The sequence below is a fragment of the Roseateles sp. GW823-FHT07B05 genome (assembly GCF_058794515.1).
The window spans coordinates 195396-305694 of the sequence record NZ_JBXAGX010000006.1 but is presented as its reverse complement, the minus strand read 5'-3'; the positions used below and the strand labels follow the sequence as shown (position 1 = coordinate 305694).

Genomic DNA, 110299 nt, shown 5'->3' with positions numbered 1-110299 from the left:
TCGAAACGCAAGCTGGTGACGTGTCCGCTTTCGTGCCGACCAACGTGATCTCGATCACCGACGGCCAGATCTTCCTGGAAACCAGCCTGTTCAACGCCGGTATCCGCCCCGCCATCAACGCCGGTATCTCGGTGTCGCGCGTCGGTGGTGCTGCCCAGACCAAGCTGATCAAGTCGCTGTCCGGCGGTATCCGTACCGACCTGGCGCAGTACCGTGAACTGGCTGCGTTCGCGCAGTTCGCTTCCGACCTGGACGAAGCCACCCGCAAGCAGCTGGACCGCGGTGCCCGCGTGACGGAACTGCTGAAGCAGGCCCAGTACTCGCCGCTGTCCATCTCGCTGATGGCCGCTTCGCTGTACGCCGCCAACAAGGGCTTCATGGACAGCATCGAAGTGAAGAAGGTCCTGGCCTTCGAACACGGCCTGCACCAGTTCCTGAAGACCAGCCACGCCGCTCTGCTGACCAAGCTCGAGAACGACAAGGCGATGGACAAGGACGCTGAAGCCGAACTGAACGCCGCGATCACTTCCTTCAAGAAGTCGTTCGCTTAAAGCCGGAACACGCGGGGCTTGGCCTCAAAACTAACCCCGCACTGAACTAGGAGTTCGAATGGCTTCAAGCAAAGAAATCCGCGGCAAGATCAAGTCGGTCGAGAACACCAAGAAGATCACCAAGGCGATGGAAATGGTCGCCGCGTCCAAGATGCGCAAGGCGCAGGAGCGGATGCGGTCGGCCAGGCCCTACGCCGAGAAGATCGGCAACATCGCCGGCTCGCTCGCCAAGGCCAACCCCGAGTACCGCCATCCCTTCCTCGTGAAGAACGAAGGCGCGAAGAAGGTCGGCATGGTCGTCGTCACGACGGACAAGGGCCTGTGCGGTGGTCTCAATACCAACCTGCTGCGCGCGGCAACCGCCAAGCTCAAGGAGCTGGAAGGTGCGGGCCAGAAGGCCGAGGTCGTCGCCATCGGCGGCAAGGGCCTGGGCTTCATGAACCGCATCGGCGCCAAGGTCGTGGCCCACGCCACGCAGCTGGGTGACCAGCCGCACATCGAGGCCCTGATTGGCCCCGTCAAGGTGCTGCTCGACGCCTACGCCAAGGGTGAGCTGTCCGCCGTCTACCTCTGCTACACGCAGTTCATCAACACGATGAAGCAAGAGGTTCAGGTGCAGCAGCTGCTGCCGCTGAAGGCCGAGGATCTGGCGACCGACAAGACCGGCCACTCGTGGGACTACCTCTACGAGCCGGACGCCGCCACCGTCATCGACGAGCTGCTCGTCCGCTACTCGGAAGCGCTGGTCTTCCAGGCCGTCGCCGAGAACATGGCCAGCGAGCAGTCCGCCCGCATGGTGGCCATGAAGGCCGCGACCGACAACGCCGGCACGCTGATCGGTGAGCTGAAGCTGGTCTACAACAAGACCCGCCAGGCTGCCATCACCAAAGAGTTGTCCGAGATCGTCAGCGGCGCGGCCGCGGTGGGCTGATCCAGCCCGAACGCAAAGATTTGAATTGAAGGAACGCACAAATGTCTAACACTCAAGCAGTCGGCAAGATCGTTCAGTGCATTGGCGCCGTCGTTGACGTGGAATTCCCGCGCGACAAGATGCCCAAGGTCTACGACGCGCTGAAGATGGAAGGCGCCGCCCTGACGCTGGAAGTCCAGCAGCAGCTGGGCGACGGCGTGGTCCGCACCATTGCGCTGGGTTCGTCCGACGGCCTGCGCCGTGGCACCGAGGTCTACAACACCGGCAACACCATCCAGGTGCCGGTCGGCAAGGCCACCCTCGGCCGCATCATGGACGTGCTGGGCAACCCCATCGACGAACGTGGTCCGGTCGCGTCCACGCTGACGGCCTCCATCCACCGTGCCGCCCCGGCCTACGACGAGCTGAGCCCGTCGCAGGACCTGCTGGAAACCGGCATCAAGGTGATCGACCTGATCTGCCCGTTCGCCAAGGGCGGCAAGGTGGGTCTGTTCGGTGGCGCCGGCGTCGGCAAGACCGTGAACATGATGGAGCTCATCAACAACATCGCCAAGGCGCACAGCGGTCTGTCCGTGTTCGCCGGCGTGGGTGAGCGCACCCGTGAGGGCAACGACTTCTATCACGAGATGTCGGACTCCGGCGTCGTCGTGCAGGAGAAGCTCGAAGACTCCAAGGTCGCCATGGTCTACGGCCAGATGAACGAGCCCCCGGGCAACCGTCTGCGCGTCGCGCTGACCGGCCTGACCATCGCCGAGTCGTTCCGCGACGAAGGCAAGGACGTGCTGTTCTTCGTGGACAACATCTACCGCTACACGCTGGCCGGTACCGAAGTGTCCGCCCTGCTGGGCCGCATGCCTTCCGCCGTGGGCTACCAGCCGACGCTGGCCGAGGAAATGGGTCGCCTGCAAGAGCGCATCACGTCGACCAAGGTCGGCTCGATCACGTCCATCCAGGCCGTCTACGTCCCTGCGGACGACCTGACCGACCCGTCGCCTGCCACGACCTTCGCCCACTTGGACGCCACCGTCGTGCTGTCGCGTGACATCGCCTCGCTGGGCATCTACCCCGCCGTGGACCCGCTGGACTCGACCAGCCGCCAGATCGACCCCAACGTCGTCGGCGAAGAGCACTACACGACGACCCGTGCCGTGCAGCAGGTGCTGCAGCGCTACAAGGAACTGCGCGACATCATCGCCATCCTGGGCATGGACGAACTGTCGCCGGAAGACAAGCTGTCGGTCGCCCGCGCCCGCAAGATCCAGCGCTTCCTGTCGCAGCCCTTCCACGTCGCCGAAGTGTTCACGGGCACCCCGGGCAAGTACGTGCCGCTGAAGGAAACCATCCGCGGCTTCAAGATGATCGTCAACGGCGAGTGCGACACGCTGCCCGAGCAGGCCTTCTACATGGTCGGCACGATTGACGAGGCGTTTGAAAAGGCCAAGAAGATTCAGTGATGCTGACCGGGGCGCTCCGCGTGCCCCGTCTCTCGCAGAACCTTCTTCAACTTTGATTCGCTAAGGAAGATTGACATGGCAACCCTCCACGTCGACGTGGTCTCCGCCGAAGAGCAGATCTTCTCGGGCGAGGCCAAGTTCGTCGCCCTGCCGGGCGAAGGTGGCGAGCTCGGCATCCTGCCGAAGCACACGCCGCTGATCACCCGCATCAAGCCGGGCGCCGTGCGCATCGAGCGCGCCGATGGCACCGAAGAGTTCGTCTTCGTCGCCGGCGGCATTCTCGAAGTGCAGCCCAACCGTGTGACCGTGCTGGCCGATACCGCCATCCGCGGCAAGGACCTCGACGAGGCCAAGGCCGCCGAGGCCAAGAAGCTGGCCGAGGAAGCGCTGAAGAACGCCAAGAGCGAGATCGACCTCGCCAAGGCCCAGAGCGAGCTGGCCATCCAGGCGGCCCAGATCGCCGCGCTGCGCAAGTTCCTCAAGAAGTAAGGCGCCCTCACCGGCAACTTGATCGAGCGCGGCCACGGCCGCGCTCGGCGTTTTTGGGGCGCACTTTTGGATGGAAGCGTGCGGCCGAGGGCATGCTCTCTAATTGCGCGACGAGTGGACTGCGGATAATCCGGTCTGTCCCTTCCCCGACCGCTTGAGCCCCTGATTCATGATCGACTTCCGAGTTCGCCGCTGGGCCGCCTGGTCGCCCAGCCTGCAGACGCAGGAAGCCTGGGAGGGCTGGCTGGCTGCACCGGCTTGGCCGTTGCCCGCCGCGGATGCGGTGGCGCCGTTGGCCGAGGTGCCGGCCATGACGCGCCGACGCATCGACCCGCTGGGCCGTGCCGCGCTGCAGGTGGCCTGGTGGGCGCAGGGCGCGGAGCCGACAGGGCCCGTGGTGTTCGCCTCGCGCTGGGGCGAGATCGCCCGCTCGGTCGCGCTGCTGCGCCAGTTGAGCCAGGGCGAGCCGCTGTCGCCGACCGCCTTCAGCCTCTCGGTCCACAACGCCAGCAGCGCGGTGTATTCCATCGCCCGCGGCGACACCGCCAACTACACGGCGATTTCCGCCGGTGCGGCGAGCGCGACGGCCGGCATCTGCGAGGCGCTTGGCCTGCTGGCCGACGGCGCCGAGCAGGTGCTGATGGTGTCGGTCGAGGCCGGCCTGCCCGAGCCTTACCAAGCCTTCGAGTCGCAGCCGGGGCCGTTGCGCGCGTGGGCGGTGCTGCTGGAGCCAGCGGAGCAGGGGCTGCGCCTTCGGTCCTCGGTGCCGGGCGCTGCGGACGAAGGTGACGATTGGCCCGCCGACCTGGCCACGCTGCGTTTCCTGGTCGGCCGGTCGGCGCAGTGGCACCAGCGCGACTCGCAGAGTGGCTGGTTGTGGAGCCGCCATGCGTGACTGGCGCCACTGGCCCGGCCGCGTGTGGCGCGTGCTCGCCACGGCGATCGCGTTCGCCTGCTTCGGCGTTGGTGGCGTGGTGCTGTGGCTGGTGGTCTTCCCGCTGCAGACGCTGCTGCTGCGCGATGTGGCGCGGCGCGAGCAGGCCGCGCGCGCCGTCGTGCAGGCGGCGTTCCGGCTCTTCATCGGATGGATGCGGCTGCTGGGGTTGATCGATTACGAGATCAGGGGTGTGGAGAAGCTGCAGCGCCGCGGCCTGCTCATCCTGGCCAACCACCCGACGCTGATCGACGTGGCCTTCCTCATCGGCCTCGTGCCCAACGCGAGTTGCGTGGTGAAGTCAACGCTTGCCAGCCACCCCTGTACGCGGGGGCCGGTGCGTGCAACAGGCTACATCTGCAACAATCCCGGGGTTGATTTACTGCACGCCTGCATGGACACGCTGGCGGCGGGCAGCAATCTGATCATCTTTCCCGAAGGGACGCGATCGCGGCCTGGGCAAGCCCTGAAGATGCAACGCGGCGCGGCGCAAATTGCCCTGCGCGGCGGACTCGACATCACGCCGGTGCGTATCCATTGCGAGCCGCTCGGTCTGTACAAGGGGCAGCCCTGGTGGGCGGTCGCCCGGCGCCGGCTGCGCTTCACCATCGAGGTCGGCGACGACCTGCCGTCCGCACCCATCCTGGCTGCGGCTGATGGCGAACATGGCCGAGCGGCCAGGCGCCTGACGGAAAGGCTGATCCAGTTTTTCTCTGAACCGGTGGGGTCGCCGAAAGAGGTCTTGAAGGGGAGTCATGCAAGCGTTGGAACAAGAAATCAAGGAACTGCTGATCTCGGCACTCCAACTTGAGGACATCAAGCCCGAGGACATCGATGCCGAGCAGCCGCTGTTCGTCGAAGGCCTGGGCCTGGACTCCATCGACGCGCTGGAACTGGGCCTCGCGCTGCAGAAGCGCTACGGCATGAGCATGGCGGCGGACTCGGCCGAGACGCGCCGGCATTTCGCCAGCATCCGCGCGCTGGCGCAGTTCGTGGACAGCCATCGCAAGATCGCCGCGTGAGGTGCAGTCATGACTGACCAAGAACTCTTTGATCGCCTGCGCAGCATCCTCATCGAGACCTTCGACATCGAGGCCGACCGCATCTCGCTGCAGGCCCGGCTCTATGACGACCTCGACATCGACAGCATCGATGCCGTCGACCTCATCGTGAAGCTCAAGCCCCTGGTGGGCAAGCGCCTGCAGCCCGAGGCCTTCAAGGCCGTGCGCACGGTGCAGGACGTCATCGACGCGCTGCAGGGCCTGCTGAAGGCCGATGCGGAAGTCGGCGACAAGCCGACGGCGGCAACCGCCTGAACCGGGGTCAGTGATGCGCTGGGCCCTCGTGCTGGCCCTGACGGCGGCCTATCCGCTGATCGTCTATTTCAGCCTCGGGCACATCGAGCCCCGCTATCTCGCGCTGCTGCTGCTGGTGCTCGCCGGCCTGCGTTGGTTGGCCGGCGGCACGCAGGCCGTGCAGGCGCGCTGGGTGGCGCTGGCCGCAGTGCTGCTGGCGGCCAGCACGGCGCTGCTCAACATGAGCCTGCCGCTCAAGCTCTACCCGGTGCTGGTGAATGTCGTGCTGCTGGTCGTGTTCGGCCTGAGCCTCGTGCGCGGCCCCAATGTGGCCGAGCGCCTCGCGCGCCTGCAGGAGCCCGACCTCGACCCACGCGTCGTCACCTACACCCGCCGCGTTACGCAGGTCTGGTGCGGCTTCTTCGTGCTGAACGGCAGCCTGGCGCTGGCCACGGCGCTGTGGGCGTCGGAGGCCGTCTGGGCGCTCTACAACGGGCTGATCGCCTACGGCCTCATCGGTGCGCTGATGGGCGGCGAATGGCTGGTGCGGCGCGTGCTGCGCGCACGCTACGCACGGGTGCCGGCATGACGCCCGCCCAGCGCCTGTCCGCATGGCTGACGCAGCCCCCGCCCGGCATCGTCGGCTGGCGCCGTGGCGAGCCGGTCACGGGCGCTGAGTTCGTCGCAGAAGCCGGCCGCTGGCAGGCCGCCTTCGCGGCGCAGCCCGGCCAGCGTTTCGCGCTCTACTTCCAGGACAGCCTGCGTTTCGCCGCGGCGCTGTTCGGCCTCTGGCAGGCGGGCAAGCAAGCCTGGCTGCCGGGCGACCTGACGCCCGCGAGCCGGCAGGCGCTGTGCTCGCGTGTCGACGGGTTCGCCGGCGATGCGCCGAATCCGCTGGGCCTGCCCGGCGTCGAGCCCGCTGCCATGCCGGCAGCGGCGGACCGGCCGCTGGACCCGCAAGCCCTACAGCTCGTCGTCTTCACGTCGGGCTCGACCGGCCAGCCCCAGGCCAGCCCGAAGCGGCTGTGCCAGCTCTTCGACGAGGTCACGGCACTGGAGCAGGCCTTCGGTGCCGCTGCGCCCGAAGCCGCGGTGCTGGCCAGCGTGTCGCACCAGCATGTCTACGGCCTGCTGTTCCGCGTGCTGTGGCCGCTGGCCACGGGCCGCGCGGTGCAGGCGCACAGCCTCGTCGTGCTGGAAGACCTGGCCGGGCTGACGCCGCCCGGTGCCCGCGTCATCCTGATCGCCAGCCCGGCGCACCTGAGCCGCCTGCCGTTGGCCGAGCAGCCCGGCGTGGACCAGCTCTTCAGCTCCGGCGCGCCGCTGCCGGACGCCGCTTTGCCCGACTGCCTGCAGGTCTTCGGTCGCGCGCCCATCGAGGTCTACGGCAGCAGCGAGACCGGCGGCGTGGCCTGGCGCCAGCGCAATCCCGGCGCGCCCGTCCACTGGCAGGCCCTGCCGGGTGTCGAATGGCGCCTCGAGGACGAAACGCTGTGGCTGCGCTCGCCGCATCTGGACGATGACGCGTGGACGCCGAGCGCCGACCGCGCCGTGGCGGTCGACGGCGGCTTTGCGCTGCGCGGCCGCGCCGACCGCATCGTCAAGATCGCCGAGAAGCGCGTCTCGCTGACGGCCGTGGAGACCGCGCTGCGCGCCTCGCCGCTGCTGACCGACCTGCGCCTGCTGCCGCTGACCGAACCGCGCGAGCAGCTCGGCGTCGTCGCCGTGCCCAGCGAGGCCGGTTGGCTGCTGCACGACGGGCAGGGCAAGCGGGCGCTCGCCGAGGCGCTGCGGGCCGTCCTGGCCGACGTCGTCGAGCGCGTCGCGCTGCCGCGGCGCTTTCGTTTCCTGCCCGAGCTGCCGTTCAATGCCCAGGGCAAGATCACCCAGGCCCGGCTGCTGGCCGAGTTCGACCCGCGCCGGCCGGCGTTGCGTGCCGTCGCTCCTACCGACGCGGGGCAAGACCTGACGCTGCTCATCGACCCGGCCCTGCCGCAGTTCGCCGGCCACTTCCCCGGCCACCCCATCCTGGCGGGTGTCGTGCAGCTCGAATGGGCGGAGATGTTCGGCCGCGAGCGCTTCGGCATCACGGGCGAGTTCGCCGGCATGGACGCGCTGAAGTTCCAGCGCGTCATCCGGCCGCAGCAGCGTGTCACGCTCAGCCTGACCTGGGCCGCGGGCCGGCTGGGTTTCAGCTACCGCTCCGACGAAGGCCAGCACGCCAGCGGCCGCCTGCTGTTCACCACGCCATGAAGCTGGGTGCCGTCATCCCCGTCTACAACCATGGCGGCCCGGTGGGCGGTGTCGTGGAGGCACTGCGTGCGCATGGCCTGCCGGTGCTGCTGGTGGACGACGCCAGCGAGCCCGGCTGCGCCGCGGTGCTGGACGAACTGGCCCGCCAGCCTGGCGTGACGCTGGAGCGCCTGCCCGTCAACCAGGGCAAGGGCGGCGCCGTCATGGCCGGCCTGCGGCGCGCGGCGCAACTGGGCTGGACGCACGCACTGCAGATCGACGCCGACGGCCAGCACGACACCTGCGACGTGCCCGCCTTCTTCGCGCAGGCGCAGCGCCATCCCGGCCACTTCATCTGCGGCTGCCCCGTCTACGACGCCAGCGTGCCCAAGGGTCGGCTCTACGGCCGCTATGCGACGCACATCTGGGTCTGGATCAACACGTTGTCCCTGGCCGTGCGCGACTCGATGTGCGGCTTCCGCATCTACCCGCTGGCGCCGACGGTCGCACTGCTCAACCGCACGCGCATCGGCCGCCGCATGGACTTCGACGTCGAGATCGCCGTGCGCCTCGTCTGGGCGGGCGTGCCGGTCATCAACCAGCCCACGCGCGTGCGCTACCCGCAAGACGGCGTCTCGCACTTCCGCCTGCTGCACGACAACCTGCTGATCTCGGCCATGCACACGCGCCTGTTCTTCGGCATGCTGCTGCGCGCGCCGCTGCTGCTGTGGCGAAAGGTGAGCGGATGAGTGCCAACCGCCACTGGGCCTCGATGGGCGAGAACACCTTCGTCGCCGGCATCTGGCTGCTTTTCTTCGTGCACCGGCTGCTCGGCCGCACCGTGTTCCGCCTGCTGCTGCGGCCCATCGTGCTCGTCTACTGGCTCGCGCAGCCGGGCCTGCGCGCGCACAGCCTGGGCTATCTGCGCCGCCTGCAACCCGACGCCGGCTGGCGCGAGGGCCTGGCCCATGTCCGGCTGTTCGCCGAGACCATGCTGGACAAGCTGCTCGCCATCGCCGGCCGCTACCCGCTGGACCGCGTGCGCACGCAGGGCGCGGACGCCGTGCACGCCCAGGCGCAGACGAGCCAGGGCGCCGTGCTCGTCACGGCCCATGTCGGCTGCCTGGAGTTGTGCCAGGCGCTGGCCGAGACGCATCCTGAGCTGAAGGTCAACGTGCTGGTGCACACCAAGCATGCAGAGAGCTTCAACCGCATCCTGGCGCGCTTGAACCCGCAGCGCGGCGTGGCGCTCATCGAGGTCAGCGAGCTGGACATGGGCCTCACGCTCAAGCTCGCCGAGCGCGTGGCGGCCGGCGAGTTCATCGCCATCGCGGGCGACCGCGTGCCGGTGCGTGGCAGCAAGACGGTGCGCATCCCCTTCCTTGGCGGCGAGGCCGATTTCCCCGTCGGCCCCTACCTCATCGCCGGCCTGCTCGGCTGCCCGCTCTACCTGATGCTCAGCCTGCATGAGGGCGATGGCTACTCGCTTGAATTCGAGCTGCTGGCCGACCGCGTGCACCTGCCGCGCAAGGCGCGCGACGCGGCGCTGACCGAGCACGCCCGCCGCTTTGCCGATGCACTCGCCGCGCGGCTGCGCCGCTCGCCCTATGACTGGTTCAACTTCTACGCCTTCTGGGATCGCCCCGGGGTCGACACGCATGCTTCCCATCACGTTTGACGGCCGGCGCCTCGGCATCGAGGACATCGTCGCGTTGGCCCGCCGCAGCGCCGCGGCCGAGCTGGGCCGCGCGCCCGAGTTCCAGGCGCGCATCCAGGCCGGTGCCGATTTCGTCGCCCGCCTGCTGGCCGAGGACGGCGTCATCTACGGCGTGACGACGGGCTATGGCGACTCCTGCACCGTGGCCGTGCCGCCGGCGCTGGTGGCCGAACTGCCGCATCACCTCTACACCTACCACGGCATCGGCGCCGGTGCGCTGCTGACGCCGGAGCAGACCCGCGCCGTGCTCGGCGCCCGTCTGGCTTCGTTGTGCCAGGGCCTGTCGGGCGTCAGCCTGGACCTGCTGCGTCAGATCGAAACGCTGCTCGTGCACGACATCCTGCCGCTGATCCCCAGCGAAGGCTCGGTCGGCGCCAGTGGCGACCTGACGCCGCTGTCCTACCTCGCCGCCGTGCTGTGCGGCGAGCGCGAGGTGCGCGTCAACGGCGAGACGATGCCCGCCGCCGAGGCGCTGAGAGCCGCCGGCGCCACGCCGCTGCGCCTGCGCCCCAAGGAGGGCCTGGCCATCATGAACGGCACGGCCGTCATGACCGGCCTGGCCTGCCTGGCCTTCGCGCGGGCCGACTACCTGGCGAAGCTCGCCACCCGCATCACGGCGATGAACGTTGTCGCCAGCGCCGGCAACGCCCACCACTTCGACGCGACGCTGTTCGCCGCCAAGCCGCATGCCGGCCAGCAGCGCGTGGCCGAGCGCCTGCGCGGCGACCTGACGAGCGAGCAGCCCTCGCGCAACGACCAGCGCCTGCAGGACCGTTACTCGCTGCGCTGCGCGCCCCATGTCATCGGCGTGCTGGAAGACACGCTGCCGTGGCTGCGCACTCTCATCGAGAACGAACTCAACAGCGCCAACGACAACCCGCTGATCGACCCGGTCGAGGAGCGCGTGCTGCACGGCGGTCACTTCTACGGCGGCCACATCGCGATGGCGATGGACACGCTGAAGACGGCCGTCGCCAACATCGCCGACTTGCTGGACCGCCAGCTCGCGCTGCTGGTGGACGCGCGCTACAACCACGGCCTGCCGGCCAACCTGAGCGGCGCCAGCGGCGAGCGCGCGCCGATCAACCACGGCCTGAAGGCGCTGCAGATCAGCGTGTCCGCCTGGACGGCCGAGGCGCTCAAGGGAACGATGCCGGCCTCCGTTTTCAGCCGCAGCACCGAATGCCACAACCAGGACAAGGTCAGCATGGGCACCATCGCCGCGCGCGATGCACTGCGCGTGCTGGACCTGACCGAGCAGGTCGTCGCCGCCACGTTGATCGCTGCGCGCCAGGGTGTCGAGTTGCGCGAGCGCCAGGCGCCGCTGGTGCTGACGCCCGAGTTGGCCGCCATGCAAGGCGACCTTGCCGAGCGGCTGCCGCTGATCGTCGAAGACCGCGCGCTGGACAAGGAGCTGGTCGCGCTGATCGACGCCATCCGCCAGCAATCGTGGGCCTTGTATGCCTGAGCTCTGGCACGAGATCGAACTGACCCCGGCGTTCCACGACCTGGACCCGATGGACATCGTCTGGCACGGGCATTACGTGAAGTACCTGGAGCTGGCGCGCAACGCGCTGATGGCCCGCTTCGACTACGACTACCCGCAGATGCGCGAGTCCGGCTACGCCTGGCCCATCGTCGACATGCGCCTGAAGTACACGGACATGCTGCCCTATGGCCGCCGCGTCATCGTGCGCGCCGAGATCGTCGAGTGGGAGAACCGCATCAAGGTCGACTACGTCATCCGCGACGCGGTGACCGACAAGGTCATCCACAAGGCCCACACCATCCAGGTCGCGTTCAACATCGCGACGCGCGAGATGGAATGGGTCTGCCCGCCCGTGCTGTGGCAAAAGCTCGGCAAGAACCCCTCATGAAGCGCCGCACGCTGCTGTTGAGCCTGGCGCCCGTCACCGCGTGGGCCGCCCCTGATCTCGCACAGTCGGTGCGCGAGCGCCTGCAGCAGCCCGAATGGCTGCGCGGTGACTTCACACAGACCAAGAAGGTGCCCGGTTTCGCCAAGCCGCTGGTGTCCACCGGCAACTTCGTCGCCGCCCGCGGGCTCGGCGTGCTGTGGCGCACGGTCAAGCCGTTCGCGAGCGAGCTGCGCCTGACGCAGCACGAGATCCGCGCCACGCAGGGCGGGCAGACGGCGATGCGGCTGGACGCGTCCAAGGAACCCGCCGTGCGTGTCATCAACACGCTGATGTTCGCGCTGCTCAATGGCGATGTCAGCGGCCTGGCGGGCCTGTTCGAGCTGAGCGGCAGCGTCAAGGGCGCAGGCTGGCAGCTCGTGCTGGCCCCGAAGCCCGGCGCGTTGCAGCAGGTGCTGAAGAAGGTCGAGCTGGAAGGCGACGGCTTCGTGCGCCGCATCCAGCTCTTCGAGGCCAACGGTGACGAGAGCCTGATCCAGCTCACCAACCCGCGCACCGACGGCGGCGCCGAACCCGGCCTGTTCCAGTGAGCCTGGAGCGCACCACCCGACGCCTCGCGGCCGTGTGGCTCGTGCTGGTGCTCGCCTGCGTGGCGCACAACGCCTGGCACTGGGTGCTGCAGAAGCGCGCACCGGTGACCGACATGCTGGCCATGCTGCCGCGCGACGAGCAGCGCCCGCTGGCCGCCCAGGCCACGCAGGCGCTGGCCGATGCCGGCTCGCGCCGCGTGACGGTGCTGATCGGCGGCGGCGAGGCGGCGCAGGCACAGCGCGCGGCCGATGCCTTTCTGCAGGCGCTGGGCGACATCCCCGCGCGCCACCGCGTGGCGGACGCCGACAGCCAGGCCTGGCTGTCGCTCTACACGCCGGTGCGCGCCGGCCTGCTGTCGCCGCAGTCCCGCGAGCGCCTGGCCCAGGCACCGGCCGAGGCCCTGGCAGACCAGGCGCTGGCCGCCCTCTACCAACCCGTCGGCGGGCCGCGCGTGGGCGCGTGGGCGGACGACCCGCTCAACCTCTTCGGCCAGTGGCTGGCCGAGCGCGGCCAGAGCAGCCGCGTGCGCGTGCAGGACGGCCGGCTGATGCTGACCGACCCCGAGGCCCCCGAGCGCCAGTACGCGCTGGTGCTGATCGAGCTGCCCGGCTCCGGCTTCGAGATCAGTGCGCAGCGCGCGCTGCAGCCGCGACTGGACGCGGCAGCCCAGGCTGCCGAAGGGCAGGGCGCCCGGGTCATCCGCGCCGGCGTGCCGCTGTTCGCTGCGGTCGCGGCCGCGCAGGCCGAGCGCGAGATCCACACCATCGGCGCCGGCTCGCTGATCGGCATCGTGGCCCTCACGCTGCTGGCCTTCCGGTCGCTGCGCCCGCGCCTGCTGGTGGCTTTGTCGATGGCCGTCGGCCTGCTCGTCGCGGCGTCGGTGTGCCTGCTGGTGTTCGGTGAGCTGCACCTCGTCACGCTCGTGTTCGGTGCCAGCCTGCTGGGTGTGGCCGAGAACTACGGCAGCAACTACTTCAGCGCGCGCCAGGGCCTGCAGCCGCAGGAGCGCTGGGCCATGCTGGCGCGCCAGATCCCCGTCGTCAGCCTGGCGATGGCGACGACGGTGATCGGCTACGCGCTGCTGGCGCTGCCGCCGTTCCCGGGCCTGCGGCAGATCGCCGTGTTCTCGGCGGTCGGCCTGGTGGCGGCCTTCGTCACCGTGCTGTGGTGGTTCCCGCTGCTGGACGGCGCCGGCCGCATGGCGCCCACGCGCTTTGCCGACTGGCTCGGCTCGCGGCGCGCGCTGTGGCCCGCCCTGAAGGCGCGCGGCCTGGTCGTCCTGCTCGTGGTGTCGGCGCTGGTGATGGCGGCCGGCGCGAGTCGCCTGCGCTTCGACGACGACATCCGCCAGCTGCAGTCCGCGCCGCCCGCCCTCGTCGCGCAGCAGCGCGAGTTCGCACGCCTGATGCAGGCCCCTGGCCTCGCACAGTTCTTCGTGGTGCAGGGGCGCAGCGAGCAGGAGCTGCTGGCGCGCGAGGAAGCCCTGACGGCGCAACTGCGCGGCCTGCAGATCGGCGCCCAGGCCGTCAGCGACTGGCTGCCCTCGCAGCGCCGCCAGCGCGAGGACGCAGAGCTGGCCGCGCGCCGTGCTGCCGACATGCGACCGCTGCTGGCCGAGAAGCTGGGCCAGCCCGTTGTGGCCGCCACCGCGGTCGCGGCGGAACTCACGCCCGAGGCCTGGCTGGCCAGCCCCGCCAGCGAGCCGGTCCGCGCGCAGTGGCTGGGCCGCCTGGGCGACGGCGTGGGCAGCGTCGTGCTGCTGCGCGGCGCCGAGTCCGCCGACACGCGGGCCGCGCTGGCGGCGCTGCGCCTGGACGGTGTCACCTGGGTCGACAAGGTCGGTGAAGTCAGCACGCTGCTGGGCCGCTACCGTGAGTTGATGTCGGCCGTGCTGTTGTTGGGCTTCGTGCTGACCTGGGCCGCGCTGGCCTGGCGCTTTGGCCGTGCGTCCTGGCGCGCGCTGGCGCCCACCGTGCTCGCCAGCGCGCTCACGGTGGCGCTGCTTGCACTGGGTGGACAAGTCTTGCAGCTCTTTCACATCCTGCCCCTGCTCATCCTGCTCGGCCTGGGCGTGGACTACGGCATATTCCTGCTCGAACAGCCGGGCCGTTCGGAAACCCGGCCCTTCCTGTCCGTGACGCTGGCTGCTGCGTCGACCCTGTTGTCCTTCGGCTTGCTGGCGCTGTCCGGCACGCCGGCTTTGCATGCCTTCGGATTGACGATGCTGATCGGCGTCTTCCTGGCCTGGCTGCTCACCCCCTTCTTCATTCCGTCCCATGCTTGAGACCAAGAAGTTTTCCCCGCCGAAGCAACGCGCCTTCGACGCCCGCTTCGAGGCTCAGAAGATCGCGTTCGGCCCGGTGGTCTTCCACTGCGTGCGCTACGCATGGAAGCGCGGCATGCTGCAGGCGCTGGGTGAGGCGGGAGATCGCGGCATCACGCTCGACGAGCTGGAGGCCACCGGCCGCTGGAGCCGCTATTCGCTGAAGTTGGTGCTGGAGTCCTGCCTGTCGGCCGGCGTCGTGCTGATCGACAACGGCCGCTGGCAGCTCGACAAGACGGGCTTCTGCCTGATCTCCGACGACATCACGCGCGTCAACTTCGACTTCATCCACGACGTCTGTTACCAGGGCCTGTTCGAGCTGGAGCGGTCGCTGGACGCCGGCAAGCCGCTGGGCCTGACGCACCTGGGCGACTGGGACAGCATCTACCCCGCGCTGGCCGACCTGCCCGAGCCGGCCAAGTCGAGCTGGTTCGCCTTCGACCACCACTACTCGGACACGTCCTTCCCCGACATCCTGCCCGACGTGTTCGCCACCGCGCCCAAGCGCGTCATGGACATCGGCGCCAACACCGGCAAGTTCAGCCGCGCCGCGCTGGCATATGACACCCGCGTCGAACTGAACCTCGTGGACCTGCCGCCGCAGTTGGCCATGGCCGACGCCAACCTCACCGCCGATGGCCTGCGCACGCGTGCCCAGCTGCACCCCCGCAACCTGCTCGATTCGGCCGCCGTGCTGCCCGTGGGGATGGATCTGGTGTGGATGAGCCAGTTCCTGAGCTGCTTCGGCGAACCTCAGATCGCCAGCATCTTCGAGCGCGTCGTCGCCTGCCTGGCCGATGGCGGCCAGGTGCTGGTGATGGACACCTTCTGGGACCGCCAGCGCTACGACATCGCGGCGTACTGCCTCATCAACACGTCGCCGTACTTCACGGCCATGGCCAGCGGCAACAGCAAGGTCTACGAGAGCGCCGACTACATCCGGCTTGCTGAGGCGGCCGGCTTGCGGTTGCTGACGGTGCGCGACGGCATCGGCTACTGCCACAGCCTGTTGAGGTTCGCCCGCGCATGAAGCTTCTTCGCCGACACCTGCTGTTGCTGATCGGCACCGTGCTCGCCGGCTGTGCCAGTGCGCCGCGCGTGCGCAGCGTGCTGCCGATGCTGCGCCTGCCGCCGGCCGCGCTGGGCGCCGCGCGCTTCGCGTTGAACCAGCGCCTGTCCGTCACGCGGTTGGAGCAGCCCGACGCGCCGCCGCAGCGCGTCGACGTGCAACTGCAACTGGACGCGTCGGCCCTGCTGCTGGCCGGCTTCGCCTACGGCCAGCGCGTGCTGCTGATGCGCTGGGACGGCCGCGACCTGACGGTGCAGCGCCACGCGATGCTGCCCGCCGAGGTGGACACCGACCGCATGCTGCGCGACCTCTGCCTGACCTTCTGGCCGGCCGACGCCGTGCGCGCAGCGCTGCCCGAGGGCTGGGCCTGGGTGCCCACCGCCGCGGGCCAGGCGCTGCAGCAGCATGGGCAGGTTCGGCTGGTCGTCCAGCGGCCCGGCGCGAACCTCGTCGAGATCGTCAACACGGCCGAGGGCTATCGTCTGGTCATCGAGTCGCAACCGCAGGAGGGCGCGTGATCTACCTGCAGCCTCCTGGCGTCATCTGCGTGGCCGGCCCTGACCTGGCATCGCTGCGCGACGCGGTGTTCGCGGGCGAGCCCGGCGGCGTGGCCCTGAACGACACGGTCTGGCCGGGCCATGCGCTGCATCTCGGTGCCGTGCAGGCGGCGCTGCCGCCGGTGGACGGCCTGCCGCTGCCGCAGCGCAGCCGCAACAATGCGCTGCTGCTGGCCGCGCTCGCGCAGGTCCGCGAACAGGTGGACGCGGCCATCGCCCGCCATGGCGCCGACCGCGTCGGTGTCGTGCTCGGCACCAGCACCTCGGGCATCGGCGAGAGCGAGGCCGCCGTCGCCGCTCACGCCCGCGACGGTCGGCTGCCGGCGGGCTTCCATGTCGAGCAGCAGGAGCTGGGCTCGCCCGCGCTGATGCTGGCGCAGCGGCTGGGCCTGGCCGGGCCGCGCTATGTCGTCTCGACGGCCTGCTCGTCGGGTGCCAAGGCGCTGGCCAGCGGGGCCCGGCTGCTGCGCGCCGGGCTGTGCGATGCGGTGCTGGTGGGCGGCGTGGATGCGCTGTGCGGCATGACGGTCGCGGGCTTCGCGGCGCTGGAGTCGGTCGATGCCGCGCGCTGCCGGCCGATGAGCGCCACGCGCGCCGGCATCAACATCGGCGAAGGCGCGGCGCTGTTCGTGCTGAGCCGCGAGCCGTCGGCGGTGCGCCTGTCGGGCTGGGGCGAAAGCTCGGACGCGCATCACATCTCCGCGCCCGAACCCACCGGCCGCGGCGCGCTGGCGGCGATGCGTGCGGCGCTGGACCGTGCCGGCCTCGTGCCCGCAGACATCGGCTACCTCAACCTGCACGGCACCGCCACGCCGCAGAACGATGCGATGGAGAGCCGCGCCGTGGCCGAGCTGTTCGGCCTGGGCCTGCCGTGTTCGTCCACCAAGCCGCTGACGGGCCATGCCCTCGGCGCGGCCGGTGCCATCGAGGCCGCCATCGCCTGGCTGACGGTGGCCGGAGACGGGCGCCTGCCGGTGCATCACTTCGATGGCCAGCGCGACGCCGAGCTGCCGCCCCTCGCGCTCGTCGCGCCGGGCCACCTGCTGTCGCAGGCGCCGCAGCATGTGATGAGCAACTCGTTCGCCTTCGGCGGCAACAACGCGTCGCTGGTGCTCAGCCATGGTTGAGCCATTGCCGCCGATCACCGAGCTTGTGCCGCACCAAGGCGCGATGTGCCTGCTCGACCGCGTCATCACCGCCGATGGCGAGCGCCTGAGCGCCGAGGTGGTGGTGCCGGCCGACGGGCTGTTCAGCCATGACGACGGCGTGGGCGCCTGGGTGGGCATCGAGTACATGGCCCAGGCCGTGGCCGCCTGGGCGGGCTGGCAGGCGCGGCAGCTCGGCGAGGCGCCGCGCATCGGCCTGCTGCTGGGCGCGCGCCGCTACCGCTGCAGCGTGCCGCGCTTCGCCGCGGGCCAGTGCCTGCAGGTCGACATCGAGCGTGGCTACCAGGCCGACAACGGGCTGGGGCAGTTCGACTGCCGCATCCATGCGGATGGCGTCGAGCTGGCCAGCGCCACCTTGACGGTGTTCGGGCCCCAGGACCCGAGCGCCTTTTTGAACGGAGAAAATCTATGAGCGCAGCGCAGGACCGCTCCAAGCAAGCTCGCTCCCGCTTGGCGGGACAGGCCGCAGGCCGAAGGGTGCACCAATGACTACGGTGCTGGTCACCGGGTCGAGCCGCGGCATCGGTCGCGCCATCGCATTGCGGTTGGCGCGCGATGGCTACGACCTCGTCCTGCATTGCCGCAAGGAGCGCGCGCAGGCCGACGCTGCTGCTGCGGAGATCGCTGCGTTGGGCCGCAGCGCCCGCGTGCTGCAGTTCGATGTGGCAGACCGCGACGCCGCAGCTGCTGCGCTGCTGGCCGACGTCGAGGCCAACGGCTGCTATTACGGCGTCGTCTGCAACGCCGGCATTGCGCGCGACGGCGCCTTCCCGGCGTTGACGGGCGAGGACTGGGACGCCGTCATCCACACCAACCTCGACGCCTTCTACAACGTGCTGCAGCCGCTGACGATGCCGCTGGTGCGCCGCAAGGCGGCGGGGCGCATCGTCACGCTGGCGTCGGTGTCCGGGATCATGGGCAACCGCGGGCAGGTGAACTACAGCGCGGCCAAGGCCGGCATCATCGGCGCTACCAAGGCGCTGGCGGTGGAGCTGGCCAGCCGCAAGATCACTGTCAACTGCGTGGCGCCGGGCCTGATCGAAACCGACATGATCGACGTCGGCCTGGTGGAAGAAGCGCTGAAAATCATTCCCGCCAAGCGCGTGGGCCGGCCCGAAGAGGTGGCGGCGCTGGTGAGTTTCCTGATGGGGCCGGATGCGGCCTACATCACGCGACAGGTGATCTCGGTGAATGGAGGGATGGTGGGATGAGCAGGAAGAGAGTCGTCATCACCGGCATCGGCGCGCTGTCGCCGCTGGGGCACGACGTCGAGACGGTGATGGACAGCCTGCGTGCCGAGACCAACAAGGTCCAGCGCATGCAGGACTGGGCGGCCTACGAAGGCCTCAACACCCAGGTCGGCGTGCCCTGCGCGCCGTTCGAGCTGCCGGCCGATCGCTACAACCGCAAGAGCATGCGCAGCATGGGTCGCGTGGCGCAGATGGCCACGCGCTCGGCCGAGCTTGCGCTGGAGCAGGCCGGCCTCATCGGCGACCCGCTGGTCACCAGTGGCAAGCTTGGCGTGAGTTTCGGCAGCTCCAGCGGCACGCCCAGCGCCATCGGCGACTTCGGCCGGATGATGAGCGCCAAGAGCATCGAGGGCATCAACGCCAACACCTACGTGAAGATGATGTCGCACACCGCGACGGTCAACATCGCGGTGTTCTTCGGCATCACCGGCCGCATCATCACGACGAGCAGTGCCTGCACGTCGGGCAGCCAGGGCCTGGGCTATGCCTACGAGGCCGTGCAGAGCGGCAGGCAGGTCGCCATGCTGGCCGGCGGTGCCGAGGAGCTGGACCCGACGCAGGCCGCCGTGTTCGACACACTGTTCGCGACCAGCACGAAGTACAACGACCTGCCGCGCACGACGCCGCGCCCTTTCGACAAGGACCGCGACGGCCTGGTGTTGGGTGAGGGGGCCTGCACCTTCGTGCTGGAGGAGTACGAGCATGCTCGGGCGCGGGGCGCGCCGATGCTGGGAGAGATCATCGGGTACGGCACCAACTGTGACGGTACGCATGTCACGCAGCCGCAGAGCACCACGATGGCGCAGGCCATGCGGCTCGCGTTGGAAGATGCAGGTCTGCCCGCCGGCGCCATTCCGTATGTCAATGCGCATGGCACCTCCACCGACCAGGGCGACGTCGCCGAGAGCCAGGCGACGCAAGCGGTGCTGGGCAGTGGCGTGGCCATCTCCTCGCTCAAGAGCTACATGGGCCACACGCTTGGCGCCTGCGGTGCGCTGGAGGCCTGGATGACGCTGGAGATGATGAGGGCCGGTTGGTTCGCGCCGACGCTGAACCTGCAGCAGGTGGATCCGCGCTGTGGCGAGCTGAACTATGTGCTGGGCGGGGGGCGGCGTCTGGAGACCGAGTTCGCGATGACCAACAACTTCGCTTTTGGCGGGATCAACACCTCGCTGATCCTGCGTCGGCTGTGAACCGTTCCGTATTCAAAAAGGGGGATGAATGAAAAAAACTATCCATGGCAAGCGGGCAGCGATGGTGCTGTTGTGCCTTCTCGGCCTGTCTGGCTGCGCGATCAAACAGGACGTTCGCCGTGCAGGCGCGCTTGCCGAGCGAGAAATCTGCGTGACTCAGAACGCGGCGGTTCGCAAGGGCTTCGAGGATTCCTTGAACAAGAGCCTGCGCAGCCAGGGTTACTCAGTCAAGTCAGTCCCGGCGGATTCCGCGGTCACTGTCTGCCCGGTGACTGTGACCTACACGGCAAATTGGCGGTGGGATCTCGCGATGTACATGGCCTACGCCGAGATCCGTGTGTTCAACGCCGGTCGCGAAGAGGGGCGTGCAATTTACGATTCGACGCGCGGCGGCGGCAACATGGGCAAGTTCATCGACGCAGAAAAGAAGATAGATGAACTGGTGCGCGAGCTCGTCCCTCGCCTGTAGTCTTTCACTCAACACTCTGCTCAAGGATCTTGCTCATGAGATATCCGCGTATCGCTTTTGCCTTGTCCGCGGCTGTGCTTGCAGTGCCCGCCTTCGCGCGCGACACCACGCTGCACATCCCCTTCGCCGATGTGCTGGCCATGCCCGAGGCCAAGGAAAAGCTGGACCCGAACTTCAAGTTCTTCCTGGCCGGCCAGGCCACGCCCAAGGTCGTCAAGCGGCTGTCGACGGATGTGAGCAACCCCAAGACCAACGGTGTCGGCAAGACCGACGAGTTCGGCTGCAAGTGGGCCGCGCTGAGCGCGCTGATCAATCTGCAGAACAGCGCCAAGCGTGAAGGCGCGAACGCTGTCATCGACATCGTCAGCTACTACAAGAAGGTCGAGTACAAGAGCTCGACCGACTTCGAATGCCACGCCGGCGCCATCATCATCGGCGTGGCGCTGCGCGGCACCTACGCGCAGGTGGAGTAAGCCGGTCGCCCGGTTGTCGTGAGCCTGCTCTGCCTGCTCGCGGCGGAACCCGGGTTGCGGGCGGGCATGGCCCCGCCACCGGATTGGCTCACGCCCACCGAAGCCGCTCGTCTGCAGTCGCTGGGCACGGCGGCGCGGCGTGACGCCTTCCTGGCCGGCCGATGGCTGGCGCGCCGAGCGGTGCAGCGCTGGCTCGGCGAGCAGGCGTTGCCTGCGCTGGCCGTGGCCCACAGCGGCGCTTGCCATGTCGTGGCGCACTCCGGCGTGTTCGTGTCGATCAGCCACAGCGCCGGCAGCGTGGCCTGTGCGGTGGCCGGCGTGCCGGTGGGCGTCGATGTGGAGAGCCTGTCGCGCCCGCGCGATCACCTGGCGCTGGCCGGCACGGTGCACAGCGAGGCACAGCGCGAGTCGCTGGCCCGCCTGCCGCCCGACGCGCGCGCGGTGCCCTTCCTGCAACTCTGGACGCTGAAGGAGGCCTGGCTCAAGGCGCGCGGGCAGGGCCTCGATTTCGCGCGCATGCGGGCGCTGTCGTTCGAAGACGATGCGCACGGCGACGTGGCCGTCGCCACCGTGGGCGATCTGGTGCTGGCCGTCGCCGCCGACCCCGGCCTGCCGCCGCGCCTGGAGGCCGAGCCGTATGTCACCTGGCGGGGCTGCCAGTCGCGCTTGACGGCGCCTTAGACTGCCCTGTCGCTCAACCGGGCTTGCGCGCGACGGCGTTCAGCAGCGTCTCTTCGCGGTTCTTCGGCAGGCCCAGGCCCAGCCACTCGCGTGCGCCCAGGTCGGAGCGGCTCCACCACAGGTAGGGCGTGCTGATGCGGTCCGCGTCGACCTGGAAGCCGGCGTCGCGCACCAGCGCCAGGAACTCCTCCGCGCTGCGCTGCACGTGCATCGGGTGGCGGAACAGCAGCCGGATGACCCAGCTGTGGATGTAGGCCCGCGTGCTCTCGGCCAGCAGCAGCAGGCCGCCGGGTTTGAGCACTCGGAACACTTCGGCCAGCGCGGCCGGCTGATCGACGATGTGGTGCAGCGTCTGATGGCACAGCACGATATCCACCGACGCGTCAGACAACGGGATGCGCTCGGCGTGCGCGGCGTGCAGCGTCACGGGTACCGGGCAGGCCTTCACCATGTCGGCGCAGCGAGCCTCGAAGTCGGGCTCTGGGTCCAGCGCGTGGATCTGCGCAGGTGCGAAGCGCGCTGCCATCTCGGGTAAGGAATGGCCCTGCCCGGTTCCGATGTCCAGCATGACGCCGCCGCGCGGTGCGTCCGGCGCGAGGCGCTGCAGATCGGTCAGCGCACGGCCCAGCACATGCACCCGCCATGTCGGCGTTGAGAGGAACCACAGGCCGAATCGGGTTTCCGGTACGAAGGCTAGTTTTTGGTGCGCCGACATGGACTCAGTCCACACCGAAGTCGTAGAAGCTGTTGGCTGCCTGGGCGAAGAAGCCCGACACGCGCACTTCGGCGGTGTAGAAAATCAGTGCGTACTCGCCCGCTCCCAATGGCTTCTCGGGCTTGACCTTGTAGAGAACAAAGCCTTCCTTGGCTCGTGACTGGTCGGCCAGTTGCTCTGACGTGATCGCGACGACACGGTCCTTGTTGATACCGGTGGAGTAGCTCATGTAGCCGCCGCCGGTGGAGACCTCACGCGTGCCGTTGTTGCGGATAGCGAAGTTGGCGATGGTCACGTAGCCGGACACCTGCGCATTCTTGGGCACGCTGACGATGAACTCGAAGCCCTCGGTTGGCAGTCGGCGCGCGGCCTTGGTGCCATTCAGCGTGGCGTAGGTGGCCACACCGCCGAAGCCCAGCGCGCGGGCGGCCGTGCGCATCTGGGCGACGATGTATTGCATCGTCGTTTCCTGGCCGTTGGTCACGACGATGGCTTCCTCGGGATTGAAGGCAGCGACCGCCGGCGCGGCAGCCATTGCGGCGCGACCTGCAGGGGCAGCGGCCGTTGGCGCCGCTGTCAGTGACTTGGGGGAGATGACCGCGTTGAGCACGGCTGGCGAGGCGCCCTTGTTCTTCAGCACGATCAGGGCCTTTGCCGACGTGTCGAACTTGGTGGAACTGCTCGCGATGGACTGCAGGATGACGCTCTCCGGCATCTGCGCTTCCAGCAACTGGATGATGTCGGCATTGGTGATGGAGGCGGCCGATGCGGCTGCACTGACGCCCACCAAGCTTGCGGCAAGCAAGGTCTTCATTTCACAACTCCCTATGTGGTTCTTGATCGGAGGCCGAAAGGCGGGGCGATTCTAGGAACCTAAACTGTGGCCATGTCCCTCGCCCTCTCCGATCACGTCCAACTCATGGCGCCCGACGGCGCCTCCGCCCGGCTGAGCCTGCACGGCGGCCATCTGCTGTCTTGGCAGCCAGCGGGCGCTCCTGAGCAGCTTTACCTGTCCCCGCGCAGTGAGTTCGTTGCCGGCCGCGCCATCCGTGGCGGCGTGCCGGTGTGCTTCCCGCAGTTCGCCGAGCGCGGGCCGCTGCCCAAGCATGGCTTCGCGCGCACACTGCCGTGGGAGCTGGTCAGCCAGGAGCGGGGCAGGGACGACGCGCTGGCCGTGCTGCGCCTGCGCGACAGCGACGCCACGCGCGCCCTCTGGCCCCACGCCTTCGAGCTGGAGCTGAGCGTGCGCGTGGGCGGCCGCAGCCTGGACATCGAGCTGGCCTGCGACAACGTGGGCGACGCGCCGCTGCAGTTCACCGCGGCCCTGCACACCTATCTGCGCGTGGCGGACCTGGATGCGGTCAGCGTCGAAGGCCTGTCGGGCCTGCGCTACTTCGACAGCATCAAGCAGGCCGATGCGCTGCAGCGCATGGACCTGCTGCTGACCGGCGAGAAGGGCGTGATGGACCTGGACCGCATCTATTTCGGCGTCAAGGAGCGGCCGCTCGTGGTGACCGAGGAGCGGCGCCAGGTGGTGTTCACGCACCAGGGCTTCGATGACGCCGTGCTGTGGAACCCCGGCCCCGAGCGCTGCGCGAAGCTGGCCGACATGCCGCCCGACGGCTGGAGCGAGATGCTCTGCCTGGAAGCCGCCAATATCGGTCGCCCGATCGAGCTGCCGGCGGGTGAAAGCTGGGTGGGACGACAAAGCCTAGCCTTGCTGTGAATCAGGCGGCGGTCCGGGAGCGACGCTGATAATCGGGCCATGTTCGCCCCGCTCCAAAACGACAGCTTCCTGCGCGCCTGCCTGCGCCAGCCCACCGAGCACACGCCGATCTGGCTGATGCGCCAGGCAGGCCGCTACCTGCCCGAGTACCGCGCCACGCGCGAGAAGGCCGGCAGCTTCATGGGGCTGGCGACGAACACGGACTTCGCCACCGAGGTCACGCTGCAGCCGCTGGAGCGCTTCCCGCTCGACGCGGCCATCCTGTTCAGCGACATCCTGACCGTGCCCGACGCGATGGGCCTGGGCTTGTCGTTCCAGCAGGGCGAGGGGCCGAAGTTCGCGAAGGTCGTGCGCGACGAAGCCGCCGTCGCGGCGCTGGACGTGCCCGACCTGGACAAGCTGCGCTACGTGTTCGACGCGGTCACGTCCATCCGCCGCGCGCTGAACGGCCGCGTGCCGCTGATCGGCTTCTCCGGCAGCCCGTGGACGCTGGCCTGCTACATGGTGGAAGGCGGCGGCTCCGACGACTACCGGCTCGTCAAGAGCCTGATGTACGCGCGCCCCGACCTGATGCACCGGATCCTGGACGTCAACGCGCGCGCCGTGGCCGCCTACCTGAACGCGCAGATCGAAGCCGGTGCCCAGGCCGTCATGGTGTTCGACTCCTGGGGGGGCGTGCTCGCGGACGGCGCGTTCCAGCAGTTCAGCCTGGCCTACTCGCGCCAGGTGCTGGCCGCCGTGAAGACCGAGCACGAGGGCGTTCGCATCCCGCGCATCCTGTTCACCAAGGGCGGTGGCCTGTGGCTGGACGAGATCGCCGATGCCGGCGCCGACGTCGTGGGCCTGGACTGGACGATGAACCTGGGCGCTGCCCGCGCCCGCGTGGGCGACCGCGTCGCGCTGCAGGGCAACCTCGACCCCAACGTGCTGTTCGCCCCGCCCGACGCCGTGCGCGCCCAGGCCCGTGCCGTGCTGGACAGCTTCGGCCGGCCCGCGGCCGGCAGCGGCCACATCTTCAACCTGGGCCACGGCATCAGCCAGTTCACGCCGCCGGAGAGCGTCACGGCCCTGGTGGACGAGGTCCACAGCCACTCGCGCCGCCTGCGCACGGCGGGCTGAACGGGCGTCACTTCTGCACTTGTGCCGCGAGTTATCCCCAAAAAATAGGGGGCGACGCGGCGCGTTGAAGATTGGTGCGGCGCAAATAAGCGTTTTCCCGGTGCGCCGCTAAGTGGTTGATTTGCAAGGAATGCCGCAAAACGGTGCCCGGCGCCACCCGAGGGCGTGCTGCCCGTCGACAGGGCGGGGTCGGGCGGCCCGCCCCGAATTGCTCACAAACTTATCCACAGATTTTGTGGGCAACCCGAGAAGCCTTGTGAATCATGAACTTGGCCGCGCTTCCTGAACCGCTGCATCACCAAACGCATGGAACCGCCCATGAGTGAGACGGCCCCGCGCCGCGTCGTGCGGGTGGCGGTCGATGCGCCGCAGCACAGCGGCCTCAACGCACCGCTTGACTATGCGAGTGAGCAGGCGCTCGCCTCCGGCTCGCTGGTGCGCGTGCCGCTGGGCAAGCGCGAGCTGCTGGGCGTCGTCTGGCCCGGCGAGGCGCAGGGCGAGCCCGACATGGCGCTGCGCCCCGTGGCGGCCGTGTTTGACGCGCTGCCGCCGCTGGGCGCGGACTGGTGCCGGCTGCTGGACTTCGCCGCCGGTTACTACCAGCGCAGCGTCGGCGAGCTGGCGAGCGCCGTGCTGCCGCCGCAGTTGCGCGAGCTGTCGCCCGAGCAACTGGCTGCGCGGCTGCGCAAGCTGGAGAAGAAGAAGGCGGCCGCCGCTGCGCCGGCGCCGGTCAAGCCCGAGCTGGCGCCCGAGCAGGCCGACGCCGTCGCCCGCATCGCGGCCCAGCTGGCCAGCGAGGCGCCGCGGCCGCAGCTGCTGTTCGGCGTCACCGGCAGCGGCAAGACCGAGGTCTACCTGCGCGCCGCCGAGGCCGCGCTGGCGGCTGGCCGCCAGGTGCTGGTGCTGGTGCCCGAGATCAACCTGACGCCACAACTGGAAGCGCGCTTCACCGAGCGCTTCGCGGCGGCCTTCCCCGAGCCGCTGGCCATCGTGTCGCTGCACAGCGCGCTGACACCGGCGCAGCGGCTGCAGAACTGGCTGGCTGCCCACCTCGGCCGCGCGCGCCTGGTGCTGGGCACGCGGCTGGCGGTGTTCGCGTCACTGCCCGACCTGGGGCTCATCGTCGTCGACGAGGAGCACGACCCGTCCTACAAGCAGCAGGACGGCGCCCGCTACTCGGCGCGCGACCTCGCCGTGTGGCGCGCGCACGACCGCAAGATCCCGGTCGTGCTGGGCTCGGCGACGCCGTCGCTGGAAAGCTGGCAGCACGCCGAGTCGGGCCGCTACGACCGGCTGACGCTGGCTGCCCGCATCGGCGGCGGCGCGCTGCCGCGCGTGAAGCTGTTCGACATGAAGTCGCTGCCAGCCACGGCCGGCGTGACGACCGCGCTGACCGCGCCGCTGCTGGCCGAGTTGAAGTCACGGCTGGAACGCGGCGAGCAGAGCCTCGTGTTCCTGAACCGCCGTGGCTACGCGCCCGTGCTGCACTGCGGCGAATGCCAGTGGAAGAGCGACTGCCCGCACTGCAGCGCCTGGCGCGTGTTCCACAAGCGCGACCGCACACTGCGCTGCCACCACTGCGGCTTCACCGAGCGCGTGCCCAGCGCCTGCCCCAACTGCGGCAACCATGACATCGCGCCCATCGGCCGCGGCACGGAGCGGCTGGAGGAGCAGCTCGCCGAGGCGCTGCCCGGTGCGCGTGTGCTGCGCATCGACGCCGACTCCACGCGCCGCAAGGGCGAGCTGGAGGCGCAGCTGCAGGCCGTGCACGACGGCGAGGTCGACATCCTCGTCGGCACGCAGATGATCACCAAGGGCCACGACTTCCGGCGCATCCGCTTCGTCGCGGCCGTGAACCCCGACGGCGCGCTGTTCAGCAGCGACTTCCGCGCGCCCGAGCGGCTGTTCGCGCTGCTGATGCAGGCCGGCGGCCGCGCCGGGCGCGATGCCGCAGGCGAATCGCCCAGCGAGATGTGGGTCCAGACCTGGCATCGCGAGCATGCGCTGTACCAGGCACTGGCGCGGCACGACTACGTGCGCTTCGCCAGGACCCAGCTCGACGAGCGCCGCTCGGCCAGCCTGCCGCCGTTCGCGCACCTGGCGTTGCTGCGCGCCGAGGCCCGCACGGCGGAGGCCGCCAAGGCCTTCCTGGACGCCGCGGCGGGGCTGCTGCAGGACGACGGCGTGCTGATCTACCCGCCCGTGCCGCACGCGGTGGCGCGCGTGGCGGACGTGGAGCGCATGCAGATGCTGGTGGAGGCCGGCCAGCGCGGGCGGCTGCAGGCCTTTCTGCGCGCCTGGGTGCCGGCGTTGATCGCGCTGAAACGCGAACGGCCCGAATTCCGGGCCGTGCTGAGGTGGGCGGTCGACGTGGACCCGCTGGCGATCTGATCCTCGCTCAGCGGCGCGGCAGCGTGCTGGCCAGCGCGCTGGCGCGGCGTTGCTGTTCGTGGCGGCGCAGCAGCCGGCCCAGCGGGCGCGACAGCGCGAAGCCCAGCACGCACAGTGCGACGAGCAGGTGGCCGGGTTCGATCTGGCTGGTCAGCGTGCCGAAGTCACCGGCATCGGCCGGGGCGGGGCGGGCGCCGGCCCAGGGGCTGCCGTCGTGCAGCGCGGTCAGGCCGGTGGACGACAGCCGGCCTGCGTCGGCGATGACGACGGTGTCGTTCCTGGGCTGGGCGTCGCGGGCGGCGCCGGCAAAGGCCGTGGCGCTCAGGGCGGCGAAGGCAGTTGCAAGGACCAAGGCTTTCATGATGCGGGGCTCACCGGTAAGGGAAAGGGCTGAAGCGCATTGTTCTCAGCCTAGCGTGGCGAGGGTGTGAAGACTTCACGCGCTTGAGGGGGCCCCCCGCGAATGAGCGATTCAGCCTGTCGTCGGATCGATACGCGCGGCCGCTTTGGCGGCCAATTCGTCCCGCATCCGTTTTAGTTTCTCGCGCGGGTCCTCGCGTGCACCACCCTCGTGCAGCTTCATTTCCGCCAGGAAGCGGCTGGGAACACCCACGACGGTGTCGCGGCCTTTCTTGCGCCGGCGCAGCGTGGAGACGGCCAGCGTCGTGCGCGCTCGCGTGATGCCCACGTACATGAGGCGCCGTTCTTCCTGCAGCGCCTCGGCCGTCAACTCGGCCTCCTCGCGCTTGAACGGCAGCAGCCCCTCGTTGACGCCGGCCAGCACCACGTGCGGCCACTCCAGCCCCTTGGACGCGTGCAGCGTGGTCAGCGTCACCTGGTCCTGCTCCTCGCCGCGCTCGGCCAGCGACAGGATGACGGAGATGGTCTGCGCCACGTCCAGCACGCTCTGCTTGGGTTCGGTGAAGCTGACGCCGCCTTCCTCGCTCTGCTGGCCGCCGCAGCGCTTGGCCACCCAGTCGACGAAATCCAGCACGTTGCCCCAGCGCGCCTGGGCGACCTTCTCGTTCTCTTCGCTGTCGATGAGGTGGGCCTCGTAGGCGATCTCCTTGAGCCACTCCATCAGCATCGTGTGCGCGGCGGTGTGGCCTTCGGTGTGCTTGGCCTTGTATTGCAGCTCGTTCACGTAGCGGCCGAACTCGTGCAGGCTGTCCAGGCCGCGCTTGGTGACGGCGCTGGCCAGGCTCTCGGAGAACAGCGCCTCGAACATGCTGCACTTCCACTGCGCCGAGAACGTGCCCAGGGCGCCCAGCGTCGTGTGGCCGATGCCGCGCTTGGGCGTGGTGACGGCGCGCAGGAAGGCGGGGTCGTCGTCCTGGTTCACCAGCAGGCGCAGCCAGGCGCACAGGTCCTTGATCTCGGCCTTGTCGAAGAAGCTTTGGCCGCCCGACACCTTGTAGGGGATCTCGGCACGGCGCAGCGCCTGCTCGAACACGCGGGCCTGGTGGTTGGCGCGGTACAGGATGGCGAAGTCCTTGAAGTTGGGCCCCTTGCCGTCGGCGCGCAGCTGCTGGATGCGCGCGACGGCGCGCTCGGCCTCGTGTTCCTCGCCGTCGGCCTCCAGCAGCGCGATGGGCTCGCCGTCGCCGTACTCGCTCCACAGCTTCTTCTCGAACAGCTTGGGGTTGCCGGCGATGACGTTGTTGGCGGCGCGCAGGATGCTGCCGGTGGAGCGATAGTTCTGCTCCAGCGGAATGACCTTCAGCGCCGGGTAGTCCTGCGGCAGCTTCTTCAGGTTCTCGATGGTCGCGCCGCGCCAGCCGTAGATGGACTGGTCGTCGTCGCCCACGGCGGTGAACATGCCGCGCTCGCCCACCAGCGCCTTCAGCAGCTCGTACTGCACCGCGTTGGTGTCCTGGTACTCGTCCACCAGCACGTAGCGCAGCTTGTTCTGCCACTTCTCGCGCGCCTCGGCGTCGGTGGTCAGCAGCTTCAGCGGCAGCGTGATGAGGTCGTCGAAGTCCACCGCCTGGTAGGCGGCCAGGCGCTCCTGGTAGTGCACCATGACGGCGGCGGCAGCGCGCTCGTCGTCGTCCGCGGCGATCTGCGCGGCCTGCGCCGGGCCGATGCCGTTGTTCTTCCACAGCGAGATCGTCCACTGCCAGCGCTGGGCCTGCTTCGCGTCGGTCGTGCCGCCGGCGTCCTTCAGCACGTTCAGCACGTCGTCGCTGTCCAGGATGGAGAACTGCTCCTTCAGCCCCAGCCGGGTGCCTTCCTCGCGCAGCAGGCGCACACCCAGGCTGTGGAAGGTGGAGATCGCCAGATCCTTTGCGGCCTTCTTGCCCACCAGCTGCTGGGCGCGCTCGCGCATTTCCTGCGCGGCCTTGTTCGTGAACGTGATGGCGGCGATCTGGTTGGCGCGGTAGCCCGAGTGCAGCAGCTGCCAGATCTTGGTCGTGATGACCTTGGTCTTGCCCGAGCCCGCCCCGGCGATGACGAGGCAGGGCCCCGTCAGGTGGTGAACGGCGGCGAGCTGGGCCGGGTTGAGGCCGGCGGAGGGGGCAGAGGACATGGCAAGGACGGAAAGCGGGGCGGCATCATGCCAGCCGCGCGACGCCCTCGCCGGGCAATGCTCGCAAGCCCAGGCCCAGCAGTAGCAGCGTGAAGAAGATCAGCCCCACGCGCGGCACGTCCAGCAGGCTGTCGAACGCGCCGACCGCCGCAAAGCCGATCAGCGCGGCGACGATGGCCGGCGCCAGCGGGTGGTCGCGCCCGCGGCCGAAGCTCAGGCGCACCAGCGCCAGCACGAACGCCGAGCCCATCAGCGCCAGGCCCAGCAGGCCTTGCTCGAACAGCACGTGCAGCGCCGCGTTCTTCATGTGCCAGGGCAGGTGGTAGCGGTCGCTGGAGAAGAACCAGTGCGCCATCTCGCGGTTGAAATCGCCGTTGACGAGCAGCTGGCGGCCCTGGGAGTCCTGCATGGCGATGCGCGCCACGTCCAGCCGGCCGCCGCGTGTGTCCAGTGCCATCGAGAAGGTCACAAAGCGAGGGGCCCACCAGTCACCGCCCATGACGGGCACTGCGCCGAGCTGGATCTGGTGGGTCTGCCACGCCGGCGGTGTGCCGGCCGCCGCGCCGTCGGCCACCGCCGGCATGAAGCGCGGCTCGGTGCCGTAGCAGTTGTCCGGGTAGATGAGGTTCTTCTCGCAGACCTGCAGCACGAGGTGCGTCTCGCCGACGGTGCGCGCCACCAGCGTGACCGTGACGGGGCCGGGTGCCGGCGTCGCAATGCGCTGGCTGAGGCGGAACTGCTCACCCCGGCCCAGCATGTGATGCCCGCCGGTCAGCGCCAGGAACGCCTCGGTCTCGTCGGTGCGCAGCCGGTAGTCGCCGATCTGGGCTTCGGGGGGGCCTTCGTACAGGTTGCTGCTGACGAAGCGGCCCGCGCCCTTGCCCAGCAGCCACTGCTCCGGGCCGTGCAGCAGGCGCAGCCCCTCGCGCCAGTGGCTCAGGCGCGTCTGGCCGTCTTCCTTCCACGTGGCCACGCGGTCACGCAGGTAGGCGCCGCCGCCCAGCGCGGCCACGATGGACATCACCAGCAGCAGCCCGGCCACCAGCAGTGCGCGCTTGCGCCAGCCGGCCGCGCCCGTGCTCGCGGCGCCCTGCAGCGGCCACAGCCGCGGCTGCAGCAGCATCGCGGCCCACAGGCCCCCCAGCGCCAGGCCGGCGGCCAGCGCTGTCCAGCGGCCGTCGGTGCCACCCCAGTAGTCCGCCACGATGACCATCGTGGACAGCAGCCAGAACCAGCTGGTCGTCACCAGCAGCACGTACAGCGGCCGCGTCTGGCCGGGCACGTCCTTCCAGCGCAGCGCCGCGCAGCACAGCAGCGCGACGACGTTGAGCACATAGGCCGCCTTGGGCACGGCCATGGACAGCGCCCAGCTGAGCGCCCCCAGCAACAGCGCCAGCACGGCGCCCATCAGCACGGCCATCAGCCGCTGGCCGAAGCCGGGCCGCCACAGGCTGGCGGGCATGGTCAACAGGATGACCATGACGAAGAACAGCGCCAGCAGCCCGCGGTAGCCGCCGCCGCCGAACACCAGCGCCGCCGCGAGCGCGAAAGCGCCGGCCATGGCCAGCGCGCCGAGCTTGGCCAGGCGGGGCAGCGGTTCGTCCACGGCGCCCAGCGTGCTGTCGATGTGGCTGCTCTCCGGCCCGGTGCCGGCGGCGCGGCGGCGCTGCGCGTCGGCCAGCAGCACCATCGGGATGAGCGCCAGCGGCAGCGCCAGGTAGACGCCGCGCGAGAACGTCGTCAGGCAGGCATAGGCGGCCAGCAGCGAGATGAGCAGCCCCAGCCCGAACTGCCACGGCGAGCGCGTGCGCAGCAGCGCCAGCAGCGCGAACGGCAGCGTCAGCACGAGGAAGCCGTCCAGCGCCGCGCCGCCCACGTGCATCTCCCAGAACAGGCCGGTGGTGCGGTAGTCGGTGGAGAAGTCCAGCAGGCCCGTGTAGGCCAGCCGCTCCCACAGCGCCGCGGCGCTGCCGGCGGCCAGCGCCAGCACCAGCCCCAGCAGCAGCCCGCGCGAGAAGCCGCGCGGCCGCGCCGCGGCGGCGGCCGTCCACAGCGGCAGCAGCGCCAGCACGAGGAAGATGGCCTTGGCGTTGCGCACCGAGTTCATCGCCTCGTGGTAACCGTGGAACCAGCCGAAGCGGAAGCCACCGGCGTCCGCGAAGCCGCGCAGCATGCTCAGCAGCGCCATCGCGGCCATCCCCAGGATGAGCATGACGACGGCCGGCGAGTACACCAGCGCATGCCGCCAGGCCGGCGCCCGGTCGCGCGCGTTCAGCTGCAGCGCATAGGCCAGGTAGCCGCCGCAGCCGCAGGCCGTGACGAGCAGGTCCATCTCCTCGAAGCTGATCCAGCCGCTCCACGGCGCCAGGCCGATCAGCGGCAGCGGCGCGAACAGCAGCACCGGCGTCTTGACCCAGAACAGCGCCGCCAGCAGCATGGCGGCGCCCCAGGCGGCCAGCGCCAGCGGGCCGGACAACGGGTGGTGCCACGCCAGCTCGGCGCCGATGCCGCCCAGGCCCAGGGACGCGGCCAGGGCCAGCCATTGCAGCAGCGTGGCGGGCAGGTGAAGCTTGAGCTCGCCGAATCCGAGCAGGCCCGGGGCAACGGGCTGGGCGCCGACGGCTGCCATCAGGCCGGCCTCGCCGCGGTGCGAGGAGTGGGCAGGGGCGCGGGTCGCCGCGTGGGCCTCGAAGGGCGGGCCATGGGAGCCTCCAGGAGTGGGGGCCGCATTGTTGCCCAGCGCCGTGGCCGGCGCATCCACGGAAGCCCGGTCAGGTGTGCGCGGCGCCCAGCCAGCGCTTCCACCACGGCCGCGGGCGGCCGGGCTCGGCCAGCGGCATGGGCGCCGAGGCGCTGCGCTGCGGGCTCTGGCCCAGCCAGTCGCGCAGCTCGTCGGCCATGCCCTCGGCGCCGCGCGTGCGCAGCTCGGGCGATTCGGCGGTGGCCGAGCGCAGCAGCGCATCCAGCTTGAGCTGCTGCGATTCGCGCAGCGTGGGCCACTGGTCGGCCGCGCTGCCGCGCAGCGGAGCCAGGCCGCGGGGGGTGTCTTCCCAGCCGCAGATCAGCACGCGCGCGAAGGCGCCCAGCCCGTAGACCTCGCTGGCCAGCGTGGGCGGTTCGCCGACGCGGCGCTCGGGCGCGACGAAGGCGGGCGCCGCGCCCAGGCTCAGGCCGCGGTCGAACGGGTCGGTGGGGTCGGGGATGCGCGCCAGGCCCAGGCCCATCAGGCGCACATCGCCCTCATGGCCCAGCCAGATCATGGCCGGGTCCAGCTCGGCCAGCAGCCAGCCCTGCTGGTGGGCCGAGCGCAGCGCCTCGCACAGCTGCACCAGCAGCTCGATGCGCTGGCGCAGGCTGAGCTGGTGCAGTTGCGGCAGCAGCGGCTCGCCGTGCGAGCCTTCGATGATGAGGTAAGGGTGGGCGTCGGGCGTGACGCCGCTGTCGCTGGGCACGGCGATGTGCGGGTGCTGCAGCGAGGCGAGGTCGCCGGCCTGGTCGGCATAGCGCAGCATGACGCCGGCGCCCTGGTCGCTGCGGTCCAGCACCAGCACGGCCGCCTTCTGCTCGGTGGCCATCGCGTGGTGCGCGCCGTACCACTGGCCCGCGTGCGCCTGCTCGCCGTCGGGCAGCGGCTTCTCCAGCCGCCACACGCCCAGCGCCTGGCCTTCGTCCAGCGGAGCGGCGGCTGCAGGTGGCGGCAGAGACAGGTTGGGCATTCGCATCACCACATATTAGGGGTGACCCGGAGTGACCCGCCATCCCACGCTGTCACAAAGCCGGGGGCTGCGCGCATTCGCTCACGGCGATGCCGGCACGGCCCCAGGCCGAACGCCGGGCGGGCCGGGCTCCGGGATACTGAGACCGGGCCTGCAATCCCCGTACCCGGCCACCCCCCTCATGCTCGCCGTCCTCGCCACGACCTTTCCGTTCTTCGCGCTGGTGCTGTGCGGCTGGCTGGCCGCCGAGCGCGGCTGGCTGCCCGACAGCGCCATCCCGGGCCTGAACGGCTTCGTGCTGTTCTTCGCGCTGCCCTGCCTGCTGTTCCGCTTCGGGCGCGACACGCCGCTGCTGCAGCTGCTGAACCCGGCGCTGCTGGGCGTCTACCTCGTGTCGGCCTTGCTGATCGTGTTCTTCACGGTGGCCGTCACGCTGTCGCCGCGCGTGGGCATGAAGGACGCCGCCCTGGGCGCGCTGGTGGCCGCCTTCCCCAACACCGGCTTCATGGGCGTGCCGCTCATCGTCGCGCTGCTGGGGGCACCGGCCGGCGGCGTCGTCGTCAGCACCATCCTGGCCGACCTGTTCGTCACCAGCTCGCTGTGCATCGCGCTGGCCCAGGCCGGCACCAACCTGCGCGCCGAGCGCGCCGCCTTCGTGCAGGCGCTGAAGGCGGCCGGCTCCAACCCGCTGCCGTGGTCCATCGGCGTGGGCGCCGTGGTGGGCGGGCTGGGCCTGGCGCTGCCGGGGCCGGTGAACAAGACGGTGGCCATGCTGGCCGAGGCCGCGTCGCCGGTGGCGCTGTTCACCATCGGCGCGGTGCTGAGCCGCTCGGGCCGGGCCAACCGCGCGGCCGGGCGGGTCACGCCGCCGTCGCTGTACCTGCCGGTCGCGGCCATCAAGCTGCTGGTGCACCCGGCGCTGGTGTTCGCGCTGGCGGCGGCGGCCCGGTGGGTGGGGGCGCCGCTGTCGCAGGGCCAGGTGGTGGCGCTGACGCTGGCGGCCGCGCTGCCCGGCGCCAGCAATGTGTCGCTGCTGGCCGAGCGCTACGGCGCCGACAACGGCCGCATCGCGCGCATCATCCTGGCGTCCACGGCGCTGGCGTTCCTGACGTTCAGCGGGCTGGCGGCGCTGTTGATCTCGGCAGGCTGACCACCACGCGCAGCCCGCCGCCATCGCGGTTGGCCAGCGCGACGCGCCCGTCGTGCGCCTCGGCGATCTCGCGCACCAGTGCCAGGCCCAGGCCCGTGCCGCCCTTGGCTTCACCATTCAAGCCGGGCTCCGACCGCTTGGTGGAATAGAACGGCAGCAGCGCCTGCGCCAGCACCGCCTCGCTCATGCCGGGGCCGCGGTCCAGCACTTCGATGCGCTGCTCGCCGCCCGCCACGCTCATCCGCAGCGCGATCTCGCCCGCGTCGCTGCCCGACTCGTGCGCGTTCTTGACGAGGTTCAGCAGCGCCTGCTCCACCTGTGCCGCATCGAACCAGCCCGGCTCAGCCGGCAGGTCGCCGTCGACGCGGAACTCGGCCAGCGTGCCCAGCCGCGCCAGGAACGCCGGCCAGTCCACTGCCTCGCGGCGCGGCGCCGGCAGCTTGGCGAAGCTGGCGTAGCCGCTCAGGAAGCCGTGCAGGTGCGCCGCGCGCGAGGCTATGCTGGCCAGCACCTGTGGCAGCCGCGTCGTGTCTCCACGGCGGGCCAGCTCGGCGCCGCTGTGCGCCAGCGACGAGATCGGCGCCAGCGAGTTGTTCAGCTCGTGGCTCAGCACGCGGATGACGCGCTTCCACGTCGCCACCTCGGCGCGCGACAGCTCGCGCGTCATGCGGCGCAGCAGCCGCAGCCGGTGCGGCCGGCCCTGCAGCCGGAACGAGCGCGTGCTGTGGTGGAAGGTCTCCTCCGAGCCGTCGGGCAGAGTCACCGTGAACAGGCGGTCGCCGTCGCCGGCCAGCGCCTCGCGCAGCGTCTCGGGCAGGCCGGCGATGACGGCGGCGAAGTCCAGGCCCACCAGGCTGCGGCCGTCGCCCAGCAGCTGGCGTGCGGCCAGGTTGGCGATGGCGATGCGCTCGCTGGGCGCCGTCAGCACCAGCGCGACGGGCGTGTTCTGCACCACGGTGTCCAGCAGCAGCTCGCGCTGCGCCAGGTGCTGGCGCTGCTCGCGCAGGGCCAGGCCCATGTCGGCGTGCAGCCGCGCCAGCGCGGCCAGCTCGCGCGGGCCGTCAGGGGCGAGGTTGAAGCTGAAGTCGCCGTCGCGGTAGCTCAGCACGGCGCCCTCCAGCGCCCGCGTCAGCCGCTGCAGCGGCGCCAGCCAGCGCGCGGCCAGCCAGGCCAGCAGCGGCAGCATGACGGCCACCGCCACGCCCAGCGCCGCGGCGTCCCCCAGCCCCAGCCGCCGCACGCCCAGGATGACCAGCGGCGGCACGGCCGCCGCCGTGGCCAGCGCCAGCAGCGCGCGGGTGCGCAGCGACAGGCCGTTCACGGCGCGATGCCGTAGCGTTCCAGCCGCCGGTACAGCGCCTGGCGCGACAGGCCCAGCTGCGTCGCGGCGCGGCTCACGTTGCCGGCGGCAGCGCCCAGCGCCGCGACGACGGCGTCGCGGCTGGGTTCGTCGAGGTTGCGGTACGCGGCACCGCCGCCGGGTGCGTCGTCCAGCCCCAGCAGGGCGGGCGTGATCTCGCCGCCGCCACCCAGCAGCGCGGCGCGCTCCACGGCGTTCTTCAGCTCACGCACATTGCCCGGCCAGCGGTGCGCCAGCAGCGCGTCACGCGCCGCGTCGCCCAGCCGCGCGCGGCCGGCCAGGAAATGCTCGGCCAGCGGCAGCACGTCGTCGCGCCGCTCGGCCAGCGCGGGCAGTTTCAGCTCGATGAGGTTGAGGCGGTAGAACAAGTCCTCGCGGAAGGCGCCGGCCTTCACCATCGCACGCAGGTCGGCGTTCGTCGCGCTCAGCACGCGCACGCGGGTCTGGCGCGTCTTGCTGCTGCCCAGCCGCTCGAACTGCCCGGTCTCCAGCACGCGCAGCAGCTTCACCTGGCCGGCCAGCGGCAGGTTGGCTATCTCGTCCAGGAACAGCGTGCCGCCGTCCGCCGCCTCGAAGCGGCCCACGCGCGCCTTGGCCGCGCCGGTGTAGGCGCCGCTGTCACTGCCGAACAGCTCGGCCTCGATGAGGTCCGCCGGCAGCGCGCCGCAGTTCAGCGCGACGAACGGGCCGCTCCTGGCCGCCGAGTTGGCATGCACGAAGGCCGCGATGCGCTCCTTGCCGGCGCCGTTGGGCCCGGTGATCAGCACCGGCACCGGCGCCGCGGCGATCTGGCCGGCCAGCTCCAGCAGGTTGAGCGTCGCATCGGCGTCGAACACCAGGCCGGCCATGTCGTGGCACCGCGCCAGCGACGCCTTGCGCTGCCGCCGCGCCTCGCGCAGCTGCGCCACCTCGCGGCTGGCCTCGCCCAGCTCCAGCAGGTTCTCCACCGTGGCCACGAGCTTGGCGTCGTCCCAGGGCTTGGCGAGGTAGTCCGCCGCGCCGGCCTTGACCAGTGCGACGGCCGCGTCCAGCCGGGTCCAGGCGGTCAGCAGGATGATGGGCAGGTCGGGCCGCTTCGCGCGGATGGCGCGGAACAGCGCCTCGCCTTCCTCACCCGACGTCGTGTCGGCCGTGAAGTTCATGTCCTGGATGACGAGGCCGAACGGCCGCGTCTCCAGCAGCGCCAGCCCCTCGGCCGGGCTGGCCGCCACGCTGGCCTCGATGTCGTGCAGGGACAGCAGCAGTTCCAGCGCCTGGCACACGCCGGGGTGGTCGTCGATGATCAGGACTCGTCGCATAGGCGGCGGAGGATAGTAGGCTGGCGCCATGAGCGAACAGAAGATCGAGCTGTATGACGGCCCCGCCGGGGGCTGGGGCGCGCTGAAGAGCGTGGCCAGGCACCTGAACGAGCAGGGCGTGCCGGTGAAGGGCGCCAAGACGCTGCTGCATGCCAACCAGGCCGACGGCTTCGACTGCCCCGGCTGCGCGTGGCCGGACCGCGACCACCGCTCCACCTTCGAGTTCTGCGAGAACGGCGCCAAGGCCGTGGCCGCCGAGGCGACGGCGCGGCGGGCCACGCCCGAGGTCATCGCCGCGAAGACCTTGAGCGAGTGGGCCGAGGTGTCGGACTACGAGCTGGAGGCCACCGGCCGGCTGACCGAGCCCATGGCCTACAACCCGCAGACGGACCGCTACGAGCGCACGAGCTGGGACGCCGCCTTCGCGTTGATCGCCAGCGAGCTGCGGGCGCTGCCGGACCCGAACGAGGCCATCTTCTACACGTCGGGCCGCACCAGCAACGAGGCCGCGTTCCTGTACCAGCTGTTCGTGCGCGAGTTCGGCACCAACAACTTCCCCGACTGCTCCAACATGTGCCACGAGCCCAGCGGCTCGGGGCTCAAGCCCACCATCGGCGTCGGCAAGGGCACGGTGACGCTGGCGGACTTCGAGCAGGCCGACTGCATCCTCGTGTTCGGCCAGAACCCCGGCACCAACCACCCGCGCATGCTGGGCGAGCTGCGCGCGGCCCGCAAGCGCGGCGCGCGCATCATCAGCTTCAACCCGCTGCGCGAGCGGGGCCTGGAGCGCTTTGCCGACCCGCAGAACGCGCTGGAGATGGCCACGCTGGGCGACTCGCCGATCAGCAGCCACTACTTCCAGCTCAAGGTGGGCGGCGACTTCGCGCTGCTCAAGGGCATGTGCAAGCGGGTCGTCGAGCGCGGGCTGCTGGACGAGGCCTTCATCGCCGAGCACACGACCGGCTTCGAGTCGTTCGTCGCCGAGCTGCGCGAGCAGCCATGGGAACCGCTTGTCGACGCCTCGGGCCTGACCCGCGAGCAGATCGAGCAGGCGGCCGATCTCTACGCCAGCAGCGAGCGCGTCATCGCCTGCTGGGGCATGGGCATCACGCAGCACCGGCATTCGGTGGCGACCATCCAGATGATCGTCAACCTGTTGCTGCTGCGAGGCAACCTGGGCCGGCCCGGCGCCGGTGCCTGCCCGGTGCGCGGCCACAGCAACGTGCAGGGCGACCGCACGATGGGCATCTACGAGAAGCCCGCGCCAGCCTTTCTCGACAAGCTGGGCGAGGTGTTCGGCTTCACGCCGCCGCGCGCGCACGGCTATGACACCGTTGGCGCCATCCAGGCCATGCTGGACGGCCGCGGCAAGGTCTTCATCGCGATGGGTGGCAACTTCGCCGCCGCCACGCCCGACACCGCCGCCACGTGGCGCGCGCTGCGCCAGTGCGAGCTGACCGTGCACATCACCACCAAGTTCAACCGCAGCCATGTCGTGCACGGCCGCCAGGCGCTGGTGCTGCCGGTGCTGGGCCGCACCGAGATCGACGTGCAGGCCACCGGCTCGCAGGGCGTCACGGTGGAAGACTCGATGAGCATGGTGCACCTGTCGCACGGCATGAACGCGCCGGCCAGCGAGCACCTGCTGTCCGAGCCCATGGTGGTGGCCCGCATGGCGGCGGCCACACTGCAGAACAGCCGCACGCCGTGGCTGGCGCTGGCGGGGGACTACGCCGCCATTCGCGACAAGATAGCAGCCGTGCTGCCCGACTTCGCCGGCTTCAACGAGAAGATCAAGGCCCCCGGCGGCTTCCGGCTGCGCAACACGGCCAGCGAGCGCGTCTGGGCCACGGCCAGCGGCCGCGCGGAGTTCAGCACGCATGCGTTGCCGACCGACCTGGCCGCCGAGCGCGTGGCCGAGCGCCACCGTGACCAACGCGTCTTCACGCTCACCACGCTGCGCTCGCACGACCAGTACAACACCACCATCTACGGCCACGACGACCGCTACCGCGGCGTCTACGGCCACCGCCGCGTCGTCTTCATCCACGCCGACGACCTGAAGGACCTGGGCCTGAAGGCCGGCGACTGGGTGGACATCACCAGCCTCTACATCGGCGAGGCCGGCGGCGACGTGCAGCAGCGCCGCGCCGAGCGCTTCCTGCTGGTGGCCTACGACATCCCGCGCGGCTGCCTGGCCAGCTACTACCCCGAGACCAACCCGCTGGTGCCGCTGGAGAGTTTTTCCATCACCGCGCGCACGCCCACCAGCAAGTCCATCCCGGTCGTGTTGACGCAGCATGCAGGCTGAACTGCTGCAGGTGTTGCGCGAGCTGGCGCCGGCCGGCGAGCCCGTGGCGCTGACGCGGCTGGCCAAGCGGCTGGACGAGCGCGTCAGCGTGCTGTTGCGCGAGCTGACCGCGCTCAGTGATGCACGCGTGGGCGGCGTGCCGGGGCCGGGCCTGGTGCAGCTGGCCTGCGACGACGCCGGCCGCTGGACGGTGCGGCTACTCGCCCAGCCGGTCCAGTAGCGCCGCGTCGACGATGTCGATGCTGCGGTAGCCCAGCTTCACGGCGCCGGCCTTGGCCAGCTCGCCGAGCTCCTTGCTCAGCGTCTGGCGCGTCAGGCCCAGCATCATCGCCAGCGCCTCCTGCGATACCGGCAGGTGCTGGCGCGCCTGCAATGCCTGCGTGGCGTCGCCGCGCGCCAGCAGCGCCAGCCGCCGGGCCAGCCGGGCGCGGGTGGGGCGCAGCGTGGCGTCCTCGACGATGCCGAACAGCGTGCGCAGTCGCCCGGCCATCAGCCGCGCCAGCGCGGTCGCGAACGCGGTGTCCTGCATGAAGCGCGCGAAGGCGTCGGCCGGCACGGCGAACACGGTGGTGGCGCCCATGGCCGTGGCGTCGTGCACGCGCGGGCCGCCGTCCAGCAGCGAGATCTCGCCGAACCAGTTGCCCGGCTCCAGCACGGCCAGGATGGACTCGGTGCCGTCCGCCGCCGTGCTGCTGGCCTTGATCGCACCGCTGCACACGGCATGCCAGTCCCCCGGCGCATCGCCCTGGCGGAATAGCACCTCGCCCGCGGCCAGGCGCTGCACGCGGCCGGCGGCCAGCACCGCGTCGGCCAGCGTGGCGGGCAGGGACGCGAACCACGGGTTGTCACGCAGGGCCAAGTATTCGGGCATGCCCTGAATTGTCCGGTTTCGGACAGATCGACAGGCCCCGCGCATGCCCCAATCGCCGCACAACCACTTGAAGGAGACAAGCATGACCTCGACCGTGCGCGACCAAGTCAGCCCCGAAGAATGGGCGCTGCGCGAAGACCTCGCCGCCTGCTACCGCCTCGTCGCGCTGATGGGCTGGGACGACCTCGTCTTCACCCACATCAGCGCGCGAGTGCCCGGCCCCGAGCATCACTTCCTCATCAATCCCTACGGGCTGATGTTCGACGAGATCACGGCCAGCAGCCTCGTGAAGGTGGACGGGCAGTGCAACAAGGTCATCGACTCGCCGTACCCGGTCAACCCGGCTGGTTTCGTCATCCACAGCGCCGTGCATGCGGCGCGGCATGACGTGCAGTGCGTGTTGCACACGCACACCACTGCCGGCGTGGCCGTCAGCGCGCAGGCGGGCGGCGTGCTGCCCATCTCGCAGCAGAGCACTTTCGTGCTGGCGTCGCTGGGCACGCATGGCTACGAGGGCGTGGCCTTCCGCCCCGACGAGGGCCCGCGCCTGCAGGCCGACCTGGGCGCCGCCACCTTCCTGCTGCTGAAGAACCACGGCCTGCTGACGGTGGGCCGGTCGGTGGCCGATGCCTTCCTGGCCATGCACACCTTCGAGGCCACCTGCCGCATCCAGCTCGCCGCGCAGAGCGGCGGCGGCGCGCTGACGCAAGTGGACCCCGCCATCCTGCGCGGCACCGCCGAGGCGATGCGCGTGCAGACCGGCGGCCTGGGCGGCGCGTTCGTGTGGCCGGCGCTGCTGCGCAAGCTGGACCGCCTGAACAGCAACTTCCGGGACTGAGGCCGTGACCGCTGCCGTGTTGACCAACGCGCTGCTCGGCGTGCTCGCCGTCGTCATGGCCGGCCTGGGCCTGTCGCTGACGCTGGACGACTTCCGCCGCTTGCGCGACCACCCGCTGGCCGCCGTGCTGGCGCTGGCCCTGCAGGTCATCGTGCTGCCGCTCGTGTGCGTGGCCGTCATCGCCGCGTTCAACCTGCCGCCGCTGTACGCCGTGGGCCTGATGCTGCTGGCCGCGTCGCCGGGCGGCATCACGGCCAACCTGTTCAGCCACCTGTTCGGCGGGCATGTCGCGATGAACCTGTCGCTGACGGCGTTGAATACCGTGCTGTCGCTAGGCACGCTGCCGCTGATCGCCAACTGGGCCATCGCGCACTACGCCGGTGGCGGGCAGGTGGTGCCGCTGCCGTGGCAGAAGCTGGCGGAGGTCATCGCCGTCATCGCCGTGCCGGTGCTGCTGGGCATGGCCGTGCGGCGCTCGCGGCCCGAACTTGCGGCACGGCTGGACAAGCCGGTGAAGGCGCTGTCCGCCGTGCTGCTGGTGGTGCTGACCGTGGCGGCCATCGCCAAGGAGCGCCAGGCGCTGATGGGCGCAGCCGGCGAGCTGGGCGGCGCCGTGCTGGCCTTCAACGTGCTGAGCCTGGCCGCCGGCTACGGCCTGGGCCGCGTCGCACGGCTGCCGCGTCCGCTGTGCATCGCCATAGCCTTCGAGGTGGGCGTGCACAACTCGACGCTGGCGCTGTACCTCGCGTTGGGTGTGCTGCAGCAGTTCCCCGTCGCGCTGCCGGCGGCGCTTTATTCCGTCAGCATGTATCTGACGGCACTGCTGTTCGGCCTGTGGCTGAGGCGACACTCGGCCGCATGAAACTGCTCGGCCGCCTCACCTCCATCAATGTGCGCAAGGTCATGTGGACCGCCGCGCAGCTCGACCTGGACCTGCCCCGCGAGGACTGGGGTGCGGGCTTTCGCTCGCCGCAGGAACCCGAGTACCTGGCGCTCAACCCCAACGGCCTGATCCCGGTGCTCGTCGACGGCGACTTCGCGCTGTGGGAGAGCAACAGCATCTGCCGCTACCTGGCCGCCAAGGCCGGCGCGACGACGCTGCTGCCCGCCGAGCCGCAGGCCCGCGCCCGCGTGGAGCAGTGGATGGACTGGCAGGCCGGCGAGCTGAACAACTCGTGGCGCGTGGCCTTCATGGCGCTGGTGCGCGGCCAGCCGGCGGCGCCCGAAGCTATCGCCGCCAGCGTGGCGAGCTGGAACCGCCACATGGCGATGCTGGACGCCCAGCTGGCGTGCACCGGTGCCCACGTCGTGGGTGACGACTTCACGCTGGTCGACATCGTGCTGGGCCTGTCTGCCCAGCGCTGGATGAATGCGCCCATCGACCGCGCCGACTTGCCGGCGGTGGCGGCGTGGATGCAGCGGCTGAGCGGCCGGCCGGGCTTCGCCGAGCTGGTCGACAACGGCATGCCCTGACCCTCGGCCGGTCACGGGCTTCGGCGCCGGCGTCTCACGACAGCAGTTGCGGGTTGCCGCTGACGATCGCCCAGTCCAGCCGGTCCTGCTGGTGGCTCAGCGCCAGTGCGGCGGCCACGTCCTTGTGCCCGGCGGCCAGGCTGCGCGCCTGCTGCTCCTGCAGCGCGCGGGCGTCCTGCAGCGCGTTGGCCTGGGGCAGGCTGAGCCGGCCCTGGCGCAGCGCGACGTCGATGCGATGGCCCTGGGCCAACGAGCGCGTGACGGCGGGCGAGGCCTCGGGGGCAGCGCCCGCGGCGGTCGCCAGCGCGAGCAGGAAGGCGGGGGAGAAACGGCGCGTGTTCATCGGCAACTCCTGAATTCAGCGGAACGGTCAGCCCAGCCGCACCGGCACGAAGATCTGCTGCCCGTCGCGCGCCACCAGCAGCGCCACCGACTTCGGCGAGTCCTTCATCGCCGCGCGCACCTCGTCCACGTCCTTCACCGGCTTGCCGTTCAGCGCCAGCAGCACGTCGCCGGGCTGCACGCCGGCCAGCTGCGCGGGGCCGCCCACGCGCTCGATCAGCAGGCCGTGGTCCAGCCCCGAGCCGCGCAGTTCCTGCGGCGCCAGCGGGCGCAGCGCCAGGCCCAGCTGCGCGCCCTGCGGCGCGGCGCTGGCTTCCTGGGCCTCCTTGTCGGCGCGGCCCAGTGCCACGGTCTCGCTGCTGCGCTTCTTGTCGCGCCACAGCTCCAGCTTGAGCTTGTCACCCGGCCGTGCCAGGCCCACGCGGCTGGACACGTCGCCGGCGATGCGCACCGGCTCGCCGTCGATGCCAGTGATGACGTCGCCCGCCTTCAGCCCGGCCTTGGCCGCCGCGCTGCCCGGCTGCACGCTGGACACCAGCGCACCGTCCGGCGCCTCCAGCCCGAACGACGAGGCCAGCGGCGCCGACAGGTCCTGCAACGTCACGCCCAGGCGGGCATGCTCCACCTTGCCGGTGGCGACGATCTGGTCCTTCACGCGCAGCGCCACGTCCACGGGGATGGAGAACGCCAGGCCCTGGAAGCCGCCGCTCTGCGAATAGATCTGCGCGTTGACGCCCACAACGCGGCCCGACGCGTCGAACAGCGGGCCACCGGAGTTGCCGGGGTTCACGGCCGCGTCGGTCTGGATGAAGGGCACCACGCTGTCGCCCGGCAGCGAGCGGCCCTTGGCGCTGACGATGCCCTGGGTGGCCGTCTGCTCGAAGCCGTAGGGCGCGCCGATGGCCAGCACGTAGTCGCCCACCTGCACCTGCTTGGGGTCACCCAGCTGCACGGTAGGCAGGTTCTTGGCGTCCAGCTTCAGCACGGCGATGTCGGTGGCCGGGTCGCTGCCCAGCACCTTGGCGGCGAACTCGCGGCGGTCGCTGAGCTTGACAGTCACCTGCTTGGCGTCGCGCACGACGTGGGCATTCGTCAGCACGATGCCGTCGGCGCTGATGATGAAGCCCGAGCCCTGGCCGCGGAACGGCTGGGCGCCCGGCTGCGGCAGGCGCAGCCCCGGCACGCCGCGGAAGAAGCGGAAGAACGGGTCCTCGCCACGCGCGGCGGGGCCGGCGTCGCCGTCGTCATCGTCGTTGCCCACCTTGTGCAGGCCGGCCACGGTGATGCCGACGACGGCCGGGCCCTGCGTCTGCACGATGGCGCGGTAGTTGGGCACCAGCGCAGGGGGTAGCGCGGCGGCGGGTGAGGGCGCCGGGGTGGCGGCGGCCGCGGGCACGACGGCGGTCGGCGCGGCGCTGCCGGTGGCAGCCTCGGTGGCGGGCGACTTCTGCAGGCCCGGCAGCGTCCAGCCGGAGGCGGTGGTGGTCAGCGTCACGCCCGCGGCCAGCAGCGCGGCAGCGGCGGCGGTCAGGGTCAGCTTGGCGGTCTGGGTCATGTCGGCTCCTTGAGCAACAGGCTGCGGTGCAGCCGATGCCCTGGACTCTAGGAAGCCCAGGTGAGCGCTCGATGAGGCGAAGGTGAGGCGAAAGTTAGGGCCGGCGGCTCAGTGGACCTCCGACAGCAGGCCGTCGTCGCGCAGGCGCCGCGGCGCCGGGCGGGGCGCGGCCCACAGCGCCTGCAGCCGGGCCAGCGCGGCCGTCTCGTGCAGGCCCTCGGCCAGCAGGTGAGCCAGGCTGGTGACGAACTGCGTGCGCGGCACCGCGTCGGGCCGGGCCGCGGCCTCGGCGCTCATGCGCTCGGCGCGGGACGGGCGCGCCACGTCGATGACCTCGATGCCCGCGCGGGCCCAGCCCTTGCGCACCGACATGGCGCTCGCATGAAGGCCGCCGCTGCCCGCCGCCCAGGCGGCCAGCCCGCCGGCCCGGGGCTGTGCCGCCGGCCCGACGGACAGCGTCATCACCGCGCTGTGCGTGCGCTTGCGCAGGTGCGGCATCAGCGCGCAGGCCAGGTGCTGCATGCCCAGCCGGTGCGCTTCCGCGCGGTGCGCCGCCGTGTCGTCGTCCAGCAGCGCGCGCAGCCCGGGCAGGTGGGTCACGGGGAAGGCGATCGCGATGTCCAGCAGCAGGTTCAGGCCCGGGCAGCGCGCGGCCACCTGCTCGGCGAAGGCGGCGACGCTCCACGGGTCGGCCAGCGCCAGCTCCACCGCCTGCAGGCCGGGGCAGGCCCGCGCGGCGGCCTGCGCCGCGCCCGGCTCGGCGTCGAAGACGAGCACCTCGTTGCCCAGCCGCTGCAGCAGCCCGGCCACGCCGCGCCCGATGCCGCGGGCGCCGCCGGCGACGAGGATGGTGTTGCCTTGCATGTTCATGGGGACCTCCTTGCGAGGCCCGCATTGAAGCGGCCCGAGGCGATTTCGGGCAGCCAATTCCGGTCATGTGATTGCACGATCCTCGCAGGCTGCGGCCGGGCCGGGTGCGCCGCGGCTGGCGCGCCGGGCTCGGTAGCCCAAAAGCGTCAGGCTCTTGCACGAATCGCTCAATCCGGGCCTCGCGCGCTTGAGCAAGCCCGGCCCAGCAGGTAGCGTGCCGTCATGGGCTCGCTCGAAGAATTGAAGGACCTGATCCGGCGCCACGCCAGTGCGAAGACGGGCAAGGTCGACGTGTTTGCCGTGGCCGCCGAGGCCCCCACCGAGCTGCAGCACCATGTGCTGGAGCCGGCCTTCGCCGTCGTTGCGCAGGGCGCCAAGCGCGCCATGCTGGGCGACCAGATCTTCGACTACCGCGAGGGCCAGTTCCTCGTCGTCGGCGTGGACCTGCCCGTGGCCGGCTGCGTGACCGAGGCCAGCCCCGAGCTGCCCTACCTCGCCGCGGGCCTGACGCTGCAGGCGTCCATCATCTCGTCGCTGCTGCTGGAGATGGCCCCGGCCGACATCGCCGCCACCGAGGCCACCGGCTTTGCCGTCAGCGATGCGCCCGCCGACCTGCTGGACACCGTCGTGCGGCTGCTGCGTCTGAAGGACTCGCCGCGCGACGCCCACGTGCTGCGCCCACTGGTGGAGCGCGAGCTGGTGTGGCGGCTGCTGCACGGGCCGCAGGGCGCGATGGTGCGGCAGATCGGCCTGGCCGACAGCCGGCTGTCGCAGATCGGGCGGGCCATCCGCTTCATCCGCGCGCACCACACCGAGCCCATCTCCATCCCGATGCTGGCCGACATGGTGGCCATGAGCGAGTCGTCCTTCCACCGCCACTTCCGCGGCGCGACGACGATGAGCCCGCTGCAGTACCAGAAGCTGATCCGGTTGCAGGAGGCGCGGGCGCGCATCCTGGCCGATGCCGGCGACGTGGCCGCCATCGGCTACAGCGTGGGCTACGACAGCCCGTCGCAGTTCAGCCGCGAGTACAGCCGCCTGTTCGGCGCGCCGCCGGGGCGCGACAAGGCGCGGCTGGGCCAGCGCGCCACGACGGGCGGCTGACTGCGGTAGCGTCGCGGCATGAAGACCCTGCGCGACCTCATGACCCCGCCCGCCCACATCCAGGGCCGCGTCGACGCCATCGTCGTGCGCGGCGCGCCGCGCGAGCGGGCGCGGCTGGTGCCACAGACGATGGCGCTGGCCGGCATAGGCCTGGCCGACGACCGCCTGGGCCAGCGCGGCGAGGCGGAGCTGTCGACGCGCCAGGTCACGCTGATCCAGTACGAACACCTGCCGCTGATCGCGGCGTTCGCGCGCAGTGGGCCGCTGGACCCCGTCGACCTGCGGCGCAACCTCGTCGTGTCGGGCATCAACCTGCTGTCGCTGAAGAACGCGCGGCTGCGGGTGGGTGACGCGCTGATCCAGCTCGTCGGCCCCTGCGCGCCGTGCTCGCGCATGGAGGAGGTCATCGGACCAGGCGGTTATGCCGCGATGCGCGGCCACGGCGGCATGACGGCGCGCATCCTGGAGGGCGGCGCCATCCGCGTGGGCGACGCGGTGAGCGTGGCGCCGCCGGCGGCCTGACGGCGAAACAGCGCGCAACTGTCGCAGCCGCGGGTTTCAGCCAGCGCTTTTGCCGCGCCTCTCGAAGCATCGCGACACATCCGCCGCCGGGGCGTCACGGCGGTGTTGCACACTGTCGCGATGACTCTGGATATCGATGACTCCCTGCCCCCGCTGACGCCCGAACAGACGCTGACCGGCTGGCGCCGCGAGCTGTGCGTGGAACTGCTGGGCGACGGCCGGGCGCGCATCTTTTTGCGTGCGATGGAAGCGCCCTCGCTGAAGGCGACGGAGCTGCAGCGCGGCGTGCTGTTCCATCGCGTGGCCTCCACGTTCACCGACCTAGCGGGCTGCGTGGCCGCCGCGCGGCCTCCGCTGGAGCGGCTGGCCGGCACCGCCGTGCGGCAGCAGCCGTCGGCCGACAACCTGTTTGCCGCGGTGACCTATGACCGCAGCGCGTGGGAGGGCGTCGTCAGCGCCGTCGAGGACTGGCAGCGCCGGCGGCGTCCGGCCGCGGTGCGCTGAGCGGCAGCGGGCCGCGGGCGCGCTCCAGCACCAGCCGTGCGCTGGTGGCGGCGCCCAGCTGCTCGCGCAGGAACTCCGCCAGCCGCGGCTGCTGGCTGAAGGCGACGTTGAAGCGCAGGTGCGGGTCGGCCGCACCGTCGGCCGCGAACGTGGCGCCGCGCACCAGCAGGATGCCGCGCCGGAACGCCTCCTTGACGAGCCCGTCCACGTCCACGCCCGCCGGCAGCGCGCCCCACAGGAACAGGCCGCCTTCGCCGGCGTGCTCCAGCGGCATGCCGGCCTCGCGCAGCTGGCGCGCGGCGCTGACGCGGGCGGCGCCCAGGCGCTGCTGCAGCCGGTCCAGGTGCTTGCGCCAGCGGCCCGCGGCCAGCACCTCCAGCATGACGAACTCGTTGAGCGCGGCCGTCGTCAGCACCGACAGGATCTTCTCGCGCATCAGCGGCTTCAGCAGCTCGGGCTCGGCGGCCATGTAGCCCAGCCGCAGCGCGGGGCTCATGGCCTTGGCGAAGCTGGAGTAGTAGATGACGCCGTCCAGCCCCGACAGCTGCGCCAGCCGCGTCGGCGTGCCAGGGTGGAAGTGGCCCTGCACATCGTCCTCGGCGATCAGCACGTGGTGGCGCTGCGCCAGCATCAGCACGCGGTGCAGGTTGGCGGCGCTGCTGCCCCAGCCGGTGGGGTTGTGCAGCACGCTCTGGATGAACAGCAGCCGCGGGCGGTGCTGCGTGCAGGCAGCGTCCAGCGCGTCGAGGTCGATGCCGTCGTGGCGGCGCGGCACCGGCACGATGGTCACGCCGGCCTGGCGCAGGCGGTCGAACAGCAGGAAGTAGCCGGGCGTCTCCACCGCCACCGTGTCGCCCGGGCGCAGGAAGGCGCGGCAGATCAGGTCGATGGCGTGGGTGCCGCCGTAGGTCGTCAGCACGCGGCCGGCGTCCACCGCCACGCCCTGGCCGCGCAGCAGCATGGCGATGCGCTCGCGCAGCTCCGGCAGGCCCTGCGGCGGGCAGCGCGAGGCCATGCCGGCCGTGGCCCGCGCCAGGCCGCGCTGCACGGCGGCGGCGGGCACGGCATCTTCCAGCCACGTGGCGGGCAGCGCGCCGCTGCTGGCCAGCAGCACGCCGGCCTTCTGGTCGTTGGCCTGCTGGGCCAGCCACACGGCTTCCTGCTCCTCGCCGGCCTCCACGCGCGTGGCGTCGGGCATCGCGTTGGCGGGGCTGTCGGCGACGAAGAAGCCGGCGGTGCCGCGCGAGTCGATGAGGCCGGCGGCGACGAGGCGGTCGTACGCGCTGACGACCGTGTTGGGGCTGACGCCCAGCTGCGCGGCGAGCTGGCGGATGGAGTTCAGCCGCGCGCCGGGCGGCAGCTGTGCGCTCTGGATGAGCGCGTGCAGGCGCTGCTCGATCTGGTCGGCCAGCGGGGTGGAGGAATCGCGGTCCAGCGAGAACATCAGCGCAACAGCAGCAAGGCCAGCACAGCCAGGGAGACGGCCATGATGGCATTGAACACACGCCGCCGCAGCGGGCTCTTCAGGAAGCGGCCTATCCACGCGCCGAACAGCGCCCACATCGAGATGCACGGGAAGCCGACGAGCGCGCCGACCAGGCTGACGAGCACGGCGCCTTCGACGATGCCGAGGCCGACGGGCATGAAGACCGACGCGATGGTGATGGCCTTGATCCAACTCTTGGGGTTGACGGCCTGGAACAGCGCGGCCTCCAGGAAGCGCACCTGCGCGGGCGGCCGGTCCTGCGCGGCGGGCGCGCCGGCCAGCTTCCAGGCCAGCACCAGCATGTAGGCCGTGCCCGCCAGCTTGAGCGCCGCATGCAGCGCCGGCCAGGCCAGGAACAGCGCGCCCAGGCCCAGGCAGGTCACGAGGGTCTGCACCGCGCCGCCGGCGTTGATGCCCAGGATGGCCGGCAGCGTGCGCCGGTAGCCGTGGTGCGCGCCGCTGGCCACCAGCATCATGTTGTTGGGGCCCGGCGTGCCGGACATCAGCGTGCAGTAGGTCAGCAGGGGCAGCAGTTCGTTCATGCCGCCATTGCAGCGGCTGCCGGGGCGGGCGGGAAGGGACAGCGGTGCGGGGCGCGCGGGGCGCTGTATCAGCGCGGGGAGCCATACAGCCAGCCGGGGCGTCAGGGCGAGCTCAGTCCTCGTCCTTCATGGAGAACTTGAACAGCTCGCCCCTGGCGGAGCGGATCGCAAAGTCATCGTTGCCGTTGACGTCCACCACGCTGCCCCATTTGAGTGGGAAAAGTGTGTCCGGTGTCTTGAGCAGTTCAGGGTAGAGCCGCCCGTAGTCGAACTCGATCTTGGCGCCGCTGCGCCGATAGAGCGTGAGGAACGGGGTGGCTGCTGTCGCCTCCATTCGAGGTGGTGCGAACACGGCAAGGGTGCCCCCGCCTTTCGAAACCAGCACATGCGCTGCATGGAGCGGCAGGGTCCATTGGGCGTAGGGGTCGCGTGCCGGCGTGATGGTGATCGACGGGATGCGCGGGTCGGAGACGGCACAGGCCGTCTGTGCCAGGTTGCAGGTCCGGATCGGTTCGCGCGTTCCCGGAGGTGGTACCGGTGGCAGATGCGCGTGACAGCATGCAGCCACTGGCGCCAGTACGGCAAACATGAGGCGGCGTGTCAGCAGGGTCACCATGCGATCTCCGCCCTCAGCCCCCCCAGCGGCGAGTCGCCCAGCGCGACGCTGGCACCCTGCTGCCGCGCCGCGGCCTTCACGATGGCCAGGCCCAGGCCGCTGCCTTCCACCGACGCGTCGTCGCCGCGCTGGAAGCGGTCGAACACGCGCTCGCGGGCGGCCGGCGGGATGCCCGGGCCGTCGTCGTCCACGCGCAGCAGCGGCGCGCCGCGCGGGCCGCGCAGCGCGCTGACCTGCACGGTGGTGGCGCCGTACTTCACGGCGTTGTCGATGAGGTTGCGGCAAGCGCCGCGCAGCGCCTGCGGGTCGCCGGTCAGCGGCAGCGGATCGGGCGCGTGCAGCGTCAGCGCCACGCCCGCCCTGTCGGCCAGCGGCTGCACGTCGGCGACGGCCTGGCGGGCCAGGTCGGCCAGGTCCAGCGGCAGCTCGGTGGTGTCCGCGCCGGGCTCGGCTCGCGCCAGCGCCAGCAGCTGCTCCACCAGCCGCGCGGCGCGGTCGATGCCGCTGCGCAGGCGGGCGATCGCCGCGTCCTGTTGTTCGCCGGGGGCCGAGTCGCGCAGCAGGCCCAGCTGCAGCTTCAGCGCCGTCAGCGGTGTACGCAGTTCGTGGGCGGCATCGGCGACGAAGCTGCGCTGCGCGTCGAAGGCATCGGCCAGCCGGGCCAGCAGGCCGTTGAAGGCGTCCACCAGCGGCGCCACCTCGCCGGGCAGGCCGGCGGTGGGCAGCGCATCCAGCGCGGTGGCACCGCGGGCCTGGGCGGCGTGCGTCACGCGCGCCAGCGGCGCCAGCGACACGCCGATCAGCCACCACACCGCAGCCGCCACCAGCGGCAGCGCCACGGCCACCGGCACCACGCTGCGCAGCGCGGCCAGCGCAGCGAGCTTCTGGCGCACGGCCAGCGGCTGCGCCACCTGCACGACGCGCAGCGGCGTGGCGGCGCTGAACACGCGCCAGTCCTGCCCGCCCAGGCGCAGGTTGGAGTAGCCCAGCACGGCGCGCGCCGGCAAGGGCTCGGTCATGCCCTGGGGCCGGCTGGAGTACAGCTCCAGCCCCTGCACCGACCAGATCTGCACGACGTAGTCCAGCCCCGGGTCGGCCAGCGCGGCGGCTTCGTCGGGCGCGACGCGGCCCTGGTCGCGCAGCGACAGCGCGGTCTGGCGCAGCTGGTAGTCGAACAGCTGGTCGGCCTCGGCGCGCACGCTGACGTAGGTGGCGCCGGCCACAGCCGCCGCCGTCACCGCGCCCAGCACGGCCAGCAGCGCGAACAGGCGGCCGCGCAGCGTGGAGAGCCAGGTCATGATTTCTCGGGGCCGGCGTAGTAGCCGAGCCCGCGCACCGTGTGCAGCAGGTCCGCGCCCAGCTTCTTGCGCAGCTGGTGCATGTAGACGCTGATCGCGTTGCTCTCCAGCTCTTCGCCCCAGCCATACAGCCGGTCTTCCAGCTGCGCGCGCGACACGATGGCGCCGGGCCGCTCCAGCAGCGCCTGCAGCAGCGCGAACTCGCGAGCCGACAGCAGGATGGGCCGGCCAGCGCGGGTCACCTCGCGGGTGGCCGGGTCCAGCCGCAGGTCGGCCACCGCGAGGGCACTGTCGGTGCGGCCGTTCTGGCGGCGCGCGATGACGCGCAGCCGCGCCAGCAGCTCGTCCAGCTCGAAGGGCTTGACGAGGTAGTCGTCGGCGCCGGCGTCCAGCCCGGCCACCTTGTCGGACGTCGCGTCGCGTGCCGTCAGCACGATGACCGGCGTGGCGTCGCCGCGGGCCCGCAGTGCGCGCAGCACCTCCAGCCCGCCGCGCTTGGGCAGGCCCAGGTCCAGCAGCACGACCTCGAAGCGCTCGCCGCTGGCCAGCACGGCCTCGGCGGCCTGGCCGTCGCGCACCCAGTCGGCCGCGAAGCCCTGGCGGCGCAGCGCCTCGCGCAGGCTGTCGCCGATCATGGGGTCGTCTTCGACGAGGAGGAGTCGCATCGTGGGCTCGGTGGGCGTGGCCGCGGATTGTGTCGGCAGCCGCGGCGCTAGCCGGCCAGCCGCTCGGCCGCGGCGGTGTCGATGACGCTGGCGTATTCGCCGTGCAGGTTGGCCAGCGACATCTGGTGCACCTCCTCGGCCGGGTGGCGCACGCCGCGCAGGTCGGTCAGGTCGAACGTGAAGCAGGCGTCGCCGACGACGTGGGTGCGAAAGCCCAGGTTGCCGGCGCTGCGCGCCGTGGCCTCCACCGAGTGGTTGGTGCTGACGCCGGCGATGACCAGCTCGCGGTGGCCGCGAGCATGCAGCCAGCGCTCCAGCCCGGTGTGCGTGAACGCGTCGGGCACGTTCTTGTCGACGACATGCTCGCTCGCCAGCGGCGCCAGCGCCGGCTGGAACTCGGCGCCCGGCTGGCCCGGCCAGAACGGCGAGCCCGGCGTGCGCGACAGGTGGCGCACGTGCACCACCGCCTGCCCCGCGCGGCGCCAGGCGGCCAGCAGCCGGGCAATGCAGGCCTCGGCCTGCGGGTTGTTGCGCTCGCGGGGCCAGGTCATGCCGACCTGCAGGTCGATGAGGAGAAGCACGGGCATGCCGTGAGCTTAAGCGCTCAGAACATCGTCGACCGGTGCGCGCCGAAGCCGGCCATCACGCCATCACCCACCGCCAGTGCCACGCTGCCGGCGGCGCGTGCCGCATCGCCGCAGGCGAACACGTGGGGCACGCTGGTCTCCTGTGTCGGGCCGACCTGGATGAACGGCCCCATGGGCCCGTCCACCATCGCGCAGCCTAGCTGCGCGGCGACCGGGCTGGCCAGGGACGTGCGCGGCTGCGTGAACAGGCCGGCCATGCGCAGCACGCGGCCGTCCGTCAGTTCGACGTCCGCCTCGCCGGTGATGCGGGCCACCGGCGTGGCCTCGACGCGGGCGCCGCGGCGCGCCAGCTCGGCGCGCTCCTCGTCGCTGGGTGCGTACACGCCGTTCAGGAACAGCGTCACGCGGCCCCAGTCCGGCAGCATGACGGCGTGGTGCTGCGCCATCGGCGTGGCGGCGATGACGCCGATGTCGCCCCCGCCCAGCTCGTAGCCGTGGCAGTAGGGGCAGTGGAAGACGCTGCGGCCCCAGCGCTCGGCCAGGCCCGGCACGGGCGGCAGCTCGTCGCGCACGCCGGTGGCGAGGATGAGCCGGCCGGCGCTGACGTCGACGTCGCCGACGCGGAAAACCAGCCGCCCGTCCGCGGCCACGCGGGCGTCGTCCGCGGTGCCGTCCAGCCACTGCACGGTCGGGTAGCCCAGCAGCTGGGCCTTGGCGTCGGCGGCGATCGCGGCGGGTGCGCGGCCGTCCTGGGTCAGGAAGCCGTGGGACGTGAGGCCGGCCTCGTCGACGAAGCGGTTTCGGCGCCGGCCGGCGTCCACCACCAGTACGCGGCGGCGCGCGCGGGCCAGCTGCAGCGCGGCGGACAGGCCGGCGAAGCTGCCGCCGATGACGGCGAAATCAATCTGCATGGGGGTGCTCCTCGAGTCGATGCGGGGCCGCGCCGCGGTGCTGCGCGAGGCGGCGGTGGAAGTCCTGCGACAGCGCGGCCAGCGTCACGCCGCCCAGCCGCGCCAGCAGCAGCGCCTCGGCGTCGCGCACAGCGGCGCCCAGCGCGTCGTTGACGGCCTGCGCCACCAGGCAGGCGGGGCGGTCCTCGCGGAAGCCCAGCGACACGAACGCGGGCGCGCCCAGAGCCGCGTGCACGTCACGCAGCGTGATGCGGTCCAGCGGGCAGCTCAGCACCCAGCCGCCGCCGTGGCCCTTGGCCGACGTGACGAAGCCGGCCTCGCGCAGCCCGGCCATCAGCCGGCGCAGCACGACGGGGTTGGTCTGCATGGCCGCGGCCAGCGCTTCGGAGGTGGCCGGGCCGTCGCCCTCGGCCATGTGCAGCAGCACGTGCAGCACGTCAGACAGCTGGCTGTTCTGTTTCATGCAACATTATGAGTTTCATGATGATGCCCATGAATGACGTGGGGCTTCTGTGCGGTGCTGCCGGTGTCACACTGCGCGCCGCGAAGTCGAGGAGGTGGCGGATGCGGTCCTGGCGCTGGGCCTGGATGTGGGCGATGTGCGTGTGCCTGTCGGTGCAGGCGCAGACGCGCGGCTGGCTGCGCTTCGGCGACGGCAACGTGGTGTCGGGCGAGCTGCTCGCCAGCGACGCCGACGGCGGCGAGTTCCGCTCGGACCGCTTCGGCATGCTGCGCTTCACGCACGCGCAGGCGCGCTTCGAGCCGCTGGCCGCCGCGCCGGCACCCGCGCCGGCATCCGCACCGGCGGCGCCGGTGCCCGGGCAGGCCGAGCTGGCCGAGCAGTTGGGCTGGCGGCCGGCGTCGTGGTCCATCGCGGTGTCGGGCTACTGGCGGCGCGACGCCGGCAGCACCACCAGCGACCTGGCGCTGGACTTCGACGGCACCTGGCAGTCGCGCCGCGACGAGCTGCGGCTGGCGCTGTCGGCGAACTACAAGGTGGTGGACCGCGCGGTGGACACCAATGACCAGGACGGCAGCCTGCGCTGGCTGCGCGAGGTGTCGGACCGGTGGGTGGCGCTCGGGCAGGTCAAGGTCAACCGCAGCACGTTCTCGCTGCCCGACCCGCTGCCGGTGCTGGACTACGCGCTCGTGCAGGCCTCGGTGGGCACCGGTCCGCGGTGGCGCTGGGCGTCGGGCGGCCGCACGCTGGTGACGCTGAACTACGACCGGTTGATGCTGCAGCTGCTGCGGCTGGACCGCCGGCTCTACGCGCGGGCGATGTCGGTGCTGGTGGACAACCGGTTGCGGCTGTCGCCGCGGGTGGACTTCAGCAACACGCTGATCGTCTACCGCTGGCCGCACGCCGGGACCGGGTATGACAGCGACGCGGAGCTGAGCTACCGGCTGTCCGACCAGCTCAGCGTGGGCCTGCGCCACGAGTACCGGCGCAACGCGGTGAGCCTGTCGACCGGCACCTACCACCGCGTCAGCCTGACGACGCGGCTGGGCTTCTAGCGCCTGTTCTCACCCGGCGTGTCGGGCCCGGGTTCAGGCGCGCTCGGCCATCGCGGCCTTGTAGATCGAGTGGCGTGGCTTGGCCATCAGCCGGCGCAGCATCGGCTCGAAGAAGGACAGCGGCAGCGCCTCGGCGGCCGGGTCGAACGCGGGGTTGTCGTAGCGCTCGACGAACTCGGCCGTGCGCTCGAAGTGCGGGTGGCCGCGGAACTGCTCGCGCAGGTCGCGGTCCAGCCCGATGTGGTGGAAGAAGTTGTGGCCCTGGAAGATGCCGTGCTGCTGCACCATCCACAGGTTGGCCTCGGTCACGAAGGGCTTGAGGATGGCCGCGGCGATGTCGGGGTGGTTGTAGCTGCCCAGCGTGTCGCCGATGTCGTGCAGCAGCGCGCAGCAGACGTACTCCTCGTCGCGCCCGTCGCGGTGGGCCAGCGTGGCGGTCTGCAGGCAGTGCGTGAGCCGGTCCACCGGGAAGCCGCCGAAGTCGCCGTCCAGCAGCCGCAGGTGGGCCAGCACGCGGTCGGGCAGCGTGCGCGCCATCGTCATGGCCTCGGGCACGATGGCCGCCCAGTCCTCGCGGGTGCTGGCGTCCATGCGGGTGAAGGTGGCGCGTGCGGTCACGGCAGGTCTCCGTCGGCGGGGCAGGGCGCCCATTCTGTGCAGCGGCGCCGTGCGCGTCTGTCGCCTTGGGAACGGCGCCGCGGCATCAGGGCGCCCAGCGGATCCTGCCGCGCAGCGCCGCGGTGCCGCCGTTGCAGCGCTGCTCGAAGCGCAGGTCCAGCGCCACCAGCTGGTTGTTGGCGAAGCTGATGTTGTCGATGGCGAACCAGCCGCTCAGCGTGCCGCAGCTGCCTGTTCCCGCCCAGCTCATGCCACCCCTGGCGACGTTGTGGAAGGGGTAGCGCTGCAGGCCGCCGTAGTAGCCCGGCTGCAGCTGCGCCAGCCCGTCCATGGCCTGGAACTCGCCGGTCCACGTGCGGTCGCCGTTCACCGTCACGCTGATGCGGCGGCCGTTGCTGGTGATGCCCAGCGTCGCGTTCGCCGGCGTGTACGTGTAGGTGCCGCCGTTGCCGATGATGTCGGTGCTGTCGCTGGTCAGGTAGACGTAGCTGCCGCTGGCCGGCGTGCTGCCCGCGCCCGGCAGCCACAGCCCGGCGGGCGGCGGGTTGACGGGGCCGGCCGGCTGGCCGAGGTCGTTGACATCCCAATGGATCTTGCCGCGCAGCGCCGCCGTGCCGCCCTCGCAGTGCTGCTCGAAGCGCAGGTCCAGCGCGGTCAGCTGGCCGCCGCTGACGCTGACCTTGTCGACGACGAACCAGCCCGTCAGCCGGTTGCAGCCGCGGCCCTCGCCGCTCCAGGAGAGGCCGCCGCGGGTCGGGTTGTGGAAGGGGTGGCGCTGCAGCTTGCCGTAGTAGCCGGGCTGCAGGTCGGCCAGGCTGTTCATGCCTTCGAAGACGCCGTTCCAGGACTCGTCGCCGTTCACCGACACGGTCAGCTTGCGGCCGCTGACGTTCACGCCCAGCACCGCGTCGCCGCGCGTGTAGGTGGTGGTGCGGCCGCCGCCGATGTAGTCGCCGCTGTCGCTGGTCAGGTAGACGTAGCTGCCGCTGGCCGGCGTGGCGCCGGTGGCGGGCGCCCACAGCCCGGTGGGCGGCGGTTGCAGCGGGCCGGGCGGCGCGGTGCGGTCGCCGGCCTCCCAGTGCACCTTGCCGCGCAGCGCCGCCGTGGCGCCCTCGCAATGCTGTTCGAAGCGCAGGTCCAGCGCGGTCAGCGCGCCGTCGATGTAGGTCGCCCGGTCGACGACGAACCAGCCGGTCAGCGTGTTGCAGCCGCGGCCGTCGCCGCTCCAGTCCAGGCCGCCGCGTACCGGGTTGTGGAAGGGGTAGCGCCTGAGGCTGCCGTACTGGCCGGTCTGCAGCGTGTTGAGGCCCTGCATGCCCTGGAACTCGCCGCGCCAGTTCTGGTCACCCGTGACGCGCACCGTGGCGCGGCCGCCGGCGGTGGTGACGTCCAGGATGGCGTCGGCCTGCGTGTAGGTGACGGTGGCGCCGCCGCCGATGTAGTCGCCGCTGTCGCTGGTCAGGTAGACGTAGTTGCCGGTGGCGGGGAGCGCGCTGGCGGCCGGGGCCCACAGCGTGTCGGGCGGCGGGTTGAGCGGGCCGGCCGGGGCCGTCGTGTCGCTGGCGAACCAGCGCACCTGGCCGCGCAGCGCCGGCGCCTGGCCTTCGCAATGCTGCTCGAAGCTGAAGTCGATGGCGCTCAGCTGGCCGTCCACGTAGGTGACGCTGTTGACGACCATGCTGCCGGTGATCTGGTTGCAGCCGCGGCCGTTGCCGCCCCAGTCGACGCCGCCGCTGCCGGCCTCCGGGAAGCGCCGCAGCCCGTTGTACGTGCCGGGTGCGATGGTGTTGAAGCCGGCCGGCAGCTGGAACTGCGCATTCCAGTTGTCGTCACCCGTCACCTGCACCTGCAGCCGGGCGCCATCCGCGCTGACGTTCACGTTGGCGGTGGCGCGCGAGTAGCTGTAGCTGCGGCCGGCGCCGATGTAGTCGCCGTTGTCGCTCTGCAGCGCGACGGTGGTCTGGCCCGCCGGTGCCGGCCCGGTGGCCGGTGCGAAGGCTGTCAGCTGCACGCCGGTGGCGTTGTTGGTGTCCAGCGGGTCGCCGGCCGCGTTGGCCTGCATCACGTTGGCGATGCCGCCGCTGAAGCCGCCCGCCACCGTGGCCTGCACGGTGAACACCAGCGCGCCGTTCTTGGGCAGCAACGGCACGCGCATGGCCGGGCCGATGGCGGTCGGGCAGATGGCGCCGCCGCTGGCGCTGCAGCTCAGCGTGCCCAGCGTCTGCGCGTTGCCCAGCGTGTTGGTGATCTGCACGTCGCGCGCCTCGTCGGGGCCGGCGTTGCTGACGGTCATCGTGTAGGCCGTCGTGCTGCCGGCGGGCACCGGGGCGGTCGGGCCGCTGCCGCTGATGCCGATGTCGGCGGAGTAGGCCTTGATGCTGGCGGCGGCCGTGTTGTCGCTGGCGACGGCGTCGTTGCCGGCCTGCACGGCCGGCATGCTGGTCAGCGCGCCGCTGCTGCCGGCGGCGACCTTGACGTTCAGCAGCAGCGACAGGCTGCCCTTGGCGGGCAGGTCGGGCAGCGCGAAGCTGGTGCCGGTGGTGGCCGCGGGGCAGGCGCCGCCGCCGCTGCCGGTGCAGCCCAGACTGGCCAGCGTCAGGCCGGCGGCGAGGTTGGGCGTGAACACCAGCCCCGTGGCCGCCACGCTGCCGCTGTTGGTGATGCTGACGGCCAGCTGCGCGCTGCCGCCGCCTGGCACCGGTTCGGTCGGCGCGATGGCCAGCAGGCCCACGCTGCTGGTGGCCGGCGCCGGGGCCGGCGAGGAGCCGCCCGATCCGCCACCACCGCCGCCGCCGCACGCGGCCAGCAGCGTTGCAGCCACACCGGCCGCCGCCCAGATCCTGAACCTTGCATTCATCGCCATCCTCCCTGGCCCGCTCGTTGTGGCGGGGCTTGTGGCGGCGGATTCTAGGGAGGGGTGACAGGCGGCGCGGCCGGCAGCCGCAGCGAGATGACGGCGCCGCCGTCCGGGCGGTTCTCGGCCCAGACGCGGCCGTCATGGGCCTCGGCGATGCGGCGGCAGATGGCCAGGCCCAGCCCCGTGCCGCCGGCGGCGTTCTTGGTGGCGCTGGACTGCACGAAGGCCTCGAAGATGCTCTCCAGCTCGTCGGGCGGAATTCCGGGGCCGCGGTCGGCCACGGCGATGCGCACCTGGCCGTCGGCGTCGTGGCCGCCGTGCAGCTCGATGCGGCCGCCCTGCGGCGAGAAGCGGATCGCGTTGGCCAGCAGGTTGCGCAGCAGCTGCTGCAGCCGGAGCGGGTCGCCCAGCACGGCCAGCGCGTCGGTGCCGGGCGCCATGTCCAGCTGCAGCCCGCGCGCGGCCAGCAGCGGCGACAGCTCGCGCGCCACCTCGGCGGCCAGCGGCCGCAGGTCCAGCCGCTCGGCGTGCAGCGGTTCGTTGCCGCGCTCGATCTTGCTGAGGTCCAGCAGGTCGTTGACGAGGCTGAGCATGCGCTGGCCGGCACGGTGCACGTCGCTGAACAGCTCGGCCAGCCGCGGCTCGTGGCGGCCGCGCAGCGCGCCGATCTCGGAGAAGCCCAGGATGGACTGCAGCGGCGTGCGCAGCTCGTGGCTGACGTTGGCGATGAACTCGGACTTGGCGCGCGAGGCCTCCAGCGCCGCGTCGCGCGCGGCCCGCGTGGCGCGCTCGGCCTCGCGGAAATCGCTGATGTCCATGAAGCACACGACGATGCCCATGGGCCGGCCCTGCGCGTCGGGGAAGGTGGACTTGCTGACGAAGATGTCGCGCCGGCGGCCGTCGGGGCTGTGCCACACGGCCTCGTAGCTCATCTCGCCGCCGCGCGCCAGCAGTTCGGCGTCGCGCGCGTCGTGCACGGCGGCCTCCTCCGGGCGCAGGTAGCTGGCGGCGCGCCGGCCCAGCACCTCGTTGCGGCGGCGGCCGGTGAACTGCTCCCACGCCCGGTTGACGTCCAGGTAGCGGTTCTCGCCGTCCAGCACCGACATCGGCAGCGGGCTGCCCGCCAGCAGCGAGCGCGCCAGCCCCAGCTGGGCGCTCAGCTCGGCCTGCGCGCGGATCAGCCCGCTGACGTCGGCCGCGCTGCCCACCCACTCCAGCGCACCGGCGCCGTGGCGCAGCGGCACGATGTGGATCTCGAAGCCGCGGGCCTGGCCGTCGCCGGCGATCCATTCGGCCCGTACCTGGCGGGGCAGGGCGGCGTCGGCGTCGCAGGCGTCGAACAGCGCGGCCACGGCCGGTGCGCCGCCGAACAGCTCGTGCAGCGGCCGGCCCCGCACGCGATCCACCGCCTGGCCGGACAGCCGCGCGTAGCCCTCGTTGATGAAGGTGACACGGCCGGCGGCGTCGGTGCGGAACAGCATGTCCTGCACGCTGCCGAAGATGGCGCTGAGCTCGCGCTCGCGCTCGGCCACCTGGCGCTGCGCCTGGTCCAGCGCCAGCGCCGCGCGTTCGCGCGCCCGCAGCGCCGCCGCGCCCACGCCGGACAGCACCACCAGCGCCACCGCCAGCCCGAGCGCCGGCAGGCCCATGTCGCGCACGGTGACCAGCCATTGCCGGCGAAGCTCCGCCTGCGGCAGCTCCACCAGCACCACCAGCGGCCGCGCCCGCAGCGCGCGGTAGGTTCCCAGCTGCGGCGCGTCGCGCAGCCCCGGGCCGTCCCAGCGGCCCAGCTCCGCGCCCTCGCGCACATGGTGCAGCGGCGCGCCGGGGGCCAGCAGCCGCGGCAGCGGCTCGCCGGGCAGGCGCTCGGCGCCGCTGGTGGCGGCCAGCAGCAGGCCGTCCATGTTCACCAGCGCGGCGGCGGCCTGTGGGTCGTTCAGCGTCAGCTGCTGGAAGTTGGCCAGCGCGTCGGGGTTCAACAGTGCGACGAGCAGCGCCGTGCGGCCGTCGGGCAGGCGCGCGCCGCGCATGACCGGGATGAAGCCCACGCCCGGCGGCACGACGCCGCCCTGCTGGCCCAGCCCGGCCAGGCTGCGCGCGGCGATGAAGCCGCCGACGGCGTCGCGGCCGGTGTCGGGCCAGCGGCCCAGCGCGTCCAGCTCGATGCGGGCGCCGCGGTCCGCGGGGTCGGCCGCGGCCAGCACGCGGCCGCTCTCGTCCAGCAGCGCCACGCCGCGCAGGAAGCCCAGGCTGGTCTGCGTCTGGTCCAGCAGTGCCTGCAGCACCTCGGGCGGCGCGTTGCGCGCGGCCACGTCGGCCAGGCCGGCCAGCGCGATCTGCGTGGCGTCCAGGCTGCGGCTGGCATGGTCTTCCAGCACGCGCGCCAGCAGCGCCTGGCGCGTCGCCGCCTCGTTCACCTGCTCGCGCTGCTCGCGCCACAGGCTGTGCGCCGCGCCGGCCAGCAGCGTGGCGGCCAGCAACACGCCGGCGCCCGCGGTGATGACACTCGGGCGCCAGCGGTTGCGGTGGGGCATGCTGGTGTCGGCCAAGGGCGGCTAGCGCGTTCTCACGATGTCACCCAGGCCGTGGCGATCTGCCGCGGCGCGCAGCCGGCCGTCGCGCTGGATGCGGCCGACGAAGTCGTCCACCGTGTCCAGCCAGGCCTTGTCGCCGGGCTTCACCGCGTAGGCGTACGGCATCACGTAGAACGCCGTGGGCGGCGCCACGAGGCGGGCCCAGTCGGCGCTGTCGAGCAGGCGGCGGCTGTAGGGGTAGTCAGTCATGAAGGCGTCGACGCGGCCGGCCTCGAGTTCGCGCTCGCGCGTGTCCGGGGGCCGCACGACGACGAGGGTAGCGCGCTTGAGCGCCCCCGCCATGACGGGCTCCATGAAGGTGCCGGCCTGCACGGCGACGCGCACGCCGGGCTTGTCCAGATCTTCCCAGCGCTGCACGACGCGGCTGCTGCGCGTCGTCACGGCGTAGATGTCGCTCTCCAGGTAGGGGCGGCTGAAGCGCAGCTGGCGCTCGCGCTGGGCCGTGCGGCCGACGGCGAACATGGCCACGTCGCAGCGGTCCTGCAGCAGGTCGTCCACCAGCGTCGCAAACGAGGAGTCCACGTAGCGCGGCGTCACGTGCAGGTCGGCCGCGAACGCGGAGGAGAGGTCGATGTCGATGCCCGACAGCTGGCCGGTGCGCGGGTTGCGCAGCGAGATGCCGTAGTAGTCGGGCCAGATGCACACGCGCAGCTCACCGCTGGCCTGCATGCGCTGCGCCACCGTGGGCGGCGCGCCCATGGCCAGCGTGGCGAGCAGGGCCAGCAGTGCCGTTGCCAGCCGCTTCATGCGGCACCCCGCGACGGGTCGATGCGGTCGCGCAGCGCGATCAGCGCCGGCGCATGGGCCAGGAAGGTGGTGACGATCTCGGGGTCGAACGCGCTGCCGGCCTGCTCGGCCAGCATGGCCAGGCCGCGGTCGTCGGCACGCGCGGGGCGGAAGTGCCGGCGCATCGTCAGGGCGTCGAAATAGTCCACCACCGCGACGATACGCGCCGACAGCGGGATGGCCTTGCCCTTGAGCCCGCGCGGGTAGCCGTTGCCGTCCCAGCGCTCGCGGTGGTGCAGCGCGATCTCGGCGGCCAGCGCGAACAGCGGCAGCCGCGAACCGCCCAGCAGCGCCGCGCCGCGCTCGGGCTGGGCCTGGCGGCGGCGGCGCTCCTCGGCAGCGGTCAGCGGCCAGTCCGGCTCGAAGGGGTCGCCGGGGTGGCACTCGCCCACGTCGTGCAGCGGCGCGGCCAGGCGCAGCAGCTGCGCCGTGTCGGCGTCCAGCCCCAGGTGGCGGGCCAGCGCCTCCGCCAAATGGCCCAGCCTGACGCGGTGGGCGCGGTTCTCCTCGGCCTCGCCGGCATGCGAGGCGGGCGGGCGCCGCGCTTCCGCGGGCGGGGAAAGAGAGGTGGGGGAAGGCATGTTTGTGCTCCGGTTGAGCCGTATTTTCCAATGTCGCCGTTTTTATCAAATACGCCAATCAAAACACCAGCCCGCGAATTCGGCAAAATGTCGCGTGTGAATCACACCAGTTCCGTGCCCGATACCTGCTCCACGACCGAGGCCGCCCAGCGGCTGGGGATGGCGGTGCGCTCTGTGCAATTGATGGTGGACCGCGGCGAGCTGCAGGCCTGGAAGACGCCGGGCGGCCACCGGCGCATCCTGCGCAGCTCGCTGGACGCCTGGCTGGCCGGCCGCGGCAGCGCCGCGCCCACGGCAGCGCCGCCGCCGCCCGTGCCTGGCAGCGGCGAGCGCCCCATCACGCTGCTGCTTATCGAGGACTCGGTGCATTTCCAGAACCTCATCAGCCTCATCGTCAAGCGCGAGCTGCCCGGCGCGGAGCTGCACGTCGCGTCCGACGGCATCGCCGGCCTGGCGATGGCCGGGCGGCTGGAGCCCGACGTGCTGCTGATCGACATCCTGCTGCCGGGCATCGACGGCGCGGCGCTGATCACCAGCCTGCGCTCGCACCCGCAGTTCGCGCGCAGCCGGCTCATCGTCGTCACGGCGCTGGACGAGGCGCAGCGCGAGCCCTACCGCTTCGCGCTGGAAGGCGTGCCGCTGGTGCACAAGACGGCACTGGTCACCGAACTGCCGGTGCTGCTGGCCCGGGCCACCGCCGTGCAGCCCGCCTGAGGGCCGGGGGGCGCCATGGCCGCCCGCGTGCTGCTCATCGAGGACGACCCGTCCATCGCCCGTTTCGTCGAGCTGGCGCTGGAGGAGCTGCCGGGCCACGACGCGGCAGCGCCGCCCATCCAGCTGCAGCAGGCCGCCAGCGTCGCCCAGGCGCGCGAGGCGCTGGCCGGCGGCGGCTGGCAGCTCGTCATCAGCGACCTGATGCTGCCCGACGGCTCGGCCGAGACGCTGCTGGCCGAGGGCTTCGCGCTGGCGGCCGATGCGCCGGCCTGGCTGGTGTTCAGCGCCGGCGTGCACGACGACCGCCACCTCGCGCTGGCCACCCGCGGCGTCGCGCGCACGCTGCGCAAGCCGGTGCCGCTGCTGGAACTGCTGGACACCGTGGCCGAGCTGCTGCGCGGCCGCGCCGCGCCACCGCCGCCCGTGCCCGCCGCCGAGGATGACGAGGGCGACCCGGTGCAGCGCCACTTCGGCGGCGACCGGGCGCTGTTCGAGACCTTCCGCGACGGCTGCATCCAGCGCTTTGCGGACGACCTGGCTCAGGGTGACGCCGCGCTGGCCGCCGGCGACGCGGCCGCGCTGCGCCGCGTGGCCCATGGCCTGAAGGCGGTGCTGGCGCTCATCGGCCACCCCCGGCTGGCCGCGATGGCGCGTGCGCTGGAAGACGCGGCCGCGGCCGGCGCCGACCCGGCCGGCCAGGCCGCGGACTGGGCGCGGCTGGCGCAGGGGCTGCTCGCGCTGGGCGCCGCTCGCCACCCGGCGCCCTAGCGCAATATTTGGCAAATCTACCGGCGCCTACCGGATTTGAGGGGGTGCCTCTGACGGTGCTATCAATAAATTTGATAATCGCCGTCAAACGATTCCGGCAGTTCCCCATGATGTGTCTTTCCGTTGTTGCGCCATCCCCGTCCCATCCGCCGCTGTGGCGAGCCTGTTGAGCGGGGTGGCCATGCACGAGGTGCTGTACGTCGAGGACGACCCGGTCAACGCGATGCTGATGCAGGGCATCGTCGAGCTGCGGCCGGGCTGCCGTCTGCACGTGGCGCGCAGCGGCGCGGAGGCGCGGCGCTTCGTTGCCGCGCAGCATGTGGACCTGCTGCTGTGCGACCTGCGCCTGCCCGACGTGGCGGGCGACGCGCTGCTGGCCCAGCTGCACGAGGCCGGCCTGGCGGCCGGCGTGCCGGCGCTGCTGGTGACGGCCGAGGCCGAGTACACGGCCGCCGACCTGGCTCGCCGCGGCGGCTTCGACGGCTTCTGGAGCAAGCCGCTGGACGTGGCGGCCACGCTGCGCAGCCTGGAGCGCTGGCTGGGCGGGCACTGACGCCGCGCGGCCGCGTCCCCGTTGCCGGGGGCTTTGTCAGCGCTTGACACAAATCTTTGCGCTCGCGCCACATGGCGGTGCGTGCCTGGCGACATGCTGCGTCTCAAAGGACGGAGATCGCCGATGAACAAGCACCGCCGCTTCATGCTGGGCAGCGCCGCCACGCTGATGGGCCTGGGCCTGCTGACGCGCCGCAGCCAGGCCGCGGCCGGCCCCGCCGCCATCGCGTTGAGTGCCGATGAGCGCGCGCTGCATGCGCTGAACCGGCTGGGCTACGGCCCGCGCCCGGGCGACGCCGCGGCCATCGCCGAGCAGGGTGCGCAGCGGTGGCTGGACAGGTTTCTCGACGAGCAGCTGGCGCCGCGCCGCCTGTCGCAGCCCGCCGCGCTGGCCGAGCGGCTGGCGGGCCTGGAGGTGCTGCACCTCAGCCAGGGCGAGCTGCTGACCCGCTACCGCGAGGCCGTGAAGGCCGCCCGCGAAGCGCGCCGCGAGCAGGCCAAGGGCGACACGCCCAGCATGGACGCGCTGAACGCCGTGCGCGAGAACGTGCGCCCGCTGGTGCAGCAGGCCGCCACGGCGCGGCTGGCGCGCGCACTGCACAGCCCGGCCCAGCTGGAAGAGGTGCTGACCGAGTTCTGGTTCAACCACTTCAATGTCTTCGCCGGCAAGCAGGCCGTGGGCGTGCTGGTGGCCGACTACGAGCAGCGCGCCATCCGGCCGCATGTGCTGGGGAGCTTCCGCGACATGCTGGGCGCCACGGCGCGGCACCCGGCCATGCTGATCTACCTGGACAACGCGCAGAGCGTGGCACCGGGCGCCGCGCGGCCCGGCGCGCAGCGCCGCAGCGGCCTCAACGAGAACTACGCCCGCGAGCTGATGGAGCTGCACACGCTGGGCGAGGACGGCGGCTACACGCAGCGCGACGTGACCGAGCTGGCGCGCATGCTGACCGGCTGGGGCCTGGACCCGCGCGCCACGGGCGGCGACGTGTTCGAGTTCAACCCGCGCCGGCACGACGGTGGCGCCAAGACCTGGCTGGGCCAGGCCATCCCGGGCAGCGGCCAGGCCGAGGGCACGCGCGCGCTGGACGTGCTGGCCGCCCACCCGGCCACGGCCCGCCACCTGGCGTTCAAGTTCGCGCAGGCCTTCGTGTCGGACGACCCGCCGGCGGCCCTGGTCCACCGGTTGGCCGACAACTTCCGCGCCACCGGCGGCGATCTGCGCGAGTTCACGCGAACGCTGATCCGCGCCGACGAGTTCTGGAGCCGCGAGGCCTACCAGGCCAAGTTCAAGACGCCCTACCAGTACCTGCTGTCCAGCCTGCGCGCGCTGGACCTGCCGCTGGCCCAGCCCCAGCCGCTGCTGCAGGCGCTGCAGCAGGCCGGCCAGCCGCTGTTCGGCGCGCAGACGCCCGACGGCTACAAGAACACCGCCGCCGCCTGGCGCAACCCCGAGGCGCTGACGCAGCGCGTGCAGCTGGCCACGACGCTGGGCCAGCGCAGCGGCGTCAGCGCCATCCAGCTCAGCACGACGCTGGGCGCATCGGTCAGCGAGCCCACGCGCCGCACGCTGGCGGCCGAACCGGCGGGGCAGCAGGTGGCGTTGCTGCTGGCCTCGCCCGACTTCATGAAAAGGTGACTGCGATGTTGCGACGTCAACTCCTCCATTTCGGCGCCTTCACGCTGGGCGGCCTGCCGGTCTCGCTCGTGCGCGCACAGGGCGGTGCCCAGAAGAAGCTGGTCGTCGTCATGCTGCGCGGGGCGGTGGACGGCCTGTCCGTCGTCGCGCCCTACGGCGAGCGCGCCTATGCCGACAGCCGGCCGCAGATCGCGCTGGCGCCACCCGGCGCGGACGACGGCCTCCTCAAGCTGGACTCGCTGTTCGGCCTGCACCCGGCGCTGAGCCCGCTGAAGCGCCACTGGGACGGCGGCCAGCTCGCCTTCGTGCATGCCAGCGGCTCGCCGGACCCGACGCGCTCCCACTTCGACGCGCAGGACTACCTGGAATCCGGCACGCCGGGCCGCAAGTCCACGCCCGACGGCTGGATGAACCGGCTGCTGGCCGTGCTGCCCGGCGAGCCGGCACCGACGCGCGCCATCTCCCAGGGCAGCACGCCGCCGCGCATCTTTGCCGGCACCGCCAGCGTCGCCAGCCTGGGCCTGGGGCCCAATGCGATGCAGCGCCGCGCCATCGACAACCCGCAGATGCAGGCCGGCCTGGCCAAGCTGTACGCGAACGACGCGCAGCTCAGCAGCACGCTGCGCGACACCACCGAGGGCCGCGGCGAGATGGCGCGCAGCATGGCCGCCGCCGAGCCGCGCTCCATGGACCCCAGCGCCGACGCCGGCGCGCCGTCCGCCCGCAGCTTCGCGGCCGACGCGCGGCGGCTCGGCACGCTGATCCGCAAGGACCCGCACACCCAGCTCGCCTTCACCGCCGTGGGCGGCTGGGACACCCACGTCAACCAGGGCGCCGCGCGCGGCCAGCTCGCCAACCGGCTGGCCAGCCTGGGCGAGGGCCTGGACGCGCTGGCCGCGGGCCTGGGCGATGCGTACAAGGACACCGTCATCGTCGTCGTCAGCGAGTTCGGCCGAACGCTGCGCCAGAACGGCAACGGCGGCACCGACCACGGCCGCGGCAACGTCATGTGGCTGCTGGGCGGCCCGGTGGCGGGCGGGCAGGTGCTGGGCGACTGGCCGGGGCTGGACACCGCCGCGCTGGCCGACGGCCGCGACCTGGCCGTGGCCAACGACTTCCGCCAGGTGCTCGCCACCGTGCTGCGCCGCCACCTGGGGCTGTCGGAAACCGCACTGGCGACAGTGTTTCCGCAGTCACCGCAGACTTGGCGTCACGCCGACAAGCTGCTGCGCGCCTGACGCGCGCCGCGCCCAACGCAAGGGAGATGGACATGACACGCATCCCGTTCTCGCCCATGGGTCTGTGCCTGGTGGTGGCCGTGCTGGCCTACTGCTTCCTCGTGGCGGTGGGCAGCGCCTGAGCGTCTCTCGGTAGAACCCCGGCGGGTGGCCGCCCGCCGGCCCGGCGCGCCTGAACGGCCCGGGCCCGGACTGTCCGGACACTGTCCGCGGACACCGTCCGCGGCGCCAAGTGCTTGATTCACCGGGCGCGCTGGTCTGGCACGTGGCTTGCAAAAACAGCGGGCATGAACACTCGCTTTCGCGACACCTCCGAGCAGGACCGCCCGCTCGCACCCCGGGCCCGCCGCTGGCCGCTGCTGCTGGGCGGCGGCGTCATCGCGGTCGCCGCCATCGCGCTGCTGGCCGGCGGGCGCATCCGCCAGGCCTTGTCCGCCGACAGCGCCGTCAGCGCCTCGCGGTTGAGCATCGCCACCGTGGCCGTGGCGCCGCTGACGCGCGACGTGGCTGGCGAGGGCCGCGTCGTCGCCGCGCAAAGCCCCACGCTGTACGCCCAGGGTGGCGGCACGGCAACGCTGCTGGTGAAGGCCGGCGACCCCGTCAAGCAGGGCCAGGTGCTGGCCCGGGTCGACTCGCCGGAGCTGACCAACCGCCTCGCGCAGGAGCGCAGCCAGGTGGACGCGCTGCGCGCCGACCTGGCCCGCGCCGAGGTGGAGGCCCGCCAGCAGAGCGCCGCGCTGCAGAGCGCCTACGAGAACGCCCGTATCGACCACCAGACCGCGCAGAACGACCTGGCCCGCCAGACCCAGGCCTTCGAGGCCGGCGCAACGGCGCGCATGCAGGTGGAGCGCGCGCAGGACGCACTCGCCAAGGCCCGGCTGGCGCTGGAGCAGGCGCAGGCGCTGCGCGGCCTGAAGACCGACAGCCTGAAGCTGGACGTGCAGGCCAAGCAGAGCGCGCTGTCGCGCCAGCAGCTGCTGGCCGCCGAGCTGGAGCGCCAGGTGGCCGAGCTGCAGGTGCGCTCGCCGGTGGACGGCCAGGTCGGCCAGCTCTTCATCGCCGACCGCAGCAACGTCGCCCGCGACGCCAAGCTGCTGTCGGTCATCGACCTGTCGGCGCTGGAGGTGCAGATGCAGGTGGCCGAGAGCTTCGCCCGCGAGCTGGCGCCCGGCATGCCCGGCGAGATCAGCGGCGGCTCGGGCGCGGGCCAGCGCTGGCCAGGCCTGGTCAGCTCCGTGTCGCCCGAGGTCGTCAACGGCGAGGTGGCGGCGCGGCTGCGCTTTGCCGGCCCGCAGCCGGAGCAGCTGCGCCAGAACCAGCGCCTGTCGGTGCGCGTGCTGCTGGACCGCCGCGAGCAGGTGCTGGGCGTCACGCGCGGCAGCTTCGTCGACGAGGGCGGCGGCAGCTATGCCTACGTGGTGCGCGGCGGCGTGGCCGAGAAGGTGGCCGTCAAGCTGGGCGCGCGCTCGCTGGACCGTGTGGAGGTGCTGTCCGGCCTGGCCGCCGGCGACCGCGTCGTCATCTCCGGCACCGAGAACTTCAAGGGCGCGCCGCGCGTGCTCATCGCTGATTGATCGTCGAGGAACCCACCATGCTTCAGATGGAAAAACTGCAGAAGGTCTACCGCACCGAGATGGTCGAGACCTATGCGCTGCGCGACTTCAACCTGACCGTCAACGAAGGCGAGTTCGTCGCCGTGACCGGCCCATCGGGCTCGGGCAAGACGACCTTCCTGACCATCGCCGGGCTGCTGGAGGCCTTCAGCGCCGGCACGTACCGGCTCGACGGCATCGACGTCAGCCGCATGGGCGACGCGGAGCGCTCGCGCATCCGCAACGAGAAGATCGGCTTCATCTTCCAGGCGTTCAACCTCATCCCCGACCTGAACGTGCTGGACAACATCGAGGTGCCGCTGCGCTACCGCGGCTTCGGCGCCGCCGAGCGCCGCAAGCGCGCCGCCGAGGCGCTGGCCCGCGTGGGCCTGTCGGCGCGCGGCAAGCATTACCCGGCCGAGCTGTCGGGCGGCCAGCAGCAGCGCGTGGCCATCGCCCGTGCGCTGGCCGGCGAGCCGCGCCTGCTGCTGGCCGACGAGCCCACCGGCAACCTCGACAGCGCGATGGCGCGCAGCGTCATGGAGCTGCTGGAGGAACTGCACCGCGACGGCGCCACCATCGTCATGGTCACGCACGACCCGCAGCTGGCGGCGCGCGCGCAGCGCAACGTGCATGTCATCGACGGGCAGGTCGTCGACCTCACCGCCGAACTCACCGTTTGAGCGTGATGCGTCCCTTGCTTTTTGCCTTGGTGATGTGCGCGGCCACGGCCGCCCATGCCGACGACCTGCTGCAGGTCTGGGCGCTGGCCCGCGCGGCCGACCCGCTGCTGCGCCAGGCCGCGGCGCTGGACGGCGCGCAGGAAGCCGCCGCCCGCGAGGCCCGCGCCGCGCTGCTGCCGCAGTGGCAGCTGCAGCGCAGCGAGCTGCGCGAGACCGGCGGCAACCGCTGGAATAGCACCACCAGCAGCATCACGCAGCCGTTGATCGACCTGGCCGCGCTGCGCGCCTGGGATGCCGGCCGCAGCCAGGCGTCGGCTCAGTCGGCGCGGCTGCAGGCGGCGGAGCAGGGCGCGCGGCTGCGCGTGGCCGAGGCCTACTTCGGCCTGTTGTCGGCGCAGGCCCAGCTGGCCACCGCGCGCGCCAACGAGGACGCCTTCGCCCGCCAGGTGGCCGAGGCGGACACGCGCTTCCAGGCCGGGCTGTCCGCCCAAGTCGAGGCCGACCAGTCGCGCGCCTACCGCGAGCTGGCCCGCACCGGCACGCTGGCCGCCGAGGCCGCCGTGGCCGATGCGCGCGAGGCTTTGGCGCAGCTGACCGGCGGCACGCCGCCCACGCTGCAGCCGCTGCGCCAGCAGCTCGCGGCCCAGCCGCTGCCGGACGCGGCCGATGCCTGGGCGCAGCGTGCCGAGGCCGCCAACCCCGCGCTGCGCGCGCTGCAGCTGGATGTGCAGGCCAGCGAGCAGCGCGTGTCGTCCGCCCGCGCCGGCCACCTGCCCACGCTGAGCCTGGGGGTGGACACGCAGCGCCAGCGTGGCGACGGCGTGTCGGCCTTCGACGCCGGCCGCACGCCCACGCAGCTGGCGCTGCGGTTGACCGTGCCGCTGTTCGCGGGTGGCGCCACCGCCGCCGCGGCCGACCGCGCCGGCTTCCAGCGCGACGCCGCGCGCGAGCAGCTCGAAGCGGGCCGCCGCGCCGTGCTGCGCGAGGTGCGCGCCGAGCACCTGGCCGTCAGCCAGGGCGCCGCGCAGCTGCAAGCCACGCAGGCCGCGGTCGAGGCCGCCGAGCGCGCGCTGGCGTCCACCCGCACCGGGCTGACGCTGGGCACGCGCTCCACCACCGACCTGCTGCTGGCCATCCAGACGCTGGCCGGCGCGCAGAACGCGCAGACCCAGGCCCGCCACCGCCATGTGCTCGCGCTGCTGGCCCTGCACCTGGCCGCCGGCTCGCTGGGCGACACCGAGCTGGCCGCCGTGAACTCCCTGCTGGAGCAAAACTGATGTTCCTTCACTACCTCGAACTCGCCGCCCGCAGCGCCCGCGCCTCCAAGGGCCTGACGGCGCTGATGGTGCTGGCGCTCGCGTTGGGCATCGGCGCCTGCATGACGACGCTGACCGTCTACCACGTGCTGTCCGGCGACCCCATCCCCGCCAAGAGCGCGCGGCTGTTCAACGTGCAGCTGGACGCCGGCGACCTCGTCGGCTGGAAGGCCGGCGACGAGCCCACCTTCGACCTGACCCGCTTCGACGCCGTGGCGCTGCTGCGCGACAGGAAGGGCAAGCGCCAGGCCATGATGAGTGGCTCCAACACCGCCGTGGGCGTGCAGGACGCGCAGGTCAAGCCCATCTTCTCCAGCACGCGCTACGCCACCAGCGACTTCTTCGCGATGTTCGACGCGCCCTGGCAGTACGGCGCCGGCTGGACCGCCGCCGACGACGAGGCCGAGGCGCGCGTGGCGGTGCTGTCCGCGGCGCTGAACGAGAAGCTGTTCGGCGGCGCCAACAGCGTGGGCCGCGAGGTGGTGGTGCGCGGCCAGGCGCTGCGCGTCATCGGTGTGCTCAAGCCCTGGCAGGTGCAGCCGCACTTCTACGACATGACGCTGGGCAGCTACGCCGAGACCGAGGACCTGTTCCTGCCGTTCACCACCGCCATCACGCTGGGCGTGGGCCACTGGGGCAACATGGACTGCTGGGGCAACGGCCCCAGCGGCGGCAACCCGCTGGACCTGAAGGCCAGCTGCTCCTGGGTGCAGTACTGGGTGGAGCTGGACAAGCCCGAGGACGCCGCCGCCTACCGCGACTACCTCGTTGCCTACTCCGAGGCGCAGCGCAGCGCTGGCCGTTTCAAGCGGCCCACCAACGTGCGGCTGCGCAACGTCATGGACTGGCTGGACGCGCGCAAGGTGATGCCTGCCGACGTGCGCCTGCAGGCCTGGCTGGCCTTCGGCTTCCTGCTGGTGTGCATCGTCAACATGGTGGGCCTGCTGCTGGCCAAGACGCTGCGCCGCGCCGGCGAGATCGGCGTGCGCCGCGCGTTGGGCGCCACGCGCGGCGCCATCTTTGCGCAGTTCGTCGTTGAGGCCGGGCTGCTGGGGCTGGTGGGCGCCGTGCTGGGCCTGCTGTTCGCCAACGCCGGCCTCTGGCTGGTGCGCCACAGCCCCAACGACTACGCCCGCCTGGCCGAGCTGGACGCGCCCATGCTGGCGCTGACGCTGGGCCTGGCCATCTTCGCCAGCCTGTGCGCCGGCCTGCTGCCCGCCTGGCGCGCCGCGCTGGTCACCCCCGCCGTTCAACTGAAAGTTCAGTAATGACGAGCATCTTTTCCGACCTGCGCCCCATCCTGTCCACGCTGCGCCGCCACCGCATCGCGGCCGGCCTCATCGTGCTGGAGGTGGCGTTGACCTTCACCATCGTCACCAACGCGCTGCACCTCATCGAGACGCGGCTCGACGCGCTCGGCGCCGACAGCGGCATGGTGGAGCCCGGCATGGCCATGCTGCAGGTGCGCTACAGCAAGGCCACGCCGCCCGACCGCGGCGCCGCCATCGCCGCCGAGGACATGGCGCGGCTGCGCGCGCTGCCCGGCATCCAGGCCGCCACGACGGCCAACCAGGTCGCCTACGCCTACAACAGCAACAACAGCGGCGTGCGGCTGCACCCCGGCACCAAGGCCGAGCGGCTGATGGTGGCGTCGCAGTACGCCGGTGACGAGCACCTGCTCGCCACCTTCGGCCTGAAGCTGGTGGCGGGCCGCAACTTCCTGCCCGAGGAGGTGCTGGACGCCAACGCCGTGTTCCGTGCCGACGAGCCGCGCATCGGCCAGGTCATCCTCAGCCAGGCCACGGCCGACAAGCTCTTCCCCGGGCAGTCCCCGCTGGGCCAGTCCATCTACGTGTTCGGCGACGCGCCGTCGGTGGTCGTCGGCGTCGTGCAAAAGCTGACCCACCCCTTCGTCAGCCGTGGCCGCAACGACGGCAGCAACAACGGCGACGAGAACCTGTCCATCATCTTCCCGCTGCGCGGCTCGGGCTTCTACATCGTCCGCGCCGACCCCGCGCAGCTGGACGCGCAGATCAAGGCCGCCACCGCGGCGCTGGAGGCGGCGGACACCGGCCGCGTTGTCACGCAGGCCTCGTCGCTGGCGGAGATGCGCTCGCGCTTCTACGCGCAGGACCGCGCGATGGCCTGGCTGATGGGCGGCGTCTGCGTGGCGCTGCTGCTGGTCACGGCGATGGGCATCGTCGGCCTGGCCAGCTTCTGGGTGCAGCAGCGCACCCGCATGATCGGCACGCGCCGCGCGCTGGGCGCCACCGAGGGGCAGATCCTGCGCTACTTCCAGGTCGAGAACCTGCTGCTCACCAGCACCGGCATCGCCATCGGCCTGGCCGGCGCCTGGGGCTTGAGCCAGCTGCTGATGCAGCACTACGAGGTGGCGCGGCTGCCGTGGGTCTACCTGCCGGCCGGCGCGCTGTCGCTGTGGCTGCTGGGGCAGGGGGGCGTCTGGGCGCCGGCGCGGCGCGCGGCACGGCTGTCGCCGGTGGCGGCGTTGCGCAGCTGAGGCCCGTCGTGGCGCCAGGGCATTGCGGCGCTGGCACCATGCGGGCATGAATCGCAGAGCACCGTGGCGCCGGCTGGCTGGCATCGTCTCGCTGGCCGTGCTGGCGCTGGGCCTGCAGGTTGGTTGCACGACGCTGGACGAGCGCCAGCGTGGCTGGATCTTCCAGCCCGGCGACCGCACCTGGGCCGGCGGCCTGGCGGCGGCCGAGGGCATGGAGGACGCCTGGATCTCCTTCCGCAGTACCGCCGGCGGCGCCGATGTGCGGCTGCACGGCCTGTGGCTGCCGCAGGCCGACCCGGCCGCGCCGGTGCTGCTGTACCTGCACGGCGCACGCTACGACGTGCGCGGCAGCGCGCCGCGCATGCGCCGCCTGCATCAGCTGGGCTTCTCGGTGCTCGGCGTGGACTACCGCGGCTTCGGCCGCAGCACGACGGCGCTGCCGTCCGAGGCCATGGCCGCCGAGGACGCACAGGCCGCGTGGGACTGGCTGGCGCAGCGCCATCCGCAGGCCCGGCGCTTCATCTTCGGCCACTCGCTGGGCGGCGCCATCGCCGTGAACCTGGCCAGCCAGGTGGGCGACGAGGCGGGCGTCATCGTCGAGGGCAGCTTCACGTCCATCCCCGACGTCGTCTCCACGTTCCGCTGGGGCTGGCTGCCGCTGTCGCCGCTGATTTCTCAGCGCTTTGACGCCGCCGCGCGTGTGGCCGAGGTCGGCTCGCCGCTGCTGGTGGTGCACGGCAGCCAGGACAGCCTCATCCCACCCCGGCTGGGCCGCCAGCTCTACGAGCGCGCCCGCGAGCCCAAGCGCTTCGTGCTGGTGGAGGGCGGCTCGCACCACAACACCAACGCCGTCGGCCAGGCGCAGTACCGCCAGGCCTTGAACGAGATGTTCGGTATCTGACCCGCCTCAGCCCACTTCAACCCGCCTGCAGCGTGCGCAGGTCGGCACCCCAGTCGGCCCAGTGCTTGCGGACGGCGGCGCGCTGCTCGTCGGTCAGGCCGTTGAGCAGCTTCAGCAGGCTGGCGACGATCTCGTCGCGGTAGGCCTGCTCGGCGGGCAGCGGCAGCAGGTTCTGCATCGCCAGCGCGGTGCCGCCGGCGAGGTCGTGGCGGGCCCAGGCGCGCAGCGCGTCGACGGTGCGGGCCTGGCGCAGCAAGCGGCCCTGGGCCATGGCGGCCAGGTCGAAGTGCCAGGCCTGCGCGTCGGCGCGCGCCTGGCGGCGCGTGCTGCGGTCCAGGTCGCCCAGCCAGCGCTCCAGGTTGCTGGCGTAGCGCTTGGCGCGCTCCTGCTGGCCGTCGGGGCCCGACTGCTTCTCGCGCCACTCGGCGCTGTTCTCGTCCAGCTTGTTCTGCAGGTGCTGCCACTGCTCGGGCCGCAGGCCGGCCAGCAGCGGCGCGGCCAGCGGGGCGGCGTGCTGCAGGCTGCGCTCGGCGCTGGCGCGCGCGCCGCGCTCCAGCGCGAACAGTTCCTCGGCCGTCACGCCGCCGTCCAGCGCCGCGCGGGCCTGGGCCAGCAGCGTCTGCCAGTGCGGCAGCTCCTCGCGGCGGTGCCAGGCCTGCCAGGCCTGCAGCTGCTGCCTCAGCTGCGTGCGCTGGGCGCTGTCCAGGTCCAGGTAGCTGCCGGCCCACAGGCCGGCCAGCAGCGGCAGTTGCTGGTAGGCCAGCGTCAGGCCGGAGCAGCCGGCCAGCAGCAGGGCGGTGGCCAGCGAGAGGAGGGTGGCAAGGCGTTTGAGCATGACCGGTGGCGGCAATCCGTGTGCCCGTGGCTGGCGGCCGCCTAGGGGCAGGCCGTGCGCTGCATCGGGAAGTCGATGCCGCGCGCCTGGCCGTTCATCTCGCCCTCGATGCGGGCCTCCAGCCGGTCGGGTGCCGTCTGCCGGTAGATGACGCGCTGCGGGAAGTCGTGGGCGGCGTTCTCGAACACCAGCTCGGCGCCGCTCTGCCGCAGCAGCGGGAACTCGGTGGGTGGGCGGCCCTGCGGCTGGGCGATGAAGCTGGGCCGGCCGTCGGGGCCGGCGCGCAGCTGCATGAACTCGAACGACACGACCCGGCCGCCCTTGAGCGTGCGCGCCATGCCCAGCATGACGCCACCGGCCGGCGCCATCCACTGCTCCACCGACCCCGGCTCACGCCCCGGCTGCGTCCAGCAGCCGGCCAGCCAGGCCAGAGGGGCCAGCGGGTCGGCCTGCGCCGGCAGGCTGGCGGCGAACAGCAGGGTGGCCAGCAGTTTCATGGCGGCGATTCTGGGCCGCGCGGTTATCGTTGGTGCCCGCGCTAACCCTTGACCCCACGCCCGTGTCCCGTTCCGAACTGCCGACCACGCTCAAGCTGATGACCGTCTGGCTGCTGATCGGCCTGGCGCTGTTCCTCGTCTTCAAGGCCTGGGAGCGCGAGCGCGAGGCCAGCCGCTTCCAGCTGGCCGGCCAGACCGTGGTGCTGACGCGCGCGCCCGACGGCCACTTCCACTGGCCCGGCCGCGTGGGCGGCGTGGAGGTGGACTTCCTCGTCGACACCGGCGCCACCACCACCGCGCTGCCGCAGGCGCTGGCCGAGCGCGCCGGCCTGAAGCCGCTGGGCACCGTGCGCACGCAGACGGCCGGCGGCGCCGCCGAGGGCTTCGCCGCGCGGGCCGATGTCGCGCTGGAGGGCGGCGTGCGCGCCGACCGCCTGCCCGTGGCCGTGCTGCCCAACCTGCATGCGCCGCTGCTGGGCATGGACGTGCTGGGCCGGCTGCATTTCTCCCAGAAACCCGGCGAACTCCGCATCACCCCCCAAGAATGATCCGCTTCCTGTGCCTCTTCGCGCTGCTCGTCGGCGGTGCCCGTGCCGACTGCCCGCCCACGCCCGTGCTGCCCACGGCGGCGCAGGCCGCCACCTGGGCCGCCAAGGCGCCCGACCGCGGCCCGCTGTGGCGCATCAGCCGCGGCGGCCACAGCAGCTTCCTGTTCGGCAGCCTGCACATCGGCAAGGCCGACTGGGCCTACCCCGGCCCGGCGCTGCGCCGCGCGTGGGACGAGACCGAGGTGCTGGCCGTCGAGCTGGACCCTGCCGACATCGTGCCCGCGCTGGCCGCGCTGCCGCCGGCCGAGCCGCTGCCGCCCGCGCTGGCGCAGCGGGTGGAGGCCCAGGCCCGCGTGGCCTGCCTGCCGCCCGGGGCGCTGGCCGCCTTCCCGGCCACGCTGCAGCTCAGCACGCTGACGCTGCTGGAGGCGCGCCGTGACGCCTTCGACGTGGGCTGGGGCCAGGACCTGATGCTGCTGAACCGCGCCAAGGCCGAGGGCCGGCCGGTGCAGTCGCTGGAGACGGTGCAGGAGCAGCTGGCGGCGCTGGAGCCCACGGCGGCCGAGCTGCCCGAGGTCGTCGACGGCACGCTGAAGCAACTGCAGCGCGGCCAGATACGCGCCCCGCTGCGCAAGATGGCCGACACCTGGGTGCGCGGCGACATGAAGACGCTGGCCGACTACCCGCGCTGGTGCGGCTGCGCCGACACGCCGGCCGAGCGCGCCTGGTTCAAGCGCCTCAACGACGACCGCAACCTCGTGCTGGCCGAGCGCATCACCGCGCTGCACGGCGCCGGCCAGCGCCTGCTGGTGGCCGTCGGCGCGCTGCACATGACGGGGCCCCAGGGCCTGCCCCGGCTGCTGGCGGCCCAGGGTTTCACCGTCGAAGCGGTGCACCCCGCCAAGTAGCATCAGGCCCCAACGCCGAGGAGACCGCGATGACCGACAACAGCTTCACCAAGTTCGTGCCCGGATTCGACTTCCTGCAGGGCCTCGTGAAGAACGCCGGCTCGGCGCTGCCGGGCATCGGCCAGTGGGTGGCGCCCACGCTGAACCCCGAGGAACTGGGCAAGCGCATCGAGGAGCTGCGCACGGTGCAGTTCTGGCTGGAGCAGAACGCGCGCATGCTGGCGGCCACCATCCAGGCGCTGGAGGTGCAGCGCATGACGCTGTCCACGCTGCAGACGATGAACGTGCCGCTGGCGCAGCTGCGCGACAGCCTCAAGCTGCCCACCGGCGCCGACGCGCCCGCCTGGCCGGCCATCCCGCCGGAGATCCTCGCCGCCGCGGCGCCGGCCGCGCAGGCGGCGGCCAGCACGGCCGTGAAGACCGCGGCCAAGACCGCCAAGGTGGCCGCCAAGACCGTGAAGACGGCCGGCGACGCCGCCAAGGCCGCCGGCCTGCCCGGCGCCGCGGTGGACCCGACGCAGTGGTGGACGGCGCTGACGCAGCAGTTCACGCAGCTGGCCACGTCGGCGATGAAGGACAGCGCCACCGACGCCGCGCGCAACCTGGCCGGCAACCTCGTCAAGCAGTCGTTCGACGCCGCCAGCGACACGCTGCGCAAGGCCGCCACCATGCCCGGCGCCGTCGTCGGCAGCGTGGCCAAGGGGCTGTCGGCCGGCCAGCCTGCCGCCAAGCCTGCGGCCAAGGCCACGCCCAAGCCCGCCGCCAAGGCCGCGCCGCGCGCGAGGCGCAAGCCTTGAGGCGACGGCCGCTGCTGCTGGCGCTGGCCGGCGGCGCGGCGTCGGCAGGGGCCGCGGTCGAGGCCGAGCGCATCGTCTACCCGCTGCACGACCCCGACCGCATCCCCGCCTGGCACTACCTGCAGGACGTGCTGAAGCTGGCCATCCAGCGCAGCGGTGCGCGCTACGAGCTGGTGGAGTCGCGCCAGGCGATGGTGCAGGGGCGCGTGATGCGCGAGCTGGCCGAGGGCCTGGGCGACCCCGACCTGGCCTGGACGATGACCAGCCCCGAACGCGAGGCCGAGCTGCTGCCCATCCGCGTGCCGGTGGACCGTGGCCTCATCGGCTGCCGGCTGGCCTTCGTGCGCGCGGCCGACGCACAACGCTGGCGCGGCGTGCGCCGGCTGGCCGACCTGGCGGGCGACACGGCCGGCCAGGGCCACGACTGGCCCGACACCGAGGTGCTGCGCGCCAACGGCCTGCGCGTGCAGACGGCAAGCCGCTACGAGATGCTGTTCGAGATGTTGCGGCTGGGGCGCATCGACTACTTCCCGCGCTCCGTCATCGAGATCGACGACGAAGCCGCCACGCCGCTGGCGCACGGTCTGGCCATCGAGCCGCATGTGCTGCTGCACTACCCGGCGGCGTCCTACCTGTTCGTGCGGCCCAACCGCCCGCGGCTGGCGGCCGACCTGGAACGCGGCCTGGAGGCGGCCGTGGCGGACGGCAGCTTCCAGCGCCTGTTCCAGCGCCACTACGGCGACCTCATCGCCCGCCACCGGCTGGCGCAGCGCGTGCGGCTGGCGCTGCGCAACCCGCTGCTGCCGGCGGCCACGCCGCTGCACCGCCAGGCGCTGTGGCTGGTGCTGGGCGGCTAGAGTCACAACGCCATGGCCGCGCCCCGCATCCCGCCCATCCAGTGCCTGCAGGCCTTCGAGGCCGTGGCGCGGTTGCGCAGCGTCAGCGGCGCGGCGGAGGAGCTGGCCGTCACGCCCAGCGCCGTCAGCCACCGCATCCGGCAGCTGGAGTCGCAGCTGGGCTTCAAGCTGTTCGGTCGCGACTTCGTGCTGGCCGAGGAGGCCCGGGCCTACCTGCCGTCGGTGCGCCAGGGGCTGGCCGCGCTGCAGAAGATCCCCGGCGCCGACGGCGTGCGGCCGCAGGGCGCGCGGCTGCGGCTGGCCGTCACGCCGACGTTCTCGCGCCAGATGCTGCTGCCGCGGCTGGCGCTGTTCCGCCATGCCAACCCGGAGGTGGAACTGGTCATGCAGGTGGCCATTCCGCTGGCGAACGTGAAGTCGGAGGACGCCGACCTGGAGATCCGCTTCGGCAGCGGCGAGTACCCGGGGCTGGAAAGCCGCCGCGTGCTGACCGACGACCTCAGTCCCGTCTGCAGCCCCGACTACCTGCACCAGCACGGCCCGTTCGACGGCTTCGACAACGAGGCCGACTTCCGCCGCGTGCACCTGATCCGCAGCCCGCTGGCACCGTGGGGCACGTGGTTCGAGGCCCACGGCCTGCATCTGGACGAGCCACGCGGCGGCGCGCAGTTCAACGACCTGGGCCTGGTGCTGGACGCCGCGGCCGCCGGCTTCGGCGTGGCGCTGATGCGCATGAAGCTGGGCGCGTCGTGGCTGGACTCCGGCCGGCTGGTGCGGCTGTCGCCGCGCACGGTGCCGTCCAACTTCCACCACTACATCTGCTGGAAGCCCGGCACGCTGGAGCGCTGGGAGTGCGCCGCGTTTGTGGAGTGGCTGGCGCGCGCGCTGGCGTAGCGCCTGCAGCCCCTCGCCCGGCCTCGCGCCGCTGAACGCGGGCGAGTCCGGTCGGTCCCCCGAGGGGACGGCGATGCTCGCGGCGTTGAGCCGCTCGCACATCGCCAGACGGGCCGGCTTGGGGCGGCCCGGCGCTCGGCCCCCGTGCCAACCCTGTGTCGGACTCCGCGGCTGAAATTTCTTCACGCGACAGCGCAGGAGGATTCACGCCGCCCCATGGCCTGCGCACCCACCATCGCGCCCCAGTTCAAGCACTCACAAAAAAACTGGAGACAACGATGGTCTGGCAACAGGTCTACAACCCCTTCGACAACATGCTGCTCAGCACGCTGGTGGCCGCCGTTCCGGTGGTCGTCATGCTGCTGGGGCTGGGCGTGTTCCACCTCAAGGCCCATGTGGCTGCCGCCGCCGGCCTGGCCAGCGCCTTCCTGATCGCGGTGTTCGCGTTCGGCATGCCGGCCGGCATGGCCGGGCGCGCGGCGGTGCTGGGCGGGCTCACCGGCCTGCTGCCCATCGGCTGGATCGTGCTCAACATCATCTTCCTGCACCAGCTGACCGAGAAGAACGGCAGCTTCCAGGTGCTGCAGGACTCCATCGCCGGCATCACCGAGGACCGCCGGCTGCAGCTGCTGCTGATCGCGTTCGCGTTCGGCGCGTTCTTCGAGGGCGCGGCCGGTTTCGGCACGCCGGTGGCCGTCACGGCGGCCATCCTCATCGGCCTCGGGTTCTCGCCGCTGGCGGCGTCGGGCCTGTCGCTGATCGCGAACACGGCGCCGGTGGCCTACGGTGCCTTGGGCACGCCGGTCATCACGCTGGCCAAGGTGCACGGCTACGACCTGATGGCCGTGTCCGGCATGATCGGCCGCCAGCTGCCGTTCTTCTCGCTGCTGGTGCCGTTCTGGCTGATCTGGGCGTTCGCCGGCCGCAAGGCGATGTGGGAGATCTGGCCCGCCATCCTTGTCACGGGCCTGTCGTTCGCGATCCCGCAGTACCTCGTCAGCAACTTCATCGGCCCGGAGCTGGTGGACGTCATCGCGGCGATGAGCTCGATGGTCGCGCTGGTGGCCTTCCTGCGCGTGTGGCAGCCCCGCCGCGTGTGGACGTCGGTGTCGCTGAAGAACCACGAGCACGACGGCGGCGAGGCGAAGCCCGCGCGCAAGGCCGTCGTGCACAGCCGCGCGGCCGTTGTGAAGGCGTGGACGCCTTGGGTCATCCTGACCGTGTTCGTCTTCGTCTGGGGCCTGCCGGCCACGAAGACGGCGCTGAACGGCATCTTCGCGCCCAAGTTCCCGATCGACGGGCTGCACAAGCTGGTGGAGAAGGTCGCCCCGGTGGTGCCCAAGCCCACGGCCGAGGCGGCCGAGTACGTGTTCGGCCTGCTGTCGGCCACCGGCACGGGCATCCTGCTGGCGGCCGTCGTCGGCGGGCTGGTGATGGGCTACCGCTTCGGCGGCCTCGTGAAGTGCTTCGGCCAGACCGTGTGGCTGGTGCGCACGTCGCTGCTGACCATCGTGCTGATGCTGGCGCTGGGCACGCTGACGCGCTTCTCCGGCCTGGACACGACGCTGGGCCTGGCCTTCGCCAACACCGGCGTGCTGTACCCCTTCTTCGGCACGCTGATGGGCTGGCTGGGCGTGGCGATGACGGGCTCCGACACCGCCAGCAACGTGCTGTTCGGCGGCATGCAGAAGGTGGCTGCCGAGCAGCTGGGCCTGAACCCCAACCTGATGGGCGCCGCCAACAGCTCGGGCGGCGTGATGGGCAAGATGATCGACGCACAGTCCATCGTCGTGGCGTCCACGGCCACGCGCTGGGAGAACGGCGAGGGCCCCATCCTGCGCTACGTGTTCTTCCACTCCATCGCGCTGGCCTGCCTCGTCGGCGTGTTCGTCACGTTGCAGGCCTACGTGCCGCCGTTCACCCTGCTGGTGCGCTGAGCGGGCTACAGTTCCCCGGCGATGAACGCCCCTGACAAGACCCCCGGCCTGGACCGCCAGGCCCGCCTGCAGCAGCTCGTCGCCGCGCTGGCGCCGCTGCTGCCTGCCCACGCGCTGCTGTACCAGGCCGAGCAGACCACGCCGTACGAATGCGACGGCCTGACCGCCTACCGCCAGCGCCCGCTGGCTGTGGCGCTGCCCGAGACCGAAGCCCAGGTGGGCGCCGTGCTGAAGGCCTGCCATCGTCTTGGCGTGCCGGTCGTCGCGCGCGGCGCCGGCACGGGCCTGAGCGGCGGCGCCATGCCGCACGAGGTGGGCCTGACGCTGGCGCTGGCCAAGTTCAACCGCATCCTGTCCATCGACCCCTTGGCCCGCACGGCCCGCGTGCAGTGCGGCGTGCGCAACCTCGCCATCTCCGAGGCCGCCGCGCCGCACGGCCTCTACTACGCGCCCGACCCCAGCAGCCAGATCGCCTGCACCATCGGCGGCAACATCGCCGAGAACTCCGGCGGCGTGCACTGCCTGAAGTACGGCCTGACGCTGCACAACGTGCTGCGCGTGCGTGGCTTCACCGTGGAAGGCGAGCTCATCGAGTTCGGCAGCGAGGCGCTGGACTCCGCCGGCCTGGACCTGCTGGCGCTGGTGGTCGGCAGCGAAGGCATGCTGGCCGTCGTCACCGAGGTCACCGTCAAGCTGGTGCCCAAGCCGCAGCTGGCGCGCTGCGTGATGGCCAGCTTCGACGACGTGCGCAAGGCCGGTGATGCGGTCGCGGCCATCATCGCGGCCGGCATCATCCCGGCCGGCCTGGAGATGATGGACAAGCCGATGACGGCGGCCGTCGAGGACTTCGTCCACGCCGGGTACGACCTCGACGCCGAGGCCATCCTGCTGTGCGAGAGCGACGGCACGCCGGAGGAAGTGGCCGAGGAAGTCGCCCGCATGGAAGCCGTGCTGCAGGCCAGCGGCGCGACGCGCTGCCAGGTCAGTGCCGACGAGGCCCAGCGCTTGAAGTTCTGGAGCGGCCGCAAGAACGCCTTCCCGGCGAGCGGCCGCATCAGCCCCGACTACATGTGCATGGACTCCACCATTCCGCGCAAGCACCTGGCCACCATCCTGCTGGACATCCAGCAGATGGAGAAGAAGTACGGCCTGCGCTGCGCCAACGTCTTCCACGCGGGCGACGGCAACCTGCACCCGCTGATCCTGTTCGACGCCAACGACCCCGACCAGCTGCACCGCTGCGAGCTGTTCGGCGCCGAGATCCTGGAGCGCAGCGTCGCGCTGGGCGGCACCGTGACGGGCGAACACGGCGTGGGCGTCGAGAAGCTCAACTCCATGTGCGTGCAGTTCAGCCCCGAGGAGCGCGAGCAGATGCTGGCGCTGAAAGCCGCCTTCGACCCTGCCGGTACCTTGAACCCCGGCAAGCAGATCCCGACGCTGAACCGCTGCGCCGAGTACGGGCGCATGCACGTGAAGCGCGGGCTGCTGGCCTTCCCCGAGCTGGAGCGGTTTTGAACCTGGCCGACCTACAAGCGCAGATCCGCGACGCGCGCGCTCCGCTGCGCATCACCGGCCACGGCAGCAAGGACTTCTACGGCGAGGCGCCCGTCGGCGAGCCGCTGTCCACGCTGGCGCTGAACGGCGTGACGGCCTACGAGCCCAGCGAGCTGTTCATCAGCGTGCTGGCCGGCACGCCCGTCTTCGACGTCGAGGCACTGCTGGCGCAGCAGCACCAGCGCTTCGCGTTCGAGCCGCCCCGGTTCGGCGGCCGCGGCACCATCGGCGGCATGGTCGCCGCGGGGCTGTCGGGCCCCGCCCGCGCGGCGCTGGGCTCGGTGCGCGACCACCTGCTGGGCGCCGTGCTCATCAACGGCGCGGGCGAGCTGCTGAGCTTCGGCGGCACCGTCATGAAGAACGTCGCCGGCTTCGACGTCAGCCGCGTGCTGGCCGGGTCGATGGGCCAACTGGGCCTCATCACCGAGGTGACGCTGAAGGTGATGCCGCTGCCGGCGGCGGTGACCACGCTGCGCTTCGAGTTCGACCAGGCCGCCGCGCTGATGGCCGTCAACCGCTGGGGCGGCGAGCCGCTGCCCATCGAGGCCAGCGCCTGGTGGGACGGCGCGCTGCTGCTGCGGCTGGCCGGCGCGCAGGCGGCCGTCGAGGCGGCTTGCGCCAAGCTGGGCGGCGACGTGATCCCGCCCGAGCTGGCCGGTGCGTTCTGGCTGGGCCTGCGTGACCAGGGCGACGAGTTCTTCATGGGCGCCGAACGCGCCGTGGCTGGTGGCGCGCGGCTGTGGCGGCTCAGCCTGCCCAGCACCGCGCCGGCACTGAGCCTGCACGGCGAGCAGCTCATCGAATGGGGCGGCGCGCAGCGCTGGGTCGTCACGCCGATGCCGCCGGCCGGCGTGCGCGAGGCCGCCGCGGCGGTGGGCGGCCATGCCACGCTGTTCCGCGCGCAGGACAAGACGCCCGGCGTGTTCGCGCCGCTGTCGGCGCCGCTGGCGGCCATCCACCGCCGGCTGAAGGCCAGCTTCGATCCGCACGGCGTCTTCAACCCCGGCCGTCTCTACCCGGACCTCTGAATGCAGACCACCCTGGCCCCCGAATTCGCCGGCACCGCGGATGGCGCCGAGGCCGAAGCCATCCTGCGGCGCTGCGTGCACTGCGGCTTCTGCACTGCCACCTGCCCGACCTACCAGCTGCTGGGCGACGAGCTGGACGGCCCGCGCGGCCGCATCTACCTGATCAAGCAGGTGCTCGAAGGCGCCGAGCCCACGCGCGAGACGCAGCTGCACCTGGACCGCTGCCTGACCTGCCGCAACTGCGAGACGACCTGCCCGTCGGGCGTGCAGTACGGCCATCTCGTGGACATCGGCCGGCGCGTCGTCGACGCCAAGGTCGAGCGGCCCGGCGGCGAGCGCCGCGTGCGCTGGCTGCTGAAGGAAGGGCTGACGTCGCCGCTGTTCAAGCCGGCGATGAAGCTGGGCCAGGCGCTGCGGCCGCTGGTGCCGGCGGCGTTGCAGGACAAGGTGCCGCCCAAGGCCCCAGCCACCGCGCACGACTGGCCCACGCGCCAGCTCAACCGCAAGGTGGCGCTGCTGCTGGGCTGCGTGCAGCCGGCGATGGCGCCCAACATCAACAGCGCGACGGCGCGCGTGCTGGACGCCGCCGGCATCCAGAGCGTGGTGGCCGACGGCGCCGGCTGCTGCGGCGCCATCCGCGAGCACCTCGGCGACCACGCCGGCGCGCTGGCCGACATGCGCCGCAACATCGACGCCTGGTGGCCACTGGTGGCCGGCCCGGGCGAGCGCGTGGAGGCGCTCGTCATGAATGCGTCGGGCTGCGGCGCCACGGTGAAGGACTACGCCCACGCGCTGCGCGATGACCCGGCCTATGCCGACAAGGCGCGCCGCATCGGCGAGATCACGAAGGACCTCAGCGAACTGCTGCCCGAGCTGGTGCCGGCGCTGAAGAGCCGGCTGCACCGCGCGGGCGCCGGCCAGCGCCTGGCCTACCACCCGCCCTGCACGCTGCAGCACGGCCAGCAGCTCAAGGGCGGCGTGGAGGCGGCGCTGCGCGAGCTGGGCTTTCGCATCGACTGCGCGCCCACCGACAGCCACCTGTGCTGCGGCTCGGCCGGCACCTACTCGGTGCTGCAGCCGGTGCTGTCCAAGCAGCTGCGCGACCGCAAGCTCGCCGCGCTGGCGCCGTTGCAGGCCGAGCAGATCGTGTCGGCCAACGTCGGCTGCATCCAGCACCTGCAGAGCGGCACCACGCAGCCGGTGCGGCACTGGGTGGAGGTGCTGGACGACGCGTTGCGCGGCGTGGGCTGACGGCGCGCCGGTTCAGCGGCGTGCCGATCGCGTGCGGCGGCGCGACAGCGCGGGCAGCAGGCTCAGGCCACCCAGCAGCATCAGCAGTGAGGCCGGCTCGGGCACCGGGGCGGCGTTCAGGTACTGGAAGCCGCTGTCGCTGGCGGCCGACAGCTGACCCAGCGCGAGCGGCGTGCCGTCCGCCAGCCTGGCGCCCGTGACGCCGGCCCACTGCAGGCCGGGCGTGAAATCCGCGCTGGCAGCTGTGGCGCCGTTCACCACCCAGCTGCAGTTGTCGCAGCCGGCGCCGCCGTGCCCGTTGGCATTGATGCTGGCCCACATGCGCAGCTGCTCGCTGCTGCCCAGCACGACGTAGGCGCTGGCGTGGACGGTGCCGAAGTCGAACGAGTTCTGGAAGACGCTGCCGTCGCTGTTGAGGCTGTAGAAGCGCTGGCCGGAGCTGTAGAGGCCGCCACTGCCCAGCTGCACCTGCCACTGGTAGTCCAGCCCGCCCCAGCCATAGCCGCCGACGTAGTTCTGCGTCACGGCCGGCGAACTGCCGTTGAAGCGGAAGCTGAAGTCCAGCCAGATGCCGGTGCCGTCGGCCACGCCGGCGGCCCGCCAGACCACGCCGTCGGTGAAGCTGCCCGACGCGGTCGCGCTGCCCTGCGCATCCAGGCTGACGCGGGTGCTGGTGGGGCGCGGGTCGACGTTGGTGGAGCCGCTGCCGCTGGCCGACAGCTGGACCAGGCCCGGCCTCACGCTGACGACGGCCGAGCCGTCGCCGACCATGTTGACGACGCTGCCCAGCTGCTCCGCGTGCGATGACTGCGCGTTGACGAGCGGGGTGGTCTGGCTGCTCGTCAGCGTCGTCAGCGGCAGGTCCTGCGATGTCCAGGCGCCCCAGAACGGATTGGCGGTCCAGGCCGCGGTGTCCACGGTCGTCGTGGCCACATAGCCGGCCTGGGCCGCCTGGGCGGCGAGGCACAGCAGCGCCGCAGCGAGGCTGCGGGCGGGGAGAGTCCTGGGCAGGGTGGTCATTCGAAACGCTCCGGTCGACACGGTGCGTTCAATGTAGGAGGGCCCCGCCGGGGCCCTTCCTGGGCGCTTCACCTGAACGGGTGACGCTCCCTGCGAACGTGGGGTCAGCGGGCGTTCAGGTCTTGAACGTCGACACCAGCTTCACGAGCGCATCGGCCTGGTGCCGCAGGCTCTCGGCGGCGGCGGCGCTTTCCTCCACGAGCGCGGCGTTCTGCTGCGTGGCCTGGTCCATCAGCGAGATGGCCTCGCCGACCTGGCTGACGCCGGTGCTCTGCTCGCGGCTGGCCGAGCTGATCTCGCGCACGATCTGCGCGACGCGGCCGATGGAGGTCACGACCTGCTGCATGGTCTCGCCGGCGCGGTTCACGAGGGCCGAGCCCTGCTCGACGCGCTCGACGCTGTCGCCGATCAGCGTCTTGATCTCCTTGGCCGCCTCGGCCGAGCGCTGCGCCAGCGTGCGCACCTCGCCGGCCACCACGGCAAAGCCGCGGCCCTGCTCGCCGGCGCGGGCTGCCTCGACCGCAGCGTTCAGCGCCAGGATGTTGGTCTGGAACGCGATGCCGTCGATGGTGCCGATGATGTCGGCGATGCGGCGCGAGCTTTCCTCGATGCCGCGCATGCGCTGCACGGCCTCGCCGACGACGTCGCCGCCCTGGCGCGCGATCTCGGTGGCATCGGCGGCCAGCTGGTCGGCCTGGCCGGCGTTGTCGGCATTGAGCTTCACGGTGGCCGACAGCTGCTCCATGGAGGCCGCCGTCTGCTGGATGGCGCTGGCCTGCTGCTCGGTGCGGGCCGACAGGTCGTTGCTGCCCATCGCGATCTCGGCGCTGGCCGTGGACACCTCGTCGGCGTTGTGGCGCACCGAGCCCACCAGGTTGCGCAGCGACTGCTGCATGCTGGCCAGCGTCTGCGTCAGCTGCGCCGTCTCGTCGTCGCCCTCGGAGCGGATGTTGCGCGACAGGTCGCCCTGGCCCACTTCCTCGGCCTCATGGATGGCCGCGCGCAGCGGCCGCACGACGGAGCGCGTGATCAGCCACGCCGCGGCCACGCCCAGGCTCAGGCAGATGGCGCACAGCACCACCATCAGCACCTGCGTGTGCCGTGCGGCCTCCAGCACGCTGCGCGTCTCGTCGCGCACGCGCTCGCCCTGGTAGTCCGCCATGTCGGAGATGGCTTTCACGTAGGTGTCGGATGCCGGCCGCATCTTGCCCTCCAGCACCTGCAGCGCCGCATCGGCCTCGCCGGCCTTGAGCTGCGCGAAGACGCCGTTGCGGATGTCGACATAGGCCTTGCGCGAGCTGGCGATCGTTTCCAGCAGGTCCTTGCCCTTGTCGGTGTCCTCGGCCTTGGCGAGGCTCTCCTGCAGCTCGGTGATCTTGCCGCTGGTGGTCTTGATGACCGGGGAGAAGAACTCTGCCACCGGGCCGGAGCCGCCGGCCCGCGCGACGGCATCGGTGCGCGTCACGTTGAGCTGGGTCTGCGTGCGCCAGTCCTGAGCCACGTCCTGGCGGCGTTGCAGTTCGATGAGCAGGTCGATGTGGGGACCCACCTTGGACATCTGCTGATAGCTCAGGCCCACGGCCACCGCCAGCAGCAGCAGCACCAGGCCGAAGCCCAATGCCAGCCGCGTGCCTATCCTGAGGGATTGCATGTTCATCGTCTGCCTCCTGATCCTGGTTGAGGGCGGGCTGGGTTGCCGGCCTGTTTCATGCCAATGACTCTAGCGGCCGAGGCGATTCGCTGCAATCGATCGTAATTGATAAAATTGATTCTGCGAAAAACTGGGCATCCGGCCGCGCAAGCGCGCGGTCGGCGTCGCCACGGCACCACACTGGGGCAGCATGCCTCAACAAGAGACGCTTCCCGTTGCCGGGCGGCAACGGGTTCAGGCGTGTGCGTTGCGGGCGATCAATGGCCCGCAAGCGGGGCGCCGTCCGGCCAAGGGCATCGCCCCGCAGGCCGGACGGCCGGCGGCCTTTACAGGCCGGCTGCAGCCCGCAGGACAGCGGCCTTGTCCGTTCTCTCCCACGTGAACTCGGGCTCTTCGCGGCCGAAGTGGCCGTAGGCGGCCGTCTTGGAGTAGATCGGGCGCAGCAGGTCCAGCATCTGGATGATGCCCTTGGGGCGCAGGTCGAAGTGCTCGTTGACGAGCTTCGCGATCTGGTCGTCGGGGATGACGCCGGTGCCTTCGGTGTAGACCGTCACGTTCATCGGGCGGGCCACGCCGATGGCGTAGGCCACCTGCACCTGGCACTGGCGGGCCAGGCCGGCCGCGACGACGTTCTTGGCGACGTAGCGTGCGGCGTAGGCGGCCGAGCGGTCGACCTTGGACGGGTCCTTGCCCGAGAACGCGCCACCGCCGTGCGGGCAGGCACCGCCGTAGGTGTCGACGATGATCTTGCGGCCGGTCAGGCCGCAGTCGCCCTGCGGGCCGCCGACGACGAAGCGGCCGGTCGGGTTGATCAGGTACTTGGTGTCGGCCGTCAGCCAGTCCTTGGGCAGCACGGGCTTGATGAGCTCTTCGCGGATGGCCTCGTAGAACTCGTCCGTCATGCGGTTGCCCAGCGAATACTCGGGCGCGTGCTGCGTGGACAGCACCACGGTGTCGATGCTGTGCGGCTTGCCGTCCACGTAGCGCATCGTGACCTGGCTCTTGGCGTCGGGGCGCAGGAAGGGCAGGCGGCCGTCCTTGCGCAGCTGGGCCTGGCGCTCAACCAGCCGGTGGGCGTAGTAGATCGGCGCGGGCATCAGCTCGGGCGTCTCGTCGCAGGCGTAGCCGAACATCAGGCCCTGGTCGCCAGCGCCGGTGTTCAGGTGGTCGTCGGACGCGTGGTCCACGCCCTGGGCGATGTCGTTGCTCTGCTTGTCGTAGGCCACGAGCACCGCGCAGCCCTTGTAGTCGATGCCGTACTCGGTGTTGTCGTAGCCGATGCGCTTGATGGTGTCGCGCGCGACCTGGATGTAGTCGACGTGGGCGTTCGTCGTGATCTCGCCGGCCAGCACGACGAGGCCGGTGTTGCACAGCGTCTCGGCGGCCACGCGGCTGCGCGGGTCCTGCTCGAAGATCGCGTCCAGGATGGCGTCCGAGATCTGGTCGGCGACCTTGTCGGGATGGCCTTCGGAAACAGATTCAGACGTGAAGAGAAAGTCGTTCGCCACTTTTAAACTCCGGTTAGCTTGTGGATCGGCGTTGCCGACGCCCCAGGAGGTGCGGCGAACGCTTTAGCGGGATTTATGAATCGCCCCGCAAGTTGTTCAGTAACTCGGCGATTCGCGCAGTATAGAAAACATGGGCTGGGTCTTTCGCTTTTTATCCCGCTGGCCGCTGGCGCTTTTGCACGCTTTGGGCGGCCTGTTGGGCTGGCTGGTCTACGTCGCGTCGCCGACTTACCGGCGGCGCTTTCGGGCCAACGTGGCGCAGGCGGGCATCGCCTGGGGCCACGCGCGGCCGGCCATCGCCGCGGCCGGGCGCATGGCCGCCGAGCTGCCGTGGCTGTGGGTCGCCACCAAGCGCGAACCGCTGGGCGGCCGGCTGCGCTGGGACGGCGGCGAGCTGATCGCCGCCGCACTGGCCGAGAAGCGCGGCCTCGTCATGCTGACGCCGCACATGGGCTGCTTCGAGATCTGCGCGCAGGCGATTGCCGAGCGCTTCACGTCGCCCGAGGCGCCCATCACCGTGCTGTACCGGCCCGCACGCCAGGCGAGCCTGCGCGACGTGATGGCCGGTTCGCGCGAGCGCCCGGGCCTGGCCACGGCGCCGGCGTCGTTGGCCGGCGTGCGGCAGATGATCCGAGCGCTGCGCAAGGGTGAGGTCATCGGCCTGCTGCCCGATCAGGTGCCGCCCGACGGCCTGGGCGTGTGGGCGCCGTTCTTCGGCAAGCCGGCCTACACGATGACGCTGGCGGCGCGGCTGGTGCAGCAGACCGGCGCCGCGCTGCTGCTGATCTGGGGCGAGCGGCTGCCCGGCGGCGAGGGCTTCGTCGTGCACGTGCTGCCGGCGCCGGAGATTGCGAAAGACGCGTCCGCCGAGGCTGCCGCCGCGGTCATCAATGCGGCGATGGAAAGCGTCATCCGCCGCGCGCCGGGGCAGTACATGTGGGGCTACCACCGCTACAAGCAGCCGCGCGGGCTGGACATCGGGGCCGCCCCCGATAATCCGACGCCATGAGAATTCGCTTCACCAAGATGCACGGCGCGGGCAATGACTTCGTCGTCATCGACGCGACGAAGCAGCCCCTGACGCTGACGACCGAGCAGATGCGCCGGCTGGGCGACCGCCGCTTCGGCGTCGGCTGCGACCAGATCCTCGTCATCGAGCCCAGCACGGACGCCGGCGCGGACTTCCGCTACCGCATCTTCAACAACACCGGCGACGAGGTGGAGCACTGCGGCAACGGCTCGCGCTGCTTCGTGCGCTATGTCGTCGATGCCGGCCTGACGGACAAGCGCGAGATCCACGTCGACACGATGAACCGCCGCCTGTTGCTGACGCTGCAGGACGACGGCCGCGTGACCGTGAACATGGGCGCGCCGGTGTTCGAGCACGCGTCGCTGCCGTTCGATGCGCAAGGCCTGACGCCGCGGCTGGAGAACGGCTTCGAGCTGTGGCCGGTCGAGGGTGCCGAGCTGGGCGTGGTGTCCATGGGCAACCCGCACGCGGTGCAGCGCGTCGACGACGTCGAGACCGCGCCGGTGCTGACGCAGGGGCCGGCCATCGAGCGCCATGCCCGGTTCGCGAAGCGGGTCAACGCCGGCTTCATGCAGGTGCTGTCGCGCGACAGCATCGCGCTACGCGTGTTCGAGCGCGATGCCGGCGAGACGCTGGCCTGCGGCACGGGTGCCTGCGCGGCGGTCGTCGTGGGCATCCGCGCCGGCTGGCTGGACCGGTCGGTGGAAGTGCAGACGCGCGGCGGCCTGCTGCGCATCGAATGGGCGGGCGGCAACGCACCGGTGCTGATGACCGGCCCCGCCGTGAAAGTTTTTGACGGAGAGATCACGCTGTGAGTTCCAACCCGGCCGCGGACGCGGTGCAAGGCATCACCGAAACCGACATCGCCAACTACCTGGCGGCCACGCCCGGCTTCTTCGAGCGCCACGCGGCGCTGCTGGCGACCGTGCAACTGCAGCACCCGCATGGCGCCCGAGCCGTGTCGCTGCAGGAGCGCCAGGCCGAGATGCTGCGCGACAAGATCAAGGGCCTGGAGTTGCGCATCGTCGACATGATCCGCAACGGCCAGGACAACGTGGCCATCGCCGACCGGCTGCACCGCTGGACGCTGGCCGTCATGCGCGCCGCCGGCACGCCGGCCGAGCTGCCCGAGGTGCTGCTGACCGAGCTGCGCCACCAGTTCATGATCCCGCAGGCCAGCCTGCGCCTGTGGGGCGTGGCGCCCGCGCATGAGGCCGCCGAGTTCGCGGCGTCGGTCAGCGCCGATGTGCGCAGCTTCGCGTCCAGCCTGAGCCAGCCCTACTGCGGCGTGAACTCGGGCTTCGAGGCGGCGCGCTGGCTGGGCCTGAGCGAGAGCGGCGGCACGGCCACGTCGCTGGCGCTGATCCCGCTCGTGCAGCCCAAGGCCAACGACGGCAAGCCCTTCGGCCTGCTGGTGCTGGGCTCGCCGGACCCGACGCGCTACACGGCCGAGATGGGCACGGACTTCCTGACCCGCGTCGGCGAGATCGCCAGCGCCGGGCTGGCGGGGTTGCTGGCCTGATGGAGCCGGCCGAGCGCCGGGCCGCCCCAAGCCGGCCGGCCGTCCCCTCGGGGGACCGGCCGACGCACTCGGCGGCCGAGGGGCTTCATCTCCGCGCGGACTACCAGGAGTTCCTGCAGCACGCCCGCGTGCAGCAGCGCCTGAGTCCGCGCACGCTGCGCATCTACACAGACGGGCTTGAACGCCTGCAGCGCATGCTGGCCGACGCGGCCATCGACGCGCGCGCGCTGACGCTGGCGCAAGCCCGGCGGCTGGCCGCGCTGCTGCACCGCGAGGGCCTGGCGCCCAAGTCCATCGCGCTGCTGCTGTCGGTCTGGCGCAGCTGCTACCGCTGGCTGGGCCAGCAGGGCCGCGTGCCACTGAACCCCTTCGACGGCCTGAAGGCGCCCAAGGCGGCCAAGCCGCTGCCCAAGGCGCTGGGCGTGGACGACGCGGTGCAGCTGGCCGGCCACGTGCCGGACGAGATCGCCGACTCGCGCCTGGAGGCGCGCGACCGCGCGATGGTGGAGCTGCTGTACGGCGCCGGCCTGCGCGCGGCCGAGCTGATCGGCCTGGACGTGCAGGCCAGCGGTGCCGCCGAGGGCTGGGTGGACCTGCCTTCCGGCGAGGTCCATGTGCTGGGCAAGGGCGGCAAGCGCCGCAGCACGCCGCTCGGCCGTGCCGCGGCCGAGGCGCTGCAGGCCTGGCTGGCGGTGCGTGGCCAGCTGGCGGCACCGGGTGAGCCGGCGTTGTTCGTCGGCGCGCGCGGCCATCGCGTCGCCGGCTCCACGCTGCGCACCATGCTGCGCGCCCGCGCGGTCAGCGCCGGCATGCCGGCCCACGTGCATCCGCACATGCTGCGGCACAGCTTCGCGTCGCACCTGCTGCAGTCCAGCGGCGATCTGCGCGCGGTGCAGGAGCTGCTGGGCCACGCCCACATCACGACGACCCAGGTCTACACGCAACTGGATCACCAACATCTCGCGCGCATCTACGACGCTGCACACCCCCGGGCCAAGAAATGACCCTTCGACTCGCCACGCTCATGGCGTTGCTGCCGGCCTGTGCGCTGGCCACGCCCGATGACGCGCCTTTTTCGAACCCGGCGCGGCTGAACACGCTGCGCCCCGCCACCGTCGAGGCCAACTGGACGCGCATGAAGATGCCCGACGGCGGCCGCACGGCGTTCGCGTCCGTCAGCTACCTGATGGCCTTCGACGACGACTGGGGCTTCGGCCCCGGCTTCTACGGCACGGCCAAGGGCAACTACGGCGGCATCTTCACCGTCGGCTTCACCGGCCAGAGGCGTTGGCGCCTGAGCCGCAACACGCACCTGGCGGCCAGCCTGTACGTGGGCGCCGGCGGCGGCCTGTCGACGCAGCAACTGCGCTTCGGCGGCGGCCTGATGCTGCGCCCCGAGCTGTCGCTGCGCACCGAGAACGGCCCCTGGTACACGGGTGTCGGCCTGTCGCAGATCCGCTTCCCGAGCGGCAATGTGAAGAGCGGCGTGGGCCTGGCGTTCACGGTGGGCCGCGCGATGGACTTCACCAGCTTCTCGCCTGACGATGCCGGCCGGCCCGGCCGCTCGGGCCGGCGCTCCGGGCTGGGCTTTGACGAGATCACGCTGATCGGCGGCTTCGAGAAGCCGCGCCCGTCCAGCCGCACGCGCGGCGGCACGCCGTACGCGGGCAAGGTCGGCAAGGCCGGCGCCGAGCTGCGCCAGTACATCGCCGACGGCAGCTGGTGGGGCGTCGAGGCCGCGGGCGCGGCCAAGGGCGGCGTGGACGGCTACATGGAAGTGCTGGGCCAGATCGGCCAGGACTGGTCGCTGTTCGGCAACCCGCGGCTGCGGGTGGGCGGGCAGCTGGGCGCCGGCCTGGGCGGCGGCGGCAATGTGGACACCGGCAACGGCTGGCTGCTGCGCGCCGGGCCCACGCTGCGCTGGATCACGCCCTGGGGCCCGACGCTGCGGCTGGACGCCGGCCTCACGCACGCGCCCAGCGGCTCGTACACGGCACCCTTCGTGCGCGCCGCGCTCAGCATGCCGCTGGACCGCACGCCCACGCTGATCGGCGACGACCCGGGCGGCACGGTGCGCGTGCAGCAGCTGGGCGCCAGCGTCATGCACCTGCCGCGCATGCGCTTCAAGGACGGCCGGCAGGAGGCCGTCAGTCACCTGGCCATCGGCATGTCGCGCGAGTTCTCGCCGCGCTTCTACGGCACGGCGCAAGCGGGCAGTGCGGCGGCCGGCAGCGCGGGCGCCTATTCGTTCGGCCTGTTCGGTGCGGGCGTGCAGAGCGACCCGCTGTGGGGCAACAAGCTGCGCCTCGGCGCCGAGTGGCTGGTCGGCGCGGCCGGCGGCGGCGGCGTGAAGGTGGGCGGCGGCGCGGTGACGCAGGCCGAGGTGTGGGCGCAATGGCAACTGGCCGAGCGGCTGCGGCTGCGCGCCGGCGTGGGCCAGTTCCGCACCATCCGCGGCAGCGACCAGTCCACGCCGCTGACCCACTTGCAACTGAGCTACGCCTTCGGCACGCTGCAGCGATGAGAAGCAACAGCCCCCACGCGGCCACACGTTGTGCGGCCACTGCCCCCCACGGGGGTGCTCTTCATCTTGGGACGGCCCGGCGATGAAAAAAATCACCCTTCGCCCCGGCAAGGAGCGCTCGCTCGTCAAGCGCCACCCGTGGGTGTTCGAGTCCTCCATCGCCCGCGGCGGCGGCGACGCCGGCGAGACGGTGCGCGTGGAGTCGGCCGACGGCTGCTTCCTCGCCTGGGCCGCGTTCAGCCCCAAGTCGCTGATCCGGCTGCGGGCCTGGAGCTTCGACGAGGCCGAGCGCATCGACGCGGCGTTCTTCCAGCGCCGCATCGCGCAGGCGGTGGCGATGCGCACGCGGCTGGCGATCGCGTCGGACGCCTGGCGGCTGATCCACGGCGAGGCCGACGGCCTGCCGGGCCTGGTGGTGGACCGCTACGGCGACACGCTGGTGGCGCAGTTCGGCAGCGCCGGCGCGGAGCGCTGGAAAGCGGTGATTGCCGACGCGCTGCTGGCCGAGACCGGCCTCACGCGGCTGTACGAGCGCTCCGATGCGCAGGCACGCGAGTGGGAAGGGCTGCCCGCGCAGACCGGCTGGCTGCGCGGCGATGGCGAGACCGCGCTGACGATCCGCGAGCACGACTGGCAGCTGACGCTGGACGTCGCCGAAGGCCACAAGACCGGCTACTACCTGGACCAGCGCGACAGCCGCAAGCGTTTTGCCGACGCCGTGAGGCAGTACGGCTGCCAGACGGTGTTGAACTGCTTCAGCTACACCGGCGGCTTCTCGGTCGCGGCGCTGGCCGGTGGGGCGAGCCACGTCGTTAGCGTGGACTCGTCGGGCCCGGCGTTGGCGCGCGCCACCGCGCACGTGGCGCTGAACGGCTTCGATGCCGGCCGGCACGAGGCCTGGGACGCCGACGTCAACGCGACGCTGCGCCGCTGCCTGCAGGAAGGCCGGCGCTTCGACGCCATCGTGCTCGATCCCCCGAAGTTCGCGCCCACGGCCGCGCACGCCGAACGCGCGTCGCGCGCCTACAAGGACATCAACCGGCTGGCCTTCATGCTGCTGAACGACGGCGGGCTGCTGTACACGTTCTCGTGCTCGGGCGGCATCGCGCCCGACCTGTTCCACAAGATCGTTGCCGGCGCGGGCCTGGACGCAGGCGTGGACGGCTACATCGTCGAGCGCCTGTCGGCCGCAGCCGACCACCCGCAGACGGTGTGCTTCCCCGAGGGCGACTACCTGAAGGGCCTGGGCCTGCTCAAGCGCTGACGCGGCGGCGGGCAGACCAGCCCAGCACGGCCAGGCCGCTCAGCAGCAGCGCATACGTCCCGGGCTCGGGCACCGGGTTGGTGAGGTTCCAGCCGATGGCGTCCATGGCCAGCAGGTCGGCGTCGCTGGTGTCGTAGGACACGCCGCTGATGATGTAGGGGTGCATCAGCGTCATCGCGCTGCCGCCGAAGTGGCTGGCCTGCGCCGCCACGCCGTTGGAGAACGGCTGGATGGCGGAGGCGCCGCCGTCCACCGAGAAATACGTGTCGGCGCCGACGCTCAGGTCGCGCTCGCCGGGCGCCCCGTAGCGGTACAGGTCCAGCACGGAGTACCAGGCGTTGTCGTCGAAGCTCTGCAGGTTGCCGCAGCGGTCGGGCGAGCTGCGGCAGAAGGCGATGTCGTCCACGCCGGACTTGAAGCCCAGCGCATGGCCGATCTCGTGCTCGGCAAGGGTGATGAAGTCCGTCTGCCCGGCAGCAATGCCGTCGGTGCGCGTGTACGCAAAGCCGCTGGCGAATGCGTTCGCGAAGCGGATGTGACCGTCCGGCACGCCGGCGCTGCTGGGCGCGTCCAGCCCCAGCGCGCGGGCGTTGGCGGAGGACAGCCAGAGCTGCGCGTTGTTCGCGGAGCCGTCATCGTCGAGGCGGACGCTGCCATCCGGCTGCGTCGCGCGAAAGCGCATCGACGTGGCCAGCGGCAGCGAGGCGACCGCCGCCTCGTCGGTGGACGAGGTGCGGTCGGCCTTCAGCCGTTCGCGCACCGTGTCGTAGCCAACGGCCAGGTTCTGGGTGCTGGCATCGCCCAGGATGTTGGTGCCGAGGTTGGCGAAGGACACGCCGAGGTAGACGGTCACGTCGTCCTTGAGCCGCGCCTGCCAGAGGTCGGCGGCGCTGCGCAGCGCGGCGAACTGCAGCGCGCTCATCGGGGCGGCGCCCTCGTCGGTGAGCACGATGTTCAGCGCCTGGGCCGTCGGGGCGGCCAGGCTGGCGAGGCCCAGTGCCAGGGCCGGGGCGGCGGTGCGGAAGAAGCGGGCTTGCATGTCGTGCTCCAGGGCCGGAGGCGGCCAGCCCGGATTCTGGGCGGCTTCCGCGACAGCCGCAGCGGCGGCTTGCCGCTTCAACCGGTGACAGGCGCCGGCAGGCCGATGCGGGTGTCGAACTTGGCCCGCTTCACGCTGAAGAAGGCCTTGATGTTGCGGACATTGGCGTGCTGGGTCAGCAGGCGCTGCGTCAGCGCGTGGTAGGCCGGCATGTCGGCCACCTGCACGATGAGCACGAAGTCCGGCCCTGGCGACACGCGCCAGCATTGCTGCACGGCCACGTCCTGCACGGCCAGCGCCTCGAAGGCGTCCAGATGCTCGACGCCCTGGCGGTCCAGCGTGATCTCCAGGATGGCAGACAGGCCGGCGCCCAGCTTGTCTGCCGACAGGATGGCCACGCGGCGCTCGACGATGCCGGCGTCCACCAGCCGCTTCACGCGGCGCAGGCAGGTGGCCGGCGACACGGCCACGCGGGCGGCCAGGTCCTGGTTGCTCAGCGAGGCGTCGGCCTGCAGGGCGTCGAGCAAGCGGAGATCGATGGCGTCGATTTCGTTCATGTTTTCATGCTGATTGAACGGAAATTTCATTCCAGCGGTAATGAGAAATTTTCATTCATTTGGCGCCAATTTTTGCATGCATATGCCGAGCCGCCATGCCTAGCATTCGCGCCATTCCACGAACGGAGGCTATCCATCATGTGCGGCATCGTCGGCGCGGTCAGTCAGCGCAACATCGTTCCCATCCTCGTCGAAGGCCTGAAGCGCCTCGAGTACCGCGGCTATGACTCCTGCGGCGTGGCCGTGCACCAGGACGGCGCGCTGCGCCGCGCCCGCTCCACGTCGCGCGTGGCCGAGCTGCAGCACCAGGCCGATCAGGACGGCATCGCCGCCGGCACCGGCATCGCCCACACCCGCTGGGCCACGCACGGTGCGCCGGCCGTGCACAACGCGCACCCGCACTTCTCCACCGGCCCGGGCGCCGCGACGGGCACCGTCGGCCGCATCGCGCTGGTCCACAACGGCATCATCGAGAACCACGACGAGCTGCGTGCGGAGCTGAAGGCGCGCGGCTACGTGTTCTCCAGCCAGACCGACACCGAGGTCATCGCCCACCTCGTCGACCACCTCTACAGCGGCGACCTGCTGGACGCCGTGCAGCAGGCGCTGCCGCGCCTGAAGGGCGCTTACGCGGTGGCCGTGTTCTGCCGCGACGAGCCGCACCGCGTCGTCGCCGCGCGCGAGGGCTCGCCGCTGGTGCTGGGCGTGGGGGCGGGCCATGGCGAGAACTTCGTCGCCTCCGACGCGATGGCGCTGGCCGGCGTGACCGACCAGATCATCTACCTGGAAGAGGGCGACGTCGTCGACCTGCAGCTGGGCCGCTACTGGATCAGCCGCCAGGACGCCGCCACGGGCCGCTACGGCGCCGTGCAGCGCGAGGTCAAGACCGTGCACGCCCACAGCGGCGCGGCCGAGCTGGGCCCGTACCGCCACTACATGCAGAAGGAAATCTTCGAGCAGCCCACGGCCATCGCCAACACGCTGGAGGCCATCACCAGCATCAGTCCGGAGCTGTTCGGCGACGGCGCCTACCGCGTGTTCAAGGAGATCGACAACGTCCTCATCCTGGCCTGCGGCACCAGCTACTACTCCGGTTCCACCGCCAAGTACTGGCTGGAGAGCATCGCCAAGATCCCGACCTCGGTCGAGATCGCCAGCGAGTACCGCTACCGCGACAGCGTGCCCAACCCCCGCACGCTGGTCGTCACCATCAGCCAGAGCGGCGAGACGGCCGACACCATCGCCGCGCTGAAGCACGCGCGCAGCCTGGGCATGCCTCACACGCTGACCATCTGCAACGTGGCCACCAGCGCCATGGTGCGCGAGTGCGAGCTGGCCTACATCACGCGCGCCGGTGTGGAGATCGGCGTGGCGTCCACCAAGGCCTTCACGACGCAGCTGGTGGGCTTGTTCCTGCTGACGCTGGCGCTGGCGCAGACGCGCGGCCACCTGACCGAGGCGCAGGAGGCCGAGCACCTGAAGGACCTGCGCCACCTGCCCGTGGCCGTGCAGGCCGTGCTGGCGCTGGAGCCGCAGGTCATCGCGTGGAGCGAGGAATTCGCGCGCAAGGAAAACGCGCTGTTCCTGGCCCGCGGCCTGCACTACCCCATCGCGATGGAAGGCGCGCTCAAGCTCAAGGAGATCACCTACATCCACGCCGAGGCCTATGCCGCGGGCGAGCTCAAGCACGGCCCGCTGGCGCTGGTGACGGCCGAGATGCCGGTGGTGACCGTGGCGCCCAACGACGCGCTGCTGGAGAAGCTCAAGAGCAACATGCAGGAAGTCCGCGCCCGCGGCGGCCAGCTCTACGTGTTCGCCGACGGCGACACGGCCATCGAGAGCGAGGCCGGCCTGCACGTCATCCGCATGCCCGAGCACTACGGCGCGCTGTCACCCATCCTGCACGTGGTGCCGCTGCAGCTGCTGGCCTATCACACGGCCTGTGCGCGGGGGACCGACGTCGACAAGCCTCGCAATCTGGCGAAGTCGGTCACGGTCGAGTGATGGCCCGGTTCGCCTCCAGCACCGCGCGTAGCTGCTCGGCCTGGTCTTCCTGCCGCACGGCGGTCAGGCCCAGCAGCGGGTCGGCCTGCAGCGCCTTGTCGAGGGGCGGCTTGCCGACGTAGAGCTGCGCCAGCTGCTGGCCGGCGGCGTACAGCTTGCGGTTGCGGGCCTCGGCGTCGGCCAGTGCCTGCGTGCTGCGTTCCAGCGTCTGGGCCAGCGCGCGGTTGGCCTGCTGGCGGTCGGCGCTGTCCTGGCGGGCGGCCAGCAGTTGCTGCTGCAGCGCCTGCTCGCGCTCGATGGCCTTGGCCTCGGCCTGCGTCTGGGCGTCCTTGGCGGCTTGCAGTTGCGCGCGCAGCGCGTCCAGCTCCGTCTCGCGGGCCTTGAGCTTCACGGCGTGGCCGGCGATCAGCGCGCGGGCGTTGGCGGCGTCCTGCTTCGCGCGGGCCGCGTCGGCGTCGGCCTTGGCCTTGTCGGCCTGCAGCGCGCTCTGCTGCTCCTGCGCGGCGCGCAGCGCAGACTGGGCGCGGCGCAGCGCCTCGCGCTCCTTGGAGGGCTTGGCGTCCTGGGCGTGTGCGGCCACGCTGGCCGCGGCGAGCAGGGCGATGGCGATGCGCTGCTTCATCAGAACCTCGCGTTCAGGTCGATCTGGAACACCTCGATGCGCAGCGGTGCGCTGCTGAGGTTGCCGCTCAGCGACGACGCATCGCCCGGCACGGCCAGGAAGCGCACGCCGTCGTCGAGGTTGCGCGTGCTCGTCCAGCGGCCGCTGAGCCAGAAGTTGCGGTCCAGGCTGATGTTGCCGCCGAGGCTCCAGCCCTTGTAGTTGGTGCCGCCCAGGTGCCAGGTCGTGTCGGTGAAGCCGTCGATCCACGCGTCGCGCTGCACCAGCCGGTAGGCGGTGAAGGCCTGCCAGTCGCCGCGGCGCGACAGCTTGGGCGCGCCCACCTGCACGCGGGCCTGCAGCGCCGTCGTCTTCTCCTTCAGGTCGGTCAGCGGCACGCCGGCGCGGGCCTCGATGTCCTTGCGGTCGAAGCCGGTGTTCTTGATCCAGTCCAGCGTCACGCCCACGGGCACCGGCAGCACGCCGTCCAGCTGCAGGCTGGCCGTCAGGTTGACGGGGCGGAACTTGCTCGCCAGGCCCCAGGTGGGCGCGGCCGTGCTGGTGGGATCGTTCAGGTTGATCAGCGTGTTGCCCTTCAGGCGCAGGCCCGGCGCGTACTGCGACGCGAAGTAGTTCGTCGCGCCGTTCTTCGGGCCGCTGGGCGGCGGGCTGCTTTCGCGGCGGCCTTCCATGTGGCGGAAGTCGTAGGCCGCCAGGCCCAGCTTGAACTGCACGCCGCGTGTGACGTCGATCTCGCCGCCCACCTGCGCGCCCAGCAGCCACTTGTCCTGCGTGCTGAGGTTCAGCTCCTCCAGCGGGAACACGCCGGCCGTCGCGAACAGGCTGCGCTGCGGCGTGAACGCGTGCGTCAGCTTGGCGGCCACGCCGTCGAAACCCAGGTCGTCGGGCCAGGCCAGGTCGGTGCTGAAGAAGGGGTTGGGCAGGCGGCCGAAGTCTGCGGAGAGGCCGTTCGTGAACAGCGGCGGCTGCCAGCGGATGTAGGCGCGGTCCAGCCCCAGCGTGTAGCGGTTGAAGTCGTTGCCCAAGGTCTGCGAGGTCGATGTGGCGCTGTTGCTCGTGCTGCCGGTGGCCAGGCGCACGCTGGCCAGCACCTGCTCGCTGAGCTTGGCATCCACTTCGAGGCGGCCGCGCAGCGTCAGGCGCTGGCGGTCGGCGGTGGTGTTCGTCAGGTCGGGCGACCAGGCGGGCGAGGCCGTCTGCGCGCGGTAGACCTCGGCGGGCACGTTGGCGTCGCGGTCGAAGAACTCGGCCTGGCCGCGCACGCGCAGGTCACCGCTGACCTTGATGCGGCCCACCCACTCGGGCAGCGCATCCGCCTGGCCCCAGCGTTCGCCCTTGGCCTGGGCCAGCACCTCGGCCTTGATCTCGTCGCGCATCTGCTGACGCACGGTCTCGGGCACGTAGGGAATGCGCAGCACGTTGGGCCTGGCGGCGTCGGCGGCTTGCGGCTGTGGCGCCGGCACGCTGGCCGACACCTGGGCCTGCTTCAGGATGGCCTCGGCCTTGTCGCGCGTCAGCAGGCCCTGCGCGACGAGGGCGTCGATGAGGGCTTGCGTCGTCGCGCGCAGGCGGGCGAGTTCTTCCTTGTCGGAGTTCTGGGCATGCGCGGGCAGCGCGGCGGCGATGGCGCTGGCGAGCAGCAGGGCGTGGATGGGTTTCATGGGGTTCAGGCCTGCGGCCTCACGCTGAGGCGGAAGCGCATGGGTTGGGAGAGGGCCAGTGCCGGGGGCGGTGGCAGCTTGAACTGGCGGCGGGTTTCGTCGAGGGCGTTGCGCAGCGCGCTGTCGTTGCCGTCGTTGCCGCTGGGGCTCAACTCGAAGCGCTGGATGGCGCCGTCCTTGTCCAGCCAGATCGCGAACGTCGCGGTCAGCTGTTCGGCGTCGGCCTTCAGGTGGCGTTCGATCTCGCTTTGCAGCAGCTGGCGCGCGGAGTTGGCGTAGAAGCGTTCCTGGGCGCGGTCCGCCGCGTTGCCGGCGGGGCCGCCGCTGGGGCCGGTGGTGGGCGTGCCGCCGGCGTAGTCCTTGGACACGCTGCCGGCCGAGAACGCGCTGGGACCGTCGCCCGCGGCGCCTTCCATCTTGATGGACTCCGCCGGCTTGGGCGCCTCCACCTGCTTGACCTGCTCCTCGCGCATCACCTGCTTGGGCTCGTCCTTGGGCGGCTCGGGCTTCTTCTCTTCCTTGGGCGGCGGCGGGGGCGGTGGCGGCGTGTCGGGCAGGATGGCGATCTTCGCGACCTGCCGCTTGGGTGCCTCGGGCTTGATGTTCTTGACGGCCCACCACACGGCCAGGCCCAGCAGCAAGCAGCCGGCGGCGACGAGGCCCTTGATGTGGCTCGTCTTCATGTGCCTATCCTCGACGTGACGAGGCCCATGTTCACGCCCAGCTTGTTGCACAGGTCGATGACGGCGACGACGCTGGCGTACTGCGTGCGCGCATCGCCCTTGATGGCGACGGACATCTGCGCGTCCTTCTGCTTGGCAGCCGTCAGCTGGGCTTCCAGCTCGGGCAGGCTGACGCCCACGCCGTTCAGCAGCACGCCGCCGTCGGGCATCACCTGCACGATCTTCAGGTCGTGCTTCTCGGTGCTGGGCTTGTTGCTGGGCTTGGGCATGGTGATGCTCATGCCCTGCACGGACGCGGTCGTCATCAGGATGAAGACGACCAGCAGCACGTAGGCGAGGTCCAGCATCGGCGTGACGTTGATGCTGTCGTAGGGTTTGGCGTCTTGGTTGACTTGCATGGGTCAGACGCTCCGCTTTGTTGTTGGGTTGGTCTTGGCTGGGCTGGGATGCTGCGTGAGGCCCATGCCGGGACGTCGCCTCGGCGGGCGACCTTCTTTTTGAGCGACCAAAAAGAAGGCAAAAAGTCGCCCCCGATCCGCCCGGCCCTTTGCTTCGCAGCGGGCTGCCCTGCGGTGCTCGGACTTCAAGCCCGCGCGCCGAACTCGCGCCGCTACGCTCTGCTCGGACAGTCGTCGCGAGTCAGTGCTTGAAGTTCGCTGCGCGAACGGGCTTGAAGTCCTGCGCTCCTCGGCGGGCTCCAAGGGGGAGTGAAGAACAGCCGGTGCCAGCCGCCCGCCGGGGCGAACCCTCGGCATGGGCGTGGGCATCAGCCAGCAGCAGCGAAGCGCCATCCTCAACTCCCCGCCCGCTTCGTGACCAAGCCGATCTCGGTGATGTCCAGCTTCTTGGCCACCTCCAGCACCTGCATCACCTTCTCGTACTGCGCTGCCGCATCGGCTTTCAGCACCACCGGCAGCGCCGGATTCGCCGACTTGTACTGAGCCAGCGACGACTGCAGCTGCGCCATGTCCACCGGGTACGCGTCCAGGTACACCGCGCCGTCCGCGGTGATCGTGATCGCCCGCGTCTGCGGCTTGGCGAGGTTGTTGGCCGCCTGCGTCGTCGGCGAGTTCACCTTCACGCCCTGCACCGACGCCGTCGTCAGGATGATGAACACCACCAGCAGCACGTAGGCGAGATCCAGCATCGGCGTGACGTTGATGTCGTCGTAGGGCTGGTTGTCGGACTTGACGTCGCCGGCCATGTCAACCTCAAGGTGCGCCGTACAGCTCTGCAACGCGAGTGATGAACTCGTCGATGAAGATCTGCATGTCCGACGTCGCGTTCTTGATCTGCGACGCCAGCCAGTTGTAGCCAAACAGCGCGGGGATCGCGACGCCCAGGCCCGCCACCGTCGCCAGCAGCGCCGCGGCAATGCCCGGTGCGATCGCGTTCACGTTGACGTCGCCCGCCGCCGCGATGGCGGCGAAGGTGATCATCACGCCCACCACCGTGCCCAGCAGGCCCAGGAACGGGCCGCCCGAGATCGCGATGGTCAGCAGCACCATGCCGGAGTTCAGCTGCGCGTTCTCGCGCACGTAGTCGGCATCCACCGACGCCTTCACCGCGTCCAGCGACGCGCCCGACAGCGGCTTGGCGCCCGCCTCGCCCACCTTGCGCTTGGCCAGCTCGCGCACGCCGGCCTGGTAGAGCCGGTAGATGGGCGAGGCCGGATGCGGCGCGTGTGTCTCCAGCTTCAGCAGCTCTTCGTTGGCCTCGCGGAACTTCAGCACGAAGCTGCGGTTGGCCTTGGCCACCTTGGCCACAAGCAGGCTCTTGCTGACCATCACCCAGCAGGCAATGGCGAACATGACACCCAGGATGATGATGACCACCCAGGCGTCCACCGTGAGGTTCTTGACGAGCACGCCCATGTAGCCGTGGCTCTCGCCCTCGGCCTCGGCGGCGTCCTTGGCTTCGCGGGTGGAGGCCACGAGCTTGCTCTCCGCGCCCTGCGCGCCGGCTGCCACGGCGATCCAGTCGGCGCTGCGCAGCGCGGCGGCCACCTGCACCTCGTCCATCAGGCCGCGCGCGCCTTCGCCCAGGCGCAGGCTGCTGCCCAGCTGCGGCGTGGCCAGGTCGCCTTGTGCCACCTGCGCGCCGTTGACGAACAGCGTCGCCTTGCCCAGGCCCAGCCGCAGGGCCACCTGCGTCCAGCGCGCCACCGGCACGTCGCCGCCCGATACCTCGGCCCTGTTTTCATTGCTGGCACGCACGACGACCTTGCCGCCGCTCAGGCTCAGCGTCAGCCCGCCCCAGTTCAGCAGCGTCGCGCGCTGCACGTCGTCCAGCTTCACCCACAGGCTCACCGTCAGCTGGTTGCCGGCGTCCACCACCGGCTTGTCCGACAGCGCGTAGACCACCGCCTCGCCCGTCAGCTTGGCGCTGGCGGCCAGCAGCCCGTTGGGCTCAGTGACCAGCGGGCCCTGCGGCTTCACGGCGCCCAGCTGGTCGGCACCGGCCGGCTTGTCGCTGAAGTGCAGTGCGATGACGGTAGCCGCATCGAAACCGTTCCCGTCGCCCTCGGCCGCGGCCTTGGCATTGCCGCCGTAGACGTAGAAGACGTTCTTGTCGCTGCCCGGCAGCACGCTGGGCAGCTGCACCCACAGCACGGCCAGTTCGTTGACGCTGTCGAAGCGCTCGACGCTGAACTTCAGCGGCGTCTTGTCGTCGCCGGCCACCACGCGCAGGTCGCTGCCGTCTTCCTTGGCCGCCGTGAAGTCGAAGTTGCCGCTGTGCAGGCGCACGGCCACGGCCACGCCGCTGGCGGTTTCCCTGGTCTCCAGGCCTTGCGCCGACGTGTTCAGCGTGATCCTGGCGCGCTCGTTCCAGTCGGCGTTCCACCAGGCGTGGGCGGTGGCCGGCAGCAGCGCGGCGAGAAGAAGGGCGGTGAGTGCTTTGCGCATGGCTTGTCTTTCTTGAATCACGAGGAGCCGAAGCCCAGGAACTCCAGCAGCAGGTTGCGGCGCCGGCGGCGGCGTTCGTCCTTGTCCTTGTCGCTGTCTGCCGCGGCGGCGGCCTGCGCGGCGCCGGTGGGCGTTGTCGGCACGGCGATGGGCGCCGTGATGGCCACCTCGCCCGTCGCGCCGGCCCGCGCGCCCGACACCTGGATGTCGTTCGCGTTCACCAGCCGGTCCGCGCCGAGGAAGGCGTTGCCCTTGGAGCGGATGCCCGCCTCGCCGGCGTTGATCTCGCCGGTGGGGGCGTACAGGTCCAGGTCGTTGCCGGCCTGCAGCACGGCGATGCCTGAGCCGCTGAACGAGCCGGACGTGTCGAACACCAGGTTGCCGTTGCTGTCCAGCCGCAGCACGGGCGCCGGCGCGCCGGTCACGGTCTTGGCGCCGCGGCCCGCGTCGATGTTGCCGGCGGACGACCACATCAGCAGGCTGCCCTGGCCGATGGTGAACACGCGCGACTGGTTGACGTCGAAGTTCTGCGCCACGACGGCCGACACATCGCCGCCGTTGACGGTGACGATGCCCAGCTCGGTGGCCGACTTGTTGCCCGCCGTCACCTCGCCGGCATTGACGCCGCCGCCGGGGTTGACGAGCGTGATGTCGGCCGCCTGCAGCGTCTTGATCTGGCTGGTGGGCATGCGCACCTGCGCGGCCGGGCGTGCGGTGCCATTGCCGAGCGGGAACAGCAGGTTCACGGCCTGGTAGCCGCGCGCATAGGCGGCCCAGCGCTCGTCGCCTTCCAGCACCGCGGCGGCGCGGCCGGCGCTGCGCAGCTCGCCGACGAGCACGCGGTTCAGCCACGGGATCTGCCGCGCCAGCGGCAGCGCCTCGAAGCGGCGCAGCGTGTCGGCCGCGTCGGTGCCCCGCGTGCCGCCCATCAGCGCCACGTAGTCGGCCAGCTTGGCGAGGTCCGCTGTGGCGGCCAGCTGGGCCAGCGCCGAGGCGCGGGTGGCCACCGGCTGCGATGCTAGGCCGCTCATCAGCACGCGGCTGACGAGCAGCGATTGCTGTGCGCCGCTCAACGCACCCAGTTGCTGCAGCGCCTGCGCATCGCTGAGCGCGGACCATGCCGGCTCCAGCAGGCTGGCCTGCTGCTTCACGGCGTCGGCCACGGCCGCGTCGTCCACCGGCTTGCCCAGCAACGCGGCCACGCGCGCGCGCTGGTCGCCGGCCTCGGCGCGGGCCGGCTGCGCCTTGACCTGCTCGGCCACCAGGCGGTCCACGGTGTCAGTGCCGAACTTCTGGCGCAGCAGGTCCAGCTGCTGTGCGGGCGAGGCCGCCTCGAATGCCGCGGCCGTGCCGCTGCCGCCCAGCAGCACCCAGGCCTGGCCCCGCTTGCCCGTCAGGCCCGACGCGCCCAGCACCTGGAAGCCCGCGGCGCTGGCGCGGGCGTAGTCCTCGCCGTCGGCGCTCAGGCCGGCGACGACCGTCAGCCGCGCGCCGCCGTCGGGCAGCAGCGCGCTGTTGGACAGGTTGCCGCGCGCGACGATGCCGGTGCTGTTGCCCAGGTCCACGTCGCGGCCGGCCAGTACCAGCAGGTCGCCGGGGCCGGCGATCTCCAGGCCGGTGAGGCTGGTGAAGCGCACATCGCGCCCGGCCTGCAGCAGGCTCAGTTCGCTGGCCTCGCCGGCGGTGGCCGGCTGCTGTTGCACGCTGACGTTGGACAGCCGCACGTCGCGCCCCGCCGTCGCCGTCAGCGGCCGCGTGGACACGAGGTTCTGCACGTCCACGTCGCCGTTGGCCGACAGCAGCCGCACCGGCGCGCGGCCGCTCTGGTCCGGCTGTGCCTGGCCCAGCGCGTTGCGTGTCAGGCGCTGCGCCTCGGGCAGCACGATGCTGGCCAGGTCTTCCATCGACGCCGCCGCCGGCGGCTGGGCCGGGCCCAGCGCCAGCACCTGCAGGCCGTCGGCGCTGACCGCGTCGCGGCCGGCGATCCAGCTGCGTGCCTGCGCCGGGTCGGCCGCCGTGCTCCATTGCCACAGGTTGGCGGCGCTGACGCCGCCTTGCGGTGCCAGCAGGCGGAGGTCCACCGGCACGACGCGGCCTGGCGTGGCCTGGCCACCGGCGCTGTCCTCCAGCGGCTGCGCGGCGCCGAGGTAGTTGACCGAGCCGGCCGCGCTCTGCACCAGCAGCTGCGCGCGGGCGTCCAGCAGCGGCAGCGCCAGGTTCTCGCCCTGGGCCGCGGTGTTGGCCTTGGAGGGCAGCGCCAGCGCCAGGTTGCGGGCGCTCGCCAGCGTGGCGTCGCCACCGGCCTGCACGCGCAGCGCGCCGTCCTGGTAGATCAGCTGCAGGCCGGGGTCCAGCTGCACGTTGCTGCCGGCCTGGTTGCGCACCGCGCCACCGGCCGACACGTTGATGCCGCGCGAGGCCAGCAGCTGGCCGCTGACGACATCGCGCCCGGCCTGCACGGCCACCGTGCCGCCGCCGAACTGCTGCAGGCCTTGCGGCAGGTCGCTGCTGGTGCTGCCGCTGCCGGCCAGGAAGCCGGAACTGGCCGCGGCCGCGTGCACCTGGATGGCGTCACGGCCGGCCTGCACCTGCACCGAGCCGCCGCCCAGCGTGGCCACGCCTTGCGCAAACAGGTCGCTGCGCGCGAACCAGGCGACGGTGCCGTCCATCACGCCCTGCGCGCGCCACAGCCAGCCGGTGGCGTAGCGCTGCTCGGCGCCGGCCGCCTGGCCGACGACGTCCTGCCCGGCGCTCAGCCGGATGGCGCCGCCGCCGTGCGCAAAGGGCAGCAGGCCGCTGCCGTCCAGCGCGGGCGCGAGGTTCTCGAACAGAGAGTTGAACGGCGTCGTCGGCAGCGGGTCCGGCGTGTCCGGGGCGGGCGCCGGGCTGGGCGCGGGCGCCGGCGTGGGGGATGGCGCCGGGGCCGGCGTGGGGGCTGGCGCCGGCGTGGGCACGCTGCCGGGCGGGGCCGGCGGCTGCGTGTTGCCGGTGCTGGGGCCGTTGCCGTCGGAGGGCTGTGTGGCCGTGCCGGTGGCGGCGTCCGCCGCGCGCACGGTGGTGCCACCGGCCTGCGGCGCGGACGCCGGCACGGGGCTGGGCGCGGGCTCCGCGGCGGGTGCCGTGGTGACCGGCACGCCCAGCGTGGCGATGGTGGCGCGGCGGTCCAGCCAGCGGATGTCCTGCGCGGCGGCGATGGCGATGCGGCCCGTGCTGCTGCGCACCTGCACGGCCGGCGCGTTGGCGTCGGCAGTGCCGATCAGCACCGAGCCTGGAGCGGTGTCGTCGGCCACCGTGGGCCGCGTGGTCATCACGTTGGCGGCCGACAGGTCGGCGCCCGCGACGATGCGCAGGTCACCGGCGCGCGACGACGTGGCGACCCACTGGCCCGCCGCGGCCGGCGACTCGCGAAGGCCGGTGCTGAGGCTGGCCTGCAGCGCCACGCTGCCCGCGGCGCGCAGCGTCAGCGCGGCCTCGGCGGCGTTGGGGGCGGCGGCCAACTGGGCGCTGCTCAGCGTGGGCAGGCGCCAGTCGGTGCTCAGCGTCAGGTCGCCGGTGGACTGCACCTCGACGCCGGCGCGCACGCGCACCGTGGCCTGGCCGGCCGCGATGCGGCTGGCGATGGCCTGCGCGTTCTGCTGGCCCTCGCCCATGAAGTCGCTGTTGTCCTGCAGCACGCGCGCCAGGCCCAGCTGCGCCGTGCTGGCGGGTGGGGGCGGCGGTGGCGGTGGATTGGGGCCGGGCGGTGGCGTGATCGGGCCGGGAGCGGGCACCGGTGCGCCGCCGGGCGGCGCGGGTGGCTGCGTGTTGCCGGTCGTCGGGCCGTTGCCTGGGGACGGGTTGGACGGGCTGGCGGTCGCGTCCGCCACGCCGACGGCCAGCGTGCCCGCCAGCGGCGCGGGCGGTGGCGTCAACGGCGGCGTGGGCGGGTTGGCCGAGCCGGTCGTCGCGCCATTGCCGGCGGACGGCTGCGTGGCCGCGGCCGGCGGCGTGGGCACGGGGGCCGGCGGGGTCGGCGTCAGCGGTGGCGTCGGCGGCTGGGTGTCGCCCGTGCTGGGGCCATTGCCGTTGGACGGGGTGGAAGGCGTTGGGGCCGGGGCAGGTGCCGGGGGCGTCGGCACGGGGGCGGGAGTCGGCACCGGGGCGGGCGGCGTCGGGACGGGCGAAGGCGCCGGCGGGGTCGGCACTGGCGTCGGCGCGGGCGGTGTCGGCGTAGGAGCCGGTGGTGTGGGCACCGGCGTCGGCACAGGAGCCGGCGGGTTGGGCACGGGCGTGGGCGCCGGAGCCGGGGGCGTCGGCGTCAGCGGCGGCGAGGGCGGCTGGGTGTTGCCCGTGCTCGGGCCATTGCCGGTGGACGGGTTCGTGGGGGCAGGCGCGGGCGTGGGCACCGGCGCGGGCGCCGGCGGGTTGGGCACGGGCGTGGGTGTCGGTGCGGGTGGCTCGGGCGTGGGGGCCGGTGCAGGCGGCGTCGGCGTCGGCGTCGGCGCGGGCGCTGGGGGCGTCGGGGTCAGCGGCGGTGAGGGCGGCTGGGTGTTGCCCGTGCTCGGGCCATTGCCGGTGGACGGGTTCGTGGGGGCAGGCCCA

Annotated in this window: 105 protein-coding genes (1 of these 105 running past the window's edge); 66 read left to right on the top strand and 39 right to left on the bottom strand. The window is 71.7% G+C overall.

The window, feature by feature from the left end:
* The 25 genes from atpA to AC1Q7O_RS15595 all read left to right on the top strand — a co-directional run.
* Window positions 1-551: the final stretch of a F0F1 ATP synthase subunit alpha gene (gene atpA, locus AC1Q7O_RS15715; RefSeq protein ID WP_492658039.1), read on the top strand. Its footprint begins 1003 nt before the window's first position; only the last 551 of its 1554 coding nucleotides appear in the window; its start codon lies beyond the left edge, outside the window; its stop codon occupies window positions 549-551.
* A 58-nt stretch (window positions 552-609) separates the two neighbouring features.
* Window positions 610-1482 carry a F0F1 ATP synthase subunit gamma gene (gene atpG / locus AC1Q7O_RS15710; RefSeq protein ID WP_492658038.1) on the top strand — a complete coding sequence of 291 codons (873 nt, stop codon included), beginning with the start codon at window positions 610-612 and terminating at the stop codon, window positions 1480-1482.
* A gap of 41 nt (window positions 1483-1523) precedes the next feature.
* Window positions 1524-2936: a F0F1 ATP synthase subunit beta gene (gene atpD, locus AC1Q7O_RS15705; RefSeq protein ID WP_492658037.1), complete on the top strand. Its 1413-nt coding sequence runs from the start codon at window positions 1524-1526 to the stop codon at window positions 2934-2936.
* A 75-nt stretch (window positions 2937-3011) separates the two neighbouring features.
* Complete coding sequence (locus AC1Q7O_RS15700) at window positions 3012-3425, top strand: F0F1 ATP synthase subunit epsilon (protein WP_492658036.1); 414 nt, start codon at window positions 3012-3014, stop codon at window positions 3423-3425.
* Window positions 3426-3594: 169 nt separating this feature from the next.
* Window positions 3595-4320: a beta-ketoacyl synthase chain length factor gene (locus AC1Q7O_RS15695; RefSeq protein WP_492658035.1), complete on the top strand. Its 726-nt coding sequence runs from the start codon at window positions 3595-3597 to the stop codon at window positions 4318-4320.
* Window positions 4313-5170 (top strand): lysophospholipid acyltransferase family protein, encoded by an 858-nt coding sequence (locus AC1Q7O_RS15690; RefSeq protein ID WP_492658034.1) that lies wholly within the window; start codon window positions 4313-4315, stop codon window positions 5168-5170. The genes AC1Q7O_RS15695 and AC1Q7O_RS15690 overlap by 8 nt, the downstream gene beginning before the upstream one ends.
* Entirely contained in the window at window positions 5115-5381 is a 267-nt protein-coding gene (locus AC1Q7O_RS15685) for a phosphopantetheine-binding protein (protein ID WP_492658033.1), read from the top strand. Before AC1Q7O_RS15690 ends, AC1Q7O_RS15685 begins: the two co-directional genes overlap by 56 nt.
* A 9-nt stretch (window positions 5382-5390) precedes the next feature.
* Window positions 5391-5675 (top strand): acyl carrier protein, encoded by a 285-nt coding sequence (locus AC1Q7O_RS15680; RefSeq protein WP_492658032.1) that lies wholly within the window; start codon window positions 5391-5393, stop codon window positions 5673-5675.
* A gap of 13 nt (window positions 5676-5688) precedes the next feature.
* Window positions 5689-6243, top strand: a complete 555-nt coding sequence (locus AC1Q7O_RS15675) for a COG4648 family protein (RefSeq protein ID WP_492658031.1) — start codon at window positions 5689-5691, stop codon at window positions 6241-6243.
* Complete coding sequence (locus AC1Q7O_RS15670; protein WP_492658030.1) at window positions 6240-7907, top strand: ApeI family dehydratase; 1668 nt, start codon at window positions 6240-6242, stop codon at window positions 7905-7907. Before AC1Q7O_RS15675 ends, AC1Q7O_RS15670 begins: the two co-directional genes overlap by 4 nt.
* Entirely contained in the window at window positions 7904-8635 is a 732-nt protein-coding gene (locus AC1Q7O_RS15665; RefSeq protein ID WP_492658029.1) for a glycosyltransferase family 2 protein, read from the top strand. Before AC1Q7O_RS15670 ends, AC1Q7O_RS15665 begins: the two co-directional genes overlap by 4 nt.
* Window positions 8632-9564: a lysophospholipid acyltransferase family protein gene (locus AC1Q7O_RS15660; RefSeq protein ID WP_492658028.1), complete on the top strand. Its 933-nt coding sequence runs from the start codon at window positions 8632-8634 to the stop codon at window positions 9562-9564. The genes AC1Q7O_RS15665 and AC1Q7O_RS15660 overlap by 4 nt, the downstream gene beginning before the upstream one ends.
* Window positions 9545-11071, top strand: coding sequence for an HAL/PAL/TAL family ammonia-lyase (locus AC1Q7O_RS15655; protein WP_492658027.1), 1527 nt, complete (start codon window positions 9545-9547; stop codon window positions 11069-11071). Before AC1Q7O_RS15660 ends, AC1Q7O_RS15655 begins: the two co-directional genes overlap by 20 nt.
* Window positions 11064-11480 (top strand): acyl-CoA thioesterase, encoded by a 417-nt coding sequence (locus AC1Q7O_RS15650; protein ID WP_492658026.1) that lies wholly within the window; start codon window positions 11064-11066, stop codon window positions 11478-11480. Before AC1Q7O_RS15655 ends, AC1Q7O_RS15650 begins: the two co-directional genes overlap by 8 nt.
* Entirely contained in the window at window positions 11477-12067 is a 591-nt protein-coding gene (locus AC1Q7O_RS15645) for a LolA family protein (RefSeq protein WP_492658025.1), read from the top strand. The genes AC1Q7O_RS15650 and AC1Q7O_RS15645 overlap by 4 nt, the downstream gene beginning before the upstream one ends.
* Window positions 12064-14352, top strand: coding sequence for an MMPL family transporter (locus tag AC1Q7O_RS15640; RefSeq protein WP_492658024.1), 2289 nt, complete (start codon window positions 12064-12066; stop codon window positions 14350-14352). Before AC1Q7O_RS15645 ends, AC1Q7O_RS15640 begins: the two co-directional genes overlap by 4 nt.
* Window positions 14345-15421 carry a class I SAM-dependent methyltransferase gene (locus tag AC1Q7O_RS15635; protein WP_492658023.1) on the top strand — a complete coding sequence of 359 codons (1077 nt, stop codon included), beginning with the start codon at window positions 14345-14347 and terminating at the stop codon, window positions 15419-15421. The genes AC1Q7O_RS15640 and AC1Q7O_RS15635 overlap by 8 nt, the downstream gene beginning before the upstream one ends.
* A complete protein-coding gene (locus AC1Q7O_RS15630) occupies window positions 15418-15978 on the top strand; it encodes a DUF3261 domain-containing protein (protein WP_492658022.1) in 561 nt (186 codons plus the stop codon). The genes AC1Q7O_RS15635 and AC1Q7O_RS15630 overlap by 4 nt, the downstream gene beginning before the upstream one ends.
* Window positions 15975-17144 (top strand): beta-ketoacyl-ACP synthase, encoded by a 1170-nt coding sequence (locus AC1Q7O_RS15625; protein ID WP_492658021.1) that lies wholly within the window; start codon window positions 15975-15977, stop codon window positions 17142-17144. Before AC1Q7O_RS15630 ends, AC1Q7O_RS15625 begins: the two co-directional genes overlap by 4 nt.
* Complete coding sequence (locus tag AC1Q7O_RS15620) at window positions 17137-17595, top strand: hotdog family protein (RefSeq protein ID WP_492658020.1); 459 nt, start codon at window positions 17137-17139, stop codon at window positions 17593-17595. Before AC1Q7O_RS15625 ends, AC1Q7O_RS15620 begins: the two co-directional genes overlap by 8 nt.
* Before the next feature lie 73 nt (window positions 17596-17668).
* Window positions 17669-18394, top strand: coding sequence for a 3-ketoacyl-ACP reductase FabG2 (locus AC1Q7O_RS15615; RefSeq protein WP_492658019.1), 726 nt, complete (start codon window positions 17669-17671; stop codon window positions 18392-18394).
* A complete protein-coding gene (locus AC1Q7O_RS15610; protein ID WP_492658018.1) occupies window positions 18391-19626 on the top strand; it encodes a beta-ketoacyl-ACP synthase in 1236 nt (411 codons plus the stop codon). Before AC1Q7O_RS15615 ends, AC1Q7O_RS15610 begins: the two co-directional genes overlap by 4 nt.
* Before the next feature lie 28 nt (window positions 19627-19654).
* Complete coding sequence (locus AC1Q7O_RS15605; protein ID WP_492658017.1) at window positions 19655-20095, top strand: Sbal_3080 family lipoprotein; 441 nt, start codon at window positions 19655-19657, stop codon at window positions 20093-20095.
* 35 nt (window positions 20096-20130) lie between these two features.
* Window positions 20131-20568, top strand: a complete 438-nt coding sequence (locus AC1Q7O_RS15600) for an excinuclease ATPase subunit (RefSeq protein WP_492658016.1) — start codon at window positions 20131-20133, stop codon at window positions 20566-20568.
* Between the two features lie 66 nt (window positions 20569-20634).
* On the top strand, window positions 20635-21249 hold the full coding sequence (locus AC1Q7O_RS15595) for a 4'-phosphopantetheinyl transferase family protein (RefSeq protein ID WP_492658015.1): 615 nt from the start codon (window positions 20635-20637) through the stop codon (window positions 21247-21249).
* A gap of 13 nt (window positions 21250-21262) precedes the next feature.
* Here AC1Q7O_RS15595 and AC1Q7O_RS15590 read toward each other — a convergent pair whose 3' ends face one another.
* On the bottom strand, window positions 21263-21964 hold the full coding sequence (locus AC1Q7O_RS15590) for a class I SAM-dependent methyltransferase (RefSeq protein WP_492658014.1): 702 nt from the start codon (window positions 21962-21964) through the stop codon (window positions 21263-21265).
* 4 nt (window positions 21965-21968) lie between these two features.
* Window positions 21969-22778, bottom strand: a complete 810-nt coding sequence (locus tag AC1Q7O_RS15585; protein WP_492658013.1) for a hypothetical protein — start codon at window positions 22776-22778, stop codon at window positions 21969-21971.
* Window positions 22779-22850: 72 nt separating this feature from the next.
* Here AC1Q7O_RS15585 and AC1Q7O_RS15580 point away from each other — a divergent pair, with 72 nt between their 5' ends.
* From AC1Q7O_RS15580 to AC1Q7O_RS15570, 3 genes are all read left to right on the top strand, one after another.
* Complete coding sequence (locus tag AC1Q7O_RS15580; protein WP_492658012.1) at window positions 22851-23690, top strand: D-hexose-6-phosphate mutarotase; 840 nt, start codon at window positions 22851-22853, stop codon at window positions 23688-23690.
* 39 nt (window positions 23691-23729) lie between these two features.
* Entirely contained in the window at window positions 23730-24809 is a 1080-nt protein-coding gene (gene hemE / locus AC1Q7O_RS15575) for a uroporphyrinogen decarboxylase (protein WP_492658011.1), read from the top strand.
* Between the two features lie 318 nt (window positions 24810-25127).
* A complete protein-coding gene (locus AC1Q7O_RS15570) occupies window positions 25128-27200 on the top strand; it encodes a primosomal protein N' (protein ID WP_492658010.1) in 2073 nt (690 codons plus the stop codon).
* A gap of 7 nt (window positions 27201-27207) precedes the next feature.
* Here the strand turns inward: AC1Q7O_RS15570 and AC1Q7O_RS15565 are convergent, their stop codons facing one another.
* From AC1Q7O_RS15565 to AC1Q7O_RS15550, 4 genes are all read right to left on the bottom strand, one after another.
* Window positions 27208-27561 carry a hypothetical protein gene (locus tag AC1Q7O_RS15565; RefSeq protein ID WP_492658009.1) on the bottom strand — a complete coding sequence of 118 codons (354 nt, stop codon included), beginning with the start codon at window positions 27559-27561 and terminating at the stop codon, window positions 27208-27210.
* A gap of 111 nt (window positions 27562-27672) precedes the next feature.
* Window positions 27673-29730, bottom strand: coding sequence for a UvrD-helicase domain-containing protein (locus tag AC1Q7O_RS15560; protein ID WP_492658008.1), 2058 nt, complete (start codon window positions 29728-29730; stop codon window positions 27673-27675).
* Between the two features lie 25 nt (window positions 29731-29755).
* The gene (locus tag AC1Q7O_RS15555) at window positions 29756-32359 is read right to left on the bottom strand and encodes a hypothetical protein (protein WP_492658007.1); all 2604 of its coding nucleotides are present in this window, start codon (window positions 32357-32359) and stop codon (window positions 29756-29758) included.
* 142 nt (window positions 32360-32501) lie between these two features.
* On the bottom strand, window positions 32502-33446 hold the full coding sequence (locus AC1Q7O_RS15550) for a serine/threonine protein kinase (RefSeq protein WP_492658006.1): 945 nt from the start codon (window positions 33444-33446) through the stop codon (window positions 32502-32504).
* A 181-nt stretch (window positions 33447-33627) separates the two neighbouring features.
* Between AC1Q7O_RS15550 and AC1Q7O_RS15545 the strand changes: the two genes are divergently transcribed.
* Window positions 33628-34596, top strand: a complete 969-nt coding sequence (locus AC1Q7O_RS15545; protein WP_492658005.1) for an AEC family transporter — start codon at window positions 33628-33630, stop codon at window positions 34594-34596.
* Here AC1Q7O_RS15545 and AC1Q7O_RS15540 read toward each other — a convergent pair.
* Window positions 34559-35917, bottom strand: coding sequence for a sensor histidine kinase (locus AC1Q7O_RS15540; RefSeq protein ID WP_492658004.1), 1359 nt, complete (start codon window positions 35915-35917; stop codon window positions 34559-34561). The genes AC1Q7O_RS15545 and AC1Q7O_RS15540 overlap by 38 nt on opposite strands.
* Window positions 35914-37254, bottom strand: a complete 1341-nt coding sequence (locus AC1Q7O_RS15535) for a sigma-54-dependent transcriptional regulator (RefSeq protein WP_492658003.1) — start codon at window positions 37252-37254, stop codon at window positions 35914-35916. The genes AC1Q7O_RS15540 and AC1Q7O_RS15535 overlap by 4 nt, the downstream gene beginning before the upstream one ends.
* Window positions 37255-37282: 28 nt before the next feature.
* Here AC1Q7O_RS15535 and AC1Q7O_RS15530 point away from each other — a divergent pair, with 28 nt between their 5' ends.
* Both AC1Q7O_RS15530 and AC1Q7O_RS15525 read left to right on the top strand, forming a co-directional pair.
* Window positions 37283-39565, top strand: coding sequence for an FdhF/YdeP family oxidoreductase (locus AC1Q7O_RS15530; protein ID WP_492658002.1), 2283 nt, complete (start codon window positions 37283-37285; stop codon window positions 39563-39565).
* The gene (locus AC1Q7O_RS15525) at window positions 39555-39785 is read left to right on the top strand and encodes a hypothetical protein (RefSeq protein WP_492658001.1); all 231 of its coding nucleotides are present in this window, start codon (window positions 39555-39557) and stop codon (window positions 39783-39785) included. Before AC1Q7O_RS15530 ends, AC1Q7O_RS15525 begins: the two co-directional genes overlap by 11 nt.
* On the opposite strand, the gene AC1Q7O_RS15520 is transcribed toward AC1Q7O_RS15525, so the two are convergent.
* Window positions 39762-40436, bottom strand: a complete 675-nt coding sequence (locus tag AC1Q7O_RS15520) for a Crp/Fnr family transcriptional regulator (protein ID WP_492658000.1) — start codon at window positions 40434-40436, stop codon at window positions 39762-39764. The genes AC1Q7O_RS15525 and AC1Q7O_RS15520 overlap by 24 nt on opposite strands.
* Before the next feature lie 82 nt (window positions 40437-40518).
* On the opposite strand from AC1Q7O_RS15520, the gene AC1Q7O_RS15515 reads away from it, so the two are divergent.
* From AC1Q7O_RS15515 to AC1Q7O_RS15505, 3 genes are read left to right on the top strand one after another with little or no spacing between them, the layout of a single operon-like run.
* Window positions 40519-41274, top strand: coding sequence for a class II aldolase/adducin family protein (locus AC1Q7O_RS15515; RefSeq protein ID WP_492657999.1), 756 nt, complete (start codon window positions 40519-40521; stop codon window positions 41272-41274).
* 4 nt (window positions 41275-41278) lie between these two features.
* Window positions 41279-42136, top strand: a complete 858-nt coding sequence (locus tag AC1Q7O_RS15510; RefSeq protein WP_492657998.1) for a bile acid:sodium symporter family protein — start codon at window positions 41279-41281, stop codon at window positions 42134-42136.
* Window positions 42133-42747 carry a glutathione S-transferase family protein gene (locus tag AC1Q7O_RS15505; protein WP_492657997.1) on the top strand — a complete coding sequence of 205 codons (615 nt, stop codon included), beginning with the start codon at window positions 42133-42135 and terminating at the stop codon, window positions 42745-42747. Before AC1Q7O_RS15510 ends, AC1Q7O_RS15505 begins: the two co-directional genes overlap by 4 nt.
* Window positions 42748-42781: 34 nt before the next feature.
* On the opposite strand, the gene AC1Q7O_RS15500 is transcribed toward AC1Q7O_RS15505, so the two are convergent.
* The 3 genes from AC1Q7O_RS15500 to AC1Q7O_RS15490 all read right to left on the bottom strand — a co-directional run bounded on the left by AC1Q7O_RS15500 (window position 42782) and on the right by AC1Q7O_RS15490 (window position 45514).
* Window positions 42782-43090 (bottom strand): hypothetical protein, encoded by a 309-nt coding sequence (locus AC1Q7O_RS15500; protein WP_492657996.1) that lies wholly within the window; start codon window positions 43088-43090, stop codon window positions 42782-42784.
* A 27-nt stretch (window positions 43091-43117) separates the two neighbouring features.
* A complete protein-coding gene (locus AC1Q7O_RS15495) occupies window positions 43118-44644 on the bottom strand; it encodes a Do family serine endopeptidase (RefSeq protein ID WP_492657995.1) in 1527 nt (508 codons plus the stop codon).
* A 108-nt stretch (window positions 44645-44752) separates the two neighbouring features.
* Entirely contained in the window at window positions 44753-45514 is a 762-nt protein-coding gene (locus AC1Q7O_RS15490) for an SDR family NAD(P)-dependent oxidoreductase (RefSeq protein ID WP_492657994.1), read from the bottom strand.
* 222 nt (window positions 45515-45736) lie between these two features.
* Between AC1Q7O_RS15490 and AC1Q7O_RS15485 the strand changes: the two genes are divergently transcribed.
* From AC1Q7O_RS15485 to AC1Q7O_RS15475, 3 genes are all read left to right on the top strand, one after another.
* Window positions 45737-46618: an AraC family transcriptional regulator gene (locus AC1Q7O_RS15485; RefSeq protein ID WP_492657993.1), complete on the top strand. Its 882-nt coding sequence runs from the start codon at window positions 45737-45739 to the stop codon at window positions 46616-46618.
* Between the two features lie 39 nt (window positions 46619-46657).
* A complete protein-coding gene (locus AC1Q7O_RS15480) occupies window positions 46658-47140 on the top strand; it encodes an MOSC domain-containing protein (protein ID WP_492662721.1) in 483 nt (160 codons plus the stop codon).
* Window positions 47141-47260: 120 nt separating this feature from the next.
* Window positions 47261-47644, top strand: coding sequence for a hypothetical protein (locus AC1Q7O_RS15475; RefSeq protein ID WP_492657991.1), 384 nt, complete (start codon window positions 47261-47263; stop codon window positions 47642-47644).
* Here AC1Q7O_RS15475 and AC1Q7O_RS15470 read toward each other — a convergent pair.
* The 8 genes from AC1Q7O_RS15470 to AC1Q7O_RS15435 form a co-directional block, all read right to left on the bottom strand.
* Window positions 47592-49088 (bottom strand): aminotransferase-like domain-containing protein, encoded by a 1497-nt coding sequence (locus tag AC1Q7O_RS15470; protein WP_492657990.1) that lies wholly within the window; start codon window positions 49086-49088, stop codon window positions 47592-47594. The two genes, AC1Q7O_RS15475 and AC1Q7O_RS15470, sit on opposite strands and share 53 nt — an antisense overlap.
* Window positions 49088-49672: a LysE family translocator gene (locus AC1Q7O_RS15465; protein WP_492657989.1), complete on the bottom strand. Its 585-nt coding sequence runs from the start codon at window positions 49670-49672 to the stop codon at window positions 49088-49090. The genes AC1Q7O_RS15470 and AC1Q7O_RS15465 overlap by 1 nt, the downstream gene beginning before the upstream one ends.
* A gap of 112 nt (window positions 49673-49784) precedes the next feature.
* On the bottom strand, window positions 49785-50288 hold the full coding sequence (locus tag AC1Q7O_RS15460; protein WP_492657988.1) for a hypothetical protein: 504 nt from the start codon (window positions 50286-50288) through the stop codon (window positions 49785-49787).
* Window positions 50282-51586, bottom strand: coding sequence for an ATP-binding protein (locus tag AC1Q7O_RS15455; protein WP_492657987.1), 1305 nt, complete (start codon window positions 51584-51586; stop codon window positions 50282-50284). Before AC1Q7O_RS15455 ends, AC1Q7O_RS15460 begins: the two co-directional genes overlap by 7 nt.
* Window positions 51583-52251, bottom strand: coding sequence for a response regulator transcription factor (locus AC1Q7O_RS15450; RefSeq protein WP_492657986.1), 669 nt, complete (start codon window positions 52249-52251; stop codon window positions 51583-51585). The genes AC1Q7O_RS15455 and AC1Q7O_RS15450 overlap by 4 nt, the downstream gene beginning before the upstream one ends.
* 47 nt (window positions 52252-52298) lie before the next feature.
* Window positions 52299-52838: a cysteine hydrolase family protein gene (locus AC1Q7O_RS15445; RefSeq protein WP_492657985.1), complete on the bottom strand. Its 540-nt coding sequence runs from the start codon at window positions 52836-52838 to the stop codon at window positions 52299-52301.
* A gap of 17 nt (window positions 52839-52855) precedes the next feature.
* Window positions 52856-53749 (bottom strand): NAD(P)/FAD-dependent oxidoreductase, encoded by an 894-nt coding sequence (locus AC1Q7O_RS15440; RefSeq protein ID WP_492657984.1) that lies wholly within the window; start codon window positions 53747-53749, stop codon window positions 52856-52858.
* Complete coding sequence (locus tag AC1Q7O_RS15435; RefSeq protein WP_492657983.1) at window positions 53739-54212, bottom strand: Rrf2 family transcriptional regulator; 474 nt, start codon at window positions 54210-54212, stop codon at window positions 53739-53741. The genes AC1Q7O_RS15440 and AC1Q7O_RS15435 overlap by 11 nt, the downstream gene beginning before the upstream one ends.
* A 101-nt stretch (window positions 54213-54313) precedes the next feature.
* Here AC1Q7O_RS15435 and AC1Q7O_RS15430 point away from each other — a divergent pair, with 101 nt between their 5' ends.
* The gene (locus tag AC1Q7O_RS15430) at window positions 54314-55264 is read left to right on the top strand and encodes a DUF481 domain-containing protein (RefSeq protein ID WP_492657982.1); all 951 of its coding nucleotides are present in this window, start codon (window positions 54314-54316) and stop codon (window positions 55262-55264) included.
* A 33-nt stretch (window positions 55265-55297) separates the two neighbouring features.
* On the opposite strand, the gene AC1Q7O_RS15425 is transcribed toward AC1Q7O_RS15430, so the two are convergent.
* Genes AC1Q7O_RS15425 through AC1Q7O_RS15405 form a run of 5 tightly spaced genes read right to left on the bottom strand, consistent with a single transcriptional unit; the run spans window position 55298 to window position 62700 of the window.
* Window positions 55298-55915 (bottom strand): HD domain-containing protein, encoded by a 618-nt coding sequence (locus tag AC1Q7O_RS15425; RefSeq protein WP_492657981.1) that lies wholly within the window; start codon window positions 55913-55915, stop codon window positions 55298-55300.
* Between the two features lie 52 nt (window positions 55916-55967).
* Window positions 55968-58739 carry a hypothetical protein gene (locus AC1Q7O_RS15420; RefSeq protein WP_492657980.1) on the bottom strand — a complete coding sequence of 924 codons (2772 nt, stop codon included), beginning with the start codon at window positions 58737-58739 and terminating at the stop codon, window positions 55968-55970.
* Window positions 58740-58789: 50 nt separating this feature from the next.
* Window positions 58790-61273, bottom strand: coding sequence for an ATP-binding protein (locus AC1Q7O_RS15415; RefSeq protein ID WP_492657979.1), 2484 nt, complete (start codon window positions 61271-61273; stop codon window positions 58790-58792).
* A gap of 21 nt (window positions 61274-61294) precedes the next feature.
* Window positions 61295-62080 carry an ABC transporter substrate-binding protein gene (locus tag AC1Q7O_RS15410; RefSeq protein ID WP_492657978.1) on the bottom strand — a complete coding sequence of 262 codons (786 nt, stop codon included), beginning with the start codon at window positions 62078-62080 and terminating at the stop codon, window positions 61295-61297.
* A complete protein-coding gene (locus AC1Q7O_RS15405) occupies window positions 62077-62700 on the bottom strand; it encodes an HD-GYP domain-containing protein (RefSeq protein WP_492657977.1) in 624 nt (207 codons plus the stop codon). The genes AC1Q7O_RS15410 and AC1Q7O_RS15405 overlap by 4 nt, the downstream gene beginning before the upstream one ends.
* 87 nt (window positions 62701-62787) lie before the next feature.
* Between AC1Q7O_RS15405 and AC1Q7O_RS15400 the strand changes: the two genes are divergently transcribed.
* From AC1Q7O_RS15400 to AC1Q7O_RS15350, 11 genes are all read left to right on the top strand, one after another.
* Window positions 62788-63414, top strand: coding sequence for a helix-turn-helix domain-containing protein (locus AC1Q7O_RS15400; RefSeq protein WP_492657976.1), 627 nt, complete (start codon window positions 62788-62790; stop codon window positions 63412-63414).
* Between the two features lie 15 nt (window positions 63415-63429).
* Window positions 63430-64182, top strand: a complete 753-nt coding sequence (locus AC1Q7O_RS15395) for an Hpt domain-containing protein (protein ID WP_492657975.1) — start codon at window positions 63430-63432, stop codon at window positions 64180-64182.
* Between the two features lie 154 nt (window positions 64183-64336).
* On the top strand, window positions 64337-64735 hold the full coding sequence (locus AC1Q7O_RS15390) for a response regulator (protein WP_492657974.1): 399 nt from the start codon (window positions 64337-64339) through the stop codon (window positions 64733-64735).
* A 123-nt stretch (window positions 64736-64858) separates the two neighbouring features.
* A complete protein-coding gene (locus tag AC1Q7O_RS15385) occupies window positions 64859-66373 on the top strand; it encodes a DUF1800 domain-containing protein (protein WP_492657973.1) in 1515 nt (504 codons plus the stop codon).
* Between the two features lie 5 nt (window positions 66374-66378).
* The gene (locus AC1Q7O_RS15380; RefSeq protein WP_492657972.1) at window positions 66379-67611 is read left to right on the top strand and encodes a DUF1501 domain-containing protein; all 1233 of its coding nucleotides are present in this window, start codon (window positions 66379-66381) and stop codon (window positions 67609-67611) included.
* A gap of 287 nt (window positions 67612-67898) precedes the next feature.
* Window positions 67899-69185, top strand: coding sequence for an efflux RND transporter periplasmic adaptor subunit (locus AC1Q7O_RS15375; protein WP_492657971.1), 1287 nt, complete (start codon window positions 67899-67901; stop codon window positions 69183-69185).
* A gap of 17 nt (window positions 69186-69202) precedes the next feature.
* Window positions 69203-69886, top strand: coding sequence for an ABC transporter ATP-binding protein (locus AC1Q7O_RS15370; RefSeq protein ID WP_492657970.1), 684 nt, complete (start codon window positions 69203-69205; stop codon window positions 69884-69886).
* 14 nt (window positions 69887-69900) lie between these two features.
* The gene (locus tag AC1Q7O_RS15365; RefSeq protein WP_492662720.1) at window positions 69901-71163 is read left to right on the top strand and encodes a TolC family outer membrane protein; all 1263 of its coding nucleotides are present in this window, start codon (window positions 69901-69903) and stop codon (window positions 71161-71163) included.
* Window positions 71163-72470, top strand: coding sequence for an ABC transporter permease (locus AC1Q7O_RS15360; protein ID WP_492657968.1), 1308 nt, complete (start codon window positions 71163-71165; stop codon window positions 72468-72470). Before AC1Q7O_RS15365 ends, AC1Q7O_RS15360 begins: the two co-directional genes overlap by 1 nt.
* The gene (locus tag AC1Q7O_RS15355; protein WP_492657967.1) at window positions 72470-73720 is read left to right on the top strand and encodes an ABC transporter permease; all 1251 of its coding nucleotides are present in this window, start codon (window positions 72470-72472) and stop codon (window positions 73718-73720) included. Before AC1Q7O_RS15360 ends, AC1Q7O_RS15355 begins: the two co-directional genes overlap by 1 nt.
* Before the next feature lie 46 nt (window positions 73721-73766).
* Window positions 73767-74621: an alpha/beta hydrolase gene (locus tag AC1Q7O_RS15350; RefSeq protein WP_492657966.1), complete on the top strand. Its 855-nt coding sequence runs from the start codon at window positions 73767-73769 to the stop codon at window positions 74619-74621.
* A gap of 16 nt (window positions 74622-74637) precedes the next feature.
* On the opposite strand, the gene AC1Q7O_RS15345 is transcribed toward AC1Q7O_RS15350, so the two are convergent.
* A complete protein-coding gene (locus tag AC1Q7O_RS15345; protein ID WP_492657965.1) occupies window positions 74638-75456 on the bottom strand; it encodes a DUF6279 family lipoprotein in 819 nt (272 codons plus the stop codon).
* Between the two features lie 41 nt (window positions 75457-75497).
* A complete protein-coding gene (locus AC1Q7O_RS15340; protein WP_492657964.1) occupies window positions 75498-75953 on the bottom strand; it encodes a DUF6265 family protein in 456 nt (151 codons plus the stop codon).
* Window positions 75954-76015: 62 nt separating this feature from the next.
* Between AC1Q7O_RS15340 and AC1Q7O_RS15335 the strand changes: the two genes are divergently transcribed.
* The 9 genes from AC1Q7O_RS15335 (at window position 76016) to glcF (ending at window position 85727) form a co-directional block, all read left to right on the top strand.
* Entirely contained in the window at window positions 76016-76501 is a 486-nt protein-coding gene (locus AC1Q7O_RS15335) for a retropepsin-like aspartic protease family protein (RefSeq protein ID WP_492657963.1), read from the top strand.
* Window positions 76498-77409 carry a TraB/GumN family protein gene (locus AC1Q7O_RS15330; RefSeq protein ID WP_492657962.1) on the top strand — a complete coding sequence of 304 codons (912 nt, stop codon included), beginning with the start codon at window positions 76498-76500 and terminating at the stop codon, window positions 77407-77409. Before AC1Q7O_RS15335 ends, AC1Q7O_RS15330 begins: the two co-directional genes overlap by 4 nt.
* A gap of 29 nt (window positions 77410-77438) precedes the next feature.
* A complete protein-coding gene (locus AC1Q7O_RS15325; RefSeq protein ID WP_492657961.1) occupies window positions 77439-78206 on the top strand; it encodes a PhaM family polyhydroxyalkanoate granule multifunctional regulatory protein in 768 nt (255 codons plus the stop codon).
* Window positions 78203-79063, top strand: a complete 861-nt coding sequence (locus AC1Q7O_RS15320) for a substrate-binding periplasmic protein (RefSeq protein WP_492657960.1) — start codon at window positions 78203-78205, stop codon at window positions 79061-79063. The genes AC1Q7O_RS15325 and AC1Q7O_RS15320 overlap by 4 nt, the downstream gene beginning before the upstream one ends.
* A 12-nt stretch (window positions 79064-79075) precedes the next feature.
* Entirely contained in the window at window positions 79076-79957 is an 882-nt protein-coding gene (locus AC1Q7O_RS15315) for a LysR substrate-binding domain-containing protein (protein ID WP_492657959.1), read from the top strand.
* A 278-nt stretch (window positions 79958-80235) separates the two neighbouring features.
* Entirely contained in the window at window positions 80236-81894 is a 1659-nt protein-coding gene (locus AC1Q7O_RS15310; RefSeq protein WP_492657958.1) for an L-lactate permease, read from the top strand.
* Window positions 81895-81915: 21 nt separating this feature from the next.
* Complete coding sequence (locus AC1Q7O_RS15305; protein ID WP_492657957.1) at window positions 81916-83409, top strand: FAD-linked oxidase C-terminal domain-containing protein; 1494 nt, start codon at window positions 81916-81918, stop codon at window positions 83407-83409.
* Complete coding sequence (glcE, locus tag AC1Q7O_RS15300) at window positions 83406-84476, top strand: glycolate oxidase subunit GlcE (RefSeq protein ID WP_492657956.1); 1071 nt, start codon at window positions 83406-83408, stop codon at window positions 84474-84476. Before AC1Q7O_RS15305 ends, glcE begins: the two co-directional genes overlap by 4 nt.
* Window positions 84477-85727, top strand: coding sequence for a glycolate oxidase subunit GlcF (glcF, locus tag AC1Q7O_RS15295; protein ID WP_492657955.1), 1251 nt, complete (start codon window positions 84477-84479; stop codon window positions 85725-85727).
* A 12-nt stretch (window positions 85728-85739) separates the two neighbouring features.
* Here glcF and AC1Q7O_RS15290 read toward each other — a convergent pair whose 3' ends face one another.
* The 3 genes from AC1Q7O_RS15290 to metK form a co-directional block, all read right to left on the bottom strand.
* Window positions 85740-86747 carry a hypothetical protein gene (locus tag AC1Q7O_RS15290; RefSeq protein WP_492657954.1) on the bottom strand — a complete coding sequence of 336 codons (1008 nt, stop codon included), beginning with the start codon at window positions 86745-86747 and terminating at the stop codon, window positions 85740-85742.
* A gap of 115 nt (window positions 86748-86862) precedes the next feature.
* Window positions 86863-88404, bottom strand: a complete 1542-nt coding sequence (locus AC1Q7O_RS15285) for a methyl-accepting chemotaxis protein (RefSeq protein WP_492657953.1) — start codon at window positions 88402-88404, stop codon at window positions 86863-86865.
* A 320-nt stretch (window positions 88405-88724) separates the two neighbouring features.
* On the bottom strand, window positions 88725-89906 hold the full coding sequence (metK, locus tag AC1Q7O_RS15280) for a methionine adenosyltransferase (protein WP_492657952.1): 1182 nt from the start codon (window positions 89904-89906) through the stop codon (window positions 88725-88727).
* A gap of 130 nt (window positions 89907-90036) precedes the next feature.
* Between metK and AC1Q7O_RS15275 the strand changes: the two genes are divergently transcribed.
* The 6 genes from AC1Q7O_RS15275 to AC1Q7O_RS15250 all read left to right on the top strand — a co-directional run bounded on the left by AC1Q7O_RS15275 (window position 90037) and on the right by AC1Q7O_RS15250 (window position 96246).
* Window positions 90037-90915: a lysophospholipid acyltransferase family protein gene (locus AC1Q7O_RS15275; RefSeq protein WP_492657951.1), complete on the top strand. Its 879-nt coding sequence runs from the start codon at window positions 90037-90039 to the stop codon at window positions 90913-90915.
* Entirely contained in the window at window positions 90912-91751 is an 840-nt protein-coding gene (dapF, locus tag AC1Q7O_RS15270) for a diaminopimelate epimerase (RefSeq protein ID WP_492657950.1), read from the top strand. Before AC1Q7O_RS15275 ends, dapF begins: the two co-directional genes overlap by 4 nt.
* The gene (locus AC1Q7O_RS15265) at window positions 91748-92458 is read left to right on the top strand and encodes a DUF484 family protein (RefSeq protein WP_492657949.1); all 711 of its coding nucleotides are present in this window, start codon (window positions 91748-91750) and stop codon (window positions 92456-92458) included. The genes dapF and AC1Q7O_RS15265 overlap by 4 nt, the downstream gene beginning before the upstream one ends.
* Window positions 92458-93462, top strand: a complete 1005-nt coding sequence (locus tag AC1Q7O_RS15260) for a tyrosine recombinase XerC (protein WP_492657948.1) — start codon at window positions 92458-92460, stop codon at window positions 93460-93462. The genes AC1Q7O_RS15265 and AC1Q7O_RS15260 overlap by 1 nt, the downstream gene beginning before the upstream one ends.
* The gene (locus AC1Q7O_RS15255) at window positions 93459-94982 is read left to right on the top strand and encodes a hypothetical protein (protein ID WP_492657947.1); all 1524 of its coding nucleotides are present in this window, start codon (window positions 93459-93461) and stop codon (window positions 94980-94982) included. The genes AC1Q7O_RS15260 and AC1Q7O_RS15255 overlap by 4 nt, the downstream gene beginning before the upstream one ends.
* 82 nt (window positions 94983-95064) lie before the next feature.
* Window positions 95065-96246 carry a class I SAM-dependent rRNA methyltransferase gene (locus tag AC1Q7O_RS15250; protein ID WP_492657946.1) on the top strand — a complete coding sequence of 394 codons (1182 nt, stop codon included), beginning with the start codon at window positions 95065-95067 and terminating at the stop codon, window positions 96244-96246.
* On the opposite strand, the gene AC1Q7O_RS15245 is transcribed toward AC1Q7O_RS15250, so the two are convergent.
* Window positions 96236-97285, bottom strand: coding sequence for an NF038122 family metalloprotease (locus AC1Q7O_RS15245; RefSeq protein WP_492657945.1), 1050 nt, complete (start codon window positions 97283-97285; stop codon window positions 96236-96238). The two genes, AC1Q7O_RS15250 and AC1Q7O_RS15245, sit on opposite strands and share 11 nt — an antisense overlap.
* Before the next feature lie 77 nt (window positions 97286-97362).
* A complete protein-coding gene (locus AC1Q7O_RS15240; protein WP_492657944.1) occupies window positions 97363-97842 on the bottom strand; it encodes an Lrp/AsnC family transcriptional regulator in 480 nt (159 codons plus the stop codon).
* Between the two features lie 138 nt (window positions 97843-97980).
* Here AC1Q7O_RS15240 and glmS point away from each other — a divergent pair, with 138 nt between their 5' ends.
* Window positions 97981-99846: a glutamine--fructose-6-phosphate transaminase (isomerizing) gene (gene glmS, locus AC1Q7O_RS15235; RefSeq protein WP_492657943.1), complete on the top strand. Its 1866-nt coding sequence runs from the start codon at window positions 97981-97983 to the stop codon at window positions 99844-99846.
* Here the strand turns inward: glmS and AC1Q7O_RS15230 are convergent.
* From AC1Q7O_RS15230 to AC1Q7O_RS15200, 7 genes are all read right to left on the bottom strand, one after another.
* Window positions 99833-100468 (bottom strand): hypothetical protein, encoded by a 636-nt coding sequence (locus tag AC1Q7O_RS15230; protein WP_492657942.1) that lies wholly within the window; start codon window positions 100466-100468, stop codon window positions 99833-99835. The two genes, glmS and AC1Q7O_RS15230, sit on opposite strands and share 14 nt — an antisense overlap.
* Complete coding sequence (locus AC1Q7O_RS15225; protein ID WP_492657941.1) at window positions 100468-102129, bottom strand: putative porin; 1662 nt, start codon at window positions 102127-102129, stop codon at window positions 100468-100470. Before AC1Q7O_RS15225 ends, AC1Q7O_RS15230 begins: the two co-directional genes overlap by 1 nt.
* Before the next feature lie 5 nt (window positions 102130-102134).
* On the bottom strand, window positions 102135-102812 hold the full coding sequence (locus tag AC1Q7O_RS15220) for a TonB C-terminal domain-containing protein (protein WP_492657940.1): 678 nt from the start codon (window positions 102810-102812) through the stop codon (window positions 102135-102137).
* Window positions 102809-103210: an ExbD/TolR family protein gene (locus AC1Q7O_RS15215; protein ID WP_492657939.1), complete on the bottom strand. Its 402-nt coding sequence runs from the start codon at window positions 103208-103210 to the stop codon at window positions 102809-102811. The genes AC1Q7O_RS15220 and AC1Q7O_RS15215 overlap by 4 nt, the downstream gene beginning before the upstream one ends.
* 395 nt (window positions 103211-103605) lie before the next feature.
* A complete protein-coding gene (locus tag AC1Q7O_RS15210) occupies window positions 103606-104016 on the bottom strand; it encodes an ExbD/TolR family protein (protein ID WP_492657938.1) in 411 nt (136 codons plus the stop codon).
* Window positions 104017-104023: 7 nt separating this feature from the next.
* Complete coding sequence (locus AC1Q7O_RS15205; protein WP_492657937.1) at window positions 104024-105718, bottom strand: DUF2341 domain-containing protein; 1695 nt, start codon at window positions 105716-105718, stop codon at window positions 104024-104026.
* Window positions 105719-105735: 17 nt separating this feature from the next.
* Entirely contained in the window at window positions 105736-109713 is a 3978-nt protein-coding gene (locus AC1Q7O_RS15200; protein WP_492662719.1) for a putative filamentous hemagglutinin family protein, read from the bottom strand.
* Window positions 109714-109942: 229 nt separating this feature from the next.
* Between AC1Q7O_RS15200 and AC1Q7O_RS15195 the strand changes: the two genes are divergently transcribed.
* Window positions 109943-110299 (top strand): hypothetical protein (locus AC1Q7O_RS15195; protein WP_492662718.1); only part of this gene is annotated, 357 nt, incomplete at its 3' end.

What these genes read in the sequence shown, in the direction of transcription:
- AC1Q7O_RS15250 (WP_492657946.1), top strand. Translation starts at nt 95,065, where the DNA reads ATGAAAAAAATCACCCTTCGCCCCGGCAAGGAGCGCTCGCTCGTCAAG.
- AC1Q7O_RS15325 (WP_492657961.1), top strand. Translation starts at nt 77,439, where the DNA reads ATGACCGACAACAGCTTCACCAAGTTCGTGCCCGGATTCGACTTCCTG.
- AC1Q7O_RS15420 (WP_492657980.1), bottom strand. Translation starts at nt 58,739, where the DNA reads ATGAATGCAAGGTTCAGGATCTGGGCGGCGGCCGGTGTGGCTGCAACG.
- AC1Q7O_RS15315 (WP_492657959.1), top strand. Translation starts at nt 79,076, where the DNA reads ATGGCCGCGCCCCGCATCCCGCCCATCCAGTGCCTGCAGGCCTTCGAG.
- AC1Q7O_RS15515 (WP_492657999.1), top strand. Translation starts at nt 40,519, where the DNA reads ATGACCTCGACCGTGCGCGACCAAGTCAGCCCCGAAGAATGGGCGCTG.
- AC1Q7O_RS15530 (WP_492658002.1), top strand. Translation starts at nt 37,283, where the DNA reads ATGAGCGAACAGAAGATCGAGCTGTATGACGGCCCCGCCGGGGGCTGG.
- AC1Q7O_RS15645 (WP_492658025.1), top strand. Translation starts at nt 11,477, where the DNA reads ATGAAGCGCCGCACGCTGCTGTTGAGCCTGGCGCCCGTCACCGCGTGG.
- AC1Q7O_RS15610 (WP_492658018.1), top strand. Translation starts at nt 18,391, where the DNA reads ATGAGCAGGAAGAGAGTCGTCATCACCGGCATCGGCGCGCTGTCGCCG.
- AC1Q7O_RS15470 (WP_492657990.1), bottom strand. Translation starts at nt 49,088, where the DNA reads ATGTTCTCGCTGGACCGCGATTCCTCCACCCCGCTGGCCGACCAGATC.
- AC1Q7O_RS15475 (WP_492657991.1), top strand. Translation starts at nt 47,261, where the DNA reads ATGACTCTGGATATCGATGACTCCCTGCCCCCGCTGACGCCCGAACAG.
- AC1Q7O_RS15435 (WP_492657983.1), bottom strand. Translation starts at nt 54,212, where the DNA reads ATGAAACAGAACAGCCAGCTGTCTGACGTGCTGCACGTGCTGCTGCAC.
- AC1Q7O_RS15410 (WP_492657978.1), bottom strand. Translation starts at nt 62,080, where the DNA reads ATGAAGCGGCTGGCAACGGCACTGCTGGCCCTGCTCGCCACGCTGGCC.
- AC1Q7O_RS15205 (WP_492657937.1), bottom strand. Translation starts at nt 105,718, where the DNA reads ATGCGCAAAGCACTCACCGCCCTTCTTCTCGCCGCGCTGCTGCCGGCC.
- AC1Q7O_RS15495 (WP_492657995.1), bottom strand. Translation starts at nt 44,644, where the DNA reads ATGACCCAGACCGCCAAGCTGACCCTGACCGCCGCCGCTGCCGCGCTG.
- AC1Q7O_RS15215 (WP_492657939.1), bottom strand. Translation starts at nt 103,210, where the DNA reads ATGCAAGTCAACCAAGACGCCAAACCCTACGACAGCATCAACGTCACG.
- AC1Q7O_RS15370 (WP_492657970.1), top strand. Translation starts at nt 69,203, where the DNA reads ATGCTTCAGATGGAAAAACTGCAGAAGGTCTACCGCACCGAGATGGTC.
- AC1Q7O_RS15615 (WP_492658019.1), top strand. Translation starts at nt 17,669, where the DNA reads ATGACTACGGTGCTGGTCACCGGGTCGAGCCGCGGCATCGGTCGCGCC.
- AC1Q7O_RS15565 (WP_492658009.1), bottom strand. Translation starts at nt 27,561, where the DNA reads ATGAAAGCCTTGGTCCTTGCAACTGCCTTCGCCGCCCTGAGCGCCACG.
- AC1Q7O_RS15360 (WP_492657968.1), top strand. Translation starts at nt 71,163, where the DNA reads ATGTTCCTTCACTACCTCGAACTCGCCGCCCGCAGCGCCCGCGCCTCC.
- AC1Q7O_RS15310 (WP_492657958.1), top strand. Translation starts at nt 80,236, where the DNA reads ATGGTCTGGCAACAGGTCTACAACCCCTTCGACAACATGCTGCTCAGC.
- AC1Q7O_RS15525 (WP_492658001.1), top strand. Translation starts at nt 39,555, where the DNA reads ATGCAGGCTGAACTGCTGCAGGTGTTGCGCGAGCTGGCGCCGGCCGGC.
- AC1Q7O_RS15255 (WP_492657947.1), top strand. Translation starts at nt 93,459, where the DNA reads ATGACCCTTCGACTCGCCACGCTCATGGCGTTGCTGCCGGCCTGTGCG.
- AC1Q7O_RS15685 (WP_492658033.1), top strand. Translation starts at nt 5,115, where the DNA reads ATGCAAGCGTTGGAACAAGAAATCAAGGAACTGCTGATCTCGGCACTC.
- AC1Q7O_RS15680 (WP_492658032.1), top strand. Translation starts at nt 5,391, where the DNA reads ATGACTGACCAAGAACTCTTTGATCGCCTGCGCAGCATCCTCATCGAG.
- AC1Q7O_RS15210 (WP_492657938.1), bottom strand. Translation starts at nt 104,016, where the DNA reads ATGGCCGGCGACGTCAAGTCCGACAACCAGCCCTACGACGACATCAAC.
- glmS (WP_492657943.1), top strand. Translation starts at nt 97,981, where the DNA reads ATGTGCGGCATCGTCGGCGCGGTCAGTCAGCGCAACATCGTTCCCATC.
- AC1Q7O_RS15350 (WP_492657966.1), top strand. Translation starts at nt 73,767, where the DNA reads ATGAATCGCAGAGCACCGTGGCGCCGGCTGGCTGGCATCGTCTCGCTG.
- AC1Q7O_RS15570 (WP_492658010.1), top strand. Translation starts at nt 25,128, where the DNA reads ATGAGTGAGACGGCCCCGCGCCGCGTCGTGCGGGTGGCGGTCGATGCG.
- AC1Q7O_RS15380 (WP_492657972.1), top strand. Translation starts at nt 66,379, where the DNA reads ATGTTGCGACGTCAACTCCTCCATTTCGGCGCCTTCACGCTGGGCGGC.
- AC1Q7O_RS15445 (WP_492657985.1), bottom strand. Translation starts at nt 52,838, where the DNA reads ATGCCCGTGCTTCTCCTCATCGACCTGCAGGTCGGCATGACCTGGCCC.
- AC1Q7O_RS15385 (WP_492657973.1), top strand. Translation starts at nt 64,859, where the DNA reads ATGAACAAGCACCGCCGCTTCATGCTGGGCAGCGCCGCCACGCTGATG.
- AC1Q7O_RS15355 (WP_492657967.1), top strand. Translation starts at nt 72,470, where the DNA reads ATGACGAGCATCTTTTCCGACCTGCGCCCCATCCTGTCCACGCTGCGC.
- AC1Q7O_RS15560 (WP_492658008.1), bottom strand. Translation starts at nt 29,730, where the DNA reads ATGTCCTCTGCCCCCTCCGCCGGCCTCAACCCGGCCCAGCTCGCCGCC.
- AC1Q7O_RS15535 (WP_492658003.1), bottom strand. Translation starts at nt 37,254, where the DNA reads ATGCGACGAGTCCTGATCATCGACGACCACCCCGGCGTGTGCCAGGCG.
- AC1Q7O_RS15655 (WP_492658027.1), top strand. Translation starts at nt 9,545, where the DNA reads ATGCTTCCCATCACGTTTGACGGCCGGCGCCTCGGCATCGAGGACATC.
- AC1Q7O_RS15635 (WP_492658023.1), top strand. Translation starts at nt 14,345, where the DNA reads ATGCTTGAGACCAAGAAGTTTTCCCCGCCGAAGCAACGCGCCTTCGAC.
- AC1Q7O_RS15605 (WP_492658017.1), top strand. Translation starts at nt 19,655, where the DNA reads ATGAAAAAAACTATCCATGGCAAGCGGGCAGCGATGGTGCTGTTGTGC.
- AC1Q7O_RS15585 (WP_492658013.1), bottom strand. Translation starts at nt 22,778, where the DNA reads ATGAAGACCTTGCTTGCCGCAAGCTTGGTGGGCGTCAGTGCAGCCGCA.
- AC1Q7O_RS15275 (WP_492657951.1), top strand. Translation starts at nt 90,037, where the DNA reads ATGGGCTGGGTCTTTCGCTTTTTATCCCGCTGGCCGCTGGCGCTTTTG.
- AC1Q7O_RS15395 (WP_492657975.1), top strand. Translation starts at nt 63,430, where the DNA reads ATGGCCGCCCGCGTGCTGCTCATCGAGGACGACCCGTCCATCGCCCGT.
- atpG (WP_492658038.1), top strand. Translation starts at nt 610, where the DNA reads ATGGCTTCAAGCAAAGAAATCCGCGGCAAGATCAAGTCGGTCGAGAAC.
- AC1Q7O_RS15665 (WP_492658029.1), top strand. Translation starts at nt 7,904, where the DNA reads ATGAAGCTGGGTGCCGTCATCCCCGTCTACAACCATGGCGGCCCGGTG.
- AC1Q7O_RS15700 (WP_492658036.1), top strand. Translation starts at nt 3,012, where the DNA reads ATGGCAACCCTCCACGTCGACGTGGTCTCCGCCGAAGAGCAGATCTTC.
- AC1Q7O_RS15550 (WP_492658006.1), bottom strand. Translation starts at nt 33,446, where the DNA reads ATGCCCAACCTGTCTCTGCCGCCACCTGCAGCCGCCGCTCCGCTGGAC.
- AC1Q7O_RS15245 (WP_492657945.1), bottom strand. Translation starts at nt 97,285, where the DNA reads ATGCAAGCCCGCTTCTTCCGCACCGCCGCCCCGGCCCTGGCACTGGGC.
- AC1Q7O_RS15305 (WP_492657957.1), top strand. Translation starts at nt 81,916, where the DNA reads ATGAACGCCCCTGACAAGACCCCCGGCCTGGACCGCCAGGCCCGCCTG.
- AC1Q7O_RS15240 (WP_492657944.1), bottom strand. Translation starts at nt 97,842, where the DNA reads ATGAACGAAATCGACGCCATCGATCTCCGCTTGCTCGACGCCCTGCAG.
- AC1Q7O_RS15545 (WP_492658005.1), top strand. Translation starts at nt 33,628, where the DNA reads ATGCTCGCCGTCCTCGCCACGACCTTTCCGTTCTTCGCGCTGGTGCTG.
- AC1Q7O_RS15505 (WP_492657997.1), top strand. Translation starts at nt 42,133, where the DNA reads ATGAAACTGCTCGGCCGCCTCACCTCCATCAATGTGCGCAAGGTCATG.
- AC1Q7O_RS15450 (WP_492657986.1), bottom strand. Translation starts at nt 52,251, where the DNA reads ATGCGACTCCTCCTCGTCGAAGACGACCCCATGATCGGCGACAGCCTG.
- AC1Q7O_RS15630 (WP_492658022.1), top strand. Translation starts at nt 15,418, where the DNA reads ATGAAGCTTCTTCGCCGACACCTGCTGTTGCTGATCGGCACCGTGCTC.
- AC1Q7O_RS15675 (WP_492658031.1), top strand. Translation starts at nt 5,689, where the DNA reads ATGCGCTGGGCCCTCGTGCTGGCCCTGACGGCGGCCTATCCGCTGATC.
- AC1Q7O_RS15555 (WP_492658007.1), bottom strand. Translation starts at nt 32,359, where the DNA reads ATGGCAGCCGTCGGCGCCCAGCCCGTTGCCCCGGGCCTGCTCGGATTC.
- AC1Q7O_RS15465 (WP_492657989.1), bottom strand. Translation starts at nt 49,672, where the DNA reads ATGAACGAACTGCTGCCCCTGCTGACCTACTGCACGCTGATGTCCGGC.
- AC1Q7O_RS15650 (WP_492658026.1), top strand. Translation starts at nt 11,064, where the DNA reads ATGCCTGAGCTCTGGCACGAGATCGAACTGACCCCGGCGTTCCACGAC.
- AC1Q7O_RS15520 (WP_492658000.1), bottom strand. Translation starts at nt 40,436, where the DNA reads ATGCCCGAATACTTGGCCCTGCGTGACAACCCGTGGTTCGCGTCCCTG.
- AC1Q7O_RS15490 (WP_492657994.1), bottom strand. Translation starts at nt 45,514, where the DNA reads ATGAACATGCAAGGCAACACCATCCTCGTCGCCGGCGGCGCCCGCGGC.
- AC1Q7O_RS15695 (WP_492658035.1), top strand. Translation starts at nt 3,595, where the DNA reads ATGATCGACTTCCGAGTTCGCCGCTGGGCCGCCTGGTCGCCCAGCCTG.
- AC1Q7O_RS15400 (WP_492657976.1), top strand. Translation starts at nt 62,788, where the DNA reads ATGTCGCGTGTGAATCACACCAGTTCCGTGCCCGATACCTGCTCCACG.
- AC1Q7O_RS15375 (WP_492657971.1), top strand. Translation starts at nt 67,899, where the DNA reads ATGAACACTCGCTTTCGCGACACCTCCGAGCAGGACCGCCCGCTCGCA.
- AC1Q7O_RS15430 (WP_492657982.1), top strand. Translation starts at nt 54,314, where the DNA reads ATGCGGTCCTGGCGCTGGGCCTGGATGTGGGCGATGTGCGTGTGCCTG.
- AC1Q7O_RS15440 (WP_492657984.1), bottom strand. Translation starts at nt 53,749, where the DNA reads ATGCAGATTGATTTCGCCGTCATCGGCGGCAGCTTCGCCGGCCTGTCC.
- AC1Q7O_RS15345 (WP_492657965.1), bottom strand. Translation starts at nt 75,456, where the DNA reads ATGCTCAAACGCCTTGCCACCCTCCTCTCGCTGGCCACCGCCCTGCTG.
- hemE (WP_492658011.1), top strand. Translation starts at nt 23,730, where the DNA reads ATGTTCGCCCCGCTCCAAAACGACAGCTTCCTGCGCGCCTGCCTGCGC.
- AC1Q7O_RS15595 (WP_492658015.1), top strand. Translation starts at nt 20,635, where the DNA reads ATGGCCCCGCCACCGGATTGGCTCACGCCCACCGAAGCCGCTCGTCTG.
- AC1Q7O_RS15290 (WP_492657954.1), bottom strand. Translation starts at nt 86,747, where the DNA reads ATGACCACCCTGCCCAGGACTCTCCCCGCCCGCAGCCTCGCTGCGGCG.
- AC1Q7O_RS15330 (WP_492657962.1), top strand. Translation starts at nt 76,498, where the DNA reads ATGATCCGCTTCCTGTGCCTCTTCGCGCTGCTCGTCGGCGGTGCCCGT.
- AC1Q7O_RS15660 (WP_492658028.1), top strand. Translation starts at nt 8,632, where the DNA reads ATGAGTGCCAACCGCCACTGGGCCTCGATGGGCGAGAACACCTTCGTC.
- AC1Q7O_RS15225 (WP_492657941.1), bottom strand. Translation starts at nt 102,129, where the DNA reads ATGAAACCCATCCACGCCCTGCTGCTCGCCAGCGCCATCGCCGCCGCG.
- AC1Q7O_RS15485 (WP_492657993.1), top strand. Translation starts at nt 45,737, where the DNA reads ATGGGCTCGCTCGAAGAATTGAAGGACCTGATCCGGCGCCACGCCAGT.
- atpD (WP_492658037.1), top strand. Translation starts at nt 1,524, where the DNA reads ATGTCTAACACTCAAGCAGTCGGCAAGATCGTTCAGTGCATTGGCGCC.
- AC1Q7O_RS15620 (WP_492658020.1), top strand. Translation starts at nt 17,137, where the DNA reads ATGGTTGAGCCATTGCCGCCGATCACCGAGCTTGTGCCGCACCAAGGC.
- AC1Q7O_RS15580 (WP_492658012.1), top strand. Translation starts at nt 22,851, where the DNA reads ATGTCCCTCGCCCTCTCCGATCACGTCCAACTCATGGCGCCCGACGGC.
- AC1Q7O_RS15600 (WP_492658016.1), top strand. Translation starts at nt 20,131, where the DNA reads ATGAGATATCCGCGTATCGCTTTTGCCTTGTCCGCGGCTGTGCTTGCA.
- AC1Q7O_RS15460 (WP_492657988.1), bottom strand. Translation starts at nt 50,288, where the DNA reads ATGGTGACCCTGCTGACACGCCGCCTCATGTTTGCCGTACTGGCGCCA.
- AC1Q7O_RS15670 (WP_492658030.1), top strand. Translation starts at nt 6,240, where the DNA reads ATGACGCCCGCCCAGCGCCTGTCCGCATGGCTGACGCAGCCCCCGCCC.
- AC1Q7O_RS15415 (WP_492657979.1), bottom strand. Translation starts at nt 61,273, where the DNA reads ATGCCCCACCGCAACCGCTGGCGCCCGAGTGTCATCACCGCGGGCGCC.
- AC1Q7O_RS15220 (WP_492657940.1), bottom strand. Translation starts at nt 102,812, where the DNA reads ATGAAGACGAGCCACATCAAGGGCCTCGTCGCCGCCGGCTGCTTGCTG.
- AC1Q7O_RS15690 (WP_492658034.1), top strand. Translation starts at nt 4,313, where the DNA reads ATGCGTGACTGGCGCCACTGGCCCGGCCGCGTGTGGCGCGTGCTCGCC.
- AC1Q7O_RS15260 (WP_492657948.1), top strand. Translation starts at nt 92,458, where the DNA reads ATGGAGCCGGCCGAGCGCCGGGCCGCCCCAAGCCGGCCGGCCGTCCCC.
- AC1Q7O_RS15340 (WP_492657964.1), bottom strand. Translation starts at nt 75,953, where the DNA reads ATGAAACTGCTGGCCACCCTGCTGTTCGCCGCCAGCCTGCCGGCGCAG.
- AC1Q7O_RS15285 (WP_492657953.1), bottom strand. Translation starts at nt 88,404, where the DNA reads ATGAACATGCAATCCCTCAGGATAGGCACGCGGCTGGCATTGGGCTTC.
- glcF (WP_492657955.1), top strand. Translation starts at nt 84,477, where the DNA reads ATGCAGACCACCCTGGCCCCCGAATTCGCCGGCACCGCGGATGGCGCC.
- dapF (WP_492657950.1), top strand. Translation starts at nt 90,912, where the DNA reads ATGAGAATTCGCTTCACCAAGATGCACGGCGCGGGCAATGACTTCGTC.
- AC1Q7O_RS15405 (WP_492657977.1), bottom strand. Translation starts at nt 62,700, where the DNA reads ATGCCTTCCCCCACCTCTCTTTCCCCGCCCGCGGAAGCGCGGCGCCCG.
- AC1Q7O_RS15500 (WP_492657996.1), bottom strand. Translation starts at nt 43,090, where the DNA reads ATGAACACGCGCCGTTTCTCCCCCGCCTTCCTGCTCGCGCTGGCGACC.
- AC1Q7O_RS15425 (WP_492657981.1), bottom strand. Translation starts at nt 55,915, where the DNA reads ATGGGCGCCCTGCCCCGCCGACGGAGACCTGCCGTGACCGCACGCGCC.
- AC1Q7O_RS15590 (WP_492658014.1), bottom strand. Translation starts at nt 21,964, where the DNA reads ATGTCGGCGCACCAAAAACTAGCCTTCGTACCGGAAACCCGATTCGGC.
- AC1Q7O_RS15230 (WP_492657942.1), bottom strand. Translation starts at nt 100,468, where the DNA reads ATGAAGCAGCGCATCGCCATCGCCCTGCTCGCCGCGGCCAGCGTGGCC.
- AC1Q7O_RS15455 (WP_492657987.1), bottom strand. Translation starts at nt 51,586, where the DNA reads ATGACCTGGCTCTCCACGCTGCGCGGCCGCCTGTTCGCGCTGCTGGCC.
- AC1Q7O_RS15480 (WP_492662721.1), top strand. Translation starts at nt 46,658, where the DNA reads ATGACCCCGCCCGCCCACATCCAGGGCCGCGTCGACGCCATCGTCGTG.